The 83,723-nt window shown below is 63.4% G+C and carries 70 protein-coding genes and 1 tRNA gene (1 of these 71 cut by a window edge); 29 read left to right on the top strand and 42 right to left on the bottom strand.

Annotation, left to right across the window (positions count from 1 at the left end):
* On the bottom strand, positions 1–434 hold the beginning of the coding sequence (locus tag IB279_RS28410) for a WD40 repeat domain-containing protein (RefSeq protein ID WP_112771901.1). The gene continues 556 nt to the left of window position 1, outside the view; only the first 434 of its 990 coding nucleotides appear in the window; the start codon lies at positions 432–434; its stop codon lies beyond the left edge, outside the window.
* Positions 434–1,546 (bottom strand): GTP-binding protein, encoded by a 1,113-nt coding sequence (locus tag IB279_RS28415; protein WP_192340092.1) that lies wholly within the window; start codon positions 1,544–1,546, stop codon positions 434–436. The genes IB279_RS28410 and IB279_RS28415 overlap by 1 nt, the downstream gene beginning before the upstream one ends.
* Positions 1,547–1,733: 187 nt before the next feature.
* Here IB279_RS28415 and IB279_RS28420 point away from each other — a divergent pair, with 187 nt between their 5' ends.
* Positions 1,734–2,825, top strand: coding sequence for a glycosyltransferase family 1 protein (locus IB279_RS28420; protein WP_112771903.1), 1,092 nt, complete (start codon positions 1,734–1,736; stop codon positions 2,823–2,825).
* 15 nt (positions 2,826–2,840) lie between these two features.
* Here the strand turns inward: IB279_RS28420 and IB279_RS28425 are convergent, their stop codons facing one another.
* From IB279_RS28425 to IB279_RS28435, 3 genes are all read right to left on the bottom strand, one after another.
* Positions 2,841–3,719 (bottom strand): glycosyltransferase family 2 protein, encoded by an 879-nt coding sequence (locus IB279_RS28425; RefSeq protein ID WP_060517551.1) that lies wholly within the window; start codon positions 3,717–3,719, stop codon positions 2,841–2,843.
* Between the two features lie 77 nt (positions 3,720–3,796).
* Entirely contained in the window at positions 3,797–5,200 is a 1,404-nt protein-coding gene (locus tag IB279_RS28430; RefSeq protein ID WP_112771904.1) for a hypothetical protein, read from the bottom strand.
* Positions 5,201–5,279: 79 nt separating this feature from the next.
* Positions 5,280–6,071: a creatininase family protein gene (locus tag IB279_RS28435; RefSeq protein WP_192340094.1), complete on the bottom strand. Its 792-nt coding sequence runs from the start codon at positions 6,069–6,071 to the stop codon at positions 5,280–5,282.
* A 113-nt stretch (positions 6,072–6,184) separates the two neighbouring features.
* On the opposite strand from IB279_RS28435, the gene IB279_RS28440 reads away from it, so the two are divergent.
* From IB279_RS28440 to IB279_RS28450, 3 genes are all read left to right on the top strand, one after another.
* Positions 6,185–6,682 (top strand): MarR family winged helix-turn-helix transcriptional regulator, encoded by a 498-nt coding sequence (locus IB279_RS28440; RefSeq protein WP_034786917.1) that lies wholly within the window; start codon positions 6,185–6,187, stop codon positions 6,680–6,682.
* Between the two features lie 168 nt (positions 6,683–6,850).
* The gene (locus IB279_RS28445; protein WP_034786913.1) at positions 6,851–7,873 is read left to right on the top strand and encodes a LacI family DNA-binding transcriptional regulator; all 1,023 of its coding nucleotides are present in this window, start codon (positions 6,851–6,853) and stop codon (positions 7,871–7,873) included.
* Between the two features lie 27 nt (positions 7,874–7,900).
* Entirely contained in the window at positions 7,901–8,866 is a 966-nt protein-coding gene (locus IB279_RS28450) for a 2-hydroxyacid dehydrogenase (protein WP_060530584.1), read from the top strand.
* Between the two features lie 42 nt (positions 8,867–8,908).
* On the opposite strand, the gene IB279_RS28455 is transcribed toward IB279_RS28450, so the two are convergent.
* On the bottom strand, positions 8,909–9,667 hold the full coding sequence (locus IB279_RS28455; protein WP_090298089.1) for a gamma-glutamyl-gamma-aminobutyrate hydrolase family protein: 759 nt from the start codon (positions 9,665–9,667) through the stop codon (positions 8,909–8,911).
* 429 nt (positions 9,668–10,096) lie between these two features.
* Here IB279_RS28455 and IB279_RS28460 point away from each other — a divergent pair, with 429 nt between their 5' ends.
* From IB279_RS28460 to IB279_RS28485, 6 genes are all read left to right on the top strand, one after another.
* Positions 10,097–12,406 (top strand): bifunctional diguanylate cyclase/phosphodiesterase, encoded by a 2,310-nt coding sequence (locus tag IB279_RS28460; RefSeq protein ID WP_090297941.1) that lies wholly within the window; start codon positions 10,097–10,099, stop codon positions 12,404–12,406.
* A 232-nt stretch (positions 12,407–12,638) separates the two neighbouring features.
* On the top strand, positions 12,639–13,412 hold the full coding sequence (locus IB279_RS28465; RefSeq protein ID WP_112771906.1) for a hypothetical protein: 774 nt from the start codon (positions 12,639–12,641) through the stop codon (positions 13,410–13,412).
* A gap of 235 nt (positions 13,413–13,647) precedes the next feature.
* On the top strand, positions 13,648–13,872 hold the full coding sequence (locus IB279_RS28470; protein WP_034786900.1) for an aa3-type cytochrome c oxidase subunit IV: 225 nt from the start codon (positions 13,648–13,650) through the stop codon (positions 13,870–13,872).
* A gap of 387 nt (positions 13,873–14,259) precedes the next feature.
* A complete protein-coding gene (locus IB279_RS28475) occupies positions 14,260–15,405 on the top strand; it encodes a Re/Si-specific NAD(P)(+) transhydrogenase subunit alpha (protein ID WP_192340096.1) in 1,146 nt (381 codons plus the stop codon).
* Entirely contained in the window at positions 15,405–15,815 is a 411-nt protein-coding gene (locus IB279_RS28480) for an NAD(P) transhydrogenase subunit alpha (RefSeq protein WP_034786897.1), read from the top strand. The genes IB279_RS28475 and IB279_RS28480 overlap by 1 nt, the downstream gene beginning before the upstream one ends.
* Before the next feature lie 10 nt (positions 15,816–15,825).
* Entirely contained in the window at positions 15,826–17,226 is a 1,401-nt protein-coding gene (locus tag IB279_RS28485) for an NAD(P)(+) transhydrogenase (Re/Si-specific) subunit beta (protein ID WP_192340097.1), read from the top strand.
* 112 nt (positions 17,227–17,338) lie between these two features.
* Here IB279_RS28485 and IB279_RS28490 read toward each other — a convergent pair whose 3' ends face one another.
* The 3 genes from IB279_RS28490 to rpsU form a co-directional block, all read right to left on the bottom strand.
* The gene (locus IB279_RS28490; RefSeq protein WP_034786890.1) at positions 17,339–17,815 is read right to left on the bottom strand and encodes a DUF992 domain-containing protein; all 477 of its coding nucleotides are present in this window, start codon (positions 17,813–17,815) and stop codon (positions 17,339–17,341) included.
* Positions 17,816–17,950: 135 nt separating this feature from the next.
* Positions 17,951–18,838: a tetratricopeptide repeat protein gene (locus IB279_RS28495; RefSeq protein ID WP_034786887.1), complete on the bottom strand. Its 888-nt coding sequence runs from the start codon at positions 18,836–18,838 to the stop codon at positions 17,951–17,953.
* A 263-nt stretch (positions 18,839–19,101) separates the two neighbouring features.
* On the bottom strand, positions 19,102–19,314 hold the full coding sequence (gene rpsU, locus IB279_RS28500; RefSeq protein ID WP_034786884.1) for a 30S ribosomal protein S21: 213 nt from the start codon (positions 19,312–19,314) through the stop codon (positions 19,102–19,104).
* A 324-nt stretch (positions 19,315–19,638) separates the two neighbouring features.
* On the opposite strand from rpsU, the gene IB279_RS28505 reads away from it, so the two are divergent.
* The 4 genes from IB279_RS28505 to soxG are packed head-to-tail and all read left to right on the top strand — an operon-like array spanning position 19,639 to position 24,772.
* Positions 19,639–20,892, top strand: coding sequence for a sarcosine oxidase subunit beta family protein (locus IB279_RS28505; protein ID WP_034786880.1), 1,254 nt, complete (start codon positions 19,639–19,641; stop codon positions 20,890–20,892).
* A 10-nt stretch (positions 20,893–20,902) separates the two neighbouring features.
* Positions 20,903–21,238, top strand: a complete 336-nt coding sequence (locus tag IB279_RS28510; RefSeq protein WP_034786877.1) for a sarcosine oxidase subunit delta — start codon at positions 20,903–20,905, stop codon at positions 21,236–21,238.
* On the top strand, positions 21,235–24,228 hold the full coding sequence (locus tag IB279_RS28515) for a sarcosine oxidase subunit alpha (protein WP_034786875.1): 2,994 nt from the start codon (positions 21,235–21,237) through the stop codon (positions 24,226–24,228). Before IB279_RS28510 ends, IB279_RS28515 begins: the two co-directional genes overlap by 4 nt.
* On the top strand, positions 24,221–24,772 hold the full coding sequence (gene soxG / locus IB279_RS28520; protein ID WP_112771908.1) for a sarcosine oxidase subunit gamma family protein: 552 nt from the start codon (positions 24,221–24,223) through the stop codon (positions 24,770–24,772). Before IB279_RS28515 ends, soxG begins: the two co-directional genes overlap by 8 nt.
* 67 nt (positions 24,773–24,839) lie before the next feature.
* On the opposite strand, the gene nudI is transcribed toward soxG, so the two are convergent.
* The 14 genes from nudI to IB279_RS28590 all read right to left on the bottom strand — a co-directional run bounded on the left by nudI (position 24,840) and on the right by IB279_RS28590 (position 47,356).
* Entirely contained in the window at positions 24,840–25,277 is a 438-nt protein-coding gene (gene nudI / locus IB279_RS28525; RefSeq protein WP_034786869.1) for a nucleoside triphosphatase NudI, read from the bottom strand.
* A gap of 49 nt (positions 25,278–25,326) precedes the next feature.
* Positions 25,327–25,866, bottom strand: coding sequence for an N-acetyltransferase (locus IB279_RS28530; protein WP_112771909.1), 540 nt, complete (start codon positions 25,864–25,866; stop codon positions 25,327–25,329).
* Positions 25,867–25,889: 23 nt separating this feature from the next.
* Positions 25,890–26,378 (bottom strand): MaoC family dehydratase, encoded by a 489-nt coding sequence (locus IB279_RS28535; RefSeq protein ID WP_034786863.1) that lies wholly within the window; start codon positions 26,376–26,378, stop codon positions 25,890–25,892.
* Positions 26,379–26,452: 74 nt separating this feature from the next.
* Positions 26,453–28,417, bottom strand: a complete 1,965-nt coding sequence (glgX, locus tag IB279_RS28540) for a glycogen debranching protein GlgX (RefSeq protein WP_112771910.1) — start codon at positions 28,415–28,417, stop codon at positions 26,453–26,455.
* A 288-nt stretch (positions 28,418–28,705) separates the two neighbouring features.
* The gene (locus tag IB279_RS28545) at positions 28,706–30,334 is read right to left on the bottom strand and encodes an alpha-D-glucose phosphate-specific phosphoglucomutase (RefSeq protein WP_112771911.1); all 1,629 of its coding nucleotides are present in this window, start codon (positions 30,332–30,334) and stop codon (positions 28,706–28,708) included.
* A gap of 6 nt (positions 30,335–30,340) precedes the next feature.
* Positions 30,341–31,783, bottom strand: a complete 1,443-nt coding sequence (glgA, locus tag IB279_RS28550) for a glycogen synthase GlgA (RefSeq protein ID WP_112771912.1) — start codon at positions 31,781–31,783, stop codon at positions 30,341–30,343.
* Between the two features lie 6 nt (positions 31,784–31,789).
* The gene (glgC, locus tag IB279_RS28555; protein WP_034786853.1) at positions 31,790–33,052 is read right to left on the bottom strand and encodes a glucose-1-phosphate adenylyltransferase; all 1,263 of its coding nucleotides are present in this window, start codon (positions 33,050–33,052) and stop codon (positions 31,790–31,792) included.
* Positions 33,053–33,164: 112 nt separating this feature from the next.
* Positions 33,165–35,375 carry a 1,4-alpha-glucan branching protein GlgB gene (gene glgB / locus IB279_RS28560; protein WP_034786849.1) on the bottom strand — a complete coding sequence of 737 codons (2,211 nt, stop codon included), beginning with the start codon at positions 35,373–35,375 and terminating at the stop codon, positions 33,165–33,167.
* Positions 35,372–37,837 (bottom strand): glycogen/starch/alpha-glucan phosphorylase, encoded by a 2,466-nt coding sequence (locus IB279_RS28565; protein WP_089044955.1) that lies wholly within the window; start codon positions 37,835–37,837, stop codon positions 35,372–35,374. Before IB279_RS28565 ends, glgB begins: the two co-directional genes overlap by 4 nt.
* Positions 37,838–38,041: 204 nt before the next feature.
* Positions 38,042–39,364, bottom strand: a complete 1,323-nt coding sequence (locus tag IB279_RS28570; protein ID WP_034786847.1) for a pilus assembly protein TadG-related protein — start codon at positions 39,362–39,364, stop codon at positions 38,042–38,044.
* Between the two features lie 178 nt (positions 39,365–39,542).
* The gene (locus IB279_RS28575) at positions 39,543–40,421 is read right to left on the bottom strand and encodes a transglutaminase family protein (RefSeq protein ID WP_112771913.1); all 879 of its coding nucleotides are present in this window, start codon (positions 40,419–40,421) and stop codon (positions 39,543–39,545) included.
* Positions 40,422–40,423: 2 nt separating this feature from the next.
* Positions 40,424–42,832 (bottom strand): circularly permuted type 2 ATP-grasp protein, encoded by a 2,409-nt coding sequence (locus tag IB279_RS28580; protein ID WP_060517588.1) that lies wholly within the window; start codon positions 42,830–42,832, stop codon positions 40,424–40,426.
* Positions 42,833–46,159: a DUF2126 domain-containing protein gene (locus IB279_RS28585; RefSeq protein WP_112771914.1), complete on the bottom strand. Its 3,327-nt coding sequence runs from the start codon at positions 46,157–46,159 to the stop codon at positions 42,833–42,835. It lies immediately after the preceding gene.
* Positions 46,160–46,321: 162 nt separating this feature from the next.
* The gene (locus tag IB279_RS28590; RefSeq protein WP_060604735.1) at positions 46,322–47,356 is read right to left on the bottom strand and encodes an aldo/keto reductase; all 1,035 of its coding nucleotides are present in this window, start codon (positions 47,354–47,356) and stop codon (positions 46,322–46,324) included.
* 129 nt (positions 47,357–47,485) lie between these two features.
* On the opposite strand from IB279_RS28590, the gene IB279_RS28595 reads away from it, so the two are divergent.
* Positions 47,486–48,397, top strand: coding sequence for a LysR family transcriptional regulator (locus tag IB279_RS28595; protein WP_089044959.1), 912 nt, complete (start codon positions 47,486–47,488; stop codon positions 48,395–48,397).
* On the opposite strand, the gene IB279_RS28600 is transcribed toward IB279_RS28595, so the two are convergent.
* The 4 genes from IB279_RS28600 to IB279_RS28615 all read right to left on the bottom strand — a co-directional run bounded on the left by IB279_RS28600 (position 48,369) and on the right by IB279_RS28615 (position 52,840).
* Positions 48,369–50,186, bottom strand: a complete 1,818-nt coding sequence (locus IB279_RS28600) for a GGDEF domain-containing protein (protein ID WP_110819347.1) — start codon at positions 50,184–50,186, stop codon at positions 48,369–48,371. The two genes, IB279_RS28595 and IB279_RS28600, sit on opposite strands and share 29 nt — an antisense overlap.
* 452 nt (positions 50,187–50,638) lie before the next feature.
* Positions 50,639–51,406: a VOC family protein gene (locus IB279_RS28605; RefSeq protein WP_192340098.1), complete on the bottom strand. Its 768-nt coding sequence runs from the start codon at positions 51,404–51,406 to the stop codon at positions 50,639–50,641.
* 128 nt (positions 51,407–51,534) lie between these two features.
* Positions 51,535–52,011: a DUF1579 domain-containing protein gene (locus IB279_RS28610; RefSeq protein WP_112771916.1), complete on the bottom strand. Its 477-nt coding sequence runs from the start codon at positions 52,009–52,011 to the stop codon at positions 51,535–51,537.
* 100 nt (positions 52,012–52,111) lie between these two features.
* Entirely contained in the window at positions 52,112–52,840 is a 729-nt protein-coding gene (locus IB279_RS28615; protein ID WP_192340100.1) for a thioredoxin family protein, read from the bottom strand.
* Between the two features lie 61 nt (positions 52,841–52,901).
* Between IB279_RS28615 and IB279_RS28620 the strand changes: the two genes are divergently transcribed.
* Positions 52,902–53,348 carry a MarR family winged helix-turn-helix transcriptional regulator gene (locus tag IB279_RS28620; RefSeq protein WP_112771917.1) on the top strand — a complete coding sequence of 149 codons (447 nt, stop codon included), beginning with the start codon at positions 52,902–52,904 and terminating at the stop codon, positions 53,346–53,348.
* 11 nt (positions 53,349–53,359) lie between these two features.
* Here the strand turns inward: IB279_RS28620 and IB279_RS28625 are convergent, their stop codons facing one another.
* Positions 53,360–53,833, bottom strand: coding sequence for a MarR family winged helix-turn-helix transcriptional regulator (locus IB279_RS28625; RefSeq protein WP_112771929.1), 474 nt, complete (start codon positions 53,831–53,833; stop codon positions 53,360–53,362).
* Between the two features lie 95 nt (positions 53,834–53,928).
* Here IB279_RS28625 and IB279_RS28630 point away from each other — a divergent pair, with 95 nt between their 5' ends.
* A complete protein-coding gene (locus tag IB279_RS28630; protein ID WP_112771918.1) occupies positions 53,929–54,336 on the top strand; it encodes a GFA family protein in 408 nt (135 codons plus the stop codon).
* A 141-nt stretch (positions 54,337–54,477) separates the two neighbouring features.
* Positions 54,478–54,882, top strand: a complete 405-nt coding sequence (locus IB279_RS28635) for a GFA family protein (RefSeq protein WP_112771919.1) — start codon at positions 54,478–54,480, stop codon at positions 54,880–54,882.
* Positions 54,883–54,900: 18 nt separating this feature from the next.
* Here the strand turns inward: IB279_RS28635 and IB279_RS28640 are convergent, their stop codons facing one another.
* Together IB279_RS28640 and ilvD are read right to left on the bottom strand one after the other, a co-directional pair.
* Positions 54,901–55,329: a lipocalin-like domain-containing protein gene (locus IB279_RS28640; RefSeq protein WP_034786824.1), complete on the bottom strand. Its 429-nt coding sequence runs from the start codon at positions 55,327–55,329 to the stop codon at positions 54,901–54,903.
* A gap of 161 nt (positions 55,330–55,490) precedes the next feature.
* Positions 55,491–57,329, bottom strand: a complete 1,839-nt coding sequence (gene ilvD / locus IB279_RS28645) for a dihydroxy-acid dehydratase (RefSeq protein WP_034786822.1) — start codon at positions 57,327–57,329, stop codon at positions 55,491–55,493.
* A 301-nt stretch (positions 57,330–57,630) separates the two neighbouring features.
* Here ilvD and IB279_RS28650 point away from each other — a divergent pair, with 301 nt between their 5' ends.
* From IB279_RS28650 to IB279_RS28665, 4 genes are all read left to right on the top strand, one after another.
* The gene (locus tag IB279_RS28650; RefSeq protein WP_034786821.1) at positions 57,631–58,122 is read left to right on the top strand and encodes a hypothetical protein; all 492 of its coding nucleotides are present in this window, start codon (positions 57,631–57,633) and stop codon (positions 58,120–58,122) included.
* Between the two features lie 11 nt (positions 58,123–58,133).
* A complete protein-coding gene (gene dapA / locus IB279_RS28655; protein WP_034786819.1) occupies positions 58,134–59,072 on the top strand; it encodes a 4-hydroxy-tetrahydrodipicolinate synthase in 939 nt (312 codons plus the stop codon).
* An 85-nt stretch (positions 59,073–59,157) separates the two neighbouring features.
* Positions 59,158–59,349, top strand: coding sequence for a hypothetical protein (locus IB279_RS28660; protein ID WP_060530585.1), 192 nt, complete (start codon positions 59,158–59,160; stop codon positions 59,347–59,349).
* Positions 59,350–59,381: 32 nt separating this feature from the next.
* Positions 59,382–59,657 carry a hypothetical protein gene (locus IB279_RS28665; RefSeq protein WP_051659088.1) on the top strand — a complete coding sequence of 92 codons (276 nt, stop codon included), beginning with the start codon at positions 59,382–59,384 and terminating at the stop codon, positions 59,655–59,657.
* A gap of 91 nt (positions 59,658–59,748) precedes the next feature.
* Here the strand turns inward: IB279_RS28665 and IB279_RS28670 are convergent, their stop codons facing one another.
* The 3 genes from IB279_RS28670 to cpdR1 form a co-directional block, all read right to left on the bottom strand.
* On the bottom strand, positions 59,749–60,441 hold the full coding sequence (locus IB279_RS28670) for an alpha/beta fold hydrolase (protein ID WP_034786814.1): 693 nt from the start codon (positions 60,439–60,441) through the stop codon (positions 59,749–59,751).
* Between the two features lie 576 nt (positions 60,442–61,017).
* Positions 61,018–61,092: transfer RNA gene (locus tag IB279_RS28675), tRNA-Val, on the bottom strand.
* Positions 61,093–61,352: 260 nt separating this feature from the next.
* Positions 61,353–61,718, bottom strand: a complete 366-nt coding sequence (gene cpdR1 / locus IB279_RS28680) for a response regulator CpdR1 (RefSeq protein WP_034786813.1) — start codon at positions 61,716–61,718, stop codon at positions 61,353–61,355.
* Positions 61,719–61,918: 200 nt separating this feature from the next.
* Between cpdR1 and IB279_RS28685 the strand changes: the two genes are divergently transcribed.
* Both IB279_RS28685 and hisN read left to right on the top strand, forming a co-directional pair.
* Positions 61,919–62,800, top strand: coding sequence for an N-formylglutamate amidohydrolase (locus IB279_RS28685; protein WP_060517614.1), 882 nt, complete (start codon positions 61,919–61,921; stop codon positions 62,798–62,800).
* Between the two features lie 439 nt (positions 62,801–63,239).
* Positions 63,240–64,013 (top strand): histidinol-phosphatase, encoded by a 774-nt coding sequence (hisN, locus tag IB279_RS28690; RefSeq protein WP_060604796.1) that lies wholly within the window; start codon positions 63,240–63,242, stop codon positions 64,011–64,013.
* A gap of 109 nt (positions 64,014–64,122) precedes the next feature.
* On the opposite strand, the gene IB279_RS28695 is transcribed toward hisN, so the two are convergent.
* Positions 64,123–65,088: an alpha/beta fold hydrolase gene (locus IB279_RS28695; protein WP_112771920.1), complete on the bottom strand. Its 966-nt coding sequence runs from the start codon at positions 65,086–65,088 to the stop codon at positions 64,123–64,125.
* A gap of 388 nt (positions 65,089–65,476) precedes the next feature.
* On the opposite strand from IB279_RS28695, the gene IB279_RS28700 reads away from it, so the two are divergent.
* Positions 65,477–65,938 (top strand): Hsp20 family protein, encoded by a 462-nt coding sequence (locus IB279_RS28700; protein WP_034786801.1) that lies wholly within the window; start codon positions 65,477–65,479, stop codon positions 65,936–65,938.
* Between the two features lie 84 nt (positions 65,939–66,022).
* On the opposite strand, the gene IB279_RS28705 is transcribed toward IB279_RS28700, so the two are convergent.
* Positions 66,023–67,015 (bottom strand): bile acid:sodium symporter family protein, encoded by a 993-nt coding sequence (locus tag IB279_RS28705; protein WP_060517617.1) that lies wholly within the window; start codon positions 67,013–67,015, stop codon positions 66,023–66,025.
* A gap of 95 nt (positions 67,016–67,110) precedes the next feature.
* Here IB279_RS28705 and IB279_RS28710 point away from each other — a divergent pair, with 95 nt between their 5' ends.
* The gene (locus IB279_RS28710) at positions 67,111–67,968 is read left to right on the top strand and encodes a LysR family transcriptional regulator (protein ID WP_192340102.1); all 858 of its coding nucleotides are present in this window, start codon (positions 67,111–67,113) and stop codon (positions 67,966–67,968) included.
* Between the two features lie 24 nt (positions 67,969–67,992).
* Here the strand turns inward: IB279_RS28710 and IB279_RS28715 are convergent, their stop codons facing one another.
* Positions 67,993–69,039 (bottom strand): low specificity L-threonine aldolase, encoded by a 1,047-nt coding sequence (locus IB279_RS28715; RefSeq protein WP_112771921.1) that lies wholly within the window; start codon positions 69,037–69,039, stop codon positions 67,993–67,995.
* Between the two features lie 554 nt (positions 69,040–69,593).
* Between IB279_RS28715 and gltB the strand changes: the two genes are divergently transcribed.
* Positions 69,594–74,318, top strand: a complete 4,725-nt coding sequence (gltB, locus tag IB279_RS28720; RefSeq protein WP_060581302.1) for a glutamate synthase large subunit — start codon at positions 69,594–69,596, stop codon at positions 74,316–74,318.
* Positions 74,319–74,426: 108 nt separating this feature from the next.
* A complete protein-coding gene (locus tag IB279_RS28725) occupies positions 74,427–75,884 on the top strand; it encodes a glutamate synthase subunit beta (RefSeq protein ID WP_034786787.1) in 1,458 nt (485 codons plus the stop codon).
* A gap of 87 nt (positions 75,885–75,971) precedes the next feature.
* On the opposite strand, the gene IB279_RS28730 is transcribed toward IB279_RS28725, so the two are convergent.
* The gene (locus IB279_RS28730) at positions 75,972–77,222 is read right to left on the bottom strand and encodes a DUF459 domain-containing protein (protein WP_112771922.1); all 1,251 of its coding nucleotides are present in this window, start codon (positions 77,220–77,222) and stop codon (positions 75,972–75,974) included.
* 134 nt (positions 77,223–77,356) lie between these two features.
* A complete protein-coding gene (locus IB279_RS28735; RefSeq protein WP_060581304.1) occupies positions 77,357–78,577 on the bottom strand; it encodes a lytic murein transglycosylase in 1,221 nt (406 codons plus the stop codon).
* 398 nt (positions 78,578–78,975) lie between these two features.
* On the opposite strand from IB279_RS28735, the gene galU reads away from it, so the two are divergent.
* Complete coding sequence (gene galU, locus IB279_RS28740; RefSeq protein WP_034786782.1) at positions 78,976–79,863, top strand: UTP--glucose-1-phosphate uridylyltransferase GalU; 888 nt, start codon at positions 78,976–78,978, stop codon at positions 79,861–79,863.
* Positions 79,864–79,941: 78 nt separating this feature from the next.
* Here galU and IB279_RS28745 read toward each other — a convergent pair whose 3' ends face one another.
* From IB279_RS28745 to hemH, 4 genes are all read right to left on the bottom strand, one after another.
* On the bottom strand, positions 79,942–81,405 hold the full coding sequence (locus IB279_RS28745) for an outer membrane beta-barrel protein (RefSeq protein WP_112771923.1): 1,464 nt from the start codon (positions 81,403–81,405) through the stop codon (positions 79,942–79,944).
* A gap of 94 nt (positions 81,406–81,499) precedes the next feature.
* Complete coding sequence (locus IB279_RS28750; protein WP_112771924.1) at positions 81,500–81,970, bottom strand: NfeD family protein; 471 nt, start codon at positions 81,968–81,970, stop codon at positions 81,500–81,502.
* Between the two features lie 3 nt (positions 81,971–81,973).
* Positions 81,974–82,972: an SPFH domain-containing protein gene (locus tag IB279_RS28755; RefSeq protein WP_089044972.1), complete on the bottom strand. Its 999-nt coding sequence runs from the start codon at positions 82,970–82,972 to the stop codon at positions 81,974–81,976.
* A gap of 194 nt (positions 82,973–83,166) precedes the next feature.
* Positions 83,167–83,723, bottom strand: a 557-nt coding sequence (gene hemH / locus IB279_RS28760; protein WP_192340104.1) for a ferrochelatase, incomplete at its 5' end; no start/stop codon positions are given.

Genomic DNA, 83,723 nt, shown 5'->3' on the forward strand with positions numbered 1-83,723 from the left:
CCGTTGTAGCGCGCTGCGGCGACGCGAAGGCCTTTCGGCGCGAAGGCGAGGCCTTCGACCGTGCGTTGCTCGGCGAATTCCCTCGTCGTGCCGTCGGCAAGCTTCACGTGCGTGGTCTTGCCATAGGCATAGCCAACGGCACCTTGCGGGCCGGCGGCAACCTGGGCGATCCACTTGCGCGGCGCTTCGGCGACCAGCGCCGTGGTACCGTCGGCGGCCGTGCGCATGACCTTGCCATCTTCGCCGCCGGTCAGCAGCGTATCGGTGGCTTCGTCGACCACGAGCGATAGCAGGCCTTCGTGGACCTCCGTCGTCTTGTGGCCGAGGTCGAGGCGGTGGATGGCGCCGGTGGCTTCGGCGAAGAAGGGGACGCCTTTGAGAAAGGCCACGCCGACGACGTGACCTTCGAGATCGAGGGGAGCGACAGTCGGCATCAGTTCGGCTGAGCCTCGCAGGCCTTGAAGGTGCGCTCGAGCTTTTCGCGGTCGAGGTCACGGCCGATGAAGACGAGGCGGCTTTCGCGCTTTTCGCCTTCCTTCCACGCACGCTGGTGATCGCCCTCGATGATCATGTGCACGCCCTGAACGACGTAACGCTCGGCGTCGCCAGCAAAGGCGATGATGCCCTTCAGGCGCAGGATGTTCGGGCCGTCCGTCTGGGTGATCTTCTGGATCCAGGGGAAGAAGCGATCCGGGTTCATCTCGCCGCCGCGCAGCGAGATCGACTGCACCGTCACGTCGTGGATCGGCGAGGGGGCATCGTGGTGGTGATGATGGTCGTGATCGTGGTCATGATCATGATGGTGATCATGGTGGTGATCATGGTGGTGATGGTGATGATCGTGGCCGCAATCCGGACCGCAGGTGTGATCGTGTTCGTGATCGTCCTGGTCGAGGAAGTGCGGATCGTTTTCCAGCGCCTTTTCGAGATTGAAGGCGCCCTGGTCGAGGACCTTGGCGAGATCGATCTCGGAGCGCTGGGTGCGATAGATGCGGGCCGACGGATTGATGACGCGCACGGTCGCCTCGATGCGCTCCAGTTCCTCGGGCGTGACGAGGTCGGTCTTGTTGAGCAGAACGACATCGGCGAAGGCGATCTGGTCTTCGGCCTCGCGGCTGTCCTTCAGCCGGAGCGGCAGGTGCTTGGCGTCGACCAGCGCGACGACGGCGTCAAGCTCGGTCTTGGCGCGCACGTCGTCGTCCATGAAGAAGGTCTGGGCGACCGGGACCGGGTCGGCAAGGCCCGTGGTCTCGACGATGATCGCATCGAAGCGGCCGGGGCGGCGCATCAGGCCTTCCACCACGCGGATCAGGTCGCCGCGCACGGTGCAGCAGACGCAGCCGTTGTTCATCTCGTAGATTTCCTCGTCGGATTCCACGATCAGGTCGTTGTCGATGCCGATCTCGCCGAACTCGTTGACGATGACCGCGTATTTGCGGCCATGGTTCTCGCTGAGGATGCGGTTCAAAAGCGTCGTCTTGCCGGCGCCGAGATAGCCGGTGAGCACGGTGACGGGGATCGGCTTCTGCGGGGATGTTTCGGTCATGGGAACCTCTGGGATTTCCGGATGCGGGAGCAGGCATCCTAGTCGCGTCTCATATAGGAGATGCGGCGGCGATGCGCAAATGGCGCAGGCGATTTTGCCGGTCGGGCGGCGTTGATCGCTGCGATCCCGATAACCCTCCTTTCATCAAGATCGGCGAGAGTGCGCGGCACATCGAAGGGGTGCGCACGTGAAGACGATTTCCATCAACGGCCGGTTCCTGACGCAGCCGCTTACGGGCGTGCAGCGCTTCGCCCGCGAGATGACCCGGGCGCTCGATCAGCGCATCGCTTCGGGTGCGGTGCCGCATGCGCTGAAGGGCGTGCGCTGGCGGCTCCTTGCTCCCGGCAAGGCTGTCGACGATCTCGGCCTCAAGGCGATTTCGGTGGAGCGCTTCGGCTCCGGCCCGGGCCATCTGTGGGAGCAGGGGCCACTCTTCTGGCGGTCACGCCGCGACACGCTCATCGGCTTCGGCGGCAGCGGTCCGGTGCTGCATGGCGACCAGGCGGTAGTGATCCACGATGTCACGCTCTTTCGCCATCCCGCCTCGTTCGGGCGCGGATACCGGCTGTTCCACGGAACGCTCGGCTATCTTCTCACGCGGAGGGCCAAGATCGGCACGGTCTCGAACTTCTCGCGCAAGGAACTAGCCGACGTCTTCCGCGTGCCTTCGGCCGGTATCGATGTGATCTACAATGCGACCGATCACTTCGCCGGCCTTCAGCCGGACGACGGTGTCATCGCGCGGCTCGGGCTGACCGATACGCCCTTCTTCCTTCTGGTCGGCACGCTGAAGCCCAACAAGAATGTCGAGTTTGCCGTGCGCGCCTTCGAGGCCTTGGGTGCCGGTGACCACAACCTGGTCGTGGTGGGCGGCACCGATCCCAACGTGTTTCGCGCGATCGCGCCGACGTCGAAGGGCAATCTGATCTTTCCCGGACGTCTGACCGACGCGGAGATCGCCGGGCTGCAGCGCCACGCCGTCGCCTTCGTCTTTCCGAGCCTTTACGAAGGTTTCGGCATCCCGCCGCTGGAGGCGATGACGCAAGGCTGCCCCGTGCTTGCCGCCGACATTCCACCGGTGCGCGAGGCCTGCGGCGATGCGGTGCGCTACTTCGATCCGTTGAAGACGGAAACGCTGGTCGCGGCAATGCGGATGATTTCGGCCGACGCGACTTTGCGCCGTGAGTTGACGCATGCCGGTTACGACAATGCCAAGCGCTTTTCCTGGGATGGAAGCGCGGTTCTGCTGCTCAACATGCTGGCTGCCAGCCGGGCTTGATGGCCGCGGAGGGCGTTAGAGGTCGAGCACGCGCATCGGGTCCAACCGTCCGCGCAGCATATCCAAGACGGCGATGACGTTGCCCTTCAGCCGACCGCGGCGGTCGACCAGGCCTTGCGACCTGACGCTGCCGAGGATGTTGGCAGCGACGTTGCCCCCCATCAGACGCAGCGCCCATTTGAGGCCGACCGTGCCCTTGTTGCGCAGATAGAGCGGATTGGCGACCTGCGAGTAGCCGAAACGCAAACCCGAGGTGCGGCCGCGCTTGTTGCCGAGATGGACGCCGCGCAATCTCGGCGACTTGACGATGCGCCCGCGTGACGCAAGTCGCCGGCAGAAATCGACGTCCTCCTGCCAGCCGTAGAGCGGCAGGCGCTCGTCGAAGCGGGTGTGCTCGACGGCGATCGCCGCAACACGGAAGGCCATGTTGCAGCCGTAGGCATTGAAGGCGGGTGTGATTTGATCCTCGGGCGCGGGACCGGCGTCGCCATCGAGGATCGCCTTCGCATCGGCCACCGAAATGCCGGGTCCGTGAATGCCGTCTGCCAGAACCAGGCCGGTTGCAACGACGATATCCGCCTCGCGCGCAAACAATCGCTCGGACTCTGCGAGAAAGTCGTGGTGTGGCAGGAAGTCGTCGTCGAAGAAGACGATCAGGTCGGCGGTCGTCGCGTGGTCGAGGATCGCATTGCGCTGCGCGCTCGAGCCTTTGCTGCCCTTAACGACGCGGACGTCGACTGCGAGGGCACTGAGGCGGTTTTCGTCGATGTCCTCGGGCGCGCTCGGGCAGACCAGGATGGAGTCCGGCAAGCGGGTCTGCCGCGTCAGATGCAGCAGGGTCTCCGAAAGGACTTCGCGGCGGCCTGCGGTCGCTATGCCGACGACGATGTTCATGGCGGACTCTCCGAACGTTTCGGCGGCGATCTAACCGGAAATTCGTGCAGTTTTTCTTAGCGCAATTGCTTCCAGCCCTATGGGGCGGCAAGCTTCGGAGCCCGCATCATCAGCCGCAATTGGTTGAGTGCGAGCAGGCACAGGACGCCGCCCCCGAGGATGCCGGCGCCGATCGCGAGATAGCTGGTTTCGCCGGCGAGCGCGAAGGCGAAGCCGGCCGTGGCGAGCCCTGCGGCGGCAAGAAGCACCGGCGACCAGGGGAGGTCGAAGGGAAGCACCGCCATCAGGCGCAGACCGAAGGCGGTCGCAAGGACCGCGCCGATCGCACCACCGGTCGCAAGCGCCGTATCGCTCGGGCCTGCGACAACCAGCGCCGCGAGCGCCCCGAGGTTCAGCAGCAGGCAGTCGATGACGGCGAGCAGAAGGATCAGCGCAAGACGCTGCTTCAGGTGCAGCGGCGTCGGCAACATGATCTGCGTCAGCGTGCGGGCAAGCGAAATGAGGATGATCGCGGGCGCCGTGGCGAGGAACCCCTGCTGCAGGTCCGGGCTGATGACGACCCACGTGACCGGCAGGAGCACTGCAAAGATGCCGGCCGCCATCATCAGCGCGAAGCTGGCAAGCAGGGCATAGTATTGCCCGAGCGTCCGGGCGAGGTCCGCGCGGTTGTCGGTCCGGTCGTGGGCGGCGACGATTTCGGGGTACTGGATCGCCTGAAGCGCCGAAACGATGAGCACGAAGGGCCGCTGCAAAAGGTCGAGCGCCAACAGCGCGCCGGCGGCACCCGTCGCTCCGAGAACGGATGTCAGCAGCGTCTTGAGGGCGAGCGGCGCGAACATGGCGGCCGTTGCAGCGCCGGCCGAAACGCTGCCATAGACGAGGTGCTTGCGGAAGCGCGCAGTCTCCAGTGCAACGGTCGGTCGCGCTGCCGGGCTGCGGGAAAGAACCGAGGCGAGCAGGCCGTAGGCAGCGTAGCCGGCCAGAAGCCCCGTGACCGTTGAGAGTAAGGTGGGCGAGGCCAATGCCCCGGCGAGCGTGCCGACTGCCAGAATTGTGGCGCGTGATCCCTGCAACACGGAAAAGGCGCGAAAGTCCTGACGAAACCGCAGCATCGTCAGATGCAGGTCGCTGCCCCCTTGCGCGATCGACACCAGACCGCCGACAAGGGCGACGACCGGCGGCACGCCGAAGAACACGGCTATCGAGGCTGCGGCCAGGCAGAGTGCTGCGCAGACCGTCGCTTCAACGAGGATCGTGCGCCGCTCAGCCGCCTCGCTGTCAGCGTCCGGCCCCGGATAGAAGCGGGTGCAGGCGAAGCGCACCCATTCGAAAGCGGCGATCGCTGCGAATTGGCAGATCGAGACGAACAGCGAATAGCTGGCGTAGTCCGCAGGCGCCAGCCAATGGGCGACGATGATCAGCAGGCCGAAGGCGATGACGGCCTGATAAAAATAGGCGCCGAGCGCTATGATCTTCGCCATGGGTTCTCTGCTCTTCCAACGGACGTCCTTGATAGCGCAAAACCGCAAAGAAAGTGTTTGCCGGGCGTCGGTTCACGCGTCAGGCGAGTTCAGACGGGTCGAAATTCCTGACGTCTTCGAGCAGTTCGACAAGGCCTTTGACGGCATGGGCAAGCAGCGCCTCGCCGCGCGCAGCCGTTGCGGCTGACGCGTTGCCGGCAACGCCATCGGCGTTGAGGTCGCGCATCTTCCAGCCGAAGGCATGCGGGCCGTAGGCACGCAGATGCTTGAAGCGACCGGCAAAGTCGCGCTGACGCGAGGGGAAATCGGACGTTTTTGTCGTGTCCACCTTGTCGGGATGCAGCGCCAGCATCACCGAAGTCTCGATATCGCCGCCGTGAATGTCGAAGGCCTTGTCTTCTGGCGCGATCCAGCCGTCCGGCTGGCCGAAGCGGGTCCAGCTGGTTGCGACCGCCAGCATGTTCAAGCGCACGCGCGCTTCGGTCGCGACGATCGTCATCAACGGCGAATTGCCGCCGTGGGCGTTCAGCATCACGAGCTTGCGAATACCAAGGCCATGGAGATCCCCGGCGATGCCGAGCCAGCGCTCGACCGCCTCGCCGTAGCCAAGCGTGCGGCTGCCAGCGACATCCATGTGCTCGATCGAGTAGCCGACCGGCTCGGCCGGCAGGAAGGTTACAGGCAGATCGGCGGGAAGCGCGGCGATGGTGCGGGAGACGATCCCCTCGGCAATCAGCGTGTCGGTTTCGAAGGGCAGGTGAGGTCCGTGCTGCTCATGCGCGCCGAGCGGCAGCACCGCGATCCAGTCGCGGCGGGCGTCAGGCGGAAGATCGGCCGGATTGTCCTGCCATCGCGGCTCGGGCATCGACATTTCTCTTCGATCCTCCACGTCAATTGTCGTAAAATTGTTATTTGAGTCATACAGTTCGTAATCGCAAGCTGTATTGTTATAAGTGTTCGAGACGGGATTCGGCAGGAGGTCCAATGGGCAAGAAGAACAAGGCCGAAAAGAAGGGCAAGAACGGCAAGAAGAAGGACGAGCTCCTGATCGAGCCTCACGATCTTGCCGCCGTCCTTGTCCAGGCTGCGCGGTCGATGCGCACCGTGCTCTCCCGCAATCTGCTCGAAAGCGGCCTCTATGCCGGACAGGATGGCGTCATGCTGGCGCTGGCCGAGACCGACGGTCTGACGGCCGGCGGGCTCGCGGTCAAGCTCGGCGTCAAGGCGCCGACCATGACCCGCACGATCGGCCGCATGGAAGCGCAGGGCTTTCTCGAGCGGCGTCCGGACGACGATGATGCCCGGCTCACCAAGGTCTATCTCACCGAGCCCGGCCGCAACCGGCTGCAGACGATCGCCGAGGCCGGACAGCATTCTGAAAAGCTCGCGACCCGTGGTCTGACCGACAAGCAGGTTCGCACGCTGATGAAGCTGCTGCGCGCCGTTGACAGCAATCTCCAGGCTGCGCGCGCGGCCGATTGAACCTGATTTGCCGCATATTGCCGCGGCGATTTAAACAGTTTAAATAGGGATTTAAATTTATGGCACGCGCGCCGTCTCACAGGCGCGCGAAGGATGCCGAACGTTTGACGCACCGCTCCTGGCTGGGGTTCGTGCGGATGGGGCGAAACAGGGCTTACAGGGGGCATCGTGGCGCAAAAGGTCAAGCTTTCGACGATCGCGGAAACACTCGGTCTTTCGACGGCGACGGTATCCCTGGCCCTGCGTGACAGCCCGCTGGTGGCGACCGTCACCCGCGACAAGATCAAGGAACAGGCGCGCGCGCTCGGCTATATCTACAACCGCCGCGCCGCCAGTCTCAGGACATCGCGATCGGGCATCATCGGCGTCGTCGTGCACGACATCATGAACCCGTTCTACGGGGAAATCCTGAAGGCGATCGAGGCCGAACTCGACCGCGACAAGCAGACCTTCATTCTTTCCAATCACTACGATTCCGTCGACAAGCAGCGCGATTTCATCGAGACGCTGCTGCAGCTCGGCGGTGACGGCGTCATCATGTCGCCGGCGATCGGCACGCCGCTGGAGGACATCCAGCTCGCCGAGGACAACGGCATGCCGGCGATCCTGATCGCCCGCTCGATCGAGGGCGTGGACGTGCCGATCTTCCGCGGCGACGACGCCTACGGCATCTCGCTTGCCGCCAACCACCTGATCGGCCTTGGCCACCGCTGCATCGCCATGGTCGGCGGCACGGACGAGACCTCCACCGGACGCGACCGCTACCAGGGCTACGTCAACGCGCTGCGCAAGGCCAACATCGAGGTCGATCCGGAACTGCGCATTCCCGGGCCCCGCACGAAGCAGGGCGGCTTCGAGGCCGCAGTGCACCTGCTTTCGCTGCCGCAGAAGCCGACCGCGGTCGTTTGTTGGAACGACCTCGTGGCGATCGGCATGATGAACGGCATCGCGCGCGCCGGCCTCGTGCCGGGCGTCGACATCTCCGTGACCGGCTACGACGACCTGGAAGAGGCGTCGATCGCGACGCCGGCGCTCACCACCGTCTGGAATGGGCAGGCCGATGTCGGCCGCAGTGCTGCCCGCGCACTACTCGACAAGCTCTCCGGCAGCCATGAGCCGGATGGAATTCACCTGATCAAGCCGGAGATGCGCATCCGGCAGTCGACCGGCCCCTTGCGGGTCATCGCCTGAGGTCCATCACCCGCAAGGAAAATTGCCATGTCTGCCCGCATTCGCGTTCTCGTGCCCGGAAAAATCAATCCGCGGGTGATCGATCGTCTGGCGGAACGGTTCGACGTGGTGCGGATCGAAGGTGCCGATGCGACGCTGGTGACGCCGCAGATGCAGGACGTCAAGGCGATCGCCGTTTCCGGGCGCGTGCCGGCTGCACTGATGGACGCCCTGCCGCAGCTTGAGATCATCGCCAATTTCGGCGTCGGCTACGACGGGGTGGAGGTCGGGCATGCCGCGGCCAAGGGAATTGCCGTCAGCAACACGCCCGACGTCCTGACGGAAGAAGTGGCCGATACCGCGGTCGGGCTGCTGCTCAACACGCTCCGTCAATTGCCGCAGGCGGAGCAATGGCTGCGCCAAGGTCGCTGGAGCCGCGAGGGCGCGTTCCCGCTATCTCCGCTGTCGCTGCGGGGTCGAAGCGTCGGTCTTTACGGTCTTGGACGCATCGGTCTTGCGATTGCCAAGCGGCTCGAAGCCTTCGGCGTATCGATCGCCTACCATACGCGCAGCCCGCGCGAAGGCCTTGCCTATGCCTACCATTCGACGCTGACGGGGCTCGCAGCTGCGGTCGACACGCTTGTTGTCATCGTACCCGGCACCGAGGCGACGCGGCGGACGGTCAATGCCGAGGTGCTTGCCGCGCTTGGCGGCAATGGGGTGCTGATCAATGTCGGACGCGGCTCGACGGTCGACGAACAGGCCTTGATCGCGGCGCTTCAGGCGGGCGTGATCGCCGGTGCCGGTCTCGATGTCTTCGAGAACGAGCCGCAGGTGCCGGAGGCGCTTGTGGCGCTGCCGAATGTTTCGCTCCTGCCGCACGTGGCCTCTGCCTCGGTGGTGACGCGCAACGCCATGGCCGACCTCGTCGCCGACAACGTCGTGGCGTGGTTCTCGACCGGCAAAGCGCTGACGCCCGTGCCGGAAACACCGTTCACGCGACGCGCGGACTAAGGCCCGACGTCGACGCGCCAGGCGCAAGGTCAAACAGATAGCTCAGGCGGCCAGACGAGCGGCGGCGTAGGTTCTGACCGCATCGCCGAACGCCTTGAACAGGCTCGCGGACGGCGTGTCCGTGCGCACCCAATATTCCGGATGCCATTGCACGCCGACGGCAAAGGCCTTGGAGCCGATCACCGAGACGGCCTCGATCGTGCCGTCGTCGGCAACCGCTTCGACCGCAAGACGGGGCGCGGCAGCGCCGATCGCCTGGCGATGGAGCGAGTTGACGCGGATGCGGCCGGCGCCGAGCACCGGCGCGAGGCAGCTTCCTTCCTTGACGATCACGTCCTGGCGGATGCCGTAGGCGACGTCGAGTTCCTTCACGTCGGGCTTGCGGTGATCCCAGATGCCCGGCAGGTCCTGAATTTCGGATGCGAGCGTGCCGCCGAGCGCGACGTTGAGTTCCTGAATGCCGCGACAGATGGCGAGAAGCGGCACGCCGCGCTCCAGCGCGCGGGTGATGAGCGGCAGGCTGGTCGCGTCGCGGCCGGGATCGAAGGGGCCGTCGCTCTCCTTGGCCTCGGCTCCATAGAGCGAGGGATGGACGTTCGAGCGGGCGCCACTTGCCAGCACGCCGTCGACCCGGTCGAGGATCTCGTCGATGTCGTTGCCGGTCTCGAGTGCCGGGATGAGGAAGGGCATGACGCCGGCGCCTTCGACGGCGGCGCGGACATATTGATGGGCAACGACATGCCAGACATTGCCGTCGAATTCGCGGAAATCGCACGGGATGGCAACGACAGGTTTCGACATCATCAGGCTCCGTTGGATGCTTGAGAAAAGCCTTGCCTTCAGTTGCAGATGAAAGTCAACTGAGAAGGTGGTGAGCGCGATCGTCGCGCCGATCCCGGGCAGCGAGACAGGAGGAGCGATCCGAAACGGCAGGAAATCGCAGGTATTTCTTCAAGAACGAGTAACCATCACAGGCGCAAGTTTGGGATCATCTACGGGCGTCGCAGAATTGTCGAAGTTGCGATCAAGCCGTTTCATTGTGTGAATGCCTATGTTTGGTTGTAGAAACCGAGTATTGTCCCGTGCGGTTCGCACTACTGAGTTGAACTCTTGGGCGATGCCGGCGAAGACCCGTGGTTTTGCTGGGATTCGGTACATTTTTCGGGGCGTTAGACGAAATCTTTCGTTAAGTGATCACCCCTAACAATCCGGTAAACCGGAGCTTGGTTCATGATGCGACTTGGACAGAGCGCTCTTCCGACTGACGTGTATCTGTCATCCGTGAGCTCGCTCTACGAACATCGCAAAACGCTGGTGATCGGCATGCTGTCGCATGTCGTGACGTTCCTGCTCGTCTATCTGAAAACCAGTGATCCGCTCTATCTCGCCTGCTCCGGTGTGATCTTCGTCCTCTGGGCGCTGCGCAATCTCGACATGGCGCGGTTCGACCGGCAGGATTTCTCCAATGCTGATCGGGCGATGGTCCGCAAGTGGGAGAACCGCTACATCGTCGGCGGCGTCAGCGTCACGCTCACCTGCGGTATTGCCTGTGGCTACGCCATCGCCATCAGCCAGGACTCCTTTTCCGAGCTCGCCACCATTTCGGTGACGCTTGCGTCGATGATTTCGCTCGTCGGTCGCAATTACGGCTCCGAGCGGGCCGTGCTCCTCTTGTCTTCCTCGGCCTGCCTGCCGATCGTCATCGGCCTGATCACGCTGCAGGACGTGTTCATGCTGGCGCTTGCCGTGCTGATCCTGCCCTTCATCCTGTCCACCTGGATGATGGCCAACAATGTGCGCGCCTTCCTCTATGAAAACGTGATGGCAGCGCGCGAGATCGCCACGATCGCCGGCCAGTTCGACACGGCGCTCAACAACATGACGCATGGGCTGTTCATGCTTGATGCCGATGGCCGGGTGGTCGTCGCCAACGAGCGGGCCTGCGAACTGCTGGCCCTCGGCGACCGCACCGAACTCAAGGGCTGGCTGCTCGATGATGTGATCCGGCGCGGCGCCCGGCGCATGCGGCTCGATCCGGACAAGACCAAGGCCATTTCGCGCCAGCTCGACCTTCTGCTCAAGGGCAAGCGGCCGCAGGTGCTGATCCCCGTCAGCGAAGAGCTGCATCTGGAATTTTCGGCGAGCCGCCGCGATAACGGCGACACGGTGCTGATTTTTGAAGACGTGACCGCGCGCGTCCAGGCGGAAAAGCAGATCCTGCATATGGTGCGGTTCGACAAGCTGACGCAGCTGCCGAGCCGCGACTATTTCGGGGAGCTGGTGCAGGCGACGGTGAGCGCGGACGACACGGCCGAACGGTTGGTCGGGTTGATGGTTCTCGACGTAACGGAATTCAAGCACGTCAATGACATGCGCGGCCATATCGTCGGCGACAGACTGCTTCATGCGATTGCCGGCCGGCTAAGGGTGCTTGCCGGTGACGATGCGATCGTCGCGCGGCTGATGGGCGACGAGTTCGTCGTGTTCATTCCCGATGGCAGTGACGCTATTGCACTCGAAGAGCGGATGCGCGGACTTCATGCCGATCTGCGCGACACTTACGAAGCCGGCGGCTTCACCTTCAGCATGACGATGAGCGCTGGCATCGTCATCGCTTCGAGCCTCGACCTCAAGCTCGAGGACTTGCAGATCAAGGCGGATCTTGCGCTTTCGGAAACAAAGCTGCGCAACCGCGGCGGCTGCACGGCCTTCGAGGCCGAGATGGATGCGCGCTACGTCGATCGCCAGAAGCTGAAGGCGGACCTGCGCGAGGCGATCAACGCCCGCTGCCTGACGCTCTCCTACCAGCCGATGTTCGCCCCGAACGGCGGGCGCGTGGAGTGCTGCGAGGCGTTGGCGCGGTGGACCCATCCGGAACGCGGGCCGGTGCCGCCGAACGTATTCATCCAGCTTGCCGAAGAGCTCGGGCTGGTCACGGAAATCACCCGCTTTGTTCTCGATCAGGCGTGCCGGGACTGCATGAACTGGCCGGGCGACGTATCGGTGTCGGTCAACCTGTCGGTGCTCGACCTTCGCAGCAGCGAAATCGTGGTCATGGTCACGGACGCACTTCGCGGAACCGGTCTCGATGCCGCGCGGCTGCATCTGGAAGTGACGGAAAGCTGCCTGATGGACGAGCCGCTGAAGGTGCAGGCGATCCTGCGCGAACTGCGCGGACTGGGCATCACCATCGCCATCGACGATTTCGGCACCGGCTACTCGAGCCTCAGCTATCTCGATGCCCTGCCGGTCGACATCATCAAGATCGACCGTTCCTTCGTGCGCAACATCCGCGAGGATTCTCGGCGCTTCAAGCTTCTGCGCGGGACCGCCAACCTTGCCCGCGCGCTCGGCCTGCGCATCGTCGTCGAAGGTGTCGAGACGGCGGACCAGCTACAACTTATCAACGAGCACAATTGTGCCGATCTGATACAGGGCTTCGTCTTTGCCGCGCCCATGCCGGCTTCGGCCATTGCTACGCTTTGCAAGAATGGTGTGCCAAAACGAGGCACAAAAACCACCAGCAAGCGCATCGCCTAACCCCTGAAATCTTCTTGAAACTGTCCTGTTTTGCTGCTGGTTTTCCGGTGGCAAGTCATTGATTAGGTGCGCCAAATTGATCCCGCTTTGGTGCGCTTGATTTCAAATCGAGCAAATAAGTTCACGAATTTTTATGGTTAACGAAAAGTTAACGGTGAACTGTTTCGATTTGCGGTTGCCGCCTCATCACCCGTCAATAGGTTAACGATTTGTTAACCACGAGGTGTTGAGTATGGGTGAGACGGTTCACCAGGCTGAGCCTGGGCGCTTTTCTGAAAAACTGATGCAATTGCTCGATCGCGTCGAATACCGGCGGGTCGAAACCGGCGAGGACATGGAGGACATCGCGCGGCTGCGCTACAAGTCCTACAAGTCCGTCAATCTGATGGAGTTGACCGGCTCGACGCTGATCGACGATCTCGATTTCGACAGTCACGCCTATGTCTTCGGTCTCTATCTCGACGAAGTGCTTGTCAGCACCGTGCGCGTTCATCATGTGACGCCGGATCATCGCGCCAGCACGTCGGGCATGATCTTCGCTCCCGAGATCGACGCGTTCCTTGATGCCGGCATGGTGCTGGTCGATCCCGGCCGGTTGGCGGTCGATCCTGACGTGATCGGCGACGAGATGCGGGCGCTTCCCTATCTGACGCTGCGACCGGTCGCGATGGCGTGCGAGTATTTCGCTGCCGACCGCTGCCTGACGGCCTGCCGTCCGCGCCACGCGGCTTTCTACAAGCGCATCTTTGCGTCGGAGACGGTTGTCGCCAAGCGCGAGAACCTCGGTGTCTACAATGCCGACGGCGCGCTTCTGGTGGCACAGGTGCGGGGGCAGCGGCCGTCGATCCTCGACCGCTACCCGGTCTTCGATTCCGAACCGTTCGAACGCCGCATGATGTTTGCCGACCGCAGCGAGGTGCCGTTTGCGCCGCTAACGATCCTGCCGACCGCGCGCATGGCGCAGACCGGCTACGGCCGCTCCTACCGGACGTCCGTCTTCCGTTAAGCGGCCTCGATTGCGCAGGCGAATTCGGGGCGCCTCAAGGCGCGCCGCACCTTGCTGTGTGGCGTGACATTTCGCCCCATCAGGTATGGCTAAAGAACGGGTTTTCGTTGCGCCAGCCGTGCGCATTGTGTAAGGGCAGCTATAAGGGTTTCGCGGCTTTTCGCGAGGCCATGCTTCGATAGGGGCGGCGATGACCCCAAGGTGGCGCCGCGGCATTCAGGGAGAATTTTGAACGATGGCTGAGCATCATTCTGGACCGGTCGATGTGGGCGCTCCGATGGACTATCCGGAACACGAGAAGACCTACCTCATGTTCCTGAGTGCCTCGAAGTACGGCACGCTTTTCTGCGTCGCCCTGCTGATCGCGATGGCTGCCGGCTTCTTCACGACGATGGGCCTGATCTCCTCGATCGTGCTTTTCATTCTGATCAACGTCGCCGGTTTCTTCTTCCTTCGCTAATCGGCGCGATCAAACCGACCGTTGAGGGAGCGCAGACCGTGCTTCCTCGGCGACCGGGCGTTTGCCCGGAAGAAGCTGCATGTCGCCGGCTGGAGGTGCCGACGCATATGGCTTGAGGCCCGGATGCCCGTCGTAGGGCAGAGGTGGATAGTCCTCACCCGAGTGAGGGAGGAGTGGACAGCAGGCCCGCAGAGCCCGATTGCGGCTCGATGCCGGTGGATCGCCAAAGGTCCCGCATCCAGGCGATGGCTTGCTCCAGACGATTGCGCCGGGCACAGGTGTGCCGCGCACATGAGGGCGTGTCGGCCCGGTAGGCCACCCGCTTTGCAGTCGGAGAGAATGCCCGCATTCCGGCCCTGGCTCGATTGCGGCCAGGAGGGGGGACTTGTGAGCGAGATCGTCTTCGTCGCCAAGGAAACGGATCCGAACGAGGGTCGCGTTGCCGCATCACCGGATATTGTGAAGAAACTGAAAGGTCTCGGCTTCGACGTCGTCGTCGAGGCGGGCGCCGGGTTTCTGTCGCGCATTCCGGATGCCGAGTTCGAAAAGTCCGGCGCCCGGATCGGCACGACGGCAGACGCCAGGGCGGCGGATGTCGTGCTCAAGGTCCGTCGGCCGACGAGTGTCGAGATTGCCGGCTACAGGTCCGGCGCCATCGTCATCGCCATCATGGATCCCTACGGCAACGAGGCGGCGATCGCCGAGATGGCGAATGCCGGATTGACCGCTTTTGCGATGGAGCTGATGCCGCGCATCACGCGCGCGCAGTCGATGGACGTGCTGTCCAGCCAGGCCAACCTCGCCGGCTATCAGGCGGTCATCGACGCGGCCTACGAATATGACCGGGCGCTGCCGATGATGATGACGGCGGCCGGCACGGTTCCTGCCGCCAAGGTCTTCGTCATGGGCGCCGGCGTTGCCGGTCTGCAGGCGATCGCGACGGCCCGCCGTCTCGGGGCCGTGGTTTCGGCAACCGACGTGCGTCCCGCCGCCAAGGAGCAGGTCGCCTCGCTCGGGGCCAAGTTCATCGCCGTCGAGGACGACGAGTTCAAGGCGGCTGAGACCGCCGGCGGCTACGCCAAGGAAATGTCCAAGGACTATCAGGCCAAGCAGGCAGCACTTGTCGCCGAGCATATCGCCAAGCAGGACATCGTTATTACCACGGCGCTTATCCCCGGCCGGCCGGCGCCGCGGCTCGTTACCCGCGAGATGCTGAAGAGCATGAAGCCCGGTTCGATCGCGGTCGATCTTGCGGTCGAGCGCGGCGGCAACGTCGAGGGGGCAGAGGCCGGCAAGGTCGCCGAGGTCGAAGGCGTCAAGGTTATCGGCCATCTCAATGTGCCTGGCCGCATCGCCGCTTCCGCCTCCGGGCTTTATGCCAAGAACCTCGTCACCTTCCTGGAGACGATGGTCTCCAAGGAGACCAAGGCGCTCGCGCTCAACATGGAGGACGAGCTCGTCAAGGCGACGGCGCTCACCCATGGCGGTCAGGTCGTGCATCCGAACTTCGGCGCCAGCAAGGGGGACAAGTGATGGCGAATGAACTTCTCGACAAGGCGCTCGCCGATCTCGACCGGGCTGTGGAAGCGGTCCGCACTGCGGCCGAATACGTGCCGGATGCGGCCGGCGCTGTCGCCCATGGCGCCACCGGCGGGGCGATCGACCCCTTCGTCTTTCGCCTGGCGATCTTCGTGCTGGCGATCTTCGTCGGCTACTACGTCGTCTGGTCGGTGACGCCGGCGCTGCACACGCCGCTGATGGCGGTCACCAACGCGATCTCCTCGGTCATCGTCGTCGGCGCCCTGCTGGCGGTCGGCATTTCCGCCTCGGGGCTGGCGACCGGCTTTGGCTTCATTGCGCTGGTGCTGGCCTCGGTCAACATCTTCGGCGGCTTCCTCGTCACCCAGCGCATGCTGGCCATGTACAAGAAAAAAGACAAGTGAGGCCGGCCCGATGAACGCCAACTTCGCAGCCTTCCTCTATCTCGTCTCCGGCGTCCTGTTCATCATGGCGCTGCGCGGCCTCTCGCATCCGACCACCAGCCGCAAGGGCAATACCTACGGCATGGTCGGCATGGGCATCGCCATCGTCACGACGTTGCTGCTCGCCAAGCCGAGCTTCGGTGGCCTGATGCTGATCGTGCTTGGCCTTGCCATCGGCGGCGGTATTGGTGCGTTCATCGCCCGCCGCATCGCCATGACGTCGATACCGCAACTTGTTGCTGCCTTTCACTCGCTGGTCGGTCTTGCCGCCGTCATGGTCGCGGCTGCCGCCATGTATGCGCCGGAAAGCTTCGGCATCGGTACGGTCGGTGACATCCACGCGCAGGCGCTGGTCGAAATGTCGCTCGGCGTCGCCATCGGTGCGATCACCTTTACCGGCTCGGTCATCGCCTTCCTCAAGCTCGACGGTCGCATGTCCGGCAAGCCGATCATGCTTGCGGGCCGTCATGCCATCAATGCCGGCCTTGCGATCGCGCTCATCGTGCTGGTGGTCATGCTGGTCCTGACGCAGAGCACGACCGTGTTCTGGCTGATCGTCGTCCTGTCGCTGGCGCTCGGCGTGCTGATCATCATCCCGATCGGCGGCGCCGACATGCCGGTGGTGGTCTCGATGCTCAACTCCTATTCGGGTTGGGCGGCGGCCGGCATCGGCTTTACGCTAGGCAACCTGGCGCTGATCATCACCGGGGCGCTCGTCGGTTCGTCCGGTGCGATCCTCTCCTACATCATGTGCAAGGGCATGAACCGCTCGTTCATCTCGGTCATCCTCGGCGGCTTCGGCGGTGAGACAGCAGCGGCCGGCAGTGACGACGGCGTCCAGCGCACGGTCAAGCAGGGCTCGGCCGATGACGCGGCCTTCCTGATGGCGAACGCCTCCAAAGTGATCATCGTGCCCGGCTACGGCATGGCGGTTGCTCAGGCGCAGCATGCGCTGCGCGAAATGGCCGATCAGCTGAAGGCGGCCGGCGTCGAGGTCAAATATGCGATCCATCCGGTCGCGGGCCGCATGCCCGGCCATATGAACGTTCTGCTGGCGGAAGCAAACGTTCCCTATGACGAAGTGTTCGAGCTCGAGGATATCAATTCCGAGTTCGCGCAGGCCGATGTCGCCTATGTCATCGGCGCCAATGACGTTACCAACCCGGCGGCGCGCGACGACAAGTCCTCGCCGATCTACGGCATGCCGATCCTTGACGTCGACAAGGCCAAGACCTGCCTGTTCGTCAAGCGTTCGCTCGGCTCCGGCTATGCCGGCATCGACAACACGCTGTTCTACAAGGACGGCACGATGATGCTGCTCGGCGACGCCAAGAAGGTGACGGAAGACATCGTCAAGGCGCTGCACGCCTGAGGGCTGCTCGCATCGACCGATAAAGAAACGCCCGCCTTTCGGCGGGCGTTTTGCGTTGAAGGAGATGCGCGCGCCGTATGCGGCGATGTGTCGAGCTTTAGTCCAGGTCGACTTAGCCAGCCGGTGCCAGTGTCAGCTCGTCAATGCCGACGGCGAGGTTCAGGCCTTCCTGCACCTGGACATTGACCGGCTGTAGCATAAACGCCTTGTTGGTGCCGCCGCCGATCACCTTGGCGCCACCGCCGACGGCGAGACTCGCATCGGCGCCGACGCCGTAATACTCACCGGCGAGCGCGAATTCGCTGATCGGTGTGCCTGTCTTGGCAAGCACGTCCCAGATCATCGTGCTCTTTCCCGTCTTGCCGATGTCGATGCCGATCTTGCGGATCGTGCCGGCATAGACGGCCTTCGGTGCGCCATTGGTGGGCGTGAAGGTGCACATCAGGTTCTTTGTTGAGGTCAGGATCATGCCAGTGCCGCCTTCCGAACCACAAACGAGGCGGCCAAGGGCGACATAGTTTTGCGCGGCGGCCGGGCCCGTGGCAAGCGCGGCGAGCGCCAGCGCAGTGACGAGGGTTCGTTTGATCATGGCTAGTCTCCGTTCTTGATGCTTCAAGCAAACGGATGGCGGGCGGGAAGGTTCCGCTGTGCAGGGGGCAATGCCTGCAAACGAAAACGCCCGCGATGCGGTCGCGGGCGTTTCGAAATGCGTGATCGGGTTGGCTCAGGATGCCTTGACGCGGGCAAGGCCTGCGCGGGCCGGCTCGTATTTCGGGTCGAGCTGCAGCGCGTGCGAATAGGATTTCGACGCTTTGGCCTTGTCGCCCTTGCGCTCGTAGATCAGCGCCTGGTTGGCCCAGGATTCGGCGACCTTGCCGTTCAGGTTGATCGCGGTGTTGAAGTCGGAGAAGGCGTTGTCGTCGTCGCCTTGTGCGACATAGGAGATGCCGCGGCCGTTATAGGGTTCCGGCGAGCTCGGCGACAGCGAGATCGCGGTCGAGAAGTCTTCGATCGCCTGACCGTGCTGGTTGCGTGCCTGGTAGATCAGGCCGCGATTGTGATAGGCGCGCGGATCGGTGGTATCGAGCTGGATGGCCTTGTTGAAATCGTTGAAGGCGGAATCGAGCTGGCCGGCCTGGCGATAGAGATTGCCGCGGCCGATATAAGCGACGTCGTAGTTGGCGTTGAGCTGCAGGGCCGTGTTGTAGTCGGCAAGCGCTGCCTGGGTATTGCCCATGTTGCGATGAACGAGCGCCCGGTTGGCATAGGCCTGGTAGAAGCGCGGGTTCAGCTTGATCGCCTGGTCGAAATCGGCAATCGCGCGGCGGTATTCGCCGGCGCGGCCGTAAGCCGAGCCGCGGACATTGTAGCCTTCCGGATCGCTCGGGTTGGAGGCGATGACGCTCGAAAGCGAGGCGATGTTTTCCTGCGAGCCCTGTTCGCGCTCGACCTTGTTGGTGACGGAGTCCGGACCGTCGGTCGTGCAGCCGGCGATGAGGAGGGCCGAGCCGAGAAGCAGCATGGCGGCAAGCCTCGGCTTGCGCTGGTGGCGGCGAGACGCCTCATGGACATTAAAACCGGAGACGTCCGCAGTCATGGCAGCAAGTGTCAAAGGTTGATCCCTCAAATCGACAAGGTCTCGAAAGCCATCGGCTTTCCGTTTCTGGAGCCGCTGAACTCCCCGCGGGCTCCTCAAGCCGGGCCAAAGTCGGCCTTGGCAGACCACCGGTCCAAACACTCCGGTCGGTCGTCCGTCGGTGGCAGCGTCGAGCACGCTAGCCTGTCGGCGGAAAAGATGTCCATACCAAAAAAAGGCGGTGGCGATATTTCGCCCCCGCCACGACTTACATCGAATAGCGTCGAAAAAACGACAAATCAGCGAGCCAGGAGGCCTTCGCGCTGTGCACGCTTGCGTGCCAGCTTGCGGACGCGGCGAACGGCTTCAGCCTTTTCGCGAGCGCGCTTCTGGGACGGCTTCTCGTAGTAGTCACGCATCTTCATTTCGCGGAAAATGCCTTCGCGCTGCATCTTCTTCTTGAGAGCGCGGAGCGCCTGATCGACATTGTTATCGCGGACTAGTACCTGCACGTGAATCCCGTTCCTTGGTTCGTGTTGTTTGCTGCTCCGTCAGGTGCGGAGGCAAAAGAGTGACATTCGCTAAGCTGGAAGCTTTACGATTAGATGAGCGGATACCAGATCATCAGGCGAAAGTCCAGCGACGACATGAGGCGGCGCTGAAAAAAACCTGAGATACGAGTGTCGCGCGACTTCTCCCCCGCCGCTTAACCGATCCATAGTCATGTCGCAACTGCGCGCAAGTCCACGCAAATGCGTCGCAAAAGAAACGTTGCGCAGGTCTCGGATTTGCGATTTCTAACTCCAACGAGAATGATCACCGGGAGTAACGGGCCGATGCGCAAATATTCAGTTTTCGCCGTGGCGCGCGAGGCGCTGCGCGGCCACAAGGGATGGGGCCCGCACTGGGCATCGCCGGAGCCGCGAAAGGAGTATGACGCCATCATCATCGGCGGCGGCGGCCATGGCTTGGGAGCAGCCTATTACCTTGCCAAGGAGCACGGCATCACAAATGTCGCGGTGCTCGAAAAGGGATGGATCGGCGGCGGCAATACCGGCCGCAACACGACGATCATCCGGTCCAACTATCTCTATGAAGAGAGCATGGACATCTACGAGCATTCGCTGAAGCTCTGGGAAAACCTCTCGCAGGATCTGAACTACAACGTCATGTATTCGCCCCGCGGCGTGATGATGCTGTCGCACAACATCCATGACCAGCAGTCGTTCAAGCGCCACATCAATGCAAACCGTCTCTACGGCATCGACAACGAGTGGCTGACGCCGGAGCAGGCCAAGGCCTATTGCCCGCCGCTCGATATCGCCAAGACTGCGCGCTACCCGATCAACGGGGCGGCCCTGCAGCGCCGTGGCGGCACGGCCCGCCACGATGCGGTTGCCTGGGGCTATGCGCGTGCGGCCTCCGACCGCGGCGTGCACATCATCCAGAACTGCGAAGTGACCGGGATCCGCCGCGACGAGACCGGCCGGGTCGTCGGGGTCGACACCAATCGCGGCTATATCGGCGCTAAGAAGGTCGGCATTTCCGCCGCCGGCCACACCTCGGTGCTGATGCAGATGGCCGATGTGCGCGTGCCGCTGCAGAGCCAGCCGCTGCAGGCGCTGGTCTCCGAACCGCTGAAGCCGATCTTCCCCTGCGTCGTCATGTCGAACTCGGTGCATGCCTATATCTCGCAGTCCGACAAGGGCGAGTTCGTCATCGGCGCCGGCACCGACCAGTACAATTCCTATTCGCAGACCGGCGGCCTGCAGATCATTACCCATACGCTCGATGCGATCTGCGAGCTCTTTCCGATGTTCCGCCGCGTCAAGATGATGCGGCAGTGGGGCGGCATCGTCGACGTCACCCAGGACCGCTCGCCGATCCAGGGTGTCACGCCGGTTCCGGGCCTCTACCTGAACGCCGGCTGGGGTACGGGCGGCTTCAAGGCGACGCCGGGCTCGGCCCATCTCTTCGCCCATCTGATCGCCAAGGGCGAGCCGCATCGTCTCGCCGCAGGGTTGACGCTGGAGCGCTTCCGCACCGGCCGGCTCATCGACGAAGCGGCTGCCGCCGCCGTTGCGCACTGAGGATTTCGAGATGCTTCTGATCTACTGCCCCTATTGCGAGGAAGAGCGTTCCGAGCTCGAGTTCCGCGGTGCCGGCGACGCCCATATCGCCCGTCCGGAAAACATCGCCGACATCACCGACGAACAGTTCGAGGAATATTTCTTCCTGCGTCAGAACCCCAAGGGTCTGATCTTCGAACGCTGGCGCCACATCCATGGCTGCGGCCGATTCTTCAACGCCGCCCGCGACACGGTCAGCGACCGTTTCTACACCACCTACAAGGCTGGCGAACCGAAGCCTGACATCGCCACCATTCTCCAGAGCGAGCAGGACAAGAACGGCCAGGATAAGGGAGCCGCGAAATGATGGGCGCCAATCGCATTCCAGGCGTCGGCCGCCTGACCCCCGCCCGCACCGCGCGCTTCACCTTCGACGGCCGCACGCTGACGGCGCTCGAGGGCGACACGGTCGCTTCGGCGCTGCTTGCCAACGGCATTCATCTGGTCGGCCGTTCGTTCAAGTACCACCGCCCGCGCGGCATTCTTTCGGCCGGAGCCGAGGAGCCGAACGCGCTGCTCGACGTCTCGCGGGATGCCGCCCGCCGCCAGCCGAACGTGCGCGCCACGGTGCAGGAAGTCTTCGACGGCATGAAGGTGGAATCGCAGAACCGCTGGCCGTCGCTTGCCTTCGACGTCGGCGGCTTCAACGATCTCCTGTCGCCTTTCTTTGCCGCCGGGTTCTACTACAAGACCTTCATGTGGCCGAAGGCTGCCTGGCACGCGATCTACGAACCCTTCATCCGCCGTGCTGCCGGCCTCGGCGTTACGCCGACGGAAGCCGATCCGGATCACTATGCCAGCCGCTACGCGCATTGCGATGTGCTTGTCATCGGTGCGGGTGTTGCCGGTCTATCCGCAGCACTTGCCGCTGCCAAGGCCGGCGCCAAGGTGATCATCTGCGACGAGCAGCCGGAAGTCGGTGGTGCGCTTCGCTACGAGAGTGGCACGACCATCGACGGCAAGGATGGCTGGGACTGGGCGCAGGAGACCGCCAAGACGCTTGCCTCCATGGACAACGTCACGGTGCTCACCCGCACCACCGGCTTCGGCTACTACAACCACAATTTCGTCGGCCTCGTCGAGCGCGTGACCGATCATCTGGCGGCCCTCGACAAGTCGCTGCCGCGTGAACGGCTGTGGCAGGTGCGCGCCAAGAAGGTGATCCTCGCCAACGGCCAGATCGAGCGGCACATGGTGTTCGCCAACAACGACCGCCCGGGCATCATGCTCGCTTCGGCCGGCCGCACCTATCTCAATCACTTCGGCGTCGCAGTCGGCTCCAAGGTTGGCGTCTACACGGCGCATGACTCGGCCTATGAGGCGGCCTTCGACCTGAAGCGGGCCAGTGTTTCGGTTCCTGTTATCGTCGACTGCCGCGAAAATCCGGGCGAGGCGGTGCTGGCCGAAGCGCGCAAGCTCGGCATCGAGGTGCTGACCGGGCATTCGGTGATCAAGGCCGGCGGCAAGCTCCGCGTCAACTCGATCAGCGTCGCCCGCAATGGCGGCGGCTCTGCCCGCAAGTTCGCCGTCGACGCGCTTTTGGTCTCGGCCGGCTGGACACCGTCGGTGCACCTGTTCTCGCAGTCGCGCGGCAAGGTGAAGTTCGATGCGGCGACGCAGCGCTTCCTGCCGGGCACGTACCTGCAGGATTGCCTGTCGATCGGCGCCTGCAACGGCACCGACGACCTGCAGGCAACCATCGACGAGGCGCTTGCGGCCGGCGAACTGACCGCGCGTGCGGCCGGTACAGAGGGCGGTGCGCAGGTGACGCTTTCGGGCGAAAACCGCTACGGCTGGACCGGCGGCATGATCGGCGCTGCAGAAGGCGCTGGTCCCGATACCACGGTTAAGGCCTTCATCGACTTCCAGCACGACGTCTGCGCCAAGGACATTCGTCTGGCGGTGCGCGAAGGCATGCACTCGATCGAGCACATCAAGCGCTTCACCACCAACGGCATGGCGTCCGACCAGGGCAAGCTTTCCAACATGCATGGTCTGGCGATCGCCGCCGAAGCGCTTGGCAAGGACATTCCGCAGGTGGGTCTGACGACCTTCCGCCAGCCCTACACGCCGGTGACCTTCGGAGCGATCGTCAACCACTCGCGTGGTGCCCTGTTCGACCCCGCGCGCAAGACGCCGATCCATGCCTGGGAGGAGGCGCATGGCGCCGAGTTCGAGGATGTCGGCAACTGGAAGCGCGCCTGGTTCTACCCGCGCTCCGGCGAAGACATGCATGAGGCGGTCGCGCGCGAGTGCAAGACGGTGCGCGACGTGGCTGGTGTCTTCGACGCCTCGACGCTCGGCAAGATCGAGGTTGTTGGCCCGGATGCGGCGCAGTTCCTCAATCTCATGTACACCAACGCCTGGGACAACCTGAAGCCCGGCCGCTGCCGCTACGGCATCATGCTGCGCGACGACGGCTTCGTCTATGACGACGGCGTGGTCGGTCGCCTGGCCGAGGATCGCTTCCACGTGACGACGACGACCGGCGGTGCGCCGCGCGTCATGAACCACATGGAAGACTATCTGCAGACCGAGTTCCCGCACCTGAAGGTCTGGCTGACCTCGACGACGGAACAGTGGGCCGTCATCGCCGTGCAGGGACCGAAGGCGCGCGAGATCATCGCTCCGCTCGTCGAGGGCATCGACCTCTCCAACGAGGCCTTCCCGCACATGAGCGTCGCCGAGGGCAGGATCTGCGGCGTGCCGACACGGCTCTTCCGCATGTCGTTCACCGGCGAGCTGGGCTTCGAAGTCAACGTGCCGGCGGACTATGGCCAGGCGGTATGGGAAGCGATCTGGGCACGGGCCGAGCCGATGGGCGCCTGCGCCTACGGCACGGAAACCATGCACGTGCTGCGCGCCGAGAAGGGCTATATCATCGTCGGCCAGGACACCGACGGGACCCTGACGCCGGACGATGCCGGTCTTTCCTGGGCCGTCTCGAAGAAGAAGCCCGACTTCGTCGGTATCCGCGGCCTGAAACGCCCGGATCTCGTCAAGGATGGCCGCAAGCAGCTTGTCGGTCTTCTCACCAAGGATCCGAAGGTGGTGCTGGAGGAAGGCGCGCAGATCGTCGCCGACCCGAACCAGCCAAAGCCGATGACCATGCTCGGTCACGTGACGTCGTCCTACTGGTCGGCAAACTGCGGTCGCTCGATTGCGCTGGCCATGGTGGCCGGTGGCCGCGAGCGCCTCGGCCAGACGCTCTACGTGCCGATGACCGATCGCACCATTGCCGTCGAAGTGAGCGACATGGTGTTCTTTGACAAGGAAGGGGGCCGCCTCCATGGCTGACCAGGTTACTGCAAGCCGCAAGGCGGCACTCACCGCGCGCGGGGGCTCGGCCGAGGCGATCCTGACGCCTGCACCGGCAGCAACGCGCATTTCGCTGCGCGCCGGCGCCGACGCACTGCCGGCCCTTTCGGCCGCACTTGGCGTGACGCTGCCGACCCGGCCGAAGACCTCGGCCTCTTCCGGCCAGCGCCATGCGCTGTGGATCGGCCCGGACGAGTGGCTGGTCATCGACGAAAGCGAGGCCGACCTGTTGGCGGTCGCGGCGTCGAGCGGCACGCTGCATTCGGCGGTCGACATTTCGCATCGCAACGTCGCCGTCATTGTCAGCGGTCCGGGCGCCGACGTGGCTATCAACAGCGGCTGCCCGCAGGATCTGTCGCTGGCGATCTTCCCTGTTGGTGGCTGCTCGCGCACGATCCTCGGCAAGGCGGAGATCATCCTCTTCCGCACTGCCGAGGATCAGTTCCGGGTCGAGTGCTGGCGGTCGTTCTCGCCCTTCGTCTTCGGACTGCTTTCCGAGGGCGCTGCTGACGCCGGCCACTAAATGAAAAAGCCGGGAGGTGCGAGCAAGCACCTCCCGGCATTCGAAGACTGTTTGAAACAGCTCGCTCTCATTGCCGAGCGAGCAAGATGCCTTTTTCGAGGAGCGTGCGCTTCGTCGCATCGTTCAAGTCGTAATCCTGAAGGTGCTCGGGTTCGACCCAGGCATGTTCGACGAACTCGTCGTTGAGGCTGACCTCGCGATTTTCGGCCTCACAGTCAAAGATCAGATAGATCATATGAAGCTGCTCGGTTGAGCCGTCGGCATAGGACTTTGTCCGGATGTCGTCCCGGAAGGTCCAGGGCTTGATCGTTCCGATCTCCAGACGGTCTCCGAGCTCTTCCCGGATTTCACGGCGCAAGCCCTCATCGAGACGTTCGCCCGGCTCGAGGCCGCCACCCGAAAGCGCCCATTGCCCGGGAAACACGCCGCGATCGGGCGGCATCTTGCAGAGCAAGTAGGCGCCCCTGTTCTGAATGAGCGGGCAGACGATGATACGCTGGCGCAATGACTTCTCCATTTACTTATTTTGCGACCACGACAGCCGCCTTGCTTTTTTACGCGAAGCGCAAGTACCAGTAGAGCGCAATCTCGTGCGTTCCCGGCGTCAATTCCGAATAGAGGTGTCGGTCGTGGCCGGCGAGCTCGAAGCCGTAGCGCTCGTAAAAGCGGCAGGCGGCGACATTGTTCGATTGGGTCTCAAGCCTGATCCCCGGCAGGCCCCGTTCCCGCGCCCATGACACTGCCCTGTCCATGAGAGCTCGCGCGACGCCAGCGCGGCGCGCGTCCTTGTCGACGGCGATATCGTCCACCTCGGCATAGCCGTTCCACGCCTTCGAGAGTGCAATGTAACCGGCGAGCTGGCCGTCGAGACGCGCTGTGAAGAGGGCGGCATCCGGCCCAGCCGCGGTCTCCACAAGCTCGTCCGGATCGGATCCATAGGTCTTGATGTAGCTCTCGACCGGAGCGACGTCGCCGAGACCGGGGCCGGTGAAGGGCGGCAGTGCCTCGGACGTGACCTCGAAGAAAAAGTCGCAGCCGGCAAAGTCGCTGACGAAACGCCCGTCGGCCGGCTCGACGATGACTGCTGCTGTCATGGGATCTGCCTGCTCAAACCGCCTCAGGCATCGGCGGGGCGATCCTTGGGATCGAACTGGATGATCGTCTGCCAGGTTGCCGTCAGCGCCGGCTTGCGCTCGCCTTCGATCTCGACGCTGACGTCGTAGGTGATCATCAGCATGCTGGCGCCGCGGAAGCGGGCATCGGCCATGGTGAAGTGGCCGCGCACCTTGGCGCCGCTCTTCACCGGCGCGATGAAGCGCACTTTCTCGAAGCCGTAATTGATGCCCATGGTCTGTTCGCGGATTTTCGGCAGGCAATTGTAGTTCATTGCGGAGAGCAATGAGAGCGACAGGAAGCCATGCGCGATCGTGCCGCCGAAGGGCGTTTCGGCAGCGGCCCGCACCGGGTCGACGTGAATATACTGATAGTCGCTGGTTGCCTCGGCGAATTTGTCGATTGTTTCCTGCGTGACCGTGATCCAGTCGGAAACGCCGACCTCCTTGCCGACCAGCACCTTGATCTCAGAAAGTGAAATGTCGTGCAGCATGTAAACGCCTCGAAACAAGCCCCCCAAGCGATCTATAGGCTCGCCCGTTGCAACCTGCAAGTGGTGGAAAAGCTTTAGAAAACCTCGACGAAGAAGGCAACGGAGCGCGGCGCCACGTGATCGGCGGGGGATGACGCTGCGAGCGCATCCTGCCATTTTCCATTGACGCTGTCGGGCAGGCGGAGGGGATGCGGCGCATGGCTGCGATTGATGACGACGGCAAGCCGCGTTGCCCGCTTCTGGGTGCGGTCGGGGGTGGTCAGCACCATTGTCAGATTGTCCGTTGCCGGATGCTCCCAGTCGGTCACGGTCATCGGGTGACCGTCGAGACGGCACCACTCGACGTCGCCGTTTCCTGTCAGGAACGTGGTCTCGTCGAAAACGCCGAAGCGGGAGCGCATGGCTGACAGGGCTGCAGTATGGGCGACGATCTCATCGTCCATCGCCGTCCAGTCGAGCCAGGTGATGGCGTTGTCCTGGCAGTAGGCGTTGTTGTTGCCCTGCTGGCTGCGCCCGGCTTCGTCGCCGGCGGTCAGCATGATCGTGCCGCGGGTGGCAAAGAGCGTGCCGATGAGCGCCATCACGTCATGGCGGCGAGCCGCCTTGATTTCCGGATCCGCCGTCGGCCCTTCGGCGCCATTGTTCCAGGAATGGTTCTCGTTGTGGCCGTCGCGATTTTCCTCGCCGTTCGCCTCGTTGTGCTTGCCGGCATAGGAGACGAGATCGGCCAGCGTGAAGCCGTCATGGGCGGCGATGAAGTTGACCGTGCGCGTGCCGCTCTCACCCCAGCGGGCGAAACTGCCTGAGGAGCCGGCAAGCGCTGTCGCCAGCGCGCCAATCGAATGGCGATCGCCGCGCCAGTAGATGCGGAGGTCGTCGCGGGCGCGGTCGTTCCACTCGAGGAAGGGCGCGGGGAAATTGCCGAGCTGGTAGCCACCGGGACCGATATCCCAGGGCTCGGCGATCAGCACCCGGTCGGCAAGCAGCGGATCGGCCGCAATCGCCTGAAAGAGTGGGGCATCGCGGTGGAAGCCGCCCATGTCGCGGCCGAGGATCGAGGCGAGATCGAAGCGGAAGCCGTCGACGCCGGCAGCGCTGACGAAGTGGCGCAGGCTGTCGAGGATCAGTGCCTCGACCACCGGATTGTCGCAGGCGATCGTGTTGCCGCAGCCGGTATCGTTGATCAGTTCGCCCGGGCGGTCGGTGGCGTGACGATAATAAGTCAGGTTGTCGAGGCCGCGCATCGACAGCGTTGTGCCGAAGCGATCGCTTTCACCGGAGTGGTTGAAAACGAGATCGAGGATGACGCCGATGCCGGCCTTGCGCAGCGCCTCGACGGTCTTTCGCAGCTCCTTGATGCCGCCCGGCACCAGGCGCGGATCGAGTGCCATAGGGGCGATCGGATTATAACCCCAGCCGTTCTTCAGACCGAGCGGTGGCAGATGGCGTTCGTCGATCCAGGCGACGATCGGCATCAGCTCGATGGCCGAGACGCCGAGGCGCTTCAGATGTTCGATGATGGCGGGCTCGGCGAGGGCGGCCACCGTGCCGCGCTTGGCTTTGGGTACGTCGGGATGGAGGATGGTGAAAGGCTTGACGGCGATTTCGTAGACAAGGCCGCCGGAGCGAAAGAGCGGCGCCTTCACCTTGGCAGCCTTCACCTCGGTGACGATCGCTTTCGGTACGAGGTCGGCGGTGTCTTCGCCAAAGATCGTCAGGCGCGGATCATGGCCAAACGGGCGGTCGAGTTCGATGGCATAGGGATCGACGAGAAGCTTGGATGGATCGAACCAGAGACCGTGATCGGGCGAATAGACGCCATCGGCCCGGAAGCCGTAGCGCGTTCCTTTCGGCGCGTCGGCAACCTTCAAGCTGTGAATGTCGCCGTTCCGCGTCATCGGCAGCTGGCGCAGCTGTTTGGCGCCTGATTTGTCGAAAAGGCAGAGATCGATACGGGCGGCATTGTGCGACCAGACCGAAAACACGGTGCCTTCGGAGGTGATGGTGGCACCGAGGGGTGGGTTTCCTTTGGTCGGCATGAAGGCGGCCCTCTTCGTGGTGTCGTCGGTGTGTGTGACCCACCCCCCTCTGCCCGGCCGGGCATCTGCCCCACAAGGGGGAGGTTGACTTGTGGCATCCTCCCATTCCACCGATAAACCGATGCGTTGGTTTACGGGCGAGGGGATCCCTGCGACGTCAACGCCATCTTAGGGCAAGGCCGTGCCGCAGATCGATCTCCCCCTTGTGAGGGAGATGCCCGGCAGGGCAGAGGGGGGTAAGCGGCAAACGAAAAAGGGCCGCATCAGCGGCCCCGATAGTGCGGTATTTCAGGTAATGACGCTCGGCTCGGTGCGGCCGGTGCGGGTCTTGATGCTGGCGATCTCTTCGGCAACGGCGATGAGATCGGCGAGCGCCGTCTGCGTCTCGATATCGTGACGCGAGGCGTCCGGCTCGAAGCGCTCGATATAGACGCGCAGCGTTGCTCCCGATGTGCCGGTGCCCGACAGGCGGAAGACGACGCGGGAGCCGCCTTCGAACAGGATGCGGATGCCCTGGTTCTTGCTGACGGAATGGTCGACCGGATCGTTGTAGGCGAAGTCGTCCGCGGTCGCGACCTTGAGCGCGCCGAAGGACTTGCCGGGCAGCGTGGCAAGCTGGTCGCGCAGGTTGGCGATCAGGCCATTGGCCGCATCAGAATCGACCTCTTCGTAGTCGTGGCGCGAATAGTAGTTGCGGCCGTAGGTCGCCCAATGGTTCTTGACGATGTCGAGCGCGCTTTCCTTGCGCACCGCCAGAATGTTGAGCCACAGCAGGACTGCCCAGAGCCCGTCCTTCTCGCGCACGTGGTTGGAGCCGGTGCCCGCACTTTCCTCGCCGCAGATCGTCGCCATGCCCTCGTCGAGCAGGTTGCCGAAGAACTTCCAGCCGGTCGGCGTCTCGTAGATGCCGATGCCGAGCTTTTCGGCGACACGGTCGGCAGCACCACTGGTCGGCATCGAACGGGCGATACCTGCAAGACCCTTGGCATAGCCGGGTGCCAGATGCGCGTTGGCGGCGAGCATGGCCAGACTGTCGGACGGTGTGATGAAGATGCCGCGGCCGATGACGAGGTTGCGGTCGCCGTCGCCGTCGGAAGCGGCGCCGAAATCCGGTGCGTCGGGCGCCATCATCGTCTCATAGAGTGCGCGGGCATGAACCAGATTCGGGTCCGGGTGGTGGCCGCCGAAATCGGGCAGCGGGATGAAGTTCATCACCGAGCCCTTAGGCGCGCCGAGTCGCTTTTCGATGATCTCCTTGGCATAGGGACCGGTAACGGCGCTCATCGCATCGAAGACGACGCGGAAGCCGCCTTCAATCATTTTGCGGATCGCGCCGAAGTCGAACAGGCTTTCCATCAACTCGGCATAATCGGCGACGGGATCGATGACGGTGATCGTCATGCCGTCGATGTCCTGCGTGCCTTCGGCATCAAGGTTGATGTCGGCGACATCGGAGATCTTGTAGCTGTCGATCACCTTGCTGCGCGCGAAGATCGCGTCAGTGATCTTCTCCGGTGCCGGGCCGCCATTGCCGATGTTGTACTTGATGCCGAAGTCTTCGGTCGGGCCGCCAGGATTGTGGCTGGCCGACAACACGATGCCGCCAAAGGCTTTGTACTTGCGGATGACGTTGGAGGCAGCCGGCGTCGACAGGATGCCGCCGCGGCCGACGAGCACGCGGCCGAAGCCGTTGGCCGCCGCCATCTTGATGGCGATCTGGATGATTTCGCGGTTGTAGAAGCGACCGTCGCCGCCGATGACAAGCGTTTCGCCCTGAAAGCCTTCGAGCGAATCGAAGATCGACTGGATGAAGTTCTCGGCATAGTTCTTCTGCTGGAAGACCGGGACCTTCTTGCGCAGCCCTGACGTGCCAGGCTTCTGGTCGCCGTAGGGGGTTGTGGTAACCGTTCTTATCATGCTGACTTAACCTTTCCCGAGAAGTCCGGAATAAAGAGAGACGTAACGCTCGGCACTTGTGGCCCAGGAAACGTCCGATTTCATGCCCTGGGTCTGAATTTTCGACCAGACTTTGGGCTCGCTGTATGCACGCAGCACCCGCCGGATCGCAAGCCGCAACCCATCGGCATTGACAGGCGTGAACTGGAAGCCGGTCGCGACCTTGGCCGCAAGCCCGGCCTCGTTGGCGTCGATGATGGTATCGGCAAGGCCGCCGGTGCGGGCGACGACCGGCACGCAGCCGTAGCGCAGGCCATAGAGCTGGGTAAGCCCGCAGGGCTCGAAGCGCGACGGAATGAGGATGGCGTCGGAGCCCGCCTGCATCAGATGCGACAGCGGCTCGTTGTAGCCGGTGACCATGCCGATATGGCCGCGATGGCGGGAGGCAGCGGCGAGCAGCGCGCCTTCGAGCGCCGCGTCGCCGGAGCCGAGCACCACGAGCTTGCCGCCCATGGCGACGAGCTCGTCGGCGATCTCGGCGACCAGATCCATGCCCTTCTGCCAGGTGAGCCGGCTGACAACGCAGAAGATCGGGCCGTTGCCTTTTTCAAGGCCGAAGCGTTCCTCGAGCGCACGCCGGTTGGCCGCGCGCTGCTTCAGGCTCGTTGCGCTGAAATGCTGGGCGATGTGCGGGTCGGTCTGCGGATCCCAGATGTCGGCGTCGATGCCGTTGACGATGCCAGAGAGGTCGGCGACGCGGCTCTTCAACAGGCCTTCGAGGCCCATGCCGAATTCGGGCGTCAGGATTTCCTGCGCATAGGAGGGGCTGACGGTGGTAATGGCGTCGGCGGTCTGCAGGCCGCCCTTCAGGAAGCCGACGTCGCCGTAATATTCGACGAACTGCATCGAGAAGGCTTCGGCGGGAAGGGCAAGCTCGGGGAAGACTAAGGCGCCGAACTGGCCCTGGAAGGCGATGTTGTGGATCGTCATCACCGTCGGCGTTGCGGCCGCCGGGCCGAAATGCATGTAGACCGGCGTCAGCGCCGTCTGCCAGTCATGGGCGTGAACGATATCGGGTTTCCAGCCCGAGACGACATCGCCGCCGGCAATTTCTGCCGCCGCAAGCGAGAGTGCTGCAAAGCGGCGGAAATTGTCGACGTAGTCGCGGCCGGTGGCATCGACATAGGGGCCGCCGTCTCGGGCGTAGAGTTCAGGCTGGTCGAGGACCAGCAGATCGAGCCCGTCGATTTCGGCGGCGAAAACTGTCGCCGGATTGCCGAACAGGTTTTCGAAACTGCCGACCTTCTTTTTCTTCTTCAGCTTCTGCAGCACGGCCGGATAGCCGGGCACCAGCGTGCGGGTCTTGACGCCGTGCGGCAAAAGCGCTGCCGGAAGCGCGCCGACGACATCGGCAAGCCCCCCGGTCTTGATCAGCGGATAGACTTCGGACGCAACGGAGAGGACGTTCATGGATGCCTACATTCCCAGTTTGTCGATCATCGTTTGCGTGATCAGGCAGACGCCGTTTTCCGAACGCCGGAAACGCTTGGCATCGAGCACCGGATCGTCCCCGACGACGAGGCCCTCGGGGATCACGACACGGCTGTCGATGACCACGTTGCGCAGCGTCGCGTGGCGACCGATTTTCACATCGGGAAGAACTACGGCATTCTCCAGACGGGAATATGAATTTACGCGGACACCTGTGAACAACAGGCTGCGGTTGAGTGCGGCGCCTGAGATAATGCAGTCGCCGGAGATCAGCGACGAGGTTGCCGAGCCGCGGCGGTTTTCATCGTCATGCACGAATTTCGCCGGCGGCTTGATCTCGGCAAAGGTCCAGATCGGCCAGGTGCTGTCGTAGATGTCGAGCTCCGGCGTCACGTGGGTCAGGTCGATATTGGCCTGCCAATAGGCATCGATCGTGCCGACGTCGCGCCAGTAGGCCTCGCGCTCGAAGTCCGACCGCACGCAGGACTCTGCGAAACGGTGGGCGACGGCTTTGCCGTTATCGACGATGTAGGGGATGATGTCCTTGCCGAAGTCGCGGCTCGATTTCGGATCGGCGGCGTCGCGGCGCAGAAGATCCATCAGGAACTTCGTGTGGAAGACATAGATGCCCATGGAGGCAAGCGCCATCTCCGGATTGCCGGGAATGCCCGGCGGATCGGCCGGCTTCTCGACGAAGGCGATGATGCGGTCCTTTTCGTCGACATGCATCACGCCGAAGCCGGTTGCTTCCATCCGCGGCACCTCGAGGCAGCCGATGGTGACGTCGGCGCCGGAATCGACGTGCTGCTGCAGCATCAATTCGTAGTCCATCTTGTAAATATGGTCGCCAGCAAGGATCACCATGTACTCGACGCCATGGTCCTCAATGATGTCGATGTTCTGGTAAACGGCGTCGGCCGTGCCTTCGTACCATTGCGTTTCGGAAACGCGCTGGCTGGCCGGGAGAATATCGAAGCTTTCGTTTCGCTCCGGGCGGAAGAAGTTCCAGCCACGCTGCAGGTGGCGGATCAGCGAATGCGCCTTGTACTGGGTGGCGACGCCGATGCGGCGGATACCGGAGTTGAGCGCGTTCGACAGCGCGAAGTCGATGATACGGGCCTTGCCGCCGAAATAGACCGCCGGCTTCGCCCGTCGGTCGGTCAGTTCCTTCAGGCGACTGCCGCGACCGCCGGCGAGAACATAGGCCATGGCATCACGTGCCAGAGGTTGCGTACGCTTTTCCACCATTTGTCCTCCCCATTCATTGACCTTAAGGGGTCGTCACGGCGGCCTTCTGCGACGCCTTGCGGCCCTCGATATTTGCAGTCTTCCGCCGCCTTCGGCTGGCGGATCGGATAAATTACTCTTGTTCCAGCATCAGTGTCGCGAGCGGCGGCAGGGTGATGTTGGCCATGATCGCTCCCGTGCTGTTCTTCTCGGCAAAAACCGCGCCGCCATTGCCCTTGCCGCTTCCTCCATAGATTTCCGCGTCGCTGTTGAGGATCTCCTTCCAGCGACCCTTGACTGGCAGCGGGATGGCGTAGCTTTCCCGGTAGACGGGGGTGAAATTGGTGATGACGGCGACGAGTTTTTCGCCGGGCGCCTTGCGCAGCCAGGCAAAGACCGAGTTGTCGCGGTCGTCGGCCAGCAGCCATTCGAAACCTTCGCCTTCGCAATCGCGCGCATGCAGCGCCGGCTTGGCACGGTAGGTGCCGTTCAAGTCACGCACCAGCCGTCGCATGCCCTCGTGCAGATGGTATTCGAGCAGGTTCCAGTCGAGCGCCCGATCCTCGGACCATTCGCGCCATTGCGCGAACTCCTGACCCATGAACAAGAGCTTCTTGCCGGGATAGCCCCACATGAAGGCGTAGTAGGCCCGGAGATTGGCGAACTTCTGCCAGTCGTCGCCGGCCATCTTGGCGATCAGCGAGCCCTTGCCGTGCACGACCTCGTCATGGGACAGCGGCAGCACGAAGTTCTCGTTGAAGGCATAAAGCAGGCCGAATGTCAGGTCGTTGTGGTGGAACTTGCGGTGCACCGGCTCGCGCGACAGATATTGCAGCGTGTCGTGCATGAAGCCCATGTTCCACTTGAAGCCGAACCCGAGACCCCCCGCATGGACCGGATGGGAGACCTTCGGCCAGGAGGTCGATTCCTCGGCGATCGTCAGGATACCCTTGTGAGAGCCGTATATTTCCGTGTTCAGCGTCTGTAGGAAACGGACGGCCTCGAGGTTCTCGTTGCCGCCATATTCGTTCGGCACCCACTCGCCGTGCTTGCGCGAGTAGTCGAGGTAGAGCATCGAGGCGACCGCATCGACGCGCAGGCCGTCGACATGGAATTTTTCCGCCCAGTAGAGCGCATTGTTGACGAGGAACGACAGCACTTCCTGGCGGCCGAAATTGTAGATCGCCGTGTTCCAGTCGGGGTGGAAGCCTTGGCGCGGATCCTCGTGTTCGTAGAGTGCGGTGCCGTCGAACCAGCGCAGGCCGTGCTCGTCGGTCGGGAAATGCGCCGGCACCCAGTCGAGGATGACGCCGATGCCGACCTTGTGGCAGCCGTTGACGAAGCGGGCAAAACCTTCGGGCTCGCCGAAACGGGCGGTCGGCGCATAAAGACCGGTTGTCTGGTAGCCCCAGGAGGGGTCGAAAGGAAACTCCGAGATCGGCAGAAACTCGATATGAGTAAAGCCCATGTCGACGCAGTAGGGGATCAGCCGGTCGGCAAGCTCGTCCCAGGAGAGCATCTCGCCATTGTCGCGGCGCTGCCAGGAACCGGCGTGCACTTCGTAGATCGAGATCGGTTGCCGTCTTGCGTCGGCCGAGGCCCAATGCTTGCGGTGTGCCTCGTCGTCCCAGGTCTGCGCGATTTCCGGCGTGGTCATCGAGGCCGTGTTCGGGCGTAGTTCGGAGCGCCGGGCAAAGGGATCGGCCTTGAGCGGCAGACGCGTGCCGTTGCGGTCGAGGATCTCGTACTTGTAGACAAGGCCCGCATCGACGCCGGGAATGAAGATTTCCCAGATGCCGGTGTCGGTGCGCAACCGCATGACGTGGCGACGGCCGTCCCAGTCGTTGAACTGGCCGACGACCGAAACACGCTTCGCATTGGGTGCCCAGACGGCGAAATGGTAGCCGCTGGCACCGTCATGCTCGATCGGGTGCGCCCCCATCTTGTCGAAGAGCCTGAGATGCGAGCCTTCGCGAATGTAATAATCGTCCATCGGCCCGAGAACCGGACCGAAGCTGTAGGGATCAACGACCACCCATTCGCCGCCCTGATTGCGGGCGCGGTAGCGGACGGGCTGTGGCTTCTTCAGCGCCACCGGGCCTTCGAAGAAGCCGGCATCGTCGCGCCGTTCGATCGCCCCCAGGTCCTTGCCCGAGAGCGTTTCGACCGTCACCGTCTCGGCATCGGGGATGAAGCAGCGGGCAAGGACGGTCTTGCCGACGGGGTGCACGCCAAGAACCGCAAAGGGGTCGTCATGCGTGCCCTTGAGGATGGCCGCGATATCCGGGGCTGACAGCAGACCTGAAGCTGCGGGTTCCGGGTCCTTGCCGGCCGAGGGCGTCATCCAGCTCTCCAGATTTCCCCGGCATATTGCCGGATGGTGCGATCGGACGAGAACCAGCCCATCCGTGCGGTGTTGCGGATTGCCTGCGCGTGCCAGTCGGACGGCGTCGTCCAGAGCTGGTCGAGCTCGCGCTGCGCCTTGGCGTAGGCTTCAAAATCGGCAGCGACCATGAACCAGTCGTGATTGTAGAGCCCTTCGACGAGGCTTGCGAAGCGATTGCGGTCATCGGGCGAGAACACGCCGGACGCAATCGCCTGCAGCGCCTGCGACAGCTCGCGCGAGCCTTCGATGATGGCGCGCGGATTGTGACCTTCGGCGCGTGCCCTGGTCACCTCTTCGGCGGTCATGCCGAAAATCTTGATGTTTTCCTCGCCGATCCAGTCGCGCATCTCGACATTGGCGCCGTCGAGCGTACCGATCGTCAAGGCGCCGTTCAGCGCGAACTTCATGTTGCCGGTGCCCGATGCTTCCATGCCGGCCGTCGAGATCTGCTCGGAAAGGTCGGCAGCCGGAACCATGATCTCGGCGAGCGAGACGTTGTAGTTCGGCACGAAGACGATCTTCAGGAGGCCGCGCACCGCCGGATCGTTGTTGACGACACGGGCGACGTCGTTGGCCAGTTTGATGATCAGCTTGGCATTGTGATAGCTCGGCGCCGCCTTGCCGGCAAAGAGCTTGACGCGCGGCACCCAGTCGAGCTCCGGATGGGAGCGGATCTGGTCGTAGAGCGCCACGGCCTCGATGATGTTGAGGAGCTGGCGCTTGTACTCGTGGATGCGCTTGATCTGGATGTCGAACATCGCCGACGGATCGAGCCGGATGCCGAGGCGGCTCTGCACGAGCTGCGCGAGGCGCACCTTGTTGGCGCGTTTGACCGCGGCGAAATGTTCCTGGAAGTCCGCCTTGTCGGCGAAGACGTCGAGCGCCTGCAGCGCCTCGGTATTGTCCATGAACTCGTCGCCGATCGCGTCGCGGATCAGTCCGAAGAGACCGGGATTGCACTGCATCAGCCAGCGGCGCGGCGTAATGCCGTTGGTCTTGTTGTTGATGCGGTCCGGGTAGAGCTTGTGCAGGTCGGCAAACACCGTTTCCTTCATCAGCTCGGTGTGCAGAGCCGAAACGCCGTTGATCGAGTGCGAGCCGACAAAGGCGAGATTGCCCATGCGCACGCGTCGTTCGCCGCTTTCGTCGATCAGCGAGATGTTGCGGATTTCGTCGTCCGTGGCGCCCTTCTGGCGGCGGGCCTCGATCAGGATCTTGGCGTTGATCGCATAGACGATCTGCATGTGGCGCGGCAGCAGGCGCTCGATCAGCGGTACCGGCCAGCTTTCGAGCGCTTCGGGCAGAAGCGTGTGGTTGGTGTAGGAGATCGTGCGGCGGGTGATGTCCCAGGCCTGCTCGAAATCGAGGCCGTGCAGGTCGGTCAAGAGCCGCACCAGTTCGGCAATGGAAATGGCTGGATGGGTGTCATTGAGCTGGATGGCGACGGCGTCCGGCAGCGAGTTGAAATCCGGGTATTGCTGCAGGTGACGGCGCAGGATGTCCTGCAGCGAGGCCGAGGAGAAGAAGTATTCCTGGCGTAGGCGCAGCTCCTGGCCCGCTGGCGTCGCGTCGGCCGGATAGAGAACACGCGTCAGGCTTTCCGCCTTGTTGCTTTCGCGAAGGGCGCCGATGTGGTCGCCGGCGTTGAAGGCGGCCAGCAGGATCGGGTCAATCGGCTGCGCGGTCCACAAGCGCAGCGTGTTGACGCGTTTTGCCCGCCAGCCGACGGCGGGCGTGTCGAAGGCGGTGGCGATGACGCGCTCGGCCGGTTTCCACACGAAACGCTGGATTTCCTCGTCGACATTGGCGGTTTCGACGACGCCGCCGAAGCCGATTTCGTAGGAGCTTTCGCGGCGTTCGAATTCCCAGGGGTTGCCGTGGGCAAGCCAGGTTTCGGGTAGTTCCACCTGCCAGCCATCGGCCATCTGCTGGCGGAAGAGGCCATGCATGTAGCGGATGCCGTAGCCATAGGCGGGTACGTCGACGGTCGCCATCGATTCCATGAAACAGGCAGCCAGCCGTCCGAGACCGCCATTGCCGAGGGCCGCATCCGGCTCGAGCTGGGCGACGACATCGATATCGACGCCGAGGGAGGCGAGTGCATCGCGCATCTCGTCCATCAGGCCGATATTGGTCATCGCATCGCGCATCAGCCGGCCGATTAGGAATTCGAGCGAGAGATAATAAACGCGCTTGGCGCCGGTCGCGTAGGTCTTGCGGGTGGAGTCCATCCACTTGTCGGTGATGCGGTCACGCGCAACCAGGATCGCCGCCGTCAGCCAGTCATGGGGCTTGGCGACCTTCGGGTCCTTACCGATGCGGTACTTCAGACGTTCGAGGATTTCGACGGCGAGCTGGCTAGGTTCAGACGACCTTGGGGCGGGCTGCGGCACGTCGTTGGTGGAGAGCCTGTTCATCATGAAACTGTCTTTACCCTTTTGCGTTGGGAGATCGCAGGCCGGACCCGACCGGGGATAAGGCCAATTTATGCATCGATCCGAAGCGCTTGCAACAGATGTTTTTAAATGGATTAGACTTGTCTCAGACGGTGGAGAACGTGTCCCGCCGAAACGCAAAATGCCGCCCGGCGGGGCCGGGCGGCATCGTCAGCGATGTGGTCTGTCTTACCTTGTCAGGCGTGCCATCTTGCCCGAGGTGGTGGCGCCGATTTCGCCGAAAACCTTGACCAGAGCTGCGGCATCTTCCGGCGACTTGTAGTCGGCTGTGCTGCTGGCGCATCGGCTGAGCACCGATTTTCCCTGGATCGGCGCCATGAAGGCGATGGTGAAGACGCGAATGCCGGCGTCCTTGGCATCCTGGCACGCCTTGAGCGTTGCCGTGTCGGATTTGGAATCCTGGGCTTTGTATTTGTCGAGTTCCGGTTCCGGCTTTGGCGCCGCCGGGATGGTCAACGCCTTTCCTTCGAAATGTGTGTTCGCCCCATCGGTCATGAAGACGATGTACTTTTTCGGCGTCAGGCCGTTGGATGCCGTGTGCGCGTCGTTTTCGCCCTTGAGCTTCAGATCCGTGACGGCCTTGGCGAAGGCGCCGCTCGAATCCGTGCCGCCGTTCGCCTCCAGGTTCTTGACGTAGGTACTGGCCTTCGTCGTGCCCCAGGCCAGTTTCTCTTCCGGGAAGATGGAGCTGCTATAGGAAACAGCGCCGACACGGACATACTTGTTGTCGGGGTCCATCTCGGTGAGTGGCTTCAGCAGCGTCTCAACCGCGGATTTCAAGGTCGTGATCTTGTCGATCATGCAAGGGCTGGTCTCAGAGATGCTCTTGCCCCAGTTCTCCGCCGTCCAGTTCTTGCACTTGGTGCGCTTCTCGTCCTTCACATTCGTCACGAAGGCCATCGAGCCCGAGCGGTCGAGCACGAGATACATCGACATGGCGTTCTTGGTTTCCGTCGCGCTCTCGGCAACGGCTACCGTTTCCAGATTGACGGACTTCTGTCCGAGCAACCGCGTCATGGGGTTGAGCTGAATTGTCTGCTTGTTGACGATCGTGACCTTGAAGGCCTTGTCGCTCTTGCCGACAGTCGTCATGACGATGTCGACCGTCGGCTGAACCTGGGTCTCCGTCGGGTCGGTCACGCCGCCCGCGGAAGCGCTGCTGGTGCCCGGGTCGCTGCCGCCGGCTCCACCGGGCAGATCGGTCGAGCTTGCGCCCGACTGCGCCTTCAGGAAGTTCAAGGCGATTTCCTTGGCCTTCTCGGTCGCCAGCGTATCCTTGTTTGCAACCAGTGCGGACGCAGCCGCAAGTGCTGCCGCGTCGGCTGCATCCTGCATCTGGTTTTTCGTCGTCATCATGGTGGCCAGATCGACGGCGACGCCGCCGGCTGCCAACACCAATGGCGCCGCGAGTGCTGCCATGATGCCAAAATTGCCACCCCGGTCCTTGAGCATGGCTACGAAGGACCGGCCTACCGTGTATCGTCTTCCCATCTTTGCACACCCCAAAGGAACACGTTGCAAGCTTGGGGGCATCAATAGCGGCGATGGCTTACGATATCGTTCCGGCAATCCTTGCAATTTTAATGGATTGCCGGAAAACCGGTTGTTGTAAGGGGTTCTGCGGCACCCTGTCTGTTCCGAAGCGGGAATCGGCCTGTGCCAAATCGGGTCACGGTACCGGAATGACGTCGACCGCCTGTTTCGTCGTTTGGCTGCCGTAGCTTTTCAGGACCCCGATGACGGGCGCGACATCGCCGTAGTCGCGGCCATGACCGACGACGATATGGTCGGTTCCAGCCGGAATATTGTTGGTCGGATCGAGTTCGAGCCACCCACCGGTTGTGCCGCACCAGACGCGCACCCAAGCGTGCATGGCATCGGCCCCCTCCAGGCGCTCCTTGCCGGGCGGGGGGATCGTCCTTAGGAAACCGCTAACATAGCCGGCAGGGATGCCGAGGCTTCGGAGCGCCACGATCATGACATGGGCGAAATCCTGGCAGACGCCGCGCTTGAGCTTGAACGCTTCTGCCGGCGTCGTGTTCACGGTTGTCGCCTCGCCGTCATAGGCGAAGTCGCGATGGATGCGGTCGCACAATGCGACGGCGATCTGGCGCACGGTCATCGTGTCGGTAATGGTGTCACGCGCGTAGGCGGCAATGTCGGCGACCTCGGGCAAGAGTGGGCTCGGGCCGGCGAAGTGATGCGGCGCGTCGGCATCGACGGACCAGCAGGCCGCAAGCTCTGCCGGCAGGCCGGTGAGGTCAGGGGAGAAGTCCGCGGTCAGGGCCTGTGCTTCCACCTGCACGCGCGCCTGCATGCGGATTGTCAGGTCGGCATGCGAGGTGCGAAAGAGGATCGACGTAAACGGGTTGGCGAAGAAGTCGATGCTCTCGGTACGTTCGGCCGGCATGGGATGGCAGCTGAGCGAGCCGACGACGAGACGCTGGCGACCGGGCAGCGTCGCCGGCAGCACGCGCACGAGGTGGCGGCCGCCGGACACCGGCACTTCGTAGTCATAGATGATCTTTAGGCTGATGTCGTAAAGCATGGCTAGCCGAGATAGGTGCGCGCGAGCAGATCGGACAGGCTTTCGAGATCCCGCTCCAACCGATTGTAGACGCCGAGGTTCATGGCTTCCGGTGTCATCACCGCCAGGCCCGAATGCAGCCGCATCGCCTCGCGGTAGAAGGAGGACATCTGGCCGTTGACGAAGGCGTTCGGCAACAGCTCGACCTCGGTCTTGATCTCATTCAACTGGTAAAGCACCGAGCGCGGATTGAGCGGATCGAGCGCCAGGAGGTCGGTGACTGTCAAGGCGGCGGTGCTGACATTGTAGCGCCGGCGATGGGTCATGACGCTGTCGCCGATTTCGAGCAGCATGTCATAGGCGCCATCGGGCGCATCCGGCCCCGACATGTGGCCGAGCAGCCGGGTCATGTGCAGGCCGCGCTCGATATAGCGGCCGATCGAAAGAAAGCGCCAGCCGGTGAAGCGGTACATGTTTTCATGCACGAGACCGGCAAAGCCGGCGAGCTTGCGCAGGAGCACGGTGATCGCGCGGGTCGCGTCGTCGCCGGCCTGCACCGTCGCGTGGAACTTGCGCGCCGTCTGCGACAGGTCGTTCAGTGCCAGCCAGCCGTCCGGCGAGAACCGGTCGCGGATGTTGCCGGCGCTGAAGAGGGCGCTTGCGATGTTGGCGAGCAGGCTGTCGGGCACCGGCTGGCGCGCATCGATGTCGAGGGCTGCGAGATAGTCGCCGACATCCTTAAGGAGCGGCAGGTCCGGATCGGCGGTTTCGGCGAAGCGGCCGTGCCAGGCGCGCAGGATGCGCAGCGCCCCTTCCGCACGCTCGATATAGCGGCCGAGCCAGAAGAGATTGTCGGCCGCCCGGCTCGGCAGGCTTCCCGGCATGTTGCGGGTGAAACTTTCCTCGGCCGGAAGCAGCGTCGTGCGCTCGACCGGTCGGTCGCTGACGATCCAGACATCGGCGGCGGTGCCGCCCGCCTGCATCGCGATCGCGGCGACATCGTCGCCGGAGCCGATGCGGGCAAAGCCCCCTGGCATGATCTGCCAGCCGTCGCGGGTGCGTGCCGCAAACACCCGCAGGCTCATCGGCCGCGGGGTCAGTCGGCCACGCACCCAGGCCGGCGTGGTCGAAAGCGTGACCACCTCCTGGCCCACGAGCTTGCCGCCCTCGGCGCTAAGCCAATCTGCGATCGAGGCTCGAGCCTTCTCATCAAGCGTACGGCCGAGTACCGACTGGCCATTGTCGTCGAAGAAAGGGCGGGTCTGGTAGGCGGGGCCGATGACCATGCGGTCGAGGTTGGCGGCGACCTGTTCGCGTTCGGCGCCCTGGCCGCACCACCAGGTGGCGATCGAGGGCAGCTTCTGTTCCTCGCCCAGCAGATGGCGGCAGATCGCCGGCATGAAGGCGAGGAAGGCGCGGGTTTCGACGATGCCGGTGCCGAGCGCGTTCACGATTGAGACCGAGCCGGCCCTGAGCGCCTCGACAATGCCGGGTGTGCCGATATGCGAGGACTGATTGAGCTCGAGCGGATCGGCAAAGGCCGCGTCGAGACGACGCCAGAGCACGCCGATGGGCTTGAGGCCGGCGACGGTGCGCACCATCACCCGGCCGCCGATCACGGTCAGATCCTCGCCTTCAAGCAGCATGAAGCCCAGATAGCGGGCGATATAGGCATGTTCGAAATAGGTCTCGTTGGCGATCCCCGGCGAAAGAACGGCGATGCGGTCGTCCGGGTGCAGCCGGCGGCTCTGCAGCGTGTCGCGGAACTCACCAAAGAAGCCGGCCAGCCGGTGGACGTGGCTTTCGGCATAAAGATTGGAGAAGGCACGCGTGGTCGCGACCCGGTTCTCCAGGGCGAAGCCGGCGCCCGAAGGTGCCTCGGTGCGATCGGACAGGACCCACCAGTTACCGTCGGGTCCACGGCCAATCTCGAAGGAGACGAAATGCAGGAAGTGGCCGTCGGCCGGTTTCACGCCGACGAGAGGGCGCAGGAACTCCGGATTGGAGGCGACCAGCGCCGGCGGCAGCAGCCCTTCGCGCACCAGCCGGTTCTCGCCATAGATGTCGGCGACCACCTTTTCCAGAAGTTCGGCGCGCTGCACGAGGCCTTGCGAGACGTGCGCCCATTCCTTTTCGTCGATCAGAACCGGAATGTGCGACAGCGGCCAGCTTCGCTCGGAACTCTCCTTGGCGCCGTAGACGCGATAGAACACGCCGGCGTCGCGCAGATAGCGGTCGGCGCGCGCGAAGCGGTTGGCAAGTTCGGTCTCGTCGAGCCGCCCAAGCGTCGCGAGCAGCCGCTGCCAGACCGGGCGGACATTGCCCTCCTGGTCGAGCATTTCGTCGGCAATGCCCGGTAGGGCACGGTAGCCGAAGACCGGATCGTCGTCGGTGCCCGGATGGTTTGCGGCCGCTGTCTGCTTCTTCGGCATTTACGCTCCTGGTGGACGCCTGAGATCAAGCGTCATCGGGAATTCCGTCGACGGGCTTTCGGGGCGCAGCGGATAGCCTCCCGGCGTATGACCCCAAGGCTCGAACCGCGCCAGGCGCCGCGCCTCCGCCTCGTTGCCGTTGACCGGAAACGTGTCGTAGTGGCGCCCACCCGGGTGGGCGACATGGTAGATGCAACCGCCGATCGCCCGATTCGACCATGTATCATAGATATCGAATGTGAGGGGAGTGTTGACCGGTAGCACCGGATGTAGCCCAGAGGCCGGCTGCCACGCCTTGTAGCGGACGCCGGCCACCGCCGTGCCATTCGAACCAGTGCGTGTGAGCGGCACGAGCCGACCGTTGCAGGCGACCGTATATCGCTCGGGATTGGCGGTATCGAGCTTGACCTGCAGCCGTTCGATCGAGCTGTCGACATAGCGCACGGTGCCGCCGATCGCGCCCTGTTCGCCCATCACGTGCCAGGGTTCGAGCGCCTGACGGATTTCGAGCTTTGCCCCCTCGTATTCGACCTCGCCGCAGAAGGGGAAGCGGAACTCGAGCTGGGCCTCGAACCATTCCGGTTTCAGATCGAAGCCGTGCGCCCGGAGATCGGCGAGCACGTCGAGAAAGTCCTGCCAGACGTGATACGGCAGCATGAAACGATCGTGCAGCGCGGTGCCCCAGCGCACGAAGCGACCGTCGACCGGGTGCTTCCAGAAGCGGGCGATGAGGGCGCGCACCAGCAATTGCTGGGCGAGCGACATGCGGGCGTTCGGCGGCATCTCGAAACCGCGGAACTCGACGAGGCCGAGGCGGCCGGTCGGCCCGTCAGGCGAAAACAGCTTGTCGATGCAGATCTCCGCCCGATGGGTGTTGCCGGTGACATCGACGAGCAGGTTGCGGAACAGCCGGTCGACGAGCCAGGGCAGGGGCGGCGGCGTTGCAGAGCCCGGCATCGGCACCTGCGCCAGGGCGATTTCGAGTTCATAGAGCTGGTCGTGCCGGGCTTCGTCGATACGCGGCGCCTGCGAGGTCGGGCCGATGAAGAGGCCGGAGAACAGGTAGGAGAGCGAGGGATGCCGCTGCCAGTGCAGCACCATGCTTTTTAGCAGATCCGGGCGGCGCAGGAACGGGCTGTCATTCGGATTGGCGCCGCCGACGACCACGTGATTGCCGCCGCCGGTGCCGGTGTGACGGCCGTCGATCATGAACTTGTCGGCACCGAGCCGGCTCTGGCGCGCCTCCTCGTAGATCGCCGTGGTGATGTCGACGCAGTCCTGCCAATGGGCGGCCGGATGGATGTTGACCTCGATCACGCCCGGGTCCGGCGCAACGCGGATGACGTTGATGCGCTCGTCCTGCGGCGGTGCATAGCCCTCGATGTGCACGGGCAGGCCGATCGCAGCGGCAGCGCGCTCCGCAGACGCGATCAGATCGAGATACTCCTCGACGCTTGTCGTCGGCGGCATGAAGACGCAGAGCCGGCCGTCGCGCGGCTCGACGCTGATGGCGGTGCGCACCAGTCCGGCGATCTCGTCGCGCGGCGCCGGGAGCGGCGTTTCCGGAACTTCCGAGGCCTGGAAACGTGCATGCTGCGTGCGGGCGCTGCTTTCGCTGAAGTCCGGCAAATCGTCGCGCGGGACCGTCGGATCGACCGGATGGATATAGGGGTAAGCGGAGGGCGCGACATAGGGTAGGGCGCCGAGCGGAAGGCGATAGCCGACGGCGCTGTCGCCGGGAACGAGGAAGATGCGGCCACGGCGCGTCTGCCATTTCTCGCTCATCCACTTCACGCCGGTGGCGCGCGCGTTCCAGGCTTGCACCGGCAGAACATAGCCGGTCGGCGCCGTCAGGCCGCGCTCGAACACGCGGGCCATGCGGCTGCGCTCCTCGGGATCCTTCAGCTTGGAGTTGGCAGGATCGACGTTGTCGGGGAGGTTTGCCTCCTTCAGCAGCCAGTCGGCCGGGTCTTCGAAGGCCGGCACGACCATTTCGGTCGGCACGCTCAATTCGCCTGCGACCAGATGCAGCAGGCGTTCGGCATCCGCTACCGTCACGTCGTGGCGGCCGGTCTCCTCGGCGATCAGGTCCGGCCGGCGCCAGATCGGCACGCCGTCCTTGCGCCAGTAGAGGGAGAAGGTCCAGCGCGGCAGGGTTTCGCCCGGATACCATTTGCCCTGGCCATAGTGCAGGAAGCCACCGGGGGCGAAGCGTTCGCGCAGCCGGCGGATCAGTGTGTCGGCCTTCTCGCGCTTGGTTGGTCCGACGGCCTCCGTGTTCCATTCCTCGGACTCGAAGTCGTCGATCGAAACGAAGGTCGGCTCGCCGCCCATCGTCAGGCGGATGTCGTTTTCCTCAAGCTCCCGGTCAACCTTCCCGCCGAGTGCATTCAGCGCATCCCAGCTTTCGTCGGAGAAGGGTTTGGTGATGCGCGGGTGCTCGGCGACGCGCCTCACCTTCATGTCGAAAGCGAAGTCGGTGCGGGTCTCGGGATCGCCGAAAAATTCTCCGGAGATCGGCGCGGCGTTGCGGTAATGGGGCGTTGCGGCAAGCGGAATGTGGCTCTCGCCGGTCAGCAGGCCCGAGGTCGGGTCGAGCCCGACCCAGCCGGCGCCGGGCAGGTAGACTTCGGCCCAGGCATGCAGGTCGGTGAAGTCGTGGTCGGTGCCGGAGGGGCCGTCGAGGGCTTTCAGATCCGGCGTCAGCTGAATGAGATAGCCGGAGACGAAGCGGGCGGCGAAGCCGAGATTGCGCAGGATCTGTACGAGCAGCCAGCTGGAATCGCGGCAGGATCCTCTTGCCGATGTCAGCGTCTGCTCCGGGTCCTGCACGCCCGGCTCCATGCGGATCACATAGCCGACTTCCTTCTGCAGGCGTGCGTTGAGCCCGACGACCATGTCTATGGTGCGCTGGCGGGAACGGTCGACCGTTGCCATGAAGGCGGAGAGCGCCGGGCCGAGCGGCTCCGGCGTCATATAGATCCGGAGATCGTCGCTGAGATCCTCGGGGTAGGGGAAGGGCCAATGCTCGGCCTCTTCCTCGACGAAAAAGTCAAAGGGGTTGTAGACGGTCATGTCGGCGACGAGATCGACTTCGATTTTCAGCTCGCTCACCGGATCGGGAAAGACGAAACGGGCGAGGTAGTTGCCGTAGGGGTCCTGCTGCAGGTTGACGAAATGGTTGCCGGGCGAAACCTTCAGCGAGTGGCTGATGACCTTGGTCTTGGAATGGGCAGCGGGCTTCAGCCGGATGATCTGCGGCGAGAGGCTTACGGGACGGTCATAGATATAGTGGGTCAGGTGATAGATACTGGCCTTGATCGACATGCCGGATTTGATCCCCTTCGTGGCGGGTCTGACGCCCCCCATCGCCACGAAGTTTGTGCAATGCAAATCGAGAATGCAAGCGCGAAAGCGCCCGCAGAAAATCAGGGCGGCGCAACGCATTCGCACGCCCGGACGGGCGTGCGAAACATTGGCCATCCTCGGTCAGACGATCGGCGGATTGATGCGGGCAAAACCCTCCTGTCGGTAGTAGGGGAAGTAGGGGTAGGCCGGCGTCGTTCGGCTCGCCGCGTCGAGTTGGGCGATCTGGTCCGCTGACAACGACCAGCCGACGGCGCCGAGGTTCTGGCGAAGCTGCTCCTCGTTGCGGGCGCCGATGATGACGCTCGAGACCGTCGGGCGCTGCAGCAGCCAGTTGATGGCGATCTGCGGGATCGTCTTGCCGGTTTCCTCCGCGAGCTGGTCGAGCACGTCGACGACATCGTAGAGCTTCTCATCATCGACCGGTGGGCCGAAGGCCGCAGTGTCGTGCAGGCGGCTGCCTTCGGGCCACGGCTTGCCGCGGCGGATCTTGCCCGTGAGACGCCCCCAGCCGAGCGGGCTCCAGACCAGAGCGCCGACGCCTTGGTCGGCGCCAAGCGGCATCAGTTCCCATTCGTAGTCGCGTCCAACCAGCGAATAGTAGACCTGGTGGGCGACGTGGCGCACGAGGCCGTGCTTCTCCGAGACAGCCAGCGATTTCATCAATTGCCAGCCGGCAAAGTTCGAGGCACCGACGTAGCGCAGCTTGCCGGCGGCAACCAGACTGTCGAGTGTCGAAAGCACCTCCTCGACCGGCGTTCCCGCGTCGAAGGCGTGCAGTTGCAAAAGGTCGATGTAGTCGGTGCCGAGCCGCTTCAAGGCATCGTCGACGCCCTTGACGAGACGCGTGCGCGACGTGCCGGCGTCGTTCGGTCCGTCGCCCATCGGCAATGCCATCTTGGTGGAGAGAAGCACGGCATCACGCCGGCCCTTGATGGCCGCGCCGAGCACGCTCTCGGACGCACCGTCGGAGTAAACGTCTGCGGTATCGAAGAGATTGACGCCGGCTTCGAGCGAGATGTCGATCAGCCGCCGGGCTTCCGCGGCGTCGCTGTTGCCCCAGGCGCTGAAGAGCGGCCCCTTGCCGCCGAAGGTGCCGGCGCCGAAGCTCAAGGCAGGCACTTTCAGTCCCGATGATCCAAGCCGTCTGTATTCCATGTCGTCAAACTCCTCGTTGGTTTTGTCTTTACGAGAGCGGAAGTCCGCTCGCCCACCAGGAGAAGGTGGTATCGCGGCCATTTGCGATGTAGACCGGATGAAAGAACATCATTTGTGAGTTGAAGTCACATGTCGCGCTTGTCTATCAACCGTTCGGGGGAGATGGCGGTTTTCGCCAAGGCGGTGGAGCTCGGCGGCTTTTCGGCCGCGGCAAAGGTCTGCTGCATGACACCCTCGGCCGTCAGCAAGCTCGTGCAGAGGCTGGAGGAAAGGCTCGGCGTCCGGCTCGTCAACCGCTCGACGCGGCGGCTGCAGTTGACGGCGGAAGGCTGTGCCTTCTATGAGCGGGCGGTGCGCATACTTGCCGATATCGACGAGGCGGAGCGCGAGGCGGGTTCAGGCGAAACGCCCGAGGGCCGCGTGCGGCTAAACGTCAGCGCTTCCTATGCGGTGCATGTGCTGATGCCGGTGCTGCCGGCGTTTCTCTCGGCCTTTCCGTCGGTCTCGCTCGATATCCTGCAGACCGACGCCGTGGTCGATCTGATGGCGGAGCGGGCCGACATCGCCGTGCGCGCCGGTCCTCTGAAGTCTTCGAGCCTGATCGCCCGCAAGCTCGGCAGCACGTCGATGACGATCGTGGGCGCGCCGTCCTATCTTCAACGGTTCGGCATGCCCGAGAGTGTCGGCGACCTCGAAGCGATGAACAGGCTGAGTCATAGCTATGCGCGTTCGATCGATGGCTGGCCGCTCCTGTCGAACGGGGAGCCTTTCACGCTGGCGCCGACGGAGCAGGTCCGCGTGAGCGACGGCGAGGGTTTGCGCCAGCTTACGCTCGCCGGTGTCGGCCTGGCGCGACTGCCCACGTTTACGGTCAAGGAGGATATCCGTTGCGGCCGGCTGACGGCGGTCGCCGAGCACTTGAACCCGGGCGACATCGAGGCATTCCATGCGGTGTTCCACGGGCAGGGTGGAGCCCTGCCGGCGCGCGTGCGGGTGGTACTTGATTTCCTGGCTAAGCGCGCGCGGATTTCATCGCCTTGAACGGCTGGTGCGTCGCTTCGGCCGGCTGGCCGCAGACGCGATTGCGGCCCTCGGACTTGGCGCGATAGAGCTCGTTATCGGCAAGTTCGATCAGGTGCTTCCAGCCACCGTTCGCGCTGCGGCCCTCGGCCACGCCGAAGCTGGCGGTGACGTTCAGCTTCCGTCCGTCGGCAAGGACGATCGGTTCGTGCGCGAGGTTGACCCTGATCCTTTCGGCAAGGGCTAGGGCGGACTCGATGCTGTCGCCGGGCGTGATCACGGCAAACTCCTCACCGCCGAAGCGGGCGACGAGATCGGAATTGCGCACGGAATTGCGGATGATGCGGGCGGTTTCCTGAAGCACGATGTCGCCGATCAGATGGCCGTGGGTATCGTTGATCTGCTTGAAATGGTCGATGTCCATCAGGATCAAACAGGCGTCCTGATCCTTGCCGTCCGTGTCTTCCGCGCCGCCGATCAGCTCCAGCGCGCGGCGGTTGAGCAGGCCGGTCAGTTCGTCGGTTTCCGCCTGGCGTTCGAGATGCTGCATCAGCAGCGTGCGCTCGTCGAGGCGCTGGCGCAGAATATCGATCGCATCGAACAGGCGTCCCATTTCGCCTTCTCCGCCCTTGCCCTGAAGGCGCGCGATCGGGCGATCATTGGCAAGCTCGATGATGCTGTGGCGCGCAAGAAGCAGCGGTTCGAACACCAGCGATCGGGCGCGCCGCATCAAGATCAGCAACATCAGGAAGAGCGAGAAGGTCGCAAGGCTCGCCACGGCGAGCTTGATCGACGCGCGGGTCTTGTTGGCGGACAGGCGCTCGACGGTCGAATCCATGAAGGCGCGACGCAGATCTTCGAGCGGTTTCATCTTCGGGACGAAAAGGTCGGTGAGCTGTTCGGCGGTCATCGGGTAGTCGCCCGAGCGTTTACCGACGGCGACGATGTTGTCGATGATCGCAAAACCTTCGGCAAAGAACTCGCGGTCGATCTTGGCGAGATCGCCGATCTTCGACGGATCCAGGCCTGGAAGCGCGCCCGGCTTGCCGACGATCGCCCAGACCTCCTGCAGCCTGCCGCGCGTGCGCTCGCTGTCGGCCAGATTCTTGATCGCGAGCGGCTTGCCGACGGCAACGGGCGCCATGACGTGCGAGCCGAGGCGACCGCCGTCCTCGCGCAGATTGGCGAGCATCTGGGCTGCAAGGGCAATGCCCGCAAGGTTCGGGTCGGTGTTGGTCAGGCGCTGAATGTTCCAGTCGATCGCGGGGCGAAGCGCATCGATCACGCCGAACATGGCCTCGATCGTCGCTTCGATTTCGGCAAGGTTCCGCCGTTCCGGCGGAAGGGCCGCAATGCGATCGACTTCCGCACGCGCAAGCATCAGCCGACGATGGACCTCGACCAGGATGGGCGAAAGCGCGCCGGCCGGTTCGGAGCGGCTGGCATTGTCGATGTCGGCGGTGATCTGAGCCAATGCCGCGTCGCTGCGGGCACGAAACTCCGCCAGCCGCGCCTGGACAGTCGAGCCGGGCGCTACGCCAAGGCCGAGCACACCGTTGGACGGGCCACGTTCGGCCGAGAGGTAGTTTGCGGCGTCGAGGACGCGGCAAAAGGCCATGACTTCCGTCAGGTTGCGGCGCGCGACGACAAAGTCGCTATAGGATGCGGCGATGATTTCGGTCGCAAGAATGCCCGTGCAGGCAACGACGATCGCCACCAGCCATTGGAGCTTGCGTCGCAGGGCCCTGGCCGTACGCGCTTCCCCCACGCCCATCTGAGGGGACGCATAGGTGCTGCCCTTATTGCTCATATGCGCGAAGTTGCTCCACTCATGTCGCCGCCCGTCTGCTCGACAATCGCGACAAATTCTTGCCACCCGACAAGAAACCCATCCGAAATCAGTGTGCTTGCCGCCCCTGCTATCGTATAAGATGTTAAATAATCTTGAAATACCCTGAAATACTAGGGGCTAATCCGCAACCGAGGGATGCGCCCGGCGCACGGCAGACCCCAGCTTTGCGGCCCCCGTATTCGCTTTCCGGTCCATGATCGCAATAAATCCGGCCCGCCTTCTTGCCGAAAGCGGGCCTGGACTTGGTTGGTCGTCATTTTACTTCAGCAACTCTTCACGGCAACGTGATCTGTGCTGCGGCCTAAAGCGTCGCGCGTCTTATCAGACGGGCTAAGGTCGCTGTAACACTTTGATTTTCTGCAAGTCTGTTCCCTTACGTCGAGGACGATTTAAGGAGACATGCAGTCGTCTCAGCGCTTCGGCCCGACCAGTGCGAAGAGGGCGCCCTGCGGGTCGAGCGCCTGAACGATCCAGGCGCCTCCGGGGACCTCCATCGGCTCCAGCACGATCTTGCCGCCGCCAGCCTTGATGCGTTCGATGGCGGCATCGATGGCCGGTACGTTGATGTAGTAGAGCCAGTAAGGCCCGGGCACTTCCTTCGGCTTGGTCATCATCCCGCCGATCGGGGCGCCGCCATGGGCGAAGATCTGGTAGATGCCCATTTCGCCCATGTCCATGCCCTGGTCCTTCGTCCAGCCGAAGAGTTCGGAATAGAAGGGAAAGGCGGTGTCGAGGTCGCCCGAGGCAAGCTCGTGCCAGCCGATCAGTCCGGGGGCCATCGGGTCGGTGACCGGCGGCGGATCGCCCGTACCCTTGAAGATCGAGAAGACCGCGCCGTGCGGATCGGTGACGACGGCGAAGCGCCCTATACCCGGGATATCGTCCGGCGCCCGGTGCACCTTGCCGCCCTTGGCGGCGATGCTGGCGGCGCTCACATCGACATCGTCGACGCCGACATAGCCGAGCCAGGCGGGCGGCACGTTCATTTCGAGCGCGCCTTCCGGCATGGTCATCAATCCCGCCACCGGAATCTCGCCGACGTTGAACAGCGTGTAGCTGATACCGGCCATGCCGGCATCGCTGGCGGCCCAGCCGACCACGTCCTTGTAGAACGTCTCGGCGGCCGCCATGTCGGTGGTCATCAGTTCGTACCAAACGAATTTGCCGTGATCTGCCATTGCCTTCCTCCGGTTTGCTCTGGCGCGGCGCATCTGGCGCCACTTGTTTGCCTGTTCGAATGAACTGTCGTCGGGTCAGCCTGACATGATGCGTGGCCGAACAGCCAAGGCCGTCGTCAGCGCGGCTTTCAATCCCGACGTAGGTATTCCGCCGTCATCAAGTCTTTCCAGTTTCCGTCCGCTGTCTGCGCCTGCGCCGTCAGCAGCCGACGGGATGGCCCGGCAAGCGTGATGACGTCGCGGTAGCGCATGGTCCTGCCGGGGTTCTCGAAATCCGGTCCCTTGCAGTGGAGGGAGAGGGACGTGCCGTCCGCGTCCAGTTCTCCGTCATAGATCCACATGTGGCTCATCATCGAGCCGACCCAGGTGCCGACGTAACGTTTTGTCTGCGGATTGAAGCCGAGCGCCATCAGCGTCTGGCCGAAACTGCCGCCCGGCATCGTTCCCTGACCCTCGCAGACGATCCAGAGGCCTTCGAGTGACCGGACACGCTCGGTCCAGGGCCCGCTGCCATCGGGCTTGCCATCGGAGCCGGCCGTGCGAACGTGCCAATCGCCCAGCAATTGCTCGAGCCAGCGGTGCGCTTCTTCCGGTTCTGCTCTCACGGGATTTCCTTCTTGACCGGGCGCAGACGTTCGGCCCGGCACGCGAGCGTTCTCAAAACGATTTTGCGGGCGAAAAGTTCCGTCCGCTGGGGTGCGGAATTCAGCCCGCCTTGCGTCCGGGCTCCCGATCATATTCGTCGTGGCGGCGAACGAAGCTCATGGTCCCGTCCTCGTTGCGCCCCTTGGGTGCGCGGTCGAGCAGCATCAGTGTGCCCACGAGTTCCTCGAGCCCGCGGGCATAGGACGAATAGGTGTGGTAGATCGTGCCGTCCTCGCCCTTCTGGAAGGCGCTGAGACCGGGCAGTTCCTCATGCGCATTGGCGCTTTCTATGTCGGTGAAGTTGTACCCGACTTTGCCGCTTGCGAGCTCGTCTGGCGAAAAGGCCACGTGGAAGTCATGGTTGAAGCCGTTGCCTTCCGCCGAGACCCAGGGGAAATCCCACTCCATGCGTTTCTTGTAGGTTTCGATCTTTGCGAGCGGCGCGTTCGATGCGGCGACCAGCGTCACGTCGTGATGGTTGAGGTGCGGCAGCATGCCGGCGAAATGATCGACCAGGAAGGAGTAGCCGGGGCAACCGGCCTCCCAGGTGGGGCCGAACATGAAATGGTAGACCATGAGCTGGCTGCGGCCGTCGAAAAGCTCGGACAAAGATTTGCGGCCCGCCCGCGTATCGAAGACGTAGGTCTTTTCCATCTTCACCCAGGGCAAGGCCAGCCGGGCGGCATTGACCTTGTCGCGTGCGTGGGTGTGTTCCTTTTCCAGCGCAAGCAGATCTTTGCGCGCTTTCAGCCACTCTCCAGGCGATACCACTGCGTGATCCTGTCTCATGCCCGTTCCTCCTTCCAACGTTGCACTTGACTATTTACGTTGATATCAACATTAATCGGGCATGTCAAAAATGCCACTTGTTTCGTTCGACACTACCCTGCATGTGAAGGACACCTGCCTCTGCCTGCATGTGCAACGCGCCGCGCGCGCCATTGCCCGCCGGTTCGACGAGGCGCTGCGCCCGCTCGATATCACCAACGGACAGTTCTCTCTCCTGATGTCGCTCAACCGCCCGGCGCCGCCCAATATGGGCTCGGTGGCATCGCTTCTCGCCATGGACCGGACGACCTTGACCGCGGCGTTGAAGCCGCTGGAACGGCGCGGCCTGGTCGAAAGCTTCCCGGATGCCGACGACCGGCGGTCGCGGCGATTGCGGCTGACGACCGAAGGGCAGGCGCTGCTGGCGCGCGCCGTGCCGATCTGGCGGAACCTGCATGAGGCGCTCGATCCGGTGCTCGATGACGGCGGTTTGGACCGCCTGCGTGCCGATCTCTTAAGGCTGGCTTGACGGGCGGCCGGTCAGTCCTCGGACGGCTCTGGCGCGGGGCGCTCCTTGAGCACCTCTATCACCTCGGCGATCAAGGCAGAGGCCTGCCGCAGCCGTCGTTCGCCGAGTGCGCCGCCCAGGCCGTCCGCCCAGGCCGCCTGCCGCTCCTTGATGTCGTCCAGTGCCGTTTCTCCCGCCGCAGTCAGAACCATGAGCTTTGCCCTCTGGTGGGTCGGGTTGTCCCTGTAGGCGATCAGCCCTTCGGCCTCCAAGAGATCGGCGATGCGCTGCACCCCCTGGCGCGCAAGGCCGAGCGCGCGTGCCGCATCGGCAACCGACATCGGCGCATGGTTTGCCGCGGCCAGCACCTGCCAGCGGGCGCTCGTCTGTCCGGAAGGTTTGGCGAGTGCGTCGCCGGCCTGCGTCAACGGGCCGGCTAGCCGCAGTACCGATATGGCGAACTCCGCAAAGGCGTCTCCGGCGGGTGTCCGATCGGGATCTTTCATGTTGACAGCACCACCGTCGTGTGAATGTTTGTATGACATCATGTTGTCATGATGTGGTCGTTTCAGCAAGTCATTTTAGCAAGGGAGATGAGAGCATGGCGAGAAGGACTTACAGCGGCGGTTGCCATTGCGGCAAGGTCAGATACGAAGCGACTTTCGATCTTGATGCGGGGACGACGCGATGCAATTGCTCGTTCTGTGGCAAGGCCCGCTACTGGGGTGCACAGGTCCAGCAGGAGGATTTTCGCCTCCTGTCACCGGGAGATCAGGTTGGGCTCTATCAGTTTGGCGCCAAGGTTGGCAACCACCGCTTCTGCCCTGCCTGCGGCATCGCCTCCTATAGCCATGGTTATGTCGAGGAACTCGGCGGCGCCTATTGCAGCATCAATATCGCAACGCTGGACGATGTCGATCCGACGGTCCTGGCTAAGGTGCCGGTGCAATATCTGGATGGCCGGAACGACCGCTGGGATGAAACGCCTGCCGAATTCCGTCATCTCTGACGCGTGCGAGATCTCACTCCTATTTGACAATATGTTGTCAATATGGCATATGGACTGCATGAGCTTCACCTGGCAGCATATCGCCTGCCGGGTGGGCGGCAATAGGGGGCCTGCCTGGCCCGCCACGCAGGAGCGACGGGTATGAAACTGACCTATAAGGGAAGCTGCCATTGCGGAAACATCCGCTATGAGGCCGACATCGACCTCGATGCCGGCACCGGCAAATGCAACTGCTCGATTTGCTGGAAGCGGCGCTACTGGGGGGCGGTCGTGAAGCCCGACGCTTTCCGGCTGCAGTGCGACGAAGCCAATATCGCCGACTACCATTTCGGCAGCGACAGCGTGCATCACCGCTTCTGCAGGACCTGCGGCGTTGCCGCCTTCGGCCACGGCTATATCGAGGAGATTGGCGGCGCCTATTACTCCGTCAACCTCGCCTGCCTCGACGACCTCGATCCGGCGGTGCTGGCCGAAGCACCGGTGCAGTACATGGACGGGCGCAACAACAACTGGTTCCACGCGCCAGCCGAGACCCGTCACCTCTAGAGCCCACAGCGAAGCTGGTTACATCTTGCGAAATTCGAGGTGATAGATGACCTCCTCGCCGGTTGCCGGGTCCACGCCCGGCGCGCCGTAGATCACCAGCTTATCCCCTTGCAGGACAAAGGGGCGGATCAGGTCGGAGACGCCCCAGGCCGGGTTCCAGCTTGCCTCGACATGATGGATGATCCGGCCGTCCTTGAGCGAATAGGAGCCGGAATAGGCGAGCATGGAATCAAACAGTGCCGCCTTTTCGTCGTGAGACGGCACGAGTCCTTTGAGCTGCGGTCGATCGCGTTTCACCACAACGGCGGTCATCCGGCCATCGGGAAAGTACGAGAGATAGCCGATAGGATCAGGGCCCATGGCATCGGTGACCTCGCCAGTGGCGACGACCTCGCGCGTCCAGGAAAGCATCTTCCAGGTGCCGAGCAATCCAGACTCGTCCGCCATGACCCACCTGTTTGATTTTAGGGTAAACTAAAATAGCAGATGCTTCCTGTCCGGCAAAGCCGGGCCGATCCCTAGGATGAGATCAAAGAAAAAGGGCCCCCGACGCGCGGGAGCCCTTCGTTGTTTCTTGCGCCGCTCGGGCGCTGCCAGAACGTAACTGGTCAGTGTTCGCCGAGGTCGCGCACAGCACCGCGGTCGGCGGAGGTGGCAAAGGCGGCATAGGCCTTGAGCGCCGTCGTCACCTTGCGCTTGCGCTGTTCGGTCGGCTTCCAGCCCTGGGCGTCCTGCTCAGTGCGGCGACGGCTAAGTTCCGCCTCGTCGACGCGCAGGCTGATCGTGCGGTTCGGGATGTCGATGTCGATCATGTCACCTTCGCGCACCAGGCCGATCGTGCCGCCATTGGCCGCTTCCGGCGAAACGTGGCCGATCGACAGGCCCGAGGTGCCACCGGAGAAGCGGCCGTCGGTGATCAGCGCGCAGGCTTTGCCGAGGCCCTTCGATTTCAGGTAGCTCGTCGGATAGAGCATTTCCTGCATGCCCGGGCCGCCCTTGGGGCCTTCATAGCGGATGACGACGACGTCGCCAGCCTTGATCTCGTTGCCGAGGATCGCCTTGACTGACGCATCCTGGCTTTCGAAGACGCGGGCCGGGCCGGAGAACTTCAGGATGCTCTCGTCGACGCCCGCGGTCTTCACGATGCAGCCGTCGATCGCGATGTTGCCCTTCAAGACGGCGAGGCCGCCATCCTTGGAGAAGGGATGTTCGACCGAGCGGATGACGCCCTTTTCGCGGTCGGTGTCGAGCTCGTCCCAGCGCGCTTCCTGGCTGAAGGCCACCTGGGTCGGGATGCCGCCCGGTGCCGCGCGGAAGAAGTTGCGAACGGTTTCGCTGGTCGTGCGGGTGATGTCCCAGCGGTCGATGGCGTCGCCGAGCGTGGCGCTGTGGACCGTCGGGCAATCGCGGTTGATGAGGCCGCCCTTCTCGAGTTCGCCGAGGATCGACATGATGCCGCCGGCACGGTGCACGTCTTCCATGTGCACGTCGCTTTTCGCCGGAGCGACTTTCGACAGGCAGGGAACCTTGCGCGACAGGCGGTCGATGTCCGCCATGGTGAAATCGACCTCGCCCTCGTGGGCCGCGGCGAGAATGTGCAGCACGGTGTTGGTCGAGCCGCCCATGGCGATATCGAGCGCCATGGCGTTTTCAAACGCCTTCTTCGAGGCGACCTTGCGCGGCAGCACGTTCTCGTCTTCCTGCTCGTAATAGCGGCGGGCGAGATCGACGACCAGGTGGCCGGCCTCGACGAAGAGGCGCTTGCGGTCGGCGTGGGTGGCGAGCGTCGAGCCGTTGCCGGGCAGCGACAGGCCGAGCGCTTCGGTCAGACAGTTCATCGAGTTGGCGGTGAACATGCCGGAGCAAGAGCCGCAGGTCGGGCAGGCCGAGCGTTCGATGACCTTGACGTCCTCGTCCGAGACGTTGTCGTCGGCTGCGGCGACCATGGCGTCGACCAGGTCGAGTGCATGCGTCTTGCCGTGCAGCACGACCTTGCCGGCCTCCATCGGGCCGCCGGAAACGAAGACGGCGGGGATGTTGAGACGCAGCGCCGCCATCAGCATGCCGGGCGTGATCTTGTCGCAGTTGGAGATGCAGACCATGGCGTCGGCGCAGTGGGCGTTGACCATGTACTCGACGCTATCGGCGATGATTTCGCGCGACGGCAACGAATAGAGCATGCCGTCGTGACCCATGGCGATGCCGTCGTCGACGGCGATGGTATTGAATTCCTTGGCGACGCCGCCAGCAGCCTCGATCTCGCGGGCGACGAGCTGGCCAAGATCCTTAAGGTGCACGTGGCCGGGCACGAACTGGGTGAACGAGTTCACCACCGCAATAATCGGCTTGCCAAAATCGCTGTCCTTCATGCCCGTCGCGCGCCAGAGGCCGCGGGCACCGGCCATGTTGCGGCCGTGGGTGGTGGTACGTGAGCGATAGGCAGGCATGGCATGTTCCTTCACGGACAAGTGGTATTGCTCGGGAATGGCGATCCCTGATCGCCACCGAAGGGGCTACCTAGCGCAAAATTGCGCGCGCGTCATCTTTTGCGTCAGATTATTTCGACGCTGCGCGCGCTGTCGCGCCAGGCTTTCGCCGCTTCGGAAATCAAATCTAGACCGCGGCCGGCGCCTTGGACAACACCCGCCGAAGCGCTTTACGGAAATCTTATGTCGAGCGCCTGAAGTCGCAATCGAAACTGGACGCCTGACGGGTCTAGCCTTGTCGCATCGAATAGGGATGCGTGCCATGTCTCTCCAGGATTTCAACATCAACCGTCATTTGCCCGGGGCTCTACGCGAGGTCGATGCGGGCCCTGAGCTCACCGGTGGCGAAAGGGCTCCGGAGGCGCTCGATGCGCTCATGCTGCGGCTCACCGGCGTTCGCCGCCTGCGCGAGCACCATGTCTGGGAGGCGGTGCGGGTGATCGCGGACCTGCCGGACCTGACGGCTGGAGAATGGCCGTCGCGTCGGTTCCGTGAACTGATGGCCGCCGATGCGCTGGTCGATGCCGTCATTCACCTGACGTCGGCGACCGAAGCGAAACTGTGCCTTCGAACGCTCAGTCACGAGTTCGGGCTGTGGACCTGCGCGCTGCGCTATCAACCAACCGGAGCCGGCCGCATCACCTTCAAGGCACGGCATGCCGACCTTGCCGCGGCGATCCTTGGCGCCTTCCTGCGCTCCTGCCGCGGCCATCAGCTTGCGGCTGCTGCCGGCCGTGGCCAACTTCCCACCTGAAGGATATTTCCATGAACATGCATTCGCTGCGCCTCGAAGGCGCGATCACGGCGCTCGTCACGCCGTTCCGGGACGGCAAGGTTGATGTCGTCGGCCTGATGTCGCTCGTGGAATGGCAGATCCGACACGGCATTTCCGGCGTCGTCGCCTGCGGCACCACCGGCGAGGCGCCGACGCTGTCGCGGGCGGAACGGGCCATGGTGATCGAACGCTGCGTCGAGGTGGCGGAACGCAAGATCCCGGTTATCGCCGGAACCGGCACCAACAGTACTGCGACGACGATCGAACTGACGGCGGAAGCCAGAACGCTCGGCGCCGACGCGGCGCTCGTCGTTGCGCCCTATTACAGCAAGCCGTCGCAGGAGGGGCTTTATCGCCACTTCGAGGCGGTCGCCCGGGCGGTGGATCTTCCCGTCATCATCTACAATGTGCCCTCGCGCACCGGGGTCGATCTCGCCGCGCGGACGATCGAGCGGCTGGCGGAGCTTCAAAATGTCGTCGGCATCAAGGACGCCACCGGCGACGTCGGTCGCTTCCTGTCTTCGTCGCCAGCTCTCAAGGCCAGGCTCATGCAGCTCTCGGGTCACGACCAGACGGCGCTGCCGTTCAATCTCTGCGGCGGTCACGGCACCATCTCGGTGGCGTCCAATGTCGTGCCGCGGCTGGTGGTCGCCATGCACCAGGCTGTCACGACCGGAAATGTCGCAGCGGCGCTCGCCCTTCATGAGCGGCTCCGCCCGCTGCTCACGGCGCTGGAGCGCGAGACCAATCCGGGGCCGGTGAAATACGCGTTGCACCTGGTGCGGGCGCTCAGCCCGGAGGTGCGTCTGCCGCTGACGCAGGTGGCGCCGGAGACGGCGGCCGAGATCCGCGCGGCGCTCGAACCGCTGACCGAGCTTCCAGCCTCCACTCAGATCGGCCGCGGGGTGCGCATCGCGCTTGCTGGCTGACGGTTCGTCATCGCACGGATCTGTCGTGCCCGATTGCCGCGGCGGCTCCCGCCGTCCGCATCCATCTCACCCGAAAGGAAAGACCATGTCCCGTTTCCCCCATCTTGCCGCGCGCGCCGCTGAGCGCCGGCGCGTCGAAAGCAGCGAGCGCGCCGAGCGCCTTCCGCCCAGGGACAGCGCCGTTCGCGATGCCTTTCTCGGTATCGGCATCAGGCTCGCCGTCGTCCTCGGCCTTGCCTACGGCATCCAGGCGGCACTTCCGTGGATTGCCGGCTAAGGCTTCGCTTTCGTCAAAAGGATTGTTCGATCATGGGCAGTATGCAGCAGATCCGTCGTGGTTTCCTGGCGCGCGCGCGTTTCGTCGTCGGCCGCGACCGGCACGGCTGGTGGGTCGTATCCGACCGCAAGGGTCTCGTCGGCGGCCTCTTTACCAATGAGAGCGCCGCAATCCATTTCGCCGTGGAAGCGAGCGACCGGCATCCGGAGGAGGTGTGTCGCGCGCCGGAAGGGGCGGCCATCGATCTTGATACGTTTTCGCGCAGGCCGAGGGCCATGCGACAGCGCCGGCGCGGCGCCTATGCCTGACGCCGCATCCTGATGCAGGCGTAAGGAAGAAACCCCACCAGCTCGGCGCTGGCGGGGTTTTCTCTTGTCGGGGTGCTGCGCTGGCGGACGCTCAGCCGAGCGAAGCGATCGCCTCGTCGATCAGCGCTACGATCTCCTTGGCGTGCGAGGCAAGGGAGGCGTGGCTGGCATCGAGCGTGATGATCTTCTTCGCCTTGATGCGCTCGGCCATCCATTGTTCGGTTTCCGGCGGGATCATGTGGTCGTGGCGCGAGACCTGGTACCAACTGGGCTTCGTCTTCCAGGCGGGAGCCCCGGCCTTGTCCTCGAAGCAACGCCCGGCGATCGGTTTCTGTGCGACCGCCATGACCAGTGCTTCGGTCTCGCTCAGGTCCTGGCCGAAACTCTCACGGAACGTATCCTGCGCCAGCCAGAGGAAGCCGTCCTTGTCGGGACGGATGCTGGCGGCGCCGGATGGCGGCTCGCGCCTTGCAAAGATGCTGCCGAGGCTGTCGCCTTCATCCGGCGCGAAGGCCGCGACATAGACGAGCCCGACGACGTTGGCCGCATGACCGGCGCCGCTGATAACAGCACCACCATAGGAGTGGCCGACGAGCAGGGTCGGGCCCTCGAGCGATTCGGCCAGCTTGCGGGTGCGCTCGACGTCGTCGGCAAGCGAGGTCAGCGGGTTCTGAACCGCGGCAATTCTGTAGCCCTTGGCGTGGAGCGGCGGAATGACGTGGCGCCAATGGGAGGCATCACCCCAGGCGCCGTGCACAAGCACGATGTTCTTGACTGCCGGCATGATCAGTTCCTTTCGCTCGAATGGAGAGGTGCTCGGTTCGGCATCACACTCGCTCGTGGTGAGGCGAGGCATGCTGCCCGTCGTCGGTTTTGGTGGGTTCCCTTGCTTTGCGCCTGGCGCGTGGCAAGGCGTTGAGATTGCGGACGTAAATTAGGGCGGGAAGGCGTGCGTTCCATGACGCAAACCACAAATTTTCGTGACGGAAGACCAACCCTGCGCGTCCCCGCAGGCGGTGGCCGCGATGGCAGGCCGATGGCGACAGGATGAGGAGAAGACGGGGTCCCAGAGCGGCGTATTGGGGCTACGGGGCATCGCTCTGGGACCGGTTGCGCCCAGGAGGCGGGCTGTGCTTCCGGGCGCATCGGCATCAAGTCACCGCGAAGCCGATTCGACAATGCGCCCCGGACCTTTGCCGGCCCCCGTCGGACCAAAGTCTGAGCGTTGGCTGTGGGCAACTTGGCGCACAGCGTTTTGATCAAGGCCGCGGCGAGCGGGCCGTTCGTCTGTTGCTGCCAGAAAGAAATCGAGGGAAACGAAAAAGGCCTTTCGATTTCTCGAAAGGCCTTTGAATTCGAATGGTGGGCGTGACAAGGATCGAACTTGTGACCCCTACGATGTCAACGTAGTGCTCTCCCGCTGAGCTACACGCCCATCCGATGTGGCGCATAGACCACAAAAGCCGTTGTCGCGTCAATAGGGTTTTCGAAGGTTTTTTGACAGAAATTTAGAGGCGGTGATTTTCCCCATGGGGGCGGCGTCGATGAGACACCGGCAAGACGCCGGATTTGCTGGGTTTCTGCTAAGGTATTGAAACGAAAAGACCGCCGGAGATCCCTGTGGATCGCGGCGGTCGGTTCTAAGTCGCATTCTTTACAGTCGCGGGACGTCGCGCCTGTGGAAAACTGCCTTGATCAGGCAGCAGCCAGCATCTTGTTGACCTCGTCGACGAGGTCACGCAGGTGGAAGGGCTTGGACAGCACCTTGGCATCCTTCGGCGCCTTGCTGTCGGGGTTGAGCGCAACGGCGGCAAAGCCGGTGATGAACATGACCTTGAGGTCCGGGTCGAGTTCCGTCGCGCGCCGCGCCAGTTCGATGCCGTCCATCTCAGGCATGACGATGTCGGTCAAAAGGAGCGAGAACGGTTCTTCGCGAAGCCGGTCGTAAGCGCTGGCGCCGTTGTCATAGGACATGACCTTGTAGCCGGCCTTTTCCAGCGCCTTCACCAGGAACCGGCGCATGTCGTTGTCGTCTTCGGCAAGAAGGATTTTCGCAGTCATGAATTGGGCCGTGCTTCTCTTTATTCAGTTCATTGCGCGTAGATTGCGGCGTTTTATCCAAACCGCAACGCGGTAAATATCTCGTGAACGCGGGACGTCAATTCCCCGGGATGCTGTGATTGGCCACTATGGACACAGAGCGGGCCAACTGGCAACATGATGACAATTGCAAGTACCGCATATGGTAAAAAAGGGTTCAGATGGGGGAAATTGCGGAGAGGGAACTGTTCGAGGTCCTTGAACCTCCAATCCAGCGCATTCCCTTTGTGTTCAATTCGCCGCACAGCGGCCGCTCCTATCCCCAGAGTTTCCTCGACCAGTCCAGGCTCGACGCGCTTTCGATTCGCCGGTCGGAAGACCACTATGTCGATGAGCTGTTCCAGAACGCGACGTTCCTCGGCGCGCCGATGCTGCTTGCGCATTTCCCGCGCGCCTTCCTCGACGTCAACCGCGAGCCATACGAACTCGATCCGCGCATGTTCGACGGGCCGCTACCGCCGCATGCCAACATCAGCTCGATGCGCGTCGCAGGCGGGCTCGGAACGATCCCGCGGCTGGTGGCCGAGAACATGGAAATCTATCGCGGACGGTTCCCGGTCGAGGACGCGCTGACGCGGATCGAGACGATCTACAAGCCCTATCACGCCACCTTGCGCAAGCTGATCGCCCGCACCCATGTGCAGTTCGGCCTCTCGGTGCTGATCGACTGCCATTCGATGCCGGGCAACGTGCATTTGCCGGGCAGCGCCCAGCGGCCCGACTTCATCATCGGCGATCGTTACGGTACCAGTGCTGCCGGTGAGCTTTCGCGCGCTGCGGTCGATCTGCTGCAGCAGCTCGGCTACAGCGTCGTGCGCAACAAGCCCTATGCCGGCGGCTTCATCACCGAGCACTACGGCCGGCCGACGCGCGGGCTGCATGCGCTGCAGATCGAGATCAACCGGGCGCTCTATGTCGACGAGGCGACGCTGGTGCGCAAACCTGGCTTCGGTGCGCTGGTTGCCGATCTCACGACCTTCATCGGCTCGCTTGCCCGCCACGTCGAGGACTACGGCGCTTACCTGCCGCTGGCGGCCGAGTAGCCTTTCCCAAAAATCAGGAACAACCGGCAAAGCGGGATGGCGTCCAGCAAGGTACTGGCGACGCTTGGTATTTTGCTGTCGGGGAGGTTCAAAAAAAACCGCGCCAACGGCGCGGTCAAGTCTAGGGAGGAAACACCCAAGGAGGGTATTTACAGTCACAGGTGACTGTAGGAAAACCATAATATTGCACTGCACAAATGTCAAGTTTGCCGGTGAAAACTTTTGCGTCGCGTCAAAAGTTTTTCAGCCGGAAATGGCGAATCAACCGATTGAATTCTCCAAAGTCGCGTTTGAAGTGCGAAGCGGTCGTGGTGCAGTGCGAAATGCTTCGGCCCTGACGCCGACGACGCCCGCAGGTGGGCGTGCTCGGTCGTTTGCCTTTCGACAAATTTCGTCTATGCAGGACGTACCTTCCTCCATGTTTTTCAGAGAGATCGCCATGTTGCCTGACCGCGCCTTCTTCGATCGCCTTGCAGATGCCGCCAAGGCGGAAACCCTGCCGCGCTTTCGGATCGGGACCAGCGTGGTCAACAAGCTGGAGAGCGGCTTCGATCCGGTAACGGAAGCGGACCAATCGGCGGAAGCGGCGATCCGCGCGCTGATCGAGGCGCATTTCCCGGACCATGGCATTCTTGGCGAAGAGCACGGCAATATTGGCCTCGACCGCGAGTATGTCTGGGTCATCGACCCGATCGACGGCACGCGCGCCTTCATTTCCGGCTTGCCGGTCTGGGGCACGCTGGTCGGCCTCTATCGCAATGGCGATGCGGTCATGGGCCTGATGGACCAGCCTTTCACCGGCGAGCGCTATTTCGCCGACGGCACGAAATCGGTCTACCGCGGGCCGGGTGGCGAGCAGGTGCTTTCGACCCGCGCCTGCAGATCGCTTGACGACGCGGTGCTTTTCACCACCTCGCCGCATCTCTATTCCGGCGATCTCAAGACCCGCTATGAGACGGTGCAAAGCAAGGTGCGTCTGTTCCGCTACGGCTGCGATTGCTACGCATTCGCGCTTCTGGCCGCCGGCCATGTCGATCTGGTAATCGAATGCGGGCTGAAGCCCTATGATGTCGGCGGGCTCATCCCTCTGATCGAGCAGGCCGGCGGCATCGTCACCAACTGGCAGGGCGGTCCGGCGGAAATGGGCGGCGAAGTTATTGCTGCCGGCAATGCCGAACTGCACGCGCAGGCGCTGGAAATCCTGAAGGGCTGATGCGCCCTGCGCCTCGCGCGGCGGTCCAGACATCCGTAAAATCAACGTGTTACAGTGACCTTTGCGCGTCTGATAGGACGTGCGGCGCTGTAGCGAGCGACCGCTTGCTTCAGGCGGCGGTGGTTTCGCGCGCGTCGCCTTCTTCGGGGATGACGAAGGCGAGGATCGCCGCCATCGCCTGGGCGCGGTAGCGGTCCGCCTCGTGCAGCAGCTCGTGTCGGGCGCCGTCGATCGGGATCATCTGGGCGGCGCGGAAATTGCGCGCCAGCCATTCGACCGCGATATGGGGTACCAGCCGATCGGCCGTCGGTGCCAGGATGATCGTCGGCAGGGTGATGCGGGTCAGATGCTCGCGGCGGATGACCCGGCGCATGGCGTGGAAAGCCTCGCTCAGCCAGCGCGCCGTCGGGGGGCCGAGCCTCAGTTCCGGATGCGCATCGGTTAGCGCGGTGTTGCGGGCGTAGCGGCGGCGATCGGCCGTCAGCACGTTGTTTTCGAAGGGGCGGTTGCCCTTGTCGGGATGTGCCGGCAGGGCGCCGAGGCCGACCAGCCGCATGAAGGTCGCAACCGTCGCGATGCTCTTTTCGCCGAGCGCCTGGCCGCCAAGGCCGACGAAGGGTGCGAGCACCACCAGCCGATCGATGCGGCTTGCCAGCATCGGGGCGAGGGAGAGGGCAACGAGAGCGCCCATGGAATGGGCGACGATCGAGAAGGGCAGGCGAGTATCGGGCAGCACGATCTGTTCCAAGAAGGTGCTGAGGTCGCGCTCATAGTCGGAAAAGTGGTCGACATAACCGCGTCCGGGGTGGGCCAGCAGCCGCTCGGAACCGGCCTGGCCGCGCCAGTCGAAGGTGGCGACCCAGAGCCCGGCCGCAGTCAGATCAGCAATCGTCTCGAAGTACTTCTCGATCGATTCGTTGCGGCCCTGCAGCAGAACGACCGTGCCGCGCGCCACCGGCTGCTTCGTCTTGAAGATTGCATAGCGGATCTTGCGGCCGCCGATGCCATCGAAAAAGCCAGCGACATGATTGTCCGGGATCGGATTGTCCGGTGTCGCGTGGAGGATCGAGGTCATGGGGTCGTGGCCGGAGGTGAAAGCGTGTTGATCGGTAGCATCAAGGGATAGGCGGCAGGGTCTTCGCCGTCAAAGAAAAAAGCCGGAAACGGTGGGTGAAATCCGGACGATCACCGTTTCCGGCCGCTGAAGGGGAAGGGACATGTCACTTCAGCCTGGGCGTTGCGGCCCAGGATTTTGTTTTAGTCCCGCCGGGCTGAACGGAAGCCGAAGCCGGCGTTCATGTCGGGTTCACGGAAAAATCGTCGGCGGGGGCGTCTTGAAGTCGTCAAATCGCCTCCCCAAATCAGGGTCACGGGCGCCGAAGACGGGTCCGTTCACCGGTCCTGCCACTGCCAGAATGGGGTGGCCGACCAGACATCGCAAAAGTTGCTCCAAGGAGGACACCATGCGTCACTTCGATTTCTCTCCCCTTTACCGCTCCACCGTCGGATTCGACCGCCTGTTCACCATGCTCGACAGCCTCGGCCAGCCGGGTGAAGCCCAGACCTACCCGCCCTACAACATCGAGCGCACCGGCGAAAACGCCTACCGCATTACCATGGCCGTTGCCGGTTTCGACGAGAGCGAGCTTTCGATCGAGGCGCGTGAACACACGCTGACGGTCAAGGGCGAAAAGGCCGAGGACAAGGGCGAAGAAAGCCAGTTTCTCCATCGCGGCATTGCCAAGCGCGCCTTCGAGCGCCGCTTCCAGCTCGCCGATCACGTGGAGATCAAGTCCGCTTCGCTGAAGAATGGCTTGCTGCACATCGATCTTACCCGCGAGATCCCGGAAGCCGCCAAGCCCCGCCGGATCGAGATCGCGTCGGTCGCATCGCAGCCGAAGCAGATCGAGGCTCAGACCCTCTGAACATCATGCCCGAACAGGGCATGAAATAGACCTCCCACAAAGAACGGCGTCCTCTACGGGCGCCGTTTTTTGTTGTCGGATCAATCAGGGCTGGGCCGGTACCGGCATGGCGGAAGCAGCCGCTTTCCTTGCTGCATAACGCTGGGCAATCACCGCGCAGGCCATCAGCTGGATCTGGTGGAACAGCATGACGGGCAGCACGATCGCGCCGATGTTCTGGCCGGCGAAGATGGCGCTTGCCATGGGGACGCCGCTCGCAAGGCTCTTCTTCGAGCCGCAGAAGGTGATGGCGATCTCGTCGGCCTTGTCGAAACCGAGCAGGCGGCTGCCGTACATGGTGACGGCAATCACGAGCGCCAGCATGACGATCTCTATGACGACGAGCACGCCGAGATCGGTCAGAGAAAACGTCTGCCACAGGCCGGAGGTGACCGCCTGGCTGAAGGCGAGGTAGACGACCATCAGGATCGAGCCGCGATCGACCGGCGCCAACAGTCCCTTGCGGGCGCGGATCCAGTTGCCGATCACGGGCTGCAGCATCTGGCCGATGACGAAGGGGGCAAGCAGCTGCAGCAGGATCTGCTTGACCGCATCGAGCGTGACGGTGCCATGGCCGCCGGCGGAAAACAGCAGCCCGACGAGCAGCGGCGTCAGGAACATGCCGAAAATGTTGGAGGCCGACGCCGAGCAGATCGCGGCCGGCACATTGCCACCGGCCATGGAGGTGAATGCGATCGACGACTGCACCGTCGAGGGCAGCACGCAGAGGAAGAGGATGCCGGTATAGAGCGATTGCGGCAGGATCGAATCCGGCACGAAGCCGATCGCAAGGCCGAGCAGCGGGAAGAGCACGAAGGTCGAGGCAAGGATCGTCAGGTGCAGGCGCCAATGCAGGATGCCGGCGATCACCACGTCGCGCGACAGGCGCGCCCCGTGCAGGAAGAAGACCATGCCGACAGCCACCTTCGTCGCCAATCCGAACCATTCGGTTGCCTCGCCATGGATCGGCAGGACGGATGCAAGCAGCACCGTCGCCAGAAGCAGGATCGTGAAGGTATCGGGAAGGTAGCGGCGCATATCAGCTCACTTGCTCGTTAACGAACGTCTTGCGGGGATCGCTCATTGTGAAGCAGGATGCAAGGAATAACAGTTATCACGAAATGAGATGAGCCATGTTGGATCTCGTGCAGTTGCGCAGTTTCGTCGCCCTCGAACAGATGGGCAGCTTCACGCTTGCAGCGAAAAAACTATCGCTCGGGCAATCGACGGTCAGCCAGCATATCCAGCGGCTCGAAGCCTCGCTCGGACGCACGCTCGTCGATCGCGATACGCACCGCGTTTCGCTGACGGCAGACGGGCAGGCGCTGCTTGCCCACGCGCGCTCGATGCTGGCGATCGACGGCGAGGTCCGGGCGCTGTTTGCCGAAAGCAGTTTGCGCGGCCGTCTCCGCCTCGGGGTCTCCGAGGACTTCGTCATGAGCCGGCTGCCGGCGGTGCTGGAAGACTTCGTCCGCGCCCATCCGTCCGTCGATCTGGAGCTCACGGTGGCCTTGAGCGGCGTGCTCTACCAGATGCAGGACAATGGCGAAATCGATCTGGTGCTTGCCAAGCGCAGGCTCGGCGACCTCAGAGGCGAGCTCGTCTATCGCGAACCGCTGGTTTGGCTCGCGCGCGATCCCGAGAGGATCAAGCGCGACAAGGTGCTGCCGCTGATCGCCTTTCCGCCGCCGAGCATCACCCGCAGCGTCGCGCTCGAAGTGCTCGACCGCCACCGCCTGCCGTGGCGGATCGTATGCACCTGTGGCAGCCTCAGCGGCCTGACGGCGGCGGCCCGAGCAGGCATGGGCGTGCTCGTGCAGCCGCGCAGCATGGTGCCCTCGGGGCTGAAGGAAATCCCGGCCGGGCTCCTGCCGCCGCTCGAAGACGTGGAATTCGTGCTGGTGCCGAGCAAGGGCGTCGACCGAAAGCTGAGTGCGGCGCTCTCGGTCGAAATCCTCGCCAATCTGAGGACCCTGCAAGGGCAGTCTTGAAGGCAGGGCTGATACCGATACCGCTCAGCAGCCGGCGACGAAGCGGTCGACGTCCTCGGCCTTGGTCGCAAAGCTGGTTACGAGGCGATAGAGGCCCTCGTTCTTAGCAAGCTTGCCCTCGAGGTCGTGCGGCACTGGCCAGTCGTAGAAGACGGCGCCATCCTGCCTGAGCTTCGCCGCCACATCCTTGCTGATGATGGCGAAGACCTCGTTGGCATCGGCCGCCCAGGCAAGCCGGCTCGTCTTTGCGGCGGCGATGCCCTCGGCCAGGCGTGTGGCCATGGCGTTGGCGTGACGGGCGAGGTTCAGCCAGAGATCGCCGGCGAAATAGGCGTCGAACTGCGCGGAGACGAAACGCGACTTGGAGAAAAGCTGGGCGGAGCGCTTGCGCAGGAAGTGCATCTCGTGGGCCCTGGAGAGGTCGAACAGCACCAGCGCCTCGGCGCACCAGCAGCCGTTCTTGGTGCCGCCGAAGGAGACGAGGTCGACGCCGCGCTTCCAGGTCATTTCGGCGGGCGTTACGTCGAGGCTGACCAGCGCGTTGGCGAAGCGCGCACCATCCATGTGCAGCGGCAGCTTGTGTCCCTTGGCGACGGCCGCGATCGCTTCGATTTCGGCGAGCGCATAGACCGTGCCGCTTTCCGTCGCCTGCGTCAGCGATACCGCACTGGGCTGGCCGCCATGGACGTTATCGAGCGGGAAGCGCCGGATCTCGGCTTCAAGGCGGGAGGCCTCCATCTTGCCCCGCGGTCCGTCGACGGGTTTCAGTCGGGCGCCATGCGAAAAGAATTCGGGCGCGCCGCATTCGTCGGCGATGACATGGGCCTCGCGATGGCAGAAGGCGACGCCGCCGGCGCGGTTGGCTGTTGCCAGTGCCAGCGAATTGGCGGCTGTTCCGGTGCCGACGAAGAAGACGGCGACGTCCCTTTCGAAGATGTCCGCGAACTTCTTCTCCACCTTCCGGTCAAGCTCGCTGGTGCCATAGGCCGACGCGTAGCCGCCGGCATGGGCCATCAGGCTTTCGGCAATCGCGGGATGGGCGCCAGCCCAGTTATCAGACGAAAAAATCATCACTTCTCACCCTGTTTCACCGTCAATTCGACGGCTTTTGCCGACCTTAGCCGAGTTTATAGCCGGATCAATCACGGTCAGCGGCCGAAAGGCCAACAGGAGACCAGTTTGAAACCAAAATGAAGAAAACGACGATATGCCGTAATTTAATTATAAAAGCCGGAAATTTCCGGCAATGTTCGGCAAAATCTTCTCCATTATTTGCTGATATGCCTCTTGCAGAGGGGGGTGGTTTCTGGCATAGAGCACATGAAATAGGACAGGTTTGCTGTCCTATTTCGGTCTAGGGACCGGAACAATCGCCGTGAGTGCCTAAAAAAGTGGCATCCGGCGTGCGAAGCGGGAGGATTGGCCGGATTTCATCCGGTTGTTATCGCCTGCCGTCAGGATGGTCGCAGACATCAGTGCCTGATGATGCCGTGCTTATTTGCGACCTGATCAGGATCATGAGACGATGAGTGCCCCGGCTTTTCGGCGTGTCTTTGCACGCAACGAAGAGTCATGCGCGGGCGGTGCCATGCCCGGCGGTGCCGGGTTCAACAGGAGGGAAAACGATGACGGATCATTCGCCATCACAGCAATCTGGGCTCAACCTCGCACACAGCGTTGCGACGGCTGAAAAAACGCCCGCATTCCCGACTGGCCTGCCGCGAAAACAGGGGCTCTACGATCCGCGCAACGAACATGACGCCTGCGGTGTCGGCTTCGTCGCCCATATGAAGGGTCAGAAGTCGCACCAGATCGTGCGCGATGGTCTCTTCATGCTCGAAAACCTGACGCACCGTGGTGCCGTCGGCGCCGACCCGCTGATGGGAGATGGCGCGGGCATCCTCGTGCAGATTCCCGACCGTTTCTTCCGCGAGGAGATGGCCAAGCAGGGCATCACCCTGCCGAAGGCGGGCGAATATGCCGTCGGCCACATTTTCATGCCGCAGGACGATGCGCTCGTCGAACACTTCAAGCAGGTGATCAAGGACGTCGTCACCGAAGAGGGCCAGGTGCTCATCGGCTACCGCGACGTGCCCGTCGACAACGCGTCGCTGTCGAAGGCGCCGGAAATCGCCGCGACCGAGCCGCGCCATGTCCAGATCTTCATCGGTGCCGGCCGTGACGCCGCTACGAACCCGGAGTTCGAGCGCCGTCTCTTCACGCTGCGCAAGGTGATCTCCAACCGCATCTATGACGAATACAAGGGCGAGGAGAGCAACTTCTACCCCGTGTCGCTGTCGTCCTCGACGATCGTCTACAAGGGCATGTTCCTCGCTTACCAGGTCGGCGCCTATTACAAGGATCTGTCCGACCCGCGCTTCGAAAGTGCGGTGGCGCTCGTTCACCAGCGCTTCTCGACCAACACCTTCCCATCGTGGAAGCTCGCGCATCCCTACCGCATGGTCGCCCACAACGGCGAAATCAACACGCTGCGCGGCAACGTCAACTGGATGGCGGCGCGCCAGGCGTCGGTTTCCTCGCCGCTCTTCGGCGACGACATCTCCAAGCTCTGGCCGATCTCCTACGAAGGCCAGTCGGACACCGCCTGCTTCGACAACGCACTCGAGTTCCTGGTGCAGGGCGGCTATTCGCTGTCGCACGCCGTCATGATGCTGATCCCCGAGGCGTGGGCCGGCAACCAGTTGATGTCGCCTGAGCGAAAGGCGTTCTACGAATACCACGCAGCGCTGATGGAGCCGTGGGACGGTCCGGCAGCGGTCGCCTTTACCGACGGTCGTCAGGTCGGTGCGACGCTCGACCGCAACGGTCTGCGTCCGGCCCGCTACATCGTAACCTCGGACGATCGCGTCATCCTCGCGTCCGAAGCCGGCGTGCTGCCGGTCGACGAAGACAAAATCGTCAAGAAATGGCGCCTGCAGCCGGGCAAGATGCTCCTGATCGACATGGAGCAGGGCCGCATCATCTCCGACGAGGAGGTGAAGTCCTCGCTCGCGCAAAAGCACCCCTACAGCAAGTGGCTCGAAGACACCCAGCTGATCCTCGAAGAGCTGAAGCCGGTGGAGCCGCGTGCGCTCCGTCGCGACGTTTCCCTGATCGATCGTCAGCAGGCCTTCGGCTACACGCTCGAAGACACCAAGATCCTGATGTCGCCGATGGCGACGACCGGCCAGGAAGCGATCGGCTCGATGGGCACCGACACGCCGATCTCGGCGATGTCGGACAAGCGCAAGCTGCTTTACACCTATTTCAAGCAGAACTTTGCGCAGGTCACCAACCCGCCGATCGACCCGATCCGCGAAGAGCTGGTGATGAGCCTCGTCTCTTTCATCGGCCCGCGTCCAAACATCCTCGACCACGAGGGCATGGCGCATGCCAAGCGGCTCGAGGTGCGCCAGCCGATCCTGACCAACGGCGATCTCGAAAAGATCCGCTCGATCGGTCACACCGAGGATCGTTTCGACACCAAGACGCTCGACTTTACCTATGACATTTCGCGCGGTGCCGAAGGCATGCCCGAAATGCTCGACCGGCTCTGCGAGCGCGCCGAAGCGGCGGTAAAGGGCGGCTACAACATCATCGTGCTCTCCGACCGTCAGGTCGGACCGGACCGCGTGGCTATCCCGGCGCTGCTCGCGACCGCGGCCGTGCACCACCACCTGATCCGCAAGGGTCTGCGCACGTCGGTCGGCATCGTGCTTGAATCCGGCGAACCGCGGGAAGTGCATCAGTTCTGCCTGCTCGCCGGCTACGGCGCCGAGGCGATCAACCCCTATCTCGCCTTCGATACGCTCACCGACATGCACAAGCGTGGCGAGTTCCCCAAGGAAGTCGACGGCAGCGAAGTGGTCTACCGCTACATCAAGGCCGTCGGTAAGGGCATCCTCAAGGTCATGTCCAAGATGGGCATCTCGACCTACCAGTCCTATTGTGGCGCGCAGATCTTCGACGCCGTCGGCCTGTCGTCGAAGCTTGTCGACCAGTTCTTCTTCGGCACGGCGACGACGATCGAAGGCATCGGCCTCGAAGAGATCGCCGCCGAAACCGTCGCCCGCCACAAGGCGGCCTTCGGCGCCGACCCGGTTCTCGCCAACTCGCTCGATATCGGTGGCGAATATGCCTTCCGCATGCGCGGCGAAAGCCATGCCTGGACGCCCGACGCAATCGCCTCGCTGCAGCACGCAGTTCGTGGCAACGCAGAGGACCGCTACCGCGAGTTCGCCGAGATGGTGAACAACTCGGCGCTGCGCATGAACACCATCCGTGGCCTGTTCACGATCAAGAGCGCCGAGGCCCTTGGCCGCAAACCGATCTCGGTCGACGAGGTCGAACCGGCCGTCGATATCGTCAAGCGCTTCTCGACCGGGGCCATGTCCTTCGGCTCGATCAGCCGCGAGGCACATACGACGCTGGCGATTGCCATGAACCGGATCGGCGGCAAGTCGAACACCGGCGAAGGGGGCGAGGAAAGCGACCGCTACCTGCCGCTGCCCGATGGTTCGATGAACCCGGAACGTTCGGCGATCAAGCAGATCGCGTCCGGCCGCTTCGGCGTGACCACCGAGTATCTGGTCAATGCCGACATGCTGCAGATCAAGGTGGCGCAAGGGGCCAAGCCTGGTGAAGGCGGGCAGCTGCCCGGCCACAAGGTCGATGCGACGGTTGCCAAGACCAGGCATTCGACCCCGGGCGTCGGCCTGATTTCGCCGCCGCCGCACCATGACATCTACTCGATCGAAGACCTGGCGCAGCTGATCTACGATCTGAAGAACGTCAATCCGGAAGCCGACGTTTCGGTCAAACTCGTCTCGGAAGTCGGCGTCGGCACGGTTGCCGCCGGCGTTGCCAAGGCGCGTGCCGACCATATCACTGTCGCCGGCTTCGACGGCGGTACCGGCGCTTCGCCACTCACCTCGCTGAAGCACGCCGGCAGCCCCTGGGAAATCGGTCTGGCCGAGACCCAGCAGACGCTGGTGCTGAACGGCCTGCGTTCGCGCGTCGCCCTTCAGGTCGATGGTGGTCTGAAGACCGGCCGCGACGTCATCATCGGCGCGCTGCTCGGTGCCGACGAATTCGGCTTCGCCACCGCACCGCTGATCGCTGCCGGCTGCATCATGATGCGCAAGTGCCACCTCAACACCTGTCCCGTCGGCGTTGCGACCCAGGATCCGGTGCTGCGCAAGCGCTTCAAGGGCACGGCCGAGCACGTCATCAACTACTTCTTCTTCGTGGCCGAAGAAGTGCGCGAGATCCTGGCGTCGCTCGGCGTCAGGAAGCTCAACGACATCGTCGGCGCTTCGGAACTGCTCGAAAAGGACGGTGCGCTCGCGCACTGGAAGGCCAACGGCCTCGACTTCTCGAAGATCTTCCACAAGGTGGAAGCCAAGAAGGAAGAGACCTACTGGACCACGCGCCAGCAGCACCCGATCGACGATGTTCTCGATCGCAAGCTGATCAAGGAAGCGGCGGTCGCGCTCGAAACCAAGGCTCCGGTCAAGATCGAAGCCGAGATCAAGAACGTCGACCGTTCGGCCGGCGCGATGCTTGCCGGTGCTCTTGCCAAGCGCTGGGGCCACAAGGGCCTGAAGGACGACACCATCCACGTGACCCTCAAGGGCACGGCTGGCCAGTCCTTCGGCGCGTTCCTCGCACGCGGCATCACCTTCGATCTCGTGGGTGACGGTAACGACTATGTCGGCAAGGGTCTTTCGGGCGGTCGCATCATCGTCCGGCCGCCGGAAAATGCGACGATCGTTCCGCAAGAATCGATCATCGTCGGCAACACCGTGCTTTACGGCGCGATCTCGGGCGAGTGCTACTTCAACGGCGTTGCCGGCGAACGTTTCGCCGTGCGCAACTCCGGCGCGGTCGCGGTCGTCGAGGGCGTGGGTGACCACGGCTGCGAATACATGACCGGCGGCGTCGTCGTCGTGCTCGGCGGAACGGGGCGCAACTTTGCGGCCGGCATGTCGGGCGGTGTCGCCTATGTGCTCGACGAGGAAGGCGATTTCGCCCGTCGCTGCAACATGGCGATGGTCGAGCTGCAACCGGTTCCGGAAGAGGACGACATGCTGGAGAAGCTGCACCACCACGGCGGCGACATCATGCACAAGGGCATGGTCGACGTGTCGGGCGACATGACGCGCCACGACGAGGAGCGGCTTTATCAGCTCATCTCCAACCACCTTCACCACACGGGTTCGCCCCGGGCGAAGGAGATCCTCGATCACTGGACGGATTACCGGCCGAAATTCCGCAAGGTCATGCCGGTCGAGTACCGCCGTGCGCTCGAGGATATGGAACGCATGAAAATGGCAGAGGCGGCCGAATAGGAGGCCCCGGTGACCAAGGCTCCCGGTTCATCACAGATCGGTTCGGGGGCCCCTCACGCGCGCTCGCAAAAAGCGCCTGTTCAGACGCACAGCTTTCAGGATGAAACGATGGGTAAGGTAACTGGATTTCTCGAGATCGACCGGCAAGTGGCAAAGTACCAGCCGGCGTCCGACCGCATCCGCCATTTTCGCGAATTCACCATTCCGATGTCAGAACCGGAAGTGCAGAAGCAGGCAGCTCGCTGCATGGACTGTGGCATCCCCTATTGCCACGGCCCGACCGGCTGCCCGGTGCACAACCAGATCCCGGACTGGAACGATCTCGTCTACAACGGCAACTGGGACGAGGCGATCCGCAACCTGCATTCGACCAACAACTTCCCGGAATTCACCGGCCGCGTCTGCCCGGCACCGTGCGAGGAAGCCTGCACGCTGAACCTCGAAGACACCCCGGTGGCGATCAAGACCGTCGAACAGGCGATCGCCGACAAGGCCTATGAAATGGGCTATATCGTGCCGCAGCCGGCCGTCACCAAGACCGGCAAGAAGGTCGCGATCATCGGCTCGGGACCTGCCGGCATGGCCGCGGCCCAGCAGCTTGCCCGCGCCGGCCACGAGGTGCACGTCTACGAGCGAGAAACCAAGCCCGGCGGCCTGCTTCGCTACGGCATCCCGGACTTCAAGATGGAGAAGAACTTCATCGATCGCCGCGTCGACCAGATGCGCGGCGAAGGCGTCACTTTCCACTGCGGCATCAATGTCGGCGTCGACGTTCCGATGCAGCGCCTGCTCGACGAGCATGACGCCGTGCTCTACTGCGGCGGCTCCGAGACCCCGCGCGACGCGGGCATCCCCGGCGTCCAGTTCGCCGGCGTGCATGACGCGATGCCCTATCTCGTCCAGCAGAACCGCCGCGTCGGCCGCGAGAACATCGACAGCGTCGGCTGGCCGTCGCAGCCGATCCTTGCCGGCGGCAAGCATATCGTCGTCGTCGGCGGTGGTGATACCGCGTCCGACTGTGTCGGCACCGCTTTCCGCCAGGGCGCCGTCAAGGTGACCCAGCTCGACATCCGTCCGCAGCCGCCGGAAAAGGAAGACAAGCTCGCCGTCTGGCCGTTTTGGGCGACGAAGATGCGCACCTCTTCGAGCCAGGCCGAAGGCGCCATCCGCGAGTTCCAGGTGGCGACCCTTGAGTTCATCGGCGACGAGGACGGCAACCTGACCGGCGTGAAGTGCTGCCAGGTGGATGATCGCCGCAAGCCGGTCGCCGGCACGGAGTTCATCATCAAGGCGGATCTTGCCTTCATCGCCATCGGTTTCAGTGGTCCCTTCACCAACAGCGTGATCAAGGACCTCGGCGACAAGCTGACGCTCAACACCGACCGCCGCGGCTCGACCAACGTCGTCGCCAACGAGCGCGACTACAAGACCTCGGTCGACAAGCTCTGGACGGCCGGCGACGTGCGCCGCGGCCAGTCGCTCGTCGTCTGGGCGATCCGCGAAGGCCGCCAGGCGGCACGTGCGATCGACGAGGCGCTGATGGGTTCGACCACGCTGCCGCGCTAAGGCATTACTCCCAAGCATGAAAACAGCCCCGCAGCGATGCGGGGCTTTTTTCATGGTGTGCCAGAAGGCCGAATGGGGATCGTCGGCCTAGTTGCGGATCACCGGGTTGCTGATGACCGTGTTTGGCTTCGAGAGGCGGAAGTCATCGACGCGGCCGGCCGGAGCGGCGGCGACGTCACCCTTGCCAACCAGCAGGTCGCGTGGGCTCTTGCCGTTGCCCTTGTCCGGTGCGGCGCTGCCGAGCAGGGACGCGGCGCCATCCAGCGCCGGATCGGTCAGCCCGATCGGCTGGGTCTTGACGATATCCTCGTTGCCGAGCGGTGCGGTCACCACCAGGTCCTTGAGCTCGTCGGCGCCCGGCACGTTCTTGTCGGTGGCGGCGGCATCGCCGAGCAGCCGCCGGATGTCCTTCTCGACGTAGAAGGCAAGCTTGCGCTTGCCGGCCTTGGTGAGGTTGACGCCGTCGGCGCCGCGCAGGCGCACCTGCTGGCCGTTGATATCGGAGCCGGTCAGAACGAACTTGCCGCCCTCATCGACGAAGCCGTCCCAGATGTCGACGAACTGTCCGCCGACCTTCTCGATCTCCTCGCGATAGATGCCGTTGAAGGTGACCATGTCAGCGGTCATCGCGGCCGACTGGAACGGCGGCATGCCGACCCAGAGAACCGGCAGCTTTTCCTTGCGCGCAAGGGCTGCCAGCGCGTTGACACGCTTGCGATATTCTTCCGTCCAGAGGTCGGAGCGGAACTTCTCCTTGGTGCTGCCGATCTGCATCTGCTGACGATCGTTGGCGCCGAGGCTGATGATGATCACCGACGGCTTCACGTCGCCGACATAGCCCGGCAGCGTGCCCGGCCAATTGAAATAGTCTTCGCGCACGAGACCGGACGAACCGTTCGCCCGCGTCTCGATGGTGATGCCGGGCGTCATCTCGAAGGCGGTCTTCAGGCCATCGCCGAGGCTGCCGGCCATGAAGTCGCCGACGACGAGCACCTTCTTGGCATCCGGCGCCTTCTCCACCACTATCGGCGCCGGGGCAGGGGTGTCGGCAACCTTTGGCTTCTGCTTCTGCTGCCCCTGGCCCTTCTGCCGCTGCTGCGGCTGGCGCTGGCGCTTCGGGCGCGGCTGTTCGGGATAATAGTCGCGATCCTGGTAGGTCGGCCGTTCGCGGGTCAAGCCGCCGAAGAGCATCTGAAACAAGGTGCGGCGTTGAACGCGCTCCTGCGCCTCGGCAAAGCTCGCAAAAAGGCTGACGGTGAGCATCGCCACAAGGGCAATGCAGATCGTCGCAATCCCGAACGGCGTACGGCTGTCGTGCCTGCGGCGCCTGCTGATCATCTGCTTTCTGCCCCGTTCATCGCGTATTCGGGCGGCCTTGCCGCGCCAAAGTTTCAGCGCGCCGCACGGGGGTGCAGCGCGCTTGCCCTATTGTATCTCACGGATACTCAGATCGTGAAACCGTTTCGAACCTGCTAGTTGCGGAGCGCCCGCAGCAGCATCTGCGTCGGCTCACCATCCGGCGCCAGTCCGTTCTTCGACTGGAATGCCTGGATCGCGGCCTTGGAGCCGGAGCCGAAGTTGCCGTCGACTTCGCCACTGTAGTAGCCAAGCTCCTTCAGCCGGTTCTGCAGCTCGAACTTCTCGCTGATGTCAAGCGAACCGTCCGGACGCGGCCAGCGCTGCTGCATGCCCTGGTAGCCGGCGATCTGGTCGGCAAGCAGGCCGACGCCGAGCGCGTAGCTGTCCGAAGCGTTGTAGCGCTTGATGACGAAGAAGTTCTTGGTCATCAGGAAGCCGGGGCCGTTGCCTCCGCTCGGCAGCTTGAGCTCGGCGCGCGTGCTGCCGTTGCGGAAGCCCTTGCCGTTCGGCCGGGCAAAACCGAGCGACGCCCATTCCTTGAGCGTCTTCGTCTGGCCCGAATACTTCGCGGCGTTGGCCGGCGGGGCGACTTCGTAGCCCCAGGTCTCGCCCGGCTGCCAGCCATTTTTCTTCAGAAGGTTGGCGGCGGTCGCCAGCGCGTCTGGCACCGAGTTCCAGATGTCGCGGTGACCGTTTCCGTCCGCGTCGACCGCATAGAGCAGGTAGCTCGTGGGGATGAATTGGGTGTGGCCCATGGCGCCCGCCCAGGAGCCGGTCAGCTCACGTGGGGTGATATCGCCCTTCTGCAGGATTTTCAGCGCGGCGATCAGCTGCTTCTTGGCATAGTTCGACCGCTTCGGATCCGCATAGGCAAGGGTTGCGAGCGCGCGCGGGACGTAGTGCAGGCGGTCGTCCTTCTCCAGCACGGCGCCGTAGTTGGACTCCATCGACCAGATGGCCAGAAGAATGGTCTTGTCGACGCCGAAGTGTTTCTCCAGCGCGTTCAGCGTGCGGGCGTGCTTGGTCGCCATCTCCTGGCCGACGCGCTTGGTGTAGGGGTTCACGCGGGAATCGATATATTCCCAGATCTTGTGCTTGAACTCCGGCTGGTAGTTGGCCTTGTCGATCACCGTCTGGTCGGGCGACTTTACGCCGGCAAAGGCCTGGCGATAGGTTGCCTTGGTGATGCCGGCCTGGGCGGCGGTCGCGTAAAACTCGTTGATCCAGTTCTGGAACCCGGTATCGGCGCGCGCGGGGGAGGTGCCGAGCGTGGCGGCGGATAGGACGAGGGCGGCTGCGATATGACGGAAAAACGTCCTGCGGTTTCTGATCATCAGCTGTCGGTTCCGTTTCTCTGCGGAGCTTCGGCCGTCATGGCCCGAATCACTCCGCAAGGTGGCAGTCTGGGGCCAGCCTGGACGGTGGGGGCAGTCGTCGGCGGCTCCTGTTTCGGATCCGGCCGCGCTTGTTGCATTGCCGGATTGCAACGAATCTACAGAAACGTGGTCAACAAACCCTTTACCATGAAAATGTGGTGGCGTCTTCGGCCACAGAAAATGTCAAGCCTTGGTCGTGGAGTTCGCATATGCATTTGTTTCGTCGGTTCATGCTGTGTTCAGCTGACGGCATAGAGATTGCGGCTCCATTACGGAGCGCTGTATGGTTCGGGACGGATTGACGTCCAGGACCATTCGGCAAGAGTTATGAGTGAAATCCTTTCAAGGAGGTATCGATGACCGACAAGCGTAAAGTCCGCAAAGCCGTGTTCCCGGTCGCAGGACTGGGCACCCGTTTCCTGCCGGCGACCAAGGCCGTGCCGAAGGAAATGCTGACGGTGGTGGACAAGCCGGTCATTCAATATGTGGTCGACGAAGCGCTGGAAGCCGGTATCGAGCACCTGATCTTCGTGACCGGCCGCAGCAAGGCTGTCATCGAGGACTATTTCGACATTCAGGTCGAGCTCGACCAGACGCTGCGCGAGCGCAACAAGAAGGCCGAGATCGCGCTGCTCGACGGCATCCTGCCGAAGGCTGGCACCACCAGCTTCACCCGCCAGCAGGCGCCGCTCGGCCTTGGCCACGCGGTCTGGTGCGCCCGTGAACTCGTCGGCAACGAGCCCTTCGCGCTGCTCCTGCCCGACATGATCATGAAGGGTGAGAAGGGCTGCCTGAAGGGCATGGTGGAGCTCTATGAGCAGAGCGGCGGCAACGTCATCGCGGTTGAGGAATGCGCGCCGGACCAGGCGCACAAATACGGCATCGTCGGCGTCGGCGACAAGGTCGGCGAAGGTTTCAAGATCACCAAGATGGTCGAGAAGCCAGCACCGGGCACTGCCCCCTCCAACTTCTTCATCAACGGCCGCTACATCCTGCAGCCGGAGATCTTCCCGATTCTCGAAAAGCAGGAGCGCGGCGCCGGCAACGAGATCCAGCTGACCGACGGCATGCTCAAGCTTTCCGACAACCAGCAGTTCGCCGCTTACCACTTCCGTGGCGATACCTACGACTGTGGCGCCAAGGACGGCTTCATCCTGGCCAACGTCGCCTTCGCGCTCGAGCGTGGCGATATCCGTCCGACCGTCGAAGGCCCGCTGAAGAGCCTGCTCGGCAGCCTGAAGTAATCGGCTTTCTCTTCTCGAAGGCAAGAAAGGCCGCGTCCATCGGGCGCGGCCTTTTTTTATCTGGATAATGGGATTGCCTTAGCGGCGCAGCGTCAACCCGACGCCGACGCGGGTGATGTCGGTGGTGTCGCCCTGATCGCGGGTGGTGCGCTCGTAGCTGACGTCGCCCGTCAGCGCCAGGTAGCGGTTGATGTCGTAGGTGAGGCCGGCGCCCGTGCGCCAGGTGGTCTCGTCCGACGAGCGGGCGTTCGAGGGGTAGTTGCGCAGCGTCAGGCTGTTCGTCAGCCGCGCGACCAGATCCGAGCGCATCTGGTGGGTGATGATGTTGGTGAGGTTGTAGTCGATCGAACCAGCGTCGCCGGGCGTCGTCGACGGGTTGAGGTCGGTCGACACGGCGAAGAGCACGTCGGTGCCGCGTTGCGGCGACCAGTTGAGGCGGCCATCGACCGACAGGCCGCGGAGTTCGCCAAGCCGGTCATCCTCGAAATTGTAGGTTTCGTAGCCGAGGCCGAGCTCGCCATAGAGTTTCTCGCCGAGGTCGAGCTCGATACCGCCGCGTGCAGCATAGGTCTGATAGGAGCGTTCGAAACCGAGCGGATCTTCGCGCAGATCGTAGAGTGACTTGCCGACGGAGGCTTCGAGGAACGGGATCAATGCCGGCGACAGTTCGTAGCCGACGCGGGCCGTGAGCACACCGGTGTTGCGGTTTCGATACTTGACCGAAAGGTTCGTGCCGTTTTCGAGTTCGACATCACCATAGGTGCGTCGGTCGAAATCGATGCCGACCGAGCCGCGGATCAGACCGAAATCACGCTCAACGGCCGCGCCGAGGCGGTAGGTGTTGACCGCGGACTGGTTTTTGGCGTTGGAGATCGCGTTCGGGTCGTCGGCGTCCTCGCGCTCGAAACTGTAGCCGGCGCGCAGACGGGCGATCGTTTCGTCCCAGAGATCGAGCCGCAGTTCCGCATCGACATTGGCGCGGGGCTCTTCCTCGCCCTCGCCGGAGATGTTGTTCTGCAACACGCCTTCGCCGGTGACGGTCAGCTGATGCCGCGACCAGTCCGAGGTCAAGGTGCCGCGGATTCCGGTTTCGAGATAGCCGCGGTTGGTCTTGGTGTCGCCGTCCTTGCGCCATTCGTGGTTGATGGTCTCGCTGACGCTGGGGCGCAGCGTGAAGGTGCCGATTCGGATGCCCGGGGCGCGATCGTATTCGGGGTTGTCGGTCCGCAACCGCAGACCGTCGATCGTCGGCTCGCGCTGGTTCAGGCGAAGGTAATCCTCGTTAGAGGCCGGGGTCAGGTCGTCAGCGCTGACGGCGCCGGTGGTCTGCGGATCGGTGATTGCGGGCGTCGCGGCCGGAACGGCTGAAGGCGCTGTGCCCGCGCCATAGGTGGTCGTCGTCGGAGCGGTGGCGGGTGCGGTCGCGGCGGTCTGGGCGTTCAAGGATGCGGGGGCAAGCATCGCCGTGCCGGCCAGCAGCAGCGCCAGCGACGTCGAACGCCGCGCGCCTCCTTTGATCGAGCGAGATGAGCCTGGCACCATATGCCGTTTGTCCACGAGCCTGATTGCAATCCTTTCGCAACCGTAAAGCGACGTGGTTAATCAATCGTTTCCAAACGGAAAAAACGTCGTGGCATCAGCCGCTTGCGGTTACGCTTTCGACGGTCAGGTTGCGGCCGTGGGTGGAAACGACGCGCACCCTTGTACCGGCCGGCAGGTCCGGTCCCTCAACGACCCAGAACGTGTCGTCGAGCCGGATGCGCCCTCGGCCTTCGGCGATCGGTTTTTCCAGGACCGCGGTGCGGCCGACGAGGCTTTCGGCGCGCTGGTTCAAAAGCGGCTCGTCGGTGGTCTCGGATGTGGAGAGAACGAAGCGGCGGCCAAGGAGAACGGCCGCCACCGAGAGCAGCGCGAACAGCACGAGCTGGACCTGCCACGTCCAGAAGCCGACCTCCCAAAGCATGAGGGAGAGGATGCCGACTGCCAAGGCGGCGACACCGATCCAGATCAGGAACACGCCGGGGGCGATGAGCTCGGCGGCGAGAAGCACGAAGCCCAGAACCCACCAGCTCCAGGGCCCGAGTTCTTGAATGGAGCGTTCGATCATCGTCTACTTCCCTTGCGCGGGATCGGTCGGGAAAGCTGGCGTGGTGCGCGGCGTCGACTGGCGCGGGCGGGTCGCTGGCGCCGTCTGGCTGTCGCCAAAGACTTCCTTGGCGATGGCGCCGATGCCACCGAGCGAACCGATCAGCGCGGAAGCTTCCATCGGCATCAGCACGATCTTCTGGTTGTTGGCGGTGCCGATCGAGGCGAGTGCTTCGGTGTACTTCTGGGCGACGAAGTAGTTGATCGCCTGCACGTCGCCGGCCGCAATGGCCTCGGAGACCATCTTGGTTGCCTTCGCCTCTGCCTCGGCCAGGCGCTCGCGCGCTTCGGCGTCACGAAACGCCGCTTCGCGCTGGCCCTCGGCCTGCAGGATCGCCGACTGCTTGGCGCCTTCGGCGCGCAGGATCTGGGCGTTTCTGGCGCCTTCGGCTTCGAGCACCTGCGCGCGTTTCTCGCGCTCGGCCTTCATCTGGCGCGCCATGGCATCGACGAGATCCTTCGGCGGGGCGATATCCTTGATCTCGATGCGGGTGATCTTGATGCCCCAGGGGCTGGCAGCTTCGTCGACGACGTGCAGCAGCCTGTCGTTGATCGTATCACGGTTGGAGAGCAGTTCGTCGAGGTCCATCGAACCCATGACCGAGCGGATGTTGGTCATCGTCAGGTTGAGGATGGCGTTTTCCAGATGCGCGACCTGGTAGGCGGCCTGCGCCGCATTCAGGATCTGATAGAAGGCGACGGCATCGGCCGAAACGCTGGCATTGTCCTTGGTGATGACTTCCTGGGTCGGAACGTCGAGCACCTGTTCCATCACGTTCATCTTGGCGCCGATGCGGTCGATGAACGGCACGATCAGATTGAGGCCCGGCTCCAGCGTTTTGGTGTAGCGACCGAAGCGCTCGATCGTATAGCGGTAGCCCTGCGGCACCGTCTTGATCCCCATGAAGAGGACCAGGATGATGAGCACCACGAAGCCAATGACGACGATATCCATTCCGCCCAAGACTTACCCCCTTAAATTGCAATCTCGACCTGTGGCTGCAGTCTAGCGTATTCCGTTTCCCTTCGGAATCGCTTTTCCGCGGATTGCGCGTAAATTCAAAATGTTAGATTGCCGCGCTCGCCGGTGGGCAAGAGCGCGGCTCCTTCATCCTGAGTTGGCGGCCAGCGCGCCGTTCAAGTGGGGTGATGGGACGATTAAAGCCAGCCGGCAAGCTCCCGGCGCACGACGTGTTCGAGCACGGCCATGCCTTCGGCGCTGTCGTTCAGGCAGGGGATGTGGGTGAACTTCTCGCCGCCATTGTGATGGAAGCTTTCGGCCGCCTGCTCGGCGATCTCTTCCAACGTTTCCAGACAGTCGGAGACGAAGCCCGGGTTGAGGACGGAAATGCGCTTGACACCGTCCTGCGCAAGTTTTTCGACCGTCTTGTCGGTATAGGGCTGCAGCCATTCCTCAGGCCCGAAGCGCGACTGGAAGGTGACCTGCAGCTTCTCCTTCGACCAGCCGAGCTTTTCGCGCAAAAGCCGCGCGGTCTTCTGGCACTGGCAGTAGTAGGGATCGCCCTTGTCGAAATAGCTCTTCGGAATGCCGTGGAAGGAGGTCAGAACCACCTCCGGCTCCCAGTCGAGCGTCGCCAGGTGACGCTCGATCGAGGTTGCCAGAGCGTCGATGTAGACGGGATCGTCGTGGTAGGGCGGAACGGTGCGCAGTGCCGGCTGCCAGCGCATCTTCAGAAGCGCCTCGAAGGCCTTGT

It is taken from the genome of Ensifer sp. ENS06, assembly GCF_014852205.1.
In the GTDB taxonomy this organism is placed as follows: Bacteria; Pseudomonadota; Alphaproteobacteria; order Rhizobiales; family Rhizobiaceae; genus Ensifer; species Ensifer adhaerens.

Bases quoted from the DNA above. Each gene is read 5' to 3' on its own strand.
- IB279_RS28415 (WP_192340092.1), bottom strand. From the start codon at position 1,546: ATGACCGAAACATCCCCGCAGAAGCCGATCCCCGTCACCGTGCTCACC.
- IB279_RS28425 (WP_060517551.1), bottom strand. From the start codon at position 3,719: ATGAACATCGTCGTCGGCATAGCGACCGCAGGCCGCCGCGAAGTCCTT.
- IB279_RS28430 (WP_112771904.1), bottom strand. From the start codon at position 5,200: ATGGCGAAGATCATAGCGCTCGGCGCCTATTTTTATCAGGCCGTCATC.
- IB279_RS28435 (WP_192340094.1), bottom strand. From the start codon at position 6,071: ATGTCGATGCCCGAGCCGCGATGGCAGGACAATCCGGCCGATCTTCCG.
- IB279_RS28440 (WP_034786917.1), top strand. From the start codon at position 6,185: ATGGGCAAGAAGAACAAGGCCGAAAAGAAGGGCAAGAACGGCAAGAAG.
- IB279_RS28450 (WP_060530584.1), top strand. From the start codon at position 7,901: ATGTCTGCCCGCATTCGCGTTCTCGTGCCCGGAAAAATCAATCCGCGG.
- IB279_RS28455 (WP_090298089.1), bottom strand. From the start codon at position 9,667: ATGTCGAAACCTGTCGTTGCCATCCCGTGCGATTTCCGCGAATTCGAC.
- IB279_RS28460 (WP_090297941.1), top strand. From the start codon at position 10,097: ATGATGCGACTTGGACAGAGCGCTCTTCCGACTGACGTGTATCTGTCA.
- IB279_RS28465 (WP_112771906.1), top strand. From the start codon at position 12,639: ATGGGTGAGACGGTTCACCAGGCTGAGCCTGGGCGCTTTTCTGAAAAA.
- IB279_RS28470 (WP_034786900.1), top strand. From the start codon at position 13,648: ATGGCTGAGCATCATTCTGGACCGGTCGATGTGGGCGCTCCGATGGAC.
- IB279_RS28480 (WP_034786897.1), top strand. From the start codon at position 15,405: ATGGCGAATGAACTTCTCGACAAGGCGCTCGCCGATCTCGACCGGGCT.
- IB279_RS28485 (WP_192340097.1), top strand. From the start codon at position 15,826: ATGAACGCCAACTTCGCAGCCTTCCTCTATCTCGTCTCCGGCGTCCTG.
- IB279_RS28490 (WP_034786890.1), bottom strand. From the start codon at position 17,815: ATGATCAAACGAACCCTCGTCACTGCGCTGGCGCTCGCCGCGCTTGCC.
- IB279_RS28505 (WP_034786880.1), top strand. From the start codon at position 19,639: ATGCGCAAATATTCAGTTTTCGCCGTGGCGCGCGAGGCGCTGCGCGGC.
- IB279_RS28510 (WP_034786877.1), top strand. From the start codon at position 20,903: ATGCTTCTGATCTACTGCCCCTATTGCGAGGAAGAGCGTTCCGAGCTC.
- IB279_RS28515 (WP_034786875.1), top strand. From the start codon at position 21,235: ATGATGGGCGCCAATCGCATTCCAGGCGTCGGCCGCCTGACCCCCGCC.
- soxG (WP_112771908.1), top strand. From the start codon at position 24,221: ATGGCTGACCAGGTTACTGCAAGCCGCAAGGCGGCACTCACCGCGCGC.
- IB279_RS28530 (WP_112771909.1), bottom strand. From the start codon at position 25,866: ATGACAGCAGCAGTCATCGTCGAGCCGGCCGACGGGCGTTTCGTCAGC.
- IB279_RS28535 (WP_034786863.1), bottom strand. From the start codon at position 26,378: ATGCTGCACGACATTTCACTTTCTGAGATCAAGGTGCTGGTCGGCAAG.
- glgX (WP_112771910.1), bottom strand. From the start codon at position 28,417: ATGCCGACCAAAGGAAACCCACCCCTCGGTGCCACCATCACCTCCGAA.
- IB279_RS28545 (WP_112771911.1), bottom strand. From the start codon at position 30,334: ATGATAAGAACGGTTACCACAACCCCCTACGGCGACCAGAAGCCTGGC.
- glgA (WP_112771912.1), bottom strand. From the start codon at position 31,783: ATGAACGTCCTCTCCGTTGCGTCCGAAGTCTATCCGCTGATCAAGACC.
- glgC (WP_034786853.1), bottom strand. From the start codon at position 33,052: ATGGTGGAAAAGCGTACGCAACCTCTGGCACGTGATGCCATGGCCTAT.
- glgB (WP_034786849.1), bottom strand. From the start codon at position 35,375: ATGACGCCCTCGGCCGGCAAGGACCCGGAACCCGCAGCTTCAGGTCTG.
- IB279_RS28565 (WP_089044955.1), bottom strand. From the start codon at position 37,837: ATGATGAACAGGCTCTCCACCAACGACGTGCCGCAGCCCGCCCCAAGG.
- IB279_RS28570 (WP_034786847.1), bottom strand. From the start codon at position 39,364: ATGGGAAGACGATACACGGTAGGCCGGTCCTTCGTAGCCATGCTCAAG.
- IB279_RS28575 (WP_112771913.1), bottom strand. From the start codon at position 40,421: ATGCTTTACGACATCAGCCTAAAGATCATCTATGACTACGAAGTGCCG.
- IB279_RS28580 (WP_060517588.1), bottom strand. From the start codon at position 42,832: ATGCCGAAGAAGCAGACAGCGGCCGCAAACCATCCGGGCACCGACGAC.
- IB279_RS28585 (WP_112771914.1), bottom strand. From the start codon at position 46,159: ATGTCGATCAAGGCCAGTATCTATCACCTGACCCACTATATCTATGAC.
- IB279_RS28590 (WP_060604735.1), bottom strand. From the start codon at position 47,356: ATGGAATACAGACGGCTTGGATCATCGGGACTGAAAGTGCCTGCCTTG.
- IB279_RS28595 (WP_089044959.1), top strand. From the start codon at position 47,486: ATGTCGCGCTTGTCTATCAACCGTTCGGGGGAGATGGCGGTTTTCGCC.
- IB279_RS28600 (WP_110819347.1), bottom strand. From the start codon at position 50,186: ATGAGCAATAAGGGCAGCACCTATGCGTCCCCTCAGATGGGCGTGGGG.
- IB279_RS28605 (WP_192340098.1), bottom strand. From the start codon at position 51,406: ATGGCAGATCACGGCAAATTCGTTTGGTACGAACTGATGACCACCGAC.
- IB279_RS28615 (WP_192340100.1), bottom strand. From the start codon at position 52,840: ATGAGACAGGATCACGCAGTGGTATCGCCTGGAGAGTGGCTGAAAGCG.
- IB279_RS28620 (WP_112771917.1), top strand. From the start codon at position 52,902: ATGTCAAAAATGCCACTTGTTTCGTTCGACACTACCCTGCATGTGAAG.
- IB279_RS28625 (WP_112771929.1), bottom strand. From the start codon at position 53,833: ATGAAAGATCCCGATCGGACACCCGCCGGAGACGCCTTTGCGGAGTTC.
- IB279_RS28630 (WP_112771918.1), top strand. From the start codon at position 53,929: ATGGCGAGAAGGACTTACAGCGGCGGTTGCCATTGCGGCAAGGTCAGA.
- IB279_RS28635 (WP_112771919.1), top strand. From the start codon at position 54,478: ATGAAACTGACCTATAAGGGAAGCTGCCATTGCGGAAACATCCGCTAT.
- IB279_RS28640 (WP_034786824.1), bottom strand. From the start codon at position 55,329: ATGGCGGACGAGTCTGGATTGCTCGGCACCTGGAAGATGCTTTCCTGG.
- ilvD (WP_034786822.1), bottom strand. From the start codon at position 57,329: ATGCCTGCCTATCGCTCACGTACCACCACCCACGGCCGCAACATGGCC.
- IB279_RS28650 (WP_034786821.1), top strand. From the start codon at position 57,631: ATGTCTCTCCAGGATTTCAACATCAACCGTCATTTGCCCGGGGCTCTA.
- dapA (WP_034786819.1), top strand. From the start codon at position 58,134: ATGAACATGCATTCGCTGCGCCTCGAAGGCGCGATCACGGCGCTCGTC.
- IB279_RS28660 (WP_060530585.1), top strand. From the start codon at position 59,158: ATGTCCCGTTTCCCCCATCTTGCCGCGCGCGCCGCTGAGCGCCGGCGC.
- IB279_RS28665 (WP_051659088.1), top strand. From the start codon at position 59,382: ATGGGCAGTATGCAGCAGATCCGTCGTGGTTTCCTGGCGCGCGCGCGT.
- IB279_RS28670 (WP_034786814.1), bottom strand. From the start codon at position 60,441: ATGCCGGCAGTCAAGAACATCGTGCTTGTGCACGGCGCCTGGGGTGAT.
- cpdR1 (WP_034786813.1), bottom strand. From the start codon at position 61,718: ATGACTGCGAAAATCCTTCTTGCCGAAGACGACAACGACATGCGCCGG.
- IB279_RS28685 (WP_060517614.1), top strand. From the start codon at position 61,919: ATGGGGGAAATTGCGGAGAGGGAACTGTTCGAGGTCCTTGAACCTCCA.
- hisN (WP_060604796.1), top strand. From the start codon at position 63,240: ATGTTGCCTGACCGCGCCTTCTTCGATCGCCTTGCAGATGCCGCCAAG.
- IB279_RS28695 (WP_112771920.1), bottom strand. From the start codon at position 65,088: ATGACCTCGATCCTCCACGCGACACCGGACAATCCGATCCCGGACAAT.
- IB279_RS28700 (WP_034786801.1), top strand. From the start codon at position 65,477: ATGCGTCACTTCGATTTCTCTCCCCTTTACCGCTCCACCGTCGGATTC.
- IB279_RS28705 (WP_060517617.1), bottom strand. From the start codon at position 67,015: ATGCGCCGCTACCTTCCCGATACCTTCACGATCCTGCTTCTGGCGACG.
- IB279_RS28710 (WP_192340102.1), top strand. From the start codon at position 67,111: ATGTTGGATCTCGTGCAGTTGCGCAGTTTCGTCGCCCTCGAACAGATG.
- IB279_RS28715 (WP_112771921.1), bottom strand. From the start codon at position 69,039: ATGATTTTTTCGTCTGATAACTGGGCTGGCGCCCATCCCGCGATTGCC.
- gltB (WP_060581302.1), top strand. From the start codon at position 69,594: ATGACGGATCATTCGCCATCACAGCAATCTGGGCTCAACCTCGCACAC.
- IB279_RS28725 (WP_034786787.1), top strand. From the start codon at position 74,427: ATGGGTAAGGTAACTGGATTTCTCGAGATCGACCGGCAAGTGGCAAAG.
- IB279_RS28730 (WP_112771922.1), bottom strand. From the start codon at position 77,222: ATGATCAGCAGGCGCCGCAGGCACGACAGCCGTACGCCGTTCGGGATT.
- IB279_RS28735 (WP_060581304.1), bottom strand. From the start codon at position 78,577: ATGATCAGAAACCGCAGGACGTTTTTCCGTCATATCGCAGCCGCCCTC.
- galU (WP_034786782.1), top strand. From the start codon at position 78,976: ATGACCGACAAGCGTAAAGTCCGCAAAGCCGTGTTCCCGGTCGCAGGA.
- IB279_RS28745 (WP_112771923.1), bottom strand. From the start codon at position 81,405: ATGGTGCCAGGCTCATCTCGCTCGATCAAAGGAGGCGCGCGGCGTTCG.
- IB279_RS28750 (WP_112771924.1), bottom strand. From the start codon at position 81,970: ATGATCGAACGCTCCATTCAAGAACTCGGGCCCTGGAGCTGGTGGGTT.